Source organism: Vibrio sp. MMH1-50, assembly GCF_022347645.1.
GTDB lineage: Bacteria > Pseudomonadota > Gammaproteobacteria > Enterobacterales > Vibrionaceae > Vibrio > Vibrio harveyi.
Map to the genome: position 1 here is coordinate 344,449 of NZ_JAKRGG010000001.1, position 113,444 is coordinate 457,892.

A 113,444-nucleotide genomic window follows, 5' to 3' on the forward strand; every position below is an offset into this window, starting at 1 on the left:
GTGAAGCGTTCTGCAGATGATCGTTCAACGATCTTCTGTGAAGATATTACTTTCAATGAATACAGATGTCCTGTAAATGCCTATTAGAAATGGCAATGGCGAATAGTGAAACATTGCCACTTTTTACCGCTTGGCAAGGCGTTGCCGATCCTTTTCTTACCATTATGATCTTTTAACGTTGAACACCAAACTTAGGATCCTTTTTAAGTGAAGGCGATAAAATTATGATCTTACATAGGTAAAATCTAATTTTGTTGAGATATGGGTATTCAAAAGCAGCTTTCTACTGGGCGATGGTTTACATTATTGCCTTTATCTTCAGCTCATAGCGACGATTTGAACTTAGCCACTAGAGGCTGATTCTTCTAAAGAATGGCTTATAAAATACTGACTTTGCGCTTTGATGAGGGGGTAATAGTGGCTAATACATCATCAGTTTGTCTAAAAACTTACGAGTGCTTCAAACAAATACGTCTATTTATGGTTGTATCGACGAAAAATCCTTACACTAAGCCACATTGATTCAAAATTTAGCCTTGAAATATGGATGTTTGAACTCAATATCTTTGATAAATGATTTATCTCAGTATTCTTAGTTCCAAACTGGCAGAGACTGAAGGCATTACGAGTAGATCGGGAACGGTCTGATTAAAGAGAGATTCACGAAAAATGATAACTAAGCTACTGACAAAAGTAATTGGCAGTCGCAACGACCGAACACTGCGCCGCCTTAGAAAAATTGTAAAAGAGATTAATAACTACGAACCAACGTTCGAAGCACTTTCTGATGAAGAGCTAAAAGCGAAAACTGTTGAGTTCCGTGAGCGCCTAGAGCAAGGTGAGACTCTTGATAAGCTACTTCCAGAAGCTTTTGCTACGGTTCGTGAAGCATCTAAGCGTGTTTACGGTATGCGTCACTTCGACGTTCAGCTTATCGGTGGTATGGTACTGAACGGCGGTCAAATTGCGGAAATGCGCACTGGTGAAGGTAAAACTTTAACTGCAACCCTTCCTGCTTACCTAAACGCACTTCCAGGTAAAGGTGTACACGTAGTCACAGTGAACGACTACCTAGCAACACGTGATGCTGAGACTAACCGTCCACTATTTGAATTCTTAGGTATGACAGTTGGCGTGAACGTGCCAAACATGCCTCCTCAAGCGAAAAAAGAAGCTTACCAAGCTGATATCCTTTACGGTACAAACAACGAGTTTGGCTTTGACTACCTACGTGACAACATGGCTTTCCGCAATGAAGACCGTGTTCAACGTGAACGCTTTTTCGCAGTTGTCGATGAAGTGGACTCAATCCTTATCGATGAAGCTCGTACTCCTCTGATCATCTCTGGTCCAGCAGAAGATAGCTCGGATCTATACACTCGTATTAACCTGCTTATTCCAAATCTTCAAAAGCAAGATAAAGAAGACTCTGAAGAATACCGCGGCGACGGTCACTACACGGTTGATGAGAAATCTAAACAAGTTCACTTAACGGAAACGGGTCAAGAATTCGTTGAAGAACTAATGGTGAAAAATGGTCTGATGGAAGAGGGCGATACACTTTACTCTCCAACTAACATCAGCCTACTACACCATGTTAATGCAGCGCTTCGTGCACACGTATTGTTTGAACGCAATGTAGATTACATCGTCAATGATGACGGCGAAGTTGTGATCGTCGATGAACATACCGGTCGTACAATGCCGGGTCGTCGTTGGTCTGAAGGTCTTCATCAAGCGGTTGAAGCGAAAGAAGGCGTTAAGATTCAAAACGAAAACCAAACGCTGGCATCGATCACCTTCCAGAACTACTTCCGCCTATACGAAAAACTGTCAGGTATGACAGGTACAGCGGATACAGAAGCATTCGAATTCCAATCGATTTACGGTCTAGAGACAGTGGTTATCCCAACCAACAAACCTATGATCCGTAACGATATGCCAGACGTAGTTTACCGTACTGAAGCTGAGAAATTCGCTGCAATTATCGAAGATATCAAAGAGCGCGTAGAGAAAGGTCAACCATCTCTAGTAGGTACGGTTTCTATCGAGAAATCAGAGCTACTCTCTAACGCACTTAAGAAAGCTAAGATTAAACACAATGTACTGAACGCTAAGTTCCACGAGCGCGAAGCAGAGATTGTTGCAGAAGCAGGTACACCTGGTGCGGTAACGATCGCGACTAACATGGCTGGTCGTGGTACTGATATCGTGTTGGGTGGTAGCTGGCAAGCGAAAGTCGAAGCGCTTCAAGATCCAACCAAAGAACAGATCGATGCTATCAAAGCTGAGTGGAAACAAGTTCACGATCAAGTACTAGAATCAGGTGGTCTGCACATCATTGGTACTGAGCGTCACGAATCTCGTCGTATCGATAACCAGTTACGTGGTCGTTCAGGTCGTCAAGGTGACGCAGGTTCATCTCGTTTCTACCTATCGATGGAAGATTCACTACTACGTATCTTCACTTCAGATCGTATGGCTAGCCTTATCCAAAGCGGTATGGAAGAAGGTGAGGCGATTGAATCTAAGATGTTGTCTCGTTCAATCGAAAAAGCACAACGTAAAGTGGAAGGTCGTAACTTCGACATCCGTAAACAGCTTCTTGAATACGATGATGTAGCAAACGATCAGCGTAAAGTAGTTTACGAATTACGTGATGAGCTAATGAGCGTTGACGACATTAGCGATATGATCGAACAAAACCGTGAAGATGTTGTTACTGCGATCATCGATGAATACATTCCACCACAATCTCTAGAAGATATGTGGGATGTGGAAGGTCTTCAAGAGCGCTTGAAAGCGGACTTCGATCTAGATGCGCCTATTAAGCAATGGCTTGAAGAAGACGACAAGCTATACGAAGAAGCGTTGCGTGAGAAGATCATCAACCTAGCAGTTGAAGTCTACAAAGCGAAAGAAGAAGTAGTCGGTGCGCAAGTACTTCGCAACTTCGAGAAGTCAGTTATGCTTCAAACGCTAGACACGCTTTGGAAAGAGCATCTAGCGGCAATGGATCACCTACGTCAAGGTATTCACCTACGTGGTTATGCGCAGAAGAACCCGAAACAAGAGTACAAGCGTGAGTCGTTTGAACTGTTTGAAGGTTTACTAGAAGCGCTTAAGACGGATGTGATTACCGTGCTATCTCGCGTACGTGTTCAACAACAAGAAGAAGTTGAGCGTATGGAAGAGCAACGTCGCGCGCAAGCTGAAGAAGCAGCTCGTCGTGCCCAAGCTCAACACGCAGCAGCACAAAACCCACTAACTGAAGGCGAAGAGTCTGAAGAAACGTCTAACCAACCAATGGTTCGTGAAGAGCGTAAAGTGGGTCGTAATGAGCCTTGTCCATGTGGCAGTGGTAAAAAGTACAAACAGTGCCACGGGAAAATTGACTAATACAGTCCGAAAATATTGATAAAGAGTCGCTTAGGCGGCTCTTTTTGTATTGATATACCCAAGTAACCTCGAGATGCTTGGTTCAGCGAGAATGACTTGGTTTGAAGGCGAGGCAACAATTTGAAGATCTAGTGGTTCTAAATCGAAAATTGACGACGCTCTGAATCTAGCATCTTGAAGTCACTTGGGTATAGATCTAGGAACGAATCTAATGAAAAGAATTCATATTGTTGCGGCAATCATCTTTAACCAAGATAAATCGCAAATCTTCATCACTAAACGTCCAGATGACAAACACAAAGGAGGATTCTGGGAGTTCCCTGGTGGCAAAGTAGAGCAAGGTGAAAGTGTTGAGCAAGCGATGATTCGTGAGCTGGAAGAAGAGATTGGTATCACAGTGACAGAGCAATCCCTATTTGAACACTTGGAATATGACTATCCAGAAAAGTCTTTGAAGTTTGATTTCATGACAGTATCTCAGTTCGATAACCAACCTTATGGTCGCGAAGGTCAAGAAGGACGTTGGGTTGATGTTGCTGCATTACTTGATTACACCTTCCCAGAGGCAAACGTACCGATTCTAGAGCGAGTGATTAAAGAGTTTTCTTAACTCGCTGCGAACTATCTTGTGGTTAACACGGGATATTGTTAGTTTAAAAAGATTCGGCGAAACGAAAGAGGACGAGGCAAGCCTCGTTTATCCAGAGAAGGAGAGAAAGCGCAATGGTTCGTATTGCAATTGCAGGAGCTGCTGGCCGCATGGGTCGCAACCTAGTTAAAGCATCGCATTTAAACTCAGAGGCATCCGTGACTGCGGGATCTGAACGTCCAGAGTCTTCGCTAGTTGGCGTAGATGTTGGTGAGCTGTGCGGTGAAGGTAAGTTTGATGTCTTTCTGACGGATGATTTAGCAAAAGAGGTCGGCAACTTCGATGTTGTTATCGACTTTACGGCTCCAGTGAGCACGCTAGCGAATCTAGAGCTTTGCAAACAACATGGCAAGAGTATCGTCATTGGCACGACTGGCTTTAGCGAAGAAGAGCGTGAATTGATCGATGCTGCTGCGAAGCAAGTGCCAGTTGTGATGGCTCCTAACTACTCAGTCGGCGTGAACCTTGTCTTTAAGCTTCTCGAGAAAGCGGCCAAAGTGATGGGGGATTACTGTGATATTGAGATTGTTGAAGCGCATCACCGCCACAAAGTTGATGCTCCGTCTGGTACCGCGATTGGTATGGGGGAAGCGATCGCAGGAGCGATGGGCAATAAGCTAAGCGATGTTGCTGTTTACGCTCGTGAAGGTATTACGGGTGAGCGAACAAAAGATGAAATTGGTTTTGCTACGATCCGTGCTGGGGATATTGTAGGTGAACATACGGCTATGTTTGCTGACATTGGAGAACGCGTTGAGATTACTCATAAAGCGACCGACCGAATGACCTTTGCTAATGGGGCGGTAAAAGCCGCAGTTTGGTTGCATGCTAAGCCAGCAGGTATTTATACCATGACAGATGTTCTCGGGCTCAATGAACTGTAAATACATAATTATTCGCCGGCGTAAGCCGGCTTTTTTGTTTTTGGAGAAAATTATGTAAACAAAATGGTTCCATAAGGTCGCAAGATTTCTCATAGTTTTATTATTGTTTTGTGTGCTTGGTGTGTAAAAATAGCTGTAAGCTCTAAAAGTTGTAGTTGAATTTGCAGGATGAACGTTTGCGCAAAAATCTCACAAAATTTTGTGATCTTCAATAAGTTCAAATTTGTAAAATTCACAAAAAAGTCATGGTAAGTGATCTGTAGATAACTAAAACTTACTTTTTTAGGGCTTTTTCTGTTGAAACGTCATTACTCGCTAGAAAGTACCAATTTATTTTTCAATGTGTGTTGACAGTTTCAAAGTCCGTCTTTAGAATACCGCCAATTTGTCAAAAATACCTGTTTATGTAAATTATCAAGGTAAAGGAAGGCAAATTTGCAGCTTAATTTATTTTTTATGCATTTTTATTCTGGAGGTTGTCTTGGGTAAATTAGCACTGTTAGTCCTAGAAGATGGGACAGTGTTCCGCGGTGTTTCCATTGGAGCAGATGGTATTTCCGTTGGTGAAGTTGTTTTTAATACCTCGATGACGGGGTACCAAGAAATTCTCACTGATCCTTCCTATTCTCAACAAATCGTTACTCTTACTTATCCTCACATTGGCAATACCGGAACCAATTCCGAAGACGAAGAATCTTCTTCAATCCACGCACAAGGCCTTGTGATTCGCGATCTCCCTCTTATCGCTTCTAACTTCCGTAATGAACAATCCCTTTCTGATTACCTCAAGTCGCAAAACATCGTCGGCATTGCAGACATCGACACGCGTAAGCTAACTCGTATCCTGCGTGAAAAAGGTGCTCAAAACGGTTGTATCGTAGCTGGCTCTTCTATAAACGGAGAGAATCTAGACGAAGCTTTGGCACTAGCGAAAGCAAAAGAATTCCCTGGTTTGAAAGGAATGGATCTTGCGAAAGAGGTTACAACAAAAGAAGCGTATCAATGGAAACAAGGTTCGTGGACGCTTGAGGGTGGACTTCCAGAAGCGAAAGACGACAGCGAATTGCCATATCACGTTGTTGCCTACGACTTCGGCGCAAAACGTAACATCCTGCGCATGTTGGTTGACCGAGGCTGCCGCCTAACGGTTGTTCCTGCTGAAACTTCAGCAGAAGAAGTTCTGGCTCTAAACCCAGATGGCGTTTTTCTATCAAACGGCCCTGGTGACCCAGAACCATGTACTTACGCGATTGAAGCGACAAAAGTATTCCTAGAAAAAGGCCTGCCAATCTTTGGTATCTGTCTAGGCCACCAAATCCTTGCGCTAGCATCGGGTGCACAAACAGTGAAAATGAAGTTTGGTCACCACGGCGCAAACCACCCAGTAAAAGATTTGGAGCGTAATGTTGTGATGATTACGTCGCAGAACCACGGTTTTGCCGCAGACGAAGCAACACTACCTGAAAATCTACGTGCTACTCACGTATCGCTATTTGATGGCTCTCTACAAGGTATTCACCGTACAGACAAGCCAGCATTTAGCTTCCAAGGTCACCCTGAAGCGAGCCCAGGTCCACACGACGCGGCACCGCTATTTGACCACTTTATCGAACTAATCAAAAAACACAGCGCTTAATTCGGAGTAGTAGATAATGCCAAAACGTACTGACATTCAAAGTATTCTTATTCTTGGTGCTGGTCCGATTGTTATCGGTCAGGCATGTGAGTTTGACTACTCTGGCGCACAAGCGTGTAAAGCACTGCGTGAAGAGGGTTACCGAGTTATCCTAGTAAACTCTAACCCTGCAACCATCATGACTGACCCAGACATGGCGGATGCAACTTACATCGAGCCAATCCAATGGGAAGTGGTTCGTAACATCATCGCGAAAGAAAAACCGGATGCAGTACTACCTACAATGGGTGGTCAAACTGCATTGAACTGTGCTCTAGACCTAGAGAAATACGGCGTTCTAGAAGAGTTCGGCGTTGAGATGATTGGCGCAACGGCTGATGCAATCGACAAAGCGGAAGACCGCTCTCGTTTCGATAAAGCGATGAAGTCTATCGGCCTTGAGTGTCCACGTGCGGATACTGCTAAAACGATGGAAGAAGCTTACGCTGTACTCGATATGGTTGGCTTCCCTTGTATCATCCGTCCATCATTTACTATGGGTGGTACTGGTGGCGGTATCGCATACAACAAAGAAGAGTTCGAAGAAATCTGTCGTCGCGGTCTAGACCTGTCGCCAACTAACGAACTTCTAATCGATGAGTCTCTTATTGGTTGGAAAGAGTACGAGATGGAAGTGGTTCGCGACAAAGCGGACAACTGTATCATCGTATGTGCGATTGAAAACTTCGATCCAATGGGCATCCACACGGGTGACTCAATCACGGTTGCACCAGCGCAAACACTAACAGACAAAGAATACCAGCTAATGCGTAACGCATCTCTAGCGGTACTGCGTGAGATCGGTGTTGAAACTGGTGGTTCTAACGTACAGTTTGGTATCAACCCGAAAGATGGCCGCATGGTTATCATCGAGATGAACCCACGTGTATCTCGCTCTTCTGCTCTAGCTTCAAAAGCAACAGGTTTCCCAATCGCTAAGATTGCAGCGAAACTGGCTGTTGGCTTTACACTAGACGAGCTAATGAACGACATTACTGGTGGCGCTACACCAGCATCATTCGAACCAACCATCGACTACGTAGTAACTAAGATTCCTCGCTTTAACTTCGAGAAATTTGCAGGTGCTAATGACCGTCTAACGACGCAAATGAAGTCAGTTGGTGAGGTAATGGCAATTGGTCGTAACCAACAAGAGTCACTACAAAAAGCACTTCGCGGTTTAGAAGTTGGCGCTACTGGTTTTGACGAGATGGTTGACCTAGATGCACCAGACGCTCTGACGAAAATTCGTCATGAGCTGAAAGAAGCAGGCGCAGAGCGTATTTGGTACATCGCGGATGCATTCCGTGCGGGTATGTCAGTCGATGGCGTATTCAACCTAACGCAAATCGACCGCTGGTTCCTAGTTCAAATCGAAGACATCGTGAAGCTTGAGCAAGAGCTAAAAGCAAAAGGTTTCGCTGGTCTAAACAAAGAAGAACTTAACAAGCTGAAGCGTAAAGGTTTTGCTGATGCGCGCCTATCTAAGATTCTAGGTGTTGCGGAAAGCGAAATCCGTCGTCTACGTGACCAGTACGATATTCACCCAGTGTACAAGCGTGTTGATACGTGTGCGGCAGAGTTCTCATCTGATACAGCTTACATGTACTCATCTTACGATGACGAGTGTGAAGCTAACCCAACAGACAAAGACAAGATCATGATTCTAGGCGGTGGTCCAAACCGTATCGGTCAAGGTATTGAATTTGACTACTGTTGTGTACACGCATCGCTAGCACTACGTGAAGATGGCTACGAAACTATCATGGTTAACTGTAACCCTGAGACTGTTTCAACAGACTACGATACATCTGACCGTTTGTACTTCGAACCAGTAACACTGGAAGACGTACTAGCAATCGCACGTGTTGAGAAGCCAAAAGGCGTTATCGTTCAGTACGGTGGTCAAACACCACTTAAACTGGCTCGTGCACTTGAAGCAGCTGGCGTGCCAATCATCGGTACTAGCCCTGATGCAATCGACCGTGCAGAAGACCGTGAGCGTTTCCAAGTTGCTGTCGACCGTCTAGGTCTTCTACAGCCAGAGAACGCGACAGTAACGACGATGGAGCAAGCAGTAGAGAAATCTCGTGAAATCGGTTACCCACTGGTTGTACGTCCTTCTTACGTACTTGGTGGTCGTGCGATGGAAATCGTATACGACGAGCAAGATCTACGTCGCTACTTCAACGAAGCAGTAAGCGTATCAAACGAATCTCCAGTACTACTAGATAGCTTCCTAGACGACGCAGTTGAAGTCGATATCGATGCTATCTGTGACGGTGAGCGTGTGGTTATCGGCGGTATCATGGAGCACATCGAGCAAGCGGGTGTTCACTCAGGTGACTCAGCATGTTCTCTTCCTGCATACACGCTAAGCCAAGAAATCCAAGACGTAATGCGTGAGCAAGTTGAAAAGCTAGCGTTTGAATTGGGTGTTCGTGGTCTGATGAACACGCAGTTCGCGGTTAAGAACAACCAAGTATACCTAATCGAGGTTAACCCTCGTGCAGCGCGTACGGTACCGTTCGTATCTAAAGCAACTGGTGCGCCAATCGCTAAGATTGCTGCGCGTGTAATGGCGGGTCAATCGTTAGAGTCTCAAGGCTTTACGAAAGAAATCATCCCACCGTACTACTCTGTAAAAGAAGTTGTACTGCCATTCAACAAGTTCCCAGGTGTTGACCCGCTGTTGGGTCCTGAAATGCGCTCTACTGGTGAAGTTATGGGTGTTGGTGCGACGTTTGCAGAAGCTTACGCGAAAGCAGAATTGGGTTGTGGCAACATTTACCCAGAAGGTGGTCGTGCACTTCTTTCTGTTCGTGCAGGTGACAAAGAGCGTGTTGTGGACCTAGCGTCTAAGTTGACAAAACTTGGTTACCAGTTGGATGCAACACACGGTACAGCTGTCATTCTTGGTGAAGCGGGCATTAACCCACGTCTAGTAAACAAAGTACACGAAGGTCGCCCTCACATTCTTGACCGTATTAAGAACAACGAGTACACCTACATCGTAAACACGGCTGCTGGTCGTCAAGCGATTGAAGACTCTAAAGTTCTGCGTCGCGGTGCACTAGCTGAGAAAGTGAACTACACGACAACGCTAAACGCTGCATTCGCGACTTGTATGGCACACACGGCAGATGCGAAGAGCACAGTAACTTCGGTTCAAGAGCTACACGCAAAAGTGAAAGCTAGCCTAGAAGCGTAATAGATAAAAATCAGTAAGCCGAAAAATAGGGCTTATATGACAACCTCATTGCCCGCTCATTTGAGCGGGCTTTTTTGTCTTTAAGGTTGCTTAAAATGGAGAGAATTGAAGTGCGCTAAGAAAGCCTGATAGAGCGGACTTTTGTACAGCATCAAACTAATGGCTGAAAGTAACGTCCCTAAAGATGAAGAAATAGCACTGCCATTTGCAATAACAAAATTAGAGCTACAAGTAACCAGAATAAATGCAATAGTGATCAAATTTACCTTAGCTGCAATACTCAAGCCTTTGCTAATCGTTAGAATGTTTGGAACACATATTACTATTGCAGTTATTGTGCCGAAGAGAATTAAGTAAATATCAACCCCAATTCTTCGCTTGATAGAAAACCATTCATTCCAGATGTTTAGGCTTATTGCTAGACCTGCAGTCAAGCATAGATATAAAGCAATAGGGAGAAACCATTTAGTCATGCGACCCTCTTTAATTCTTAAGTTGAAACTTGATATGTATCCGATTTCGAGAGTAATTTATAAGGAGTCGCGCTCCATACATTAAACTCTATTTTTTATTTTGTATGATCTTCTCTCCAATAAAAAATTGCAAGTCGATTCGTCTTTGCTAAATATATAGTTATTAGACTTAGCAAATACATCAGCTAAGATAATTTCAGGGTATAATGATAAAAAAGTAGTTATGGAGAGTGCTAAAAAAATCTCACTTGATTTTTTGAATTGTCCCTTAGTCAAAAAGTTGTTTGATATAATTGAGATAACTAGTATTCTCAAGCATTCAAAAAGAATGAAACTCGCTCCAAACATATATACATATACTTGATCAAAGGTTGCTATTTCACTTTTGGTGACTATATTGTCATAGAAGCCACTTATGCCTTTTAGTGAGCATATAAATAGAGACATTGATGATATGAGTAAGAATATTAAGTAGAATAATGCTTGTTTTCTATCATAGTTAGCATTCGTCTTTGCCATAGCCCTTTGCTCATGTATTTATTAAATACTATCAAGTGAGGTTCTTATCGGGATATGTCGTATGAATATTCTATTTATTGTGTTACAAGTTATTTGTATGGAATGTAGAGGGAAATTTCTCCAGATAATATTGGGTTTCTATGTTTTATTACTTTATATAAACGTAATTCTTATCATATAACCAGGACTGGCTTAATTCTTCTGAGTATTCATACCCATTTTTTAATGCAATTTTCTCTAAATAGAAGCTAACAGGGTATGGTGATATTATAGATATGAAAGATATTGTAAAAAATATTTTTAACATTACATCATTTGTCTTTTTGGAGAATTTTTTATTTCTAATTAATGCAACTAAAGAGTAGCAGGAGAAAAATATAAATAACATTGAACCAGAAGTTAAGGCTATGGATGAACGTGAAAAATTCACACTACTTTCTTCGAGCTCTATTTTTTTGATAAAATTAATTATTTCAACTATTGATATGTTTGCCATCAAGATTCCAATTATGGAGAAGATTATCGAGGATAGAAGAATGTATTTTTTATTTTCTAATTTTCTTTCGTTATTATTCATCTTTAAATACGCCTCGGTATCCAGAATTTATCAGGTTTTTAACAATAGTTGACTTTATACTATTAATATTTTCATTGAGGGTGGGCTTATTTTTTATCATGTCGTGAATTGCTTTTTGAAGATTGGTAGTGATCTTGTAGTGTTCATCTATCTTATTCAATACGTAGCCTGATAGTATTCCAACAGATATAGCCAGAATTAAAGGGCCTGCCGTCATTGCTGTGCTTGCATAAGCTAAACCAGTTGAAGCTTTTACTGCAAGGATCGATAGAGCAGCTGAAATACCTACTTTTAATATATCTGTTGAAACGGCACCAAGAAACTTAGATAAAGTATGTTTGTTTTTTACGGAAAAAAATAAATCTAATACCCTGAATGAACTAACGAGTACAACGGTAATTAGCCCGCCTTTAATAACTGAACTTATAGTGTCCTTAGTTCCAATTGCAATGTGGGTTACTATAGGTGGAGAACTCAGTTTAGTAAAACCAGATAGCCTGGACTTTAATACCGGACTACCTCGCATAGTTAGATGAGGCTGTCCATTTAAATAATCAATACTAATTATGGTGTTTGTGCCATGTATGTAGCTTGTTAGCTTAGCCAACAATACTAAATCATCAGCAGATGCGTAGTAGTTTGAAGAGTTTTCGAATGCCTTTTTGAGATTCTCCCAACGAGTAAGCTCTACTTTGTTTTTTAAGTATGCTTTTAGTGTAGTGTCAAAATTTTCGATTGAAAAAATATAGATTTCTTTTTTAGGTGAGTTATCTTGAGAAGTTACTGGATACATGGATTTTAAATTTTAGTTATCTGGAGTGATAATTATTTTGCATTAATTCATTGATGGGGTAAGCCATAGTTGTTATTTATTGGGCGGAGTTAAAAGTCTTTGTGTAATAATCTATTTTGTTATTTATTGTTTTTTAAGTTAAATGATGAAAATCTGGAATAGGTTGGTGTCTTGAGTTTCCTTTTGTTCGTCTGTCAGACAGTGCTATCGTTGCTCCATCTTGGTTACAAATATTTACAAGGACGCACAAGTGGAAGTTACGTTCGAAATCTTAATTGCATTGTTTTTTGTCGCATCTGCTGCGGGATTTATTGATGCGATGGCTGGTGGCGGTGGTCTCTTGACGCTCCCTGCTTTGTTGGCCGCAGGGTTAAGTCCTACTCAGGCATTGGCGACCAACAAACTCCAAAGCTCGTTTGGAAGCTTTTCTGCCAGTTGGTACTTTGTGCGTAATGGCATTGTTAGCCTGAAAGAGATGCGCTTAGCGATTCTATGTACCTTTATTGGTTCTGCCATTGGTGCAGAGGCTGTGCAGTTTATCGATGCCGGTGTGCTCACTAGTCTTATCCCAGTCTTGCTGATCGCGATTTCTCTCTACTTTTTGCTTTCTTCAACCTCGAAAGCGGCTGAAGGTGAACCCAAGCTTTCTGAAGCGATGTTTGCTTTGTGTGTTGGTGGGGGTGTAGGCTTCTACGATGGTTTCTTTGGACCAGGCACTGGCTCTATCTTTGCTCTTTGTTTTGTCGCACTAGGTCACTTTTCATTGGTTGATGCGACTGCCCGCACTAAGATTCTTAACTTCACCTCAAACATTGCGGCGCTATTGTTCTTTATTCTTGCTGGTTTACCTGTGTGGGAAATCGGCCTTACCATGGCCGTAGGTGGCTTTATTGGTGCTCAGCTTGGTGCCAAAGTTGTCGTCACCAAAGGTCAAAAATGGATTCGACCTTTAGTCATTACCATGTCTATGTTGATGGCGACAAAACTTCTTTGGCAACAACATCACCAATGGTTTCTATCACTGTTTTAACTCTTGGCGACTGGTACACGTTCTGCCTAACGCAGATATGAATTGGTCGAATCAAAGAGGTCAGTGGCTCAAACATAAAGCAGTTATCGCCAGGAATCTTCAACGCTCTGACGATTGATAGCGGGATTAATGCAGGAGCTGCTCCTCCCAGTGCGAGTTGGGCTGCCGCTGTGTAGGCATCCATTTCCATCAATGGCTTAATACCGATTTTCTCTAATGCTGGCAGTTGGTAGCTATTGGATGGATTGGTTAAATCATTTGTGATTACTTTTTTCGGGAGCGTATACAGTGGTTGATCACTAACGAGGAAAAAAGGCTCATCACATAAGTGGAAAGCCATCAAACCATGATGCGGTGGCAATAGCCCTGCACAAAGCCCAACGGTTGCTTTACCGGATTGAACTCGCTCAACGATTCTAGGGCTGTGGTTAGTGGTTATGGTTAAGTACTGGTCTTGTTTGAGGTAATCACCAATCGTTTTCCCGAGATAACCTGCAATGAGAGACTTTGAGCTATCGAGGGTGATTACAGACGTATCTTCTAGTTCTTGCTGTTCATAGATAAGACCACGTAACTCATTAAAAGAGGGACCAATATTTTCGATCAAAGCCATGCCATCTGGTGTGAGTTTTATGGTTCTACCCGATGGTTCGACAAGTTTCTTTCCCAGTTTTTTCTCTAGATTCGCGATGCGTTTACTTACCGCAGATTGGCTGATATACAGCAAACTCCCTGTGCGGCTCATGGTTTTCGCTTTGCTTAAAACTAATAGTGTTTCGATGCCTTCCAGTAACATGTCTATCCATGAATGTTGGGAATAATAGCCTTAATATAACTAAGCTCAGAATCAGAAGCGACTGACGTTTACCAAAAAAAAGCCGTCGGTTATGACGGCTCTTTTCAATCAATAGGTGAACATTATCGATTTATGGCGAAGGTTGGCAGTGATAAGTGCCAGCGAATCGCCCCAAGGCGAATAATCAATGTTGAAACGACGCCTGCAAGTAGGGCGAAAGAGTGGTCATGACCCATGCTCAATGCGGTCGTGTGAAAAATACCACCGATGATACATGCTGTCGCATAGACTTCGCTTCTCAAAACCATCGGCACTTCACGTGCTAGCACATCGCGAATGATGCCGCCGCCACAGCCTGTAATGACGCCCATGATAACTGCCACCATGCCGGATGCATTGTAAGCTAGGGCTTTTTCAACACCGATACCAACAAATACTGCCAAACCAATTGCGTCACATACAGGAAGGACCCACCAAGGTAGACGTTTAGGGCGACGAACTAAAATCATGGTTAATAAACAGGTAATGAAAATTACCCATAGATAGGTCGTGTCAGTAATCCAGAATACAGGGGTGGCGCCAAGCGCCATATCACGAATAGTGCCACCGCCAATAGCAGTCACACTACCGAGCACGATCACACCGAAAGGATCCATCTTTAATCGGCCTGCGAGCAAAACTCCAGAAACCGCAAAGACAGCAGTACCGAATAAATCGATCATATAAAGCAGCATGGAGTCCATGTTACTTGGTACCTTATAAACAAATTGTGGGGGAACAGAAATGGGACGGAAATTGTACGGGATTTCCAACGAAAACGTTAGCGTTTTTGCCGAACGCTTTCAAAGTGTTCACACACCTCTGTGATCGCGTTTAAGGTTCTTGGGGTCGGGCGGTTGATCCAATCGGAATTAAGTGACCAAACATGACCATTTTTTAATGCAGGGATGTCGCTCTTCCATTCTGACCACATTCCATCATTACTCATGGCATGGCGAGAGGTAAACAGTACTTCAGGCTGGCGAGTAATCACTTGCTCGATGCTGACTTGTGGGTAAGGGGCACTGCCTTTGGCAAAGATATTTTTACCACCACAGAAGGTGAAGACTTCACTTGGCCAGTTCTTGCCCGCAACGGTGATGATCGGTTTTTCACTCAACTGATAGAAGTAGCTAACTTTATCTTCGGTATTGTACTTTTCTTTTAACGCTTCTAACTGTGCACGAAAATCTTCAGCGGCTTTTCGTCCTACTTCCGGCTTCTCACTGTACTGGCTGAGTTGTTCAATATTCTTGGCAATATCCTCTAACGTTCCTGTTGTTGAGTAGTAAATCGGAATGCCAAACTGCTTGAGTTTATCAAGTTCTTTGGCTGGATTACCTGCAGGCCAAGCGATAACTAAATCGGGTTGAAGGGCGATGATGCGTTCGAGTTTAATGCCTTGATAGTTTGATACTTTTTCTAGGTCTTTGGCTTGCTCGGGGTAGTCACTCATCTCACTGACCGCAATCAGCTTGTCTCCAAGACCAGCTGCATAGGCGATTTCTGTTGCATGTGGCGCTAGGCTAATGACTCGTTGAACGGGTTCATTGGCAAAAGAAACAGCAGAGAAGATAAGAGGAAGGGCAAAGCAAAGATTTTTCATTATAGTCCTTGATAAATGAATCCGAGAATTAGGCTTTGGATAACTATCCAAGCAAAGATACGCCAGACTATCAGTGTTTGGATTTGCGCTAGGTGAATGGCTGATGGTGCAATACGCCCCCCAAGTTTTGCACGTTCGGCTCGCAGTCCTTGATACAAAGCTGGACCACCAAGTGACAATTGAAGCTTGTTACCAATCGAGCACAACAACCATGCCGGTCCAGGAAGCGGCCAAGATTTCGCTTGTTGAAGCATAGCAGTTGAAACGCTTGATACGTTTTTACCCGCACCAATAAACATCGCGAATAAGCGTAATGGAATGATTTCTAGGACCGCCGTTAATTGAATAACTGGTTTGCCAAATGGTGAATATTGACGTCGACTAGGAGACCATGCTCGAGCTAACTCAGCAGTAAGACGATACATCAACGCGCCAATTCCACCAGTTACTCCATACCAAAACAGCACACACACTACGTTACGTCCGTAACCCATGATGATGGTTTCTGCTCCAGCTTTACCAATGCCTAGTAGCGATAAGCTCTCTGTATCGCGGTTCAGGTAAGGCTTGAGTAGTGCTCGGCATTGTACTTTATTCTCATTCGACATTGCGGTGACGAGTTGTTTAGCAAGTGATTCATTGTTTCGCCAGTCAAGAGCAATCAGCAGTAATGCCAGCTCAAATAGCGGCGCTTGCCAAACTAAAGGCTTCATCGCGAGCAGTAATATCAAGCAAGGCACAAGCATAAGAAGAAGAGCGAGTCCGCCAGAGATGATACTTTGCGAGTAGTTGTGGTTGTTATTGACCTTGTTAGCCAGTTGCTCGGCGAATTTATGCCAAAGCGTCACTGGATGCGCAGCGTGCGGTATGGGGAGCAGGAGATGGAATAATAATGCGCCCCACATGACGAGGAGCGCACCATTGGCATAAAACTGCTGAAAGGTTTCTTCCATGAAATTCGACAGACTTACTTAGTCAGTTCCAACATTTTGAATACCATTTCTGAAGAGCTTTTCGCCGCTAGCGGTAAGAACTCTTCGAAGCTCATTGGTGATTCTTTGTCTGCTACGTCAGAGATAGCGCGCACAACAACAAACGGCGTGTTGAATTGGTGACAAGTTTGAGCGATAGCAGATGCTTCCATTTCTACAGCGATAACTGAAGGGAAGTGTTTACGGATAAACTCTTGGCGTTCTGCCGTGCAAACAAACGCATCACCAGTACAGATCAGGCCGCGAACTGCGTGAGTGTTTTCCATTTGAGCCAGTGCTTTTTCAGCAAGGTCCATTAGCTTCTCATCTGCTTTGAATGCCGCTGGTTGACCTGCCATTTGACCCATTTCGTAGCCAAACGCGGTTACGTCTGCATCGTGGTGACGAACTTCTGTTGAGATAACAACGTCGCCTAGGTTTAGGCTTGAGTCGAAACCGCCCGCAGAGCCAGTGTTGATAACCACATCTGGTTGGTATTCGTCTAGCAGAATGGTTGTACCAACTGCTGCTGCTACTTTACCGATGCCAGATTGAAGCAGTACCACATCAACGTCGTTAATCTGACCAGAGAAAAACGTGCAACCTGCTTTGTTCACTGTTTGGCAGTTTGTCATTGCTTCTTTCAGGATGGTGACTTCTTGTTCCATCGCACCGATGATACCAACTTTCATAACACTCTCTTTCGATAAAAATTTAAGTTGGCGAGAGTATACCACTCTGCACCAATATGTGGTCGTTATTTGATTAACTCAGCATTCATCAGCAGTGAACGTAATTGTTCAGCACGCTTACGGTTCACGCCAAAGTCTGAATAGCCAACACGAGATTCTGAGCGAACAATTAGCTGATCGCCTTCTACCTTAAGTTCTAAATCGTCCACAAAGCGCATGATTTTAGATGTGCACTCTACGCGTATGTAGTTGCCTTCTTTCACCGCTGTTTTCGCACCAGGCAGTTCAAGCGCAATTTGCTCAATAGCATCGATGTTCGCTGAATCAGTCAGGGTGAATGGCGTTAGGTTGTATTCTGCACGCGTATCTTGAGTGGAGACGCAGTTTGGTTTGTCACCACAAGGTGATTGAGAACGATCCGTCATGGTTGTGACTCCTTGGCTACAAGCGGTTAAGCCGAGCAAAGTGATGGAAAGGAGAGCGGCTTTTTTCATTGTATTTACTCTTATAATTTTGCTTCTAATTATATGGATACAAAAGAAAAAGGATCCAATAATAGGATCCTTTTTGTGATGTTAGCTGTGATTAAACTTCGAGGTAATCGAGAATGCCTTCTGCTGCTTTTCGTCCTTCATCAATTGCAGTGACGACTAGATCAGAGCCTCGCACCGCATCGCCACCCGCGAAGATCTTTTCATTGCTGGTCTGGAATTGGAACTCTTGTTTCGCAGGGGCTTTGATACGACCCCATTGATCCAAATCGACATCAAACGGAGTTAACCAGTCCATTTTGTGTGGCTGGAAACCAAACGCCATGATCACGACGTCTGCCGGTAGAACGTGTTCGCTGCCTTCGACGGGCTCTGGACGGCGACGACCCGCTTCATCAGGCTCACCAAGAGCGGTTTTCACCACTTTGACCCCCGAGACCTTACCTGACGCATCGACTTCAATTCCTAAAGGCTGAAGGTTGAACATAAACTTCACGCCTTCTTCTTTGGCGTTTTTCACCTCGCGGCGAGAGCCGGGCATATTAGCTTCATCACGACGGTAAGCACATACCACGTTTGACGCGCCTTGGCGAATAGAGGTACGAACACAGTCCATCGCGGTATCACCACCGCCGAGTACAACTACGCGCTGCTTTGCCATGTCGATAAAAGGTTTGTCGTGCTCCAAGCCCATGACCTTGTAAGTATTTGAAATCAAGAATGGCAGAGCATCGTAAACACCCGGTGCACCTTCATTTTCTAGTCCCGCACGCATGTACTTGTAAGTACCAACCCCCAAAAAGACGGCATCGTACTCATCAAGCAGTTCTTGCATCTGCACATCTTTACCTACTTCGACATTCATCTGGAACTCTACGCCCATCTCGGTGAAGACGCGGCGGCGGTTTTCCATCACGCCTTTTTCAAGTTTGAACGAAGGGATACCGAAGGTCAGTAGGCCGCCAATTTCAGGGTAGCGGTCAAATACGACAGGTTTCACGCCATTGCGCACTAGGATATCGGCAGCAGCCAAGCCTGCTGGACCTGCACCAATGATGGCAACCTTTTTATCGGTCCACTCCACCTTAGACATGTCAGGCTTCCAGCCCATTTCGAAGGCTTTGTCGGTAATGTATTTTTCAACGTTACCTATAGTGACGGCGCCAAAGTCTTCATTGAGAGTACAAGAGCCCTCACATAGACGATCTTGCGGACACACTCGACCACAAACTTCAGGCAAGCTGTTAGTCTGGTGCGATAGCTCTACGGCTTCGAGGATACGACCTTCATTGGCAAGCTTTAGCCATTGTGGGATGTAGTTGTGTACTGGGCACTTCCATTCACAATATGGGTTACCACAATCCAAGCAGCGATCCGCCTGCGCAGTCGCTTGTTGCTTGGTAAATGGTTCATAGATTTCAACGAATTCGATCTTACGAACTTTGATAGGCTTCTTCGCAGGATCTACGCGTTGAACATCGATAAATTGATAAACGTTCTGACTCATGATTCAAACATCCTCCATGATTACTGGGCTTGAACGCGCAGTTCTGCGGCACTGCGACTCTGGTGACCAAGTAGCGTGCGCAAGTCCGCCGCTTGTGGTTTCACCAAGTAGAACTTTGGAATCCATTCATCAAAGTTCGCCAAGATATCTTCTGCGTGGCTAGAGCCGGTTTCTTCGAGATGTTCGGCAATCAGGCCACGCAAGTGCTCTTGGTGGATGTAGAGATCTGACAGAGATATCGCTTCAACCGATTCGTTGTTCACGCGACCTTGGAAGTCTTGGTTCTCATCCAATACGTATGCAAACCCGCCGGTCATGCCTGCGCCGAAGTTCACGCCAGTCGCGCCTAGAATGGCAACAATACCACCGGTCATGTACTCACAAGCGTTATCACCAGCGCCTTCAATGACGGCAATCGTACCTGAGTTACGTACGCCGAAACGCTCACCTGCTTTACCTGCCGCAAACAGTTTACCGCCGGTCGCACCGTACAGACAGGTGTTACCAATGATGGTCGCCTCATTACACTTAAATGCTGTGCCAAGGTGAGGTTTGATAACCACCTTACCGCCAGCCATGCCTTTACCTACGTAGTCGTTGGCATCCCCAGTCAGGTAAAGCTCTACGCCACCCGCGTTCCAAACGCCAAATGATTGACCAGCAGTACCATCCAAGTGCAGCTTGATTGGCGTTGCCGCCATGCCTTGGTTGCCGTAACGCTGAGCGATTTCACCTGATAGGCGAGCACCCACAGAACGGTCGGTGTTGATCACGTTGTAGAAGAAGCTAGCAGATTGACGTTTCTCAACCGCTTGCAGCGCGTCTTCAATGATCTTGTTGTTTAGCTCTGCTTTATCAAATGGTGTATTTGGCTGTGTCCAATAAAGAGGGTGCCCTTCTGGAGAGACTGGTGCCTCAAGGATATTCGACAAATCCAGCTTGGTTTGTTTTGCTGTCAGACCTTCAACGGTCTCCAATAAATCCGTACGACCAATCAAGTCAGTCAGTTTTTCAACACCAAGTTCAGAGAGTAATCCGCGTACTTCGTCCGCCAGACCAATGAAGTAGTTCATCACCATTTCCGGAAGACCTTTGAAGTACTCTTTACGCAGCGTCTCGTCTTGAGTTGCAACACCAGTAGCACAGTTGTTGAGGTGACAAATACGTAGGAACTTACAACCCATTGCCACCATTGGCGCAGTACCAAAACCGAAGCTTTCGGCACCGAGAATTGCCGCTTTCACCACGTCCAGACCGGTTTTTAGACCACCATCTACCTGTAGACGAATCTTATGACGTAGACCATTAGCAACCAGTGCTTGTTGTGTCTCTGCCAGTCCTAATTCCCAAGGGCTACCTGCGTATTTCACTGAGGTTAGTGGGCTTGCTGCAGTACCACCGTCGTAGCCCGAGATGGTAATGAGATCAGCGTAAGCTTTCGCGACACCTGTTGCGATGGTGCCGACACCTGGCTCAGAAACTAACTTCACCGAAACCAATGCGTTTGGATTGACTTGCTTTAGGTCGAAGATCAGCTGGGCTAAGTCTTCAATCGAATAAATATCGTGGTGTGGGGGAGGGGAGATCAGAGTCACCCCCTGTACCGAATAACGCAGTTTTGCGATTTCTGCGGTGACTTTGTGTCCCGGTAACTGACCACCTTCACCCGGCTTCGCACCCTGTGCGACCTTGATCTGCAGTACGTCCGCATTGGTTAGATAGTGAGGCGTAACACCAAATCGACCTGAAGCAATCTGCTTGATGCGCGAGTTACGCTCTGTACCGAAGCGACGTGGATCTTCACCGCCTTCACCTGAGTTAGAGTAGCCACCAAGGCGGTTCATCGCTGTTGCAAGTGCTTCGTGTGCTTCTGGGCTAAGTGCACCAATGGACATTGCCGCCGAGTCAAAGCGTTTGAAGAGTTCTGTGCTTGACTCGATTTGCTCAAGTGGTAATGGGGAATCTGATTTTTTCAGCGCCATTAAGTCACGCAGCATGGCAACAGGACGTTGGTTCACCTGTTTAGCAAAGCTCTGATAATCGTTGCTTTCGCCTGATTTCACCGCAGTTTGCAGTGTGCCAACCACGTCTGGATTGTAGGCGTGATATTCACCACCGTGGACATATTTCAATAAACCACCATGCTCGATGGCTTTACGTTTCGCCCAAGCTTTGCGAGAAAGGTTGTACAAGTCTTGTTGGAAGTCGTCGAAATTTGCGCCTTCAATACGAGTTGTTACACCTTTAAAGCACAAATCGACCACTTCTTGGCTCAAGCCAACTGCTTCAAACAGTTGTGAGCAACGGTAAGAGGCGATGGTAGAAATCCCCATTTTCGACATGATCTTGTACAGGCCTTTGTTGATGCCGTATTGGTAGTTTTGCATCACATCGCGATAGTCTTTTTCTAGCGCTTTATCATCAATGAGTTTACCTAGCGCTTCATAAGCTAGGTATGGGTAAACCGCAGTGGCACCAAAGCCAAGCAAGACAGCAAATTGGTGTGGGTCACGTGCCGTGGCTGTTTCAACAACAATGTTGGCATCACAACGTAAGTTCGCATCGATCAGGCGAGTTTGAACGGCACCGACCGCCATTGCTGCAGGAATTGGCAGTTTGCCTTTGACTAAAGCACGATCCGAAAGCACCACTAGCACAGTGCCTTCACGCACCACGTGTTCTGCTTGCTCACACAGATCATCAATGGCTTGTTTAAGATCTTTCTGTTGTGGATCGTAGTTGATATCGAGAATGGTATTACGATAGTAATTGTCTCCAAGCTCGAGTAATTGCTGCATGTCTGAGTAAAGTAACACTGGTGAATCGAAGGTTACTCGGTGCGCGTGTCCATCAGTTTCACAGAAGACATTCATCTCTTGACCGATGCTGGTTGCTAGTGACATCACGTGTTTTTCACGCAGTGGATCGATCGGCGGGTTGGTTACCTGCGCGAACTTCTGACGGAAATAGTCAGTCACCAAGCGCTCTTTAGAGGATAAGACTGCCATCGGGGTGTCATCACCCATAGAGCCGACCGCTTCTTGTCCCATATCACCGAGAACGCGCAACACTTGATCGACTTCTTCGTTGCTCATGGCGAATTGCTTTTGGTAAGTCTTAAGCAAGTCTTCATCAAAGCTGCGCTCGCCAACTTGCTCTTCTGGTAATTGAGCAAAAGGCGTGAGTTTGCGAACGTTGTTTTCCATCCATTCGCGATAAGGGTGGCGAGATTTCAGATCGTTATCGATCTCACTTGATTGCCATAGTTTGCCTTTGCGAGTATCGACAACCAGCAGTTCGCCAGGACCAACACGCCCTTTTTCGGCAACCTCATCCGGAGCGTAATCCCAAATACCGATCTCTGATGCTAGAGTGATCAGCCTGTCTTTAGTTATCACATAACGTGCAGGACGCAGACCATTACGATCTAAGTTACATGCGGCGTATCGACCATCGGACAGAACAATACCTGCCGGGCCATCCCATGGTTCCATGTGTTTGGAGTTGAAGTCGTAAAATGCTCGCAGATCTGGGTCCATATCTGGGTGGTTTTGCCATGCTGGTGGCACAAGCATGCGCATGGCACGGAAGATATCCATACCGCCTGCTAAAAAGAGGTCCAACATATTATCCAAGCTGGAAGAGTCAGAGCCTGTCTCGTTCACAAACGGTGCTGCAGTTTGTAGGTCTGGCAGCAGTGGTGATGAGAACTTGTAAGCACGAGCTCGCGCCCATTGGCGGTTACCTTCAATGGTGTTGATCTCACCATTATGAGCGAGGTAGCGGAACGGTTGAGCTAGGGGCCAACGAGGTTGAGTATTGGTTGAAAAACGCTGGTGGAACAGGCAGATAGCAGACTCCATGCGTAGATCAGCAAGATCAAGATAGAAGCGCGGTAAGTCCGCAGGCATGCACAAACCTTTGTACACCAGAACTTGCGTTGACAAGCTACAGATGTAGAAGTCAGGATCTTCTGTAATTTGTTTCTCGATGCGACGGCGTGCGATATAGAGGCGACGTTCGATGTCACGCTCGCGCCAACCTGCTGGTGCAGAGATAAAGACTTGTTGAATGTCTGGAAGTGAATCAGCAGCGATCGGACCGAGTACTTCTGAATTAGTTGGAACTTCCCGCCAGCCTGCTACGGTTAAGGTCTCTTGAGCCAGTTCTTTGTTTACGATGTCTTTGGTGAGTTGAGCTTTCACCGGATCTTGGTTAAAGAAAATCATCCCCACGGCGTATTGCTTGCCAAGGTTGAAGCCATTTTCTTCGGCGATAAGGCGTAAATAGGAATCGGGCTTTTGTAGAAGAAGACCACAACCATCACCGGTTTTTCCATCGGCGGCGATGCCACCACGGTGGGTCATGCGATCAAGTGCAGAAATTGCTGTACGTACCAGCTTGTGACTTTGCTCGCCTTCCATGTGCGCGATTAAGCCAAATCCACAGTTGTCTTTCTCAAGACTTGGATCATAAAGAGCCATTGCAATTCTCCCTTTGCTTATCTGTCATCCCGACAGATATATCAACACTGCTCAAGTTGATAATGATGACTAACTATGCGTCACTTTCTAAGTTTTATGTATATCTATTCAATAAAATTCGTCAAATATCTTAACAAAAATTGTGTGTTTTATTTTCACCAACTTCACAAGCTATAGCTTATTGTAAAAAAGGTCAAGTTATTAGTGAATAATCACGTGAATATGCGATTTACCATTTAATTGGCTAAAATAATCTAATAAATTCAGTTAGATAGAAAAATGATTGTTACAAAAAAGTAACATTTGATTCTGGCAGGAATAAAAAAGACCAGCACAAAATGCTGGTCAAAATAAAAAGGTTGGAAGGAACTGTTTTCTTTCTTTGCTACCAGCCATCGATACTACTGATGGCTGGGTTTAATGCTCAGAAAGAGGAAGTGAGAACACTCCCTTTACGCAGAAAGCATCAGTGAATCTGCTTTTGCTTCTAGGTTTGTGCCACCCATTAAATAGTCATCGATAGCACGGGCACATTCACGACCTTCGTTGATACAACGAACAACCAGAGATTGCCCTGTTCGCATATCACCAGCTGCAAATACGCCTTCTTGGTTTGTAGCAAAACCTTGGGTTGCTACATTACCGCGATCATCGAGTGCAATATCCAATTGAGCAAGTACACCTGTTGGTTCTGGGTGCAGGAATCCCATCGCTAGGAAAGCCATATCACATGGGATCACTCGCTCACTGCCTTCTACTTCTTTGAAGCTCGGACGTTCGCCTGGTTTCGCATCTTGCCAAACGATGTCAGCTAAACGAAGACCTGTAACTTCACCCTTGTCATTGCCAATGAACTCTTTGGTCAGGATGTTCCAGTGACGATCAACACCTTCTTCATGAGAGGTCGAAGTACGTAGAATCATTGGGTACTGTGGCCATGGCATGTTAGCAGGGCGCTTCTCTGGTGGAATCGGCATGATTTCAACCTGAGTGATGCTTGCTGCGCCATGACGGTTAGATGTACCCACACAGTCAGAGCCGGTATCACCACCACCGATCACCACAACATGCTTACCCGCAGCGTGAAGTTCTTCACCCTTAAGATCCATATCATTGGCACGACGGTTGTTTTGACCTAGGAACTCCATTGCAAAATGGACGCCTTTTAGTTCACGACCCGGAACGGGCAAATCACGTGGAACAGTTGAGCCACCAGTCAGCAGAACCACATCGAATTCTTGACGTAGTTGCTGGGCATTCACATCGACACCAACGTGTTGATTTACTTTGAATTCGATACCCGCTTCTGCCATCAAGTTGATTTTGCGGTCAATCACATCCATACCCAGTTTGAAGTCTGGGATACCAAAACGCAGGAGACCACCCACTTTCTCGTCTCGCTCGAATACAGTCACAGTATGACCAGCGCTATTTAGCTGCTCGGCAGCCGCAAGACCTGCAGGACCTGAACCGATGATCGCAACAGTTTTACCTGTGCGAGAGCGTGGTGTTTTTGGTTTGGCGTACCCTTCTCGATATGCCGTTTCTACGATGGTTTTCTCGATATTACAGATAGTGATCGGGTCTTGGTTGATGCCAAGTACACAAGCACTTTCACATGGTGCTGGGCAAACACGACCAGTAAACTCAGGGAAGTTATTAGTCGAGCTTAGAATGTTCCATGCTTCTTCCCAGCTATCACGATAAACTGCGTCATTAAACTCTGGGATGATGTTACCGATAGGGCAGCCGTTATGACAAAACGGCACACCACAATCCATACAACGAGAAGCCTGAGTATTGATTTTGTCACCAAACTCCTCGTTTAGAACAAACTCTTTATTGTTCTTAATACGTTCAGCTGGGTCGATCTTCTGTGGTAGTTCACGACCATGCTCTAAAAATCCAGTAGGCTTACCCATTATACTGCCTCCGCTTGAGTTTCGTTTCCTTGAGACTGTGCTTCAGCTTTACGTTTTTGAAGAACCGCTTTGTAATCACGCGGCATCACTTTAACCATAGAGGCTAGGCTAGCTTCAAAATTGTCTAGGAAAGACTGAGCGACTTCACTTCCTGTGAATTGAACATGCTTAGTTAGCATGTCGAGTAATAGATCTCTGTCTTCTTGCTCGATTGGATCTAGGTCTACTAGCTCTGGGTTCAGTTTTGACTCAAAGTCACCTGATTTATCCCATACGTAAGCCACGCCGCCACTCATACCTGCGGCAAAGTTACGACCTGTTGAACCAAGGATTATTGCCGCACCGCCCGTCATGTACTCACAACCGTGGTCACCGACGCCTTCTACTACTACTTTCGCGCCTGAGTTACGAACACAGAAACGTTCACCAGCCATACCACGAATGAAAGACTCACCCGAAGTTGCACCGTAGAAACACACGTTACCAACCACGATGTTGTCTTCCGCGACAAGACTTGATTTCGCATCTGGGTAAAGTACTAAGGTACCGCCAGATAAGCCTTTACCCCAGTAGTCGTTCGCATCGCCTTCTACTTCGAACTTCACGCCCTTAGCTAGGAATGCACCGAATGATTGACCCGCGGAACCTTTGAACTTCACGTTCATTGGTTGAGGTAGACCGGCATCTTTATACACTTTCGAGATTTCGTTCGACAACATGGTACCTGCAGAGCGGTCCGTGTTGACGATAGGGAACTCGGCATTCACCGCTTCGCCTTTCTCGAGTGCAGGAATCGCTGCTTGAATCAGCTTACGGTCTAGTACTTCTTCTAGGTTGTGGTTCTGCTGAGCTTGGTTGAATACACCATCAGCTTCGCGTGGCTGTTCAACGTGAAGAACAGGAGATAGATCTAGGTTCTTGTATTTCCAGTGAGAAACGTCTTGGCGAATCTTCAGTTTCTGACCTTGACCGACCATCTCATCGATAGTGCGGAAGCCAAGTTCAGCCATGATTTCACGCAGACCTTGTGCCATGTACTGGAAGAAGGTTACGACGTCTTCTACGCGACCATCAAAGCGCTCGCGAAGTGTCTTGTTTTGAGTCGCGATACCAACAGGACAGGTGTTCTTATGACACTTACGCATCATGATACAACCTTCAACCACCAATGCTGCGGTTGCCACGCCCCATTCTTCTGCACCAAGTAGTGTTGCGACTGCAAGGTCACGAGGTGTCTTCATCTGACCATCCGCTTGAACCACGATACGGTTACGTAGACCGTTCTTCAGTAGCGTTTGGTGCGTTTCTGCCAAGCCAAGTTCCCAAGGAAGACCGGTATGACGGATTGAAGACATTGGGGATGCACCTGTACCACCGTCGAAACCTGCGATAAGTACAACGTCCGCTTTCGCTTTCGCTACACCAGAAGCGATCGTACCTACGCCTGCTTCTGATACCAGCTTCACGTTCACACGACCCGCGCGGTTCGCGTTCTTCAAGTCGTAGATAAGCTGAGCCAAATCCTCGATGGAGTAGATATCGTGGTGTGGCGGTGGTGAGATAAGACCGACGCCCGGAGTTGAGTGACGTGTTGCACCGATCCAGTCGTCTACTTTATCACCTGGTAGCTGACCACCTTCACCTGGCTTCGCACCTTGAGCCATTTTGATTTGCAGCTCTTCAGCGTTAGTTAGGTAGTAAGAGGTTACGCCGAAACGACCTGAAGCCACCTGCTTGATCGCAGAGCGTTCCCAATCGCCGTTCTCTTTGCGCTCGAAACGCGTTGGGTCTTCACCACCTTCACCAGAGTTCGATTTCGCGCCAAGACGGTTCATCGCAACAGCCAGTGTGGAGTGTGCTTCGTAAGAAATAGAACCAAATGACATAGCACCGGTCGCGAAGCGTTTCACGATGCTTTCAATTGGCTCGACGTCGTCGATAGAGATAGAACCTGCTGGGTTCTTAATGAATTCTAGCTGGCTGCGTAGGGTTACCGCGTTATCGCCTTGCTTATCTACTGCTGTCGCGTATTGCTTGAACTGATCGTAGTTCTTGTTGCGCGTAGACTCTTGCAGTAGAGAAATGGTTTCTGGGTTGAAGAGGTGCTTCTCGCCACGCTGTTTCCATTGGTAAACACCGCCTACATCCAGCATTTGAATTGGGATTTCGCGTTGTGGGTAACCGATGCGGTGACGGATAAGTACTTCTTTGGCGATATCATCAAGGGTTAGACCTTGGATACGAGAAACCGTACCTGTGAAGTACTTGTCGACCACTGATTTGTGGATACCCAAGGCTTCGAAGATTTGCGCACCGTGGTATGACTGTAGCGTAGAGATACCCATCTTCGAGAAGATCTTCAGAAGACCGCCATTGATCGCTTTACGGTAGTTGTTGAACAGATCGCGAGGGTTCGCTTCTGGATCCAACTTCTTCGTACGTTGAAGTTCAATGATGGTTTCAATCACTAGGTAAGGGTTAACCGCATTCGCACCGTAACCAAGTAGTGTTGCAAAGTGGTGCGTTTCACGCGCATCACCGGTTTCAACCACGATGTCACACTTCGCACGTAGACCCTTGCGGATCAAGTGGTGGTGCACTGCGCCAACTGCCAGCATTGCTGGGATCGCCGCGTGGTTTGAATTTACTGCACGGTCAGTTAATAGGATGATTGAGTAACCATCGATAACCGCGTCTTCTGCGTATTGGCAGATACGTTTGAGTGCGCGCTCAAGTTTGCCTTGATCTTCATTGGCTTGGAACACGATATCCAGTGTCTTCGCTTGTAGGTGCTCGTTATCGATCGCACGCAATTTCTCAAGCTCAGAGTTCGCCAGAACAGGCGATTCCAATTCTACTTTCTGACAGTGAAGTGGTGTTTCAGTCAGAAGGTTTTGGTCTTTACCCAAGTAAGTGTTCAGTGACATAACCATACGCTCACGGATCGGGTCGATCGGTGGGTTGGTTACCTGTGCGAACAGTTGCTTGAAGTAGTTTGAAAGATGTTGAGACTGATGAGATAGAACCGCAAGAGGCCAGTCTGCACCCATGGCTGATAATGGCTCTTTCGCATCATTCGCCATTGGAACGATGATTTCGTTCACTTCTTCAGTGCTCACACCGAAAGCTTGTTGACGGTGCAACAAACGCTCAGGAGAAGGTTGGCTGAACTGGTTGCTTGCATCTGGCAGCTTCTTCAAGCTCAGTAGGTTTTCTTCTATCCACTTCTCGTAAGGCTGTGCTGTTGCAATGGTGTCTTTCACTTCTTCATCGGAGATGATGCGACCTTGCTCTAGGTCTGCAACGAAGATACGACCTGGTTGTAGACGACCACGGAACTCTACGTTCTCTGGTTCAATATCCACCACACCAGATTCTGATGCCATCACTAGGAAGTTGTCTTTGGTCACTGTGTAGCGAGAAGGGCGTAGACCGTTACGGTCGAGTGTCGCACCAACTTGAACACCGTCAGTAAAACATACTGAAGCTGGACCATCCCATGGTTCCATGATGTTCGCGTGGTACTGATAGAACGCGCGACGTTTAGGATCCATGTTTTTGTTTTCTTGCCATGCTTCCGGGATCATCATCATCAATGCGTGTGGCAGGCTACGACCAGAAAGAACTAGGAGCTCAAGTGCCATATCGAAGTTAGATGAATCCGAGCTACCTTCCTGACAGATTGGAAGAAGCATGTCGATTTCAGCCTGAGTAAATAGGTCTGATTCTAAGATTGCTTCACGGGCTTTCATCCAGTTCAAGTTACCGCGAACTGTATTAATTTCACCGTTGTGGGCAATGTAACGGAAAGGCTGTGCAAGACGCCATTTCGGGAAGGTATTGGTAGAGAAACGAGAGTGTACCAGTGCCAGTGCAGTCACCATGGTTGGGTTTTGCAGATCAAGGAAATACTGAGGTACTTGCTCGGTTGTTAACTGACCTTTGTACACCAATGTCTTGTAAGACATTGAGTTAATGTAGAAGTCGTCACCAATGTTCGAAACGCTTTCTAGGCAAACTCGCACAGTGTAGTTACGAAGTACGTACAGTTTGCGTTCTAGCTCTTCAGGTGTGATGCCTGGACCACCAGAGATAAACACATGCTCAAACTGAGGCTCAGTGCTTAGCGGGTCAGCACCGATCATTGAGTTGTCGGTTGGCAAAACGCGGTAGCCGATAACTTCAAGGTCTAGACGCTGTGCGTTGCGTTCTAGAATATCTCGGCATTGTTCGCGTTTGTATTCGTCTTTCGGGAAAAGAACGACACCAACACCATACTTTTCAAATGAAGGCAGTTTAATGCCTAGCTTAACGGCTTCTTCTAATAGGAATTCATGAGGTTTTTGTAGCAAGATACCCGCACCATCACCGCTGCATGGGTCACAACCTTGACCACCACGGTGTTCCATGCGAGCCAGCATATCCAATGCTTGAGTCACTACTTCATGAGATTTACGGTTTTTAAGGTGAGCAACAAAACCGATACCACAAGCGTCATGCTCCAGTTCCGGAGTGTACAGACCCTGTGAATTTTGCTCTCTATCTACCATAGATACATCCTTCCAGTTCAATGTCGACGCAAGAACCCCGGACAGATCTCGACTGTCTTAGGTACGCTCTGCACGTCTTGTCCTTTATATTTATGATTCGCCACTGATCGAGGTTGACCAGTCTTGATTCCTTTCCGTATCTCGCAGGAAAAATTTTGCGAGAAAAACAATCCTTGGTGATATCCCTTTATTTATTGCCACAATTTAGTGACTTATATAGGTGGGAGCGGGATAACGCCGACAATTCCCGCAGTTGATGTTGTAATAAAAGTCACAAAAACGACGGGGTTGTGTAAGTATCCTACAATTTTGTGACTTCGAAATGCAACGAAAAGTCGTCTTTGTGACCCAATTTTTTCGTTTAAATATTCACTTTTTGTTTAACATTTACGCAACATTGCAGGTTTTAAGTTGGTTTTATGCAGTTTTATTGATTTCGCACCGCCACCTGTTTGTTTGAATTGACTAGAATTATTTGTTTTTTCTTGCAGGGATGTAATTTAGTTACATAAATCGTAGTGAGATTTATTACGGTTTACTATTGGTGAGAATCTATGCAGTTACATGAGTTGGTCAACACATTAGGCCAAGACCTTCAGCGCCGTTATGGCGAAAAAGTTCATAAACTGACTTTGCACGGTGGTTTCAGTTGTCCAAACCGCGATGGCACTATTGGTCGAGGTGGATGCACATTTTGTAATGTGGCTTCATTTGCGGATGAAGAAGTACAGATCAAAAGTATCCACGATCAATTGAAAGATCGTGCTGGAGAGATCCACAGGGCGAAGAAGTATCTGGCATATTTTCAGGCGTACACCAGTACCTATGCAGAAGTACAAGTCCTCAAAAACATGTACGAAGAAGCCCTCAAGGCTGCTGATATCGTCGGCCTTTGTGTGGGCACTCGTCCAGATTGCGTTCCTGATGCAGTACTGGATTTACTGTCTGACTATGTGAATCAAGGTTATGAGATTTGGCTAGAGCTAGGTCTTCAAACTGCCAACAATGACACCCTCAAGCGTATCAACCGTGGTCATGACTTTGAGTGTTATGCAGAAATCACCAAACGTGCTCGGGCACTAGGTATTAGAGTTTGTACTCATCTGATCGTCGGTTTGCCTAGAGAAACACGCGATGACAACATCGACACATTGCGTAAAGTTTTGGACGTTGGCACAGATGGTATCAAACTGCATGGTTTACATATCGTAGAAGGCAGTACAATGGCGAAAGCGTGGCGTGCCGGAAAGCTAGAAGCCCCAGAATTGGAAGATTATGTTGCTATCGCCAGTGAAATGATCCGCATGACTCCTAAAGAAGTGATCTTCCATCGCGTTTCCTCAGCTGCTCGCCGTCCTACTCTTTTGTCGCCGCTGTGGTGTGAAAACCGCTGGTTAGCGATGACTGAAATTGGTCGTGCATTGGATCGAGAAGGCTCACAAGGCAGCTTAACTGGTGATGCCTTCATCTATATCAAACCAGAATTAAAGGCAGAATGATCGATTAATAACTGTTATATTTCCTCCGATTTGCTTGAAAGGTCGGAAAAATGGATCAGTTACTCAATTGGCTCTGGGATGGGCAGGGCGACTACGGATTTGTGGTCCTGCTCTCTGTTGTATGTGTAATCACAGTTACGCTGATCTATATACGATTTCAATCTGCTTTAAAACTTATCGTTACGGACTCTCCTTACCCTGTTCTCGTGTTAGATGCGGGCAGTGGTCAATTGTTGCTCTCCAATGATTCTGCCATGCAATTGCTTGGTATCCGTCGTTTAGGTTCTGGGTTTCTCTATCCTGCTTCTTTTAATACTGACGAGATAATTGCATTACTTGATAGCTTTTCCAGCCGACATTTTGGGCAGCAGCTGTTTGATTGGCGGTTGTCTGAAACAGAGAATATTAAGATTGAGTTATCTGGTCGAAAGAGCTTACTTCGCGGGCATCGCGTATGGATTATTTACGCTCAGCCTTACCAGTTTACTCGCCAAGAGCAGCAACAAGAATTAGAGCAGCTAGGTATTGCTCGTTCCGCTCTCGACTCGTTATCTGAATTGATATGTCTGCAAGATAAGCAAGGTAAAGTACTGACAACCAACCGTGCGTTTGACCTGTTTTGGGAAGGGCGCAGAGAAGAAGCTTGCTCCTCCAAGATGAACCCAATAGCTACACGTAAAACTGAGAGGCGTTGGACAACCGATCAGCAAGGTCGAAGTTGTTTGTTGGAAGTAAACCAAAGTTCTTTGGTTTCTCAGTCTGGAGAGATGATTGGTACTTTGTCTATCAGTCATGATGTTACTGAATGGCACAAGATGCAGCAGAATTTGCGCGATGAAATGGAACGTCGTAAAGATACCGAAGTCGCTTTGGCACAGCGCGATACCATCTTACAAACCATTTTGGATGCCAGCCCAGACTCTATCGGTATCTTCAATGAAAACATGGTTTACCAGGCTTGTAATAAACCATTTGTGAATGCGTTAGGCATTTCTGATGTAGGGGATTTGATTGGTAAGCGACTACAAGACGTAGTGCCTGATGATATTTACCTTCGTTTGGAAGCTAGTGACATGCAAGCATTGCAGCAAACACAACCTGTACGCTACATCGATAAAGTGAGCAGCACTGATGGATATCATACTTGGTTTGATGTGGTGAAATCGCCGTTTAAAGACCGAGCATCGGGTACTAACGGTGTATTGATTATGGCACGTGATATCTCTGAGCGTTATCTTGCAGAGCAAAAGCTTGAGGAAGCAAATTTGGAGTTAGAAAAATTAAGCTTCTCTGACAGCCTGACAAAAGTCGCTAATCGTCGCCGCTTCGATGAACAACTTCATACTCTTTGGTATCACCATATTCGTGAGAAATTGCCGCTGACGATCATGTTGTGTGATATTGATTTCTTTAAAGACTACAACGACTGCTATGGTCACCAAAAAGGTGATGATGCTTTAGTCCAAGTCGCTGCGGCGTTTCAACAGGTGGTGAGTCGGTCATCGGACTGCGTAGCACGATATGGTGGGGAAGAGTTTGGCTTTATCTTGCCAAACACCACAACGGAAGGTGCACACAAAGTTGCCAAACGCATCCATGAACAAATCCACGAACTTGCTGTGGAACATAGTAACTCAACGACTTCGGATCGGTTGACGGTGAGTATCGGCTTTGTTTCTTACATTCCGCATCATGGTGACGAACCAGAAATGGGCGTTGCAATGGCAGACAGCGCACTCTATCAAGCTAAGGCGGATGGGCGTGACTGCACTCGAGTTCATCCTGGTTCTTATTAACGCTTTGTGACCGCTTGCTCTAAGTTGAGAGCAGGCGGTTTAAATCACCGTATCAAACACGTTAAACTGCGAATACACAGCATGAGGCGTTGATGAGCCCTGAAGCGTCACCATTTCAGTTGTGTGTCTTTCAAACATTGATGCTGTTGAGTAACTGCGCTTAACGGTTTTGCTTTTCAAACTGATCAGGGTTCGATGTCTAGCTTGTTCCATGGAGTAGTGAATGAAGCCCATGAAAAATCTCGCCCAGTACTATGTTGACCTATTGGTTAAGCTGGGGATTGTCCGTTTCTCGATACTACTGGCGTTGGCGCTGGTTGCACTGGCTGTTGTTGTGCAAGTTGGTATCACGTTGGCGCTTAAGGGTAACGTTGACGATATAGATATCGTTCGTTCGGTATTCTTTGGTCTACTTATTACCCCTTGGGCGGTGTATTTCCTATCTGTCGTGGTGGATCAGCTTGAAGAGTCTCGTCAAAGACTGACCAAGTTAGTATCTAAGCTTAAGGACATGCGTTCGCGTGACCAAGAGCTGAACTTTCAACTGCAGCAGAACATTGAAAAGCTCAACCAAGAAATTGAAGAGCGTATTAAAGCAGAAGAAGCACGTGAAGAAGCGATGCAAGACTTGGAGAATGAGGTGTTCCAACGTGAGCGTACTCAGCTTGAGCTTGCCGAGCGTACGGCGCTGTTACGTTCTTTTATCGATGCATCTCCAGATTTGATTTACTACCGCAACGCTGATGGTGTTTTTTCTGGCTGTAACCGCGCGATGGAAGAGTTAACTGGTAAGAAAGAACACCAATTAGTGGGCTTGAGCCCTTGGGATGTCTACAGCAAAGAAGTGGCTGAGCATATCGTCGATACCGACCAAAAAGTCTTTGCTGATAACCAAGCAATTACCTACGAGCAATGGCTAGAATACCCTGATGGTCGCAAACATTACTTTGAATTGCGCAAAGTACCGTTCTACAGCAAAGATGGTCGCCACCTTGGTCTGGTTGGTTTCGGTCGCGATATCACCGAGCGTAAGCGTCATGAAGAATCATTAGAAAAAGCCAGCCGTGATAAAACCACCTTTATCTCCACTATCAGTCATGAGCTGCGCACACCGTTAAACGGCATTGTAGGCTTGAGTCGTATGTTGCTTGATAGTCAGTTGACTGAAGAGCAACGTAAGCACATGCAAACCATCAATGTTAGTGCCATTACTTTGGGCAACATCTTTAACGACATTATCGACATGGACAAATTTGACCGTCGTAAGTTGGAGTTGTTACCTGCACCATTGAACTTTGAAGACTTCGTCGCTGAAATTGAAAGTATCTCGGCTCTGATGGCTGAACAGAAAGGGCTACGCTTCGATCTAGAGCGTTTGAGCTCGCTACCAAAAGCGATAGAAGTGGATGCGACACGTCTACGCCAGGTTATCTGGAACTTGGTTAGCAACGCCATGAAGTTCACCAAAGAAGGTGGCGTCGTAATGACGGTGAGCGCCGATGTTGAAGAAGATTACGCGACCATCATTATGGAAGTGGAAGACACCGGTATTGGTATTCCAGACGAAGAGCTCGATAAGATCTTTGCGATGTACTACCAAGTGAAATCAGGCAAAGATAACCTGCATGCGGTGGGTACTGGTATCGGTTTGGCGGTTTCTAAGCAGCTGATCAACATGATGGACGGTGACATTACCGTAGCAAGTGAGGAAGGATTCGGTAGTACCTTTACCGTATCGATTCACGTGCCAGTGGTTGAGTTAGAAGCACCTGTTATCGATGCAAAACGCGACAATGTACATCTTAATATCTTTATGGTCGAAGACATCGAACTTAATGTCACTGTTGCAAAATCTCTGCTCGAAAGCTTGGGGCACTCTGTTACTGTCGCAATGACGGGTGAGGAAGCGCTGGTGAACTTCGTACCGGATGAATACGACTTAGCTCTGCTTGATATTCAGCTTCCGGACATGACTGGGTTTGACGTGGCTAAGTACTACCGTGAACACTACGATAATCTACCGCCGCTGGTGGCATTGACTGCGAATGTCATGAAAGATCGTCGTGAATATCTCGATAACGGTATGGATGATGCCATAAGCAAACCACTTGCAGTTCAAGCGTTACAAGCGGTGATCGATAAGTTCTTCGTTGAGCGCGTTGAGAACAATGAGAGTGTGATGGAAGAGATCGCAGAAGCTGAAGTCATCGAAGAGGCGACACCGATGCCATCTCCAGTCATCAATACCCACTTGCTGGATCTTGATATGCTAGAGTCTTACGTGGATATCGTTGGCGTGAAGCCTGTGTATGACAGTATTAAGATGTTTGAAGACATGATGCCTGATTATATCGAGGTGTTGGACTCAAACATGACGGCAAAAGACCAAGACGGTATTGTTTCTGAAGCACATAAAATTAAAGGTGCAGCTGGCTCGATTGGTTTAAAACACATCCAAAGCGTCGCACAGAAAGCACAATCTCCTGATATGCCTGCTTGGTGGGAGAACATATCGGATTGGGTCGAAGAAATTAAAAACGAATATCAAAATGATATTCAAGTATTGAAGAGTTGGTTGGAACAGAGGAAATAAAATGAAGAAATTTGCATCGGCAGCACTGGCAATTGCGCTACTGGCGGGTTGTAGTTCTGCTCCTCAAGTTGGATGGCAACAAGGCAGCCAAGTCACGATGAATACAGTGAACGTTGAGCTAAAGAGCAACCTATGGGTAAACCTGATGCCAACCATTGGTGAAGTTCAAGAGCAGAACGTTCATGGCGCATTGTACCTAAAAGCAGATAATGAGCTGCCTGCAAACTTAACGGTTGATGCTCTGATTATTAAGCAAGGTGATTCAGAGTGGGAAATTGATGGTGACTTATTAGAGTTACGTACCCACAGTGAAAATCAGTGGGAAGTGGCGTTTGTATGGCAAATCGAAGCGGATATGGAGAAGTCGGTCGATTTGGCGTTATTGTTAGATGACGCAGGCAAGAAAGAGTGGTTAGTCGAGAAAGGCATCAAGATCGACAAAGTGTATTAGCCACTAAGCTTGTATTAACCATTAAGTTTGCATTCATTGCTAAGTAACAGATAGCAAAAGGGCTTGCTCATTGAGCAAGCCCTTATTGTTTATGCTGGGGCAGATTAGTCTTCTAGATCGCCACAGAAGCGGTAGCCTTCACCGTGAATAGTCGCGATGATTTCAGGTGTACCTGATACTGATTCGAAGTGCTTACGAATGCGACGGATAGTTACGTCTACAGTACGGTCATGTGGCTTAAGCTCACGACCTGTCATCTTCTTAAGAAGGTCAGCACGAGTTTGAATCTTACCTGGGTTCTCACAGAAGTGCAGTAGAGCACGGAACTCAGAGCGTGGCAGTTTGTAGCTGTCACCAGATGGGCTCACTAGAGAGCGGCTGTTGATGTCTAACACCCAACCGTTGAACTCGTATTTTTCTACCGAGCGTTTCTCTTCCTGTACAGCGTTAGTGCTCATTGAGCGGCTTAGCAGGTTGCGAGCACGGATAGTTAGTTCACGCGGGTTGAATGGTTTAGTGATGTAGTCATCAGCACCGATTTCAAGACCTAGGATCTTGTCTACTTCATTGTCACGACCAGTCAGGAACATCAGTGCGATGTTCGCTTGCTCGCGAAGTTCACGTGCTAGAAGGAGACCATTCTTGCCTGGAAGATTAATGTCCATAATAACCAAGTTGATTGAATTTTCAGACAACACTTGGTGCATTTCTTCACCGTCACTGGCTTCAAAAACAGCGTATCCCTCTGCTTCAAAAATACTCTTAAGAGTGTTACGAGTTACTTGCTCATCTTCTACGATAAGAATCTGCGGGGTTTGCATTGGCGGTACCTAAATTTGTGACAAAATTGTGCTAATAGAATAAATTCTAGGCAAAAATATAACATACAGGTAATGTGATTTTGATAATAAATCAAGTTGATCAAAAAAACACTTCTTTCAGTTATCCGCCTTCCTTGGAATTTTGCCAACTCACCAGTATCCGATGGCGACGTTTATTCTATAGGGCTTGTTTACCTTTCAATTCCCTGTAATTACGGAGCCTGAAACGTAAACACCCTAAGATATGGAGCGGATTTTATATTGTTAACAGCATGCTAACAATGCTCAAATGTTAATTCCATTCAGTTTGTTGATTTACATCAATTGATGAAATGTAACTGTTATTAATCGTTTAAGAGTTATGATAGAAAAAAGTAATACGAACATAGACGCATCGTTATGGAATGCTTATTCAGAGTCTTTCTTCCGTTTTCACGCTGAATGGGAGGTAACCAACTACGCGGTGATAACTGCTTGGAACCCTTACAGTAATCTGCGGTCAAAAGAAGAGAACTGCATAAGTAATCATAAACTCGAACAACAATTAAACCACGTTAAATACGTGCCTGTCACGGTTGGCGATCAGACATTTGAATGGTTTGAAGAGAGCTATGCTGCTGAGTTAACACCGCAAGCCGCAATAGACCTGGCGAATCAATTTCAACAAAACGCGATTTATTACGTCATTGATGACGAGCTTTACTTGATTGCTTGTTCAGAACCTGAAGTTTTGCACAAGCTAGGAACAATACAGCCGCGACTCGTCTAGAAGGATACTACTTATCTGAGCTTCAGCTTAGGTGAGACAATTCACGGAGGAAATATGAGAGACATAACACCAGACATTTGTGACCAGTTTGAGGACCAAGTCATCCTGCTTAGCTTACCATTGCAGAACTTTGGTCAACGCACGGCCTTTCATGGCGAGATTGTCACTGTACGTTGTTACCACGATAACTCCAAAGTACGCGAAGTACTGAACGAAGATGGCACTGGAAAAGTGCTGATTGTTGATGGACACGGCTCATGTCAAAAAGCGTTGTTAGGTGATCAGCTCGCGATTCTCGGTATCGAAAATGGTTGGGAAGGCATTATTGTTTACGGTGCGATTCGCGATGTGGCACAAATGTCACAAATGGATATTGGTGTTCAAGCTTTGGGTACATGCCCGTTTAAAACAGAGAAGCGTGGCGTGGGAGAAGTCAACGTGACATTGACGATGCAAAACCAAATCGTGCAGCCAAAACACTATGTTTACGCAGACTGGAATGGGGTTTTGATTTCGAAAGAAGCGCTGGACTTCTAGAAGCGGAAACCTAATCCTACTTCGAAGCCTTGTTGCCAATCTTGGTAATCTAGAGTGGCGTGAAGATCCAAATTCTCGGTGATTTTCACGCGACTTGAGACTTCAGCAGCAAGGCTACTGTCTTCTTCTCGGATACCTTCCGCCGTTTCAGCTTTATAAGATCTAACAGTACTTTTCACTGTTACTCGATCATTAAAGTGATAACTGATCCCACTAAGAAAACCGCTTTGGTTTTTTGTTGGCGAGTTGTTGACTCGCGCACCAACGTAAAGATCAACGGAATCAAACAGCTCGTATGAGTAACCACCATCTATGTTCCATACATCGAAGCTATCTGTTTGATAGTTTTCACTAGAGATGAAAAGCTTGTGTGGAGACGAAGAAGTTTTGCCTGGAAGAGGCGGAAGATCGTTAGCAAGACAAACGCTAGGCACGGCGAATAGCAACAGAAAAATCCATTTTTTCATGTGACCACTCCTTGTGTCTAACTTTGTTATTAGTATGTGCTAAAAGCTTCTCACTATTAAAGCATAGAATATGAAAGCCAGCTCATTTATTTTCCACTTAATTCGATCCTAGGAACCTTGATCACAGTTAAGTTGTTGTTAAATAGAACCTGCAAAGATCAGTTTTCGATTGTGCATATTTGCATCAAGATCTTACATAGGATCTTCATCCTAATAGATCTGTAAGAACCATGAGCGAATGACTGAAAAAAAAGAATAAAATCGTAAGCAGACTAACTCATTGTAATTACACTTAAATATCAACGACATTGCGCAGCAGAAATCTCTACAAGGCCGGAAAATACACAATTTTTTGTTGACTCTGTTTCGGAAACTCGGTAAACGTAGAGTTAAGAAAACACACAACTATCGTTGAATATTTATTTATGACATCTCACAGCCAAGTAGTAATGACCACAACCATTATTATTACCGACACGACCAATGTTGGGGCAGGCTGCTGAGCGAAAGAAATTCACAAGAAAGGCCTGTATCCAACAAGATACAGGCCTTTTTTTATGCTTTTTTATAAAGAATTTAGACAGATCTAAGAAGATACATCGGAGGAAGGGATGCGAGTATTAAAGTTTGGCGGCTCATCATTAGCGGATGCAGATCGCTTTCTAAGAGCGGCGGATATCATCGCCAACAATGCGCAGCAAGAAGAAGTCGCAGTGGTACTTTCAGCACCAGGCAAAACGACCAATAAACTGGTCGCGGTGATTGAAGGTGCACTTCGCAATGGTGAAGCTGAGCTGCAAATCAATGAACTTGAAGCTTCGTTCAAAGCATTATTTTCAGATATCCAAAATGTATTGCCAAACATCGATGGTGCTGCATTTGATTACCAAGTAAAAACTTCACTTTCTCAGCTTCGCCAATTCGTTCATGGCATTAATCTTCTTGGTATGTGCCCAAACAATGTCAACGCACGCATCATTAGTAAAGGTGAGCGCGTCTCGATTCAGTTGATGAAAGCGGTATTAGAAGCGAAAGGGCAACCTGCGCATCTTATCGACCCAGTCGAGTATCTATACGCAAAAGGCGATCACCTAGAAGCGATGGTCGATGTTGAAGTCTCTACTCAGAACTTCCGCCAAAATCCTCTTCCTCAAGGTCACGTAAATATCATGCCTGGTTTTACCGCAGGTAATGAGAAAGGTGAGTTAGTAACACTTGGTCGTAATGGCTCTGACTACTCTGCTGCGGTCCTTGCAGCGTGTTTGCGCGCAGATTGCTGTGAAATTTGGACTGACGTTGATGGTGTTTACAACTGTGACCCTCGTTTGGTGGAAGATGCTCGTCTTCTTAAATCACTGAGCTACCAAGAAGCGATGGAGCTTTCGTACTTTGGTGCATCCGTTCTGCATCCGAAAACCATCGCACCTATCGCACAATTCCATATTCCTTGTCTGATCAAAAACAGCTTTAACCCACAAGGGGCTGGTACGCTGATTGGTCAAGACACTGGCGAAGATAACCTCGCAATCAAAGGCATCACGACGCTGAACGACCTAACGATGGTTAACGTGTCTGGTCCTGGTATGAAGGGTATGGTTGGCATGGCAAGCCGAGTATTTGGTGCAATGTCATCAGCCGGTGTGTCTATCGTTCTGATCACTCAATCCTCTTCTGAGTACAGCATCAGCTTCTGTATCGAAGCGCAAGACAAAGCAAAAGCACAACAAGTATTGGCGGATGCGTTTGAACTTGAACTAAAAGACGGTCTACTTGAACCAGTCGAGTTCATTGATGATGTTTCTATTGTGACACTTGTGGGTGACGGTATGCGTACATCACGCGGTGTTGCATCTCGTTTCTTCTCATCTCTTGCTGAAGTGAACGTAAACATTGTAGCTATTGCACAGGGCTCATCTGAGCGTGCAATCTCAGCCGTGATTCCTGAAGATAAAATCTCTGAAGCGATCAAAGCCTGTCACGAGAACCTATTCAACTCTAAGCACTTCCTAGATGTATTCGTGGTTGGTATTGGCGGCGTTGGTGGTGAACTGGTGGATCAGATCGAGCGTCAACAAGCGAAGCTTGCGGAAAAAGGCATTGTGATTCGCGTATGCGGCTTAGCAAACAGCAAAGGTCTTCTACTTGATAGTGAAGGGCTGCCACTGGAGCATTGGCGTGACCGTATGTCGGCAGCGACAGAAGAGTTCAGCCTAGCGCGTCTGATTTCTTTAGTGCAACGCAACCACATCATCAACCCAGTATTGGTTGACTGTACTTCAAGTGAAGATATCGCGAATCAATACGCAGACTTCCTAGCAGCAGGTTTCCACGTAGTCACGCCAAACAAGAAAGCAAACACAGCAAGCATGGCCTACTACCATCAACTTCGCGATGTTGCGCGCAGCTCTCGTCGTAAGCTGATGTATGAAACAACCGTAGGTGCAGGTCTACCGGTAATCGAAAACCTACAAAACTTAATCTCAGCAGGTGATGAACTAGAGCGCTTCAGCGGCATCCTTTCTGGCTCTCTTTCTTACATCTTCGGCAAGTTAGACGAAGGCATGAGCCTAAGTGAAGCAACCAACATCGCCAAGCAAAACGGCTTTACCGAACCTGACCCTCGTGATGATCTATCGGGTATGGACGTTGCGCGTAAGCTACTTATCCTTGCTCGTGAAGCTGGTATGTCCCTAGAACTAGAAGACGTTGTGGTTGATCAAGCTCTGCCACCAGGTTTTGATGACTCAGGCAGCGTTGAAGAGTTCATGGAACGTTTACCAGAGGCGGACGCGTACTTTAAAGAGCTGTCAGCTAAAGCGGCGGAAGAGGGCAAAGTGCTGCGTTATGTGGGTGAAATTGTTGATGGTAAATGCACGGTAAGCATTGCTGCCGTAGATGAAAATGATCCGATGTTTAAGATCAAAGATGGTGAAAACGCACTGGCATTCTACAGCCGCTACTACCAACCAATTCCACTGGTATTGCGTGGTTACGGTGCGGGTACTGAGGTTACGGCAGCGGGCGTATTCTCGGATGTGATGCGTACTTTAGGTTGGAAGCTAGGGGTATAACGACAATGAGTTCAAGTGATATGGATGTAGTGGTCTACGCCCCAGCATCAATTGGTAATGTAAGCGTTGGTTTTGATGTTCTGGGGGCTGCGGTGTCCCCAGTTGATGGCACACTATTGGGTGACCGTGTATTGGTTAAGTCTGGGGCTGAGCCGTTCAGCCTAAAGACGGCTGGTGATTTTGTTGAGAAGCTACCAACTGAGCCAAAAGAGAACATCGTTTACGATTGTTGGGTAGTGTTTGCTCGCGAGCTAGACAAGAAAGGCGTCGAGCTAAAGCCACTTGAAATGACACTAGAAAAGAACATGCCAATCGGCTCTGGATTAGGCTCAAGTGCATGTTCTATCGTTGCTGCATTAGATGCATTGAACCGATTCCATGGTCAGCCGCTTAACGAGACAGAGTTACTGGCGCTGATGGGAGAAATGGAAGGCAAGATCTCTGGTGGTATTCACTACGATAACGTCGCACCGTGTTACCTTGGTGGTGTGCAATTGATGCTTGAAGAGTTGGGTATCATCAGTCAAGAAGTGCCTTGCTTTGATGATTGGTTCTGGGTGATGGCGTATCCGGGTATCAAAGTATCAACAGCAGAAGCACGTGAGATCCTACCATCTCAATATCGCCGACAAGATATCATTGCTCATGGTCGCCATCTTGCGGGCTTTATTCATGCGTGTCATTCTGGTCAGCCAGAACTTGCTGCAAAAATGATCAAAGACGTGATCGCAGAACCGTATCGTGAGAAACTGCTCCCGGGTTTTGCAAATGCACGTCAATACGCAGCGTCTGCGGGTGCATTGGCAACCGGTATTTCTGGCAGTGGTCCGACACTGTTCAGTATTTGCAAAGAGAAAGATGTCGCTGAGCGAGTTGCTCGCTGGTTAGAACAGAACTACGTACAAAACGAAGAAGGATTCGTCCACGTTTGTCGTCTAGATAAACAGGGTTCGAAAGTAACAGGAAGTGAGCTATGAAGCTTTACAATATAAAAGAAAATGATGAACAAGTTTCCTTTGGTCAAGCCGTTCGCCAAGGGTTAGGTCGTAACCAAGGTCTATTTTTCCCATCGGAATTACCAAAATTTGAAGACGTTGATGCGCTACTGGCAGAAGACTTCGTCTCTCGTAGCACGAAAATCCTATCTGCACTGATTGGTGATGAGCTGGCGGAAGAGCAAGTTAACGCATTGGTTGACGCTGCATTCCAATTCCCTGCGCCAATTAATCAAGTGAAAGACGGTGTTTACGCTCTGGAACTGTTCCATGGTCCAACGCTTGCATTTAAAGACTTTGGTGGTCGCTTTATGGCGCAATCTCTTGCAGCTGTTTCGGACGGTGGCAAGATCACCATTCTGACTGCAACTTCTGGCGATACTGGCGCAGCCGTTGCGCACGCTTTCTACGGTATGGAAGACATCAACGTTGTGATTCTTTACCCGAAAGGCAAGATCAGCCCACTGCAAGAAAAGCTATTCTGTACGCTTGGTAAAAACATTCACACTGTCGCGATCGATGGTGACTTCGACGCGTGTCAGGCTCTGGTTAAGCAAGCTTTTGATGATTCGGCATTGCGTGAAGAGATCGGTCTGAACTCTGCAAACTCAATCAACATCAGCCGCTTGATGGCACAAATCTGTTACTACTTTGAAGCTGCCGCGCAAATGAGTAAGCAAGAGCGTGAAAACCTAGTCGTGTCTGTACCAAGTGGTAACTTTGGTAACCTAACTGCTGGTCTACTGGCAAAAGCACTGGGTCTGCCTATCAAACGTTTTATCGCTGCAACTAATGCTAATGACACGGTACCGCGTTACCTACAAACGGGTAAGTGGGAGCCAAAACCAACGGTCGCAACGACATCGAACGCGATGGACGTGAGTCAACCAAACAACTGGCCTCGTATCGAAGAGTTGTGCCGCGTGAAAGAGTGGGGCTTGGAGACGCTAGGAAAAGGTGCTGTATCTGATGAGCAAAGCGCTCAGTCAGTGAAAGACTTACATGCTTTAGGTTACCTGTGTGAACCGCACGGTGCGATTGCTTACCGTGTTCTTGAAGAGCAACTGCAAGATGGTGAGACCGGTCTGTTCCTATGTACTGCACACCCTGCGAAGTTCAAAGAAGTGGTGGATGACATTCTGCAATCTGACATTGACCTTCCTGCACCGCTAGCGAAGCACGCTGCGATGGAACTGTTATCAGAAGATCTCGACGCAGACTTTGACGCATTGAAACAAGTACTGCGCCGCGTGCAGTAAGCTTCAAAAGCACAGTCAGTATCAAAAGCACAAATAACGAGAGGTGGATGAGTAGTCATTCACCTTTTTTATTGCCGGTAAGTTTTAACTCTCTTTATGCTTGAGAAACGAACTTAACCGAATGAGATGGAAAGAGAAGCATGCATTTTTTGATTTTTCTTGGCTCAGTGAGAGACAGCACACCACCACGACCAGCCCGTTTAGGGATGCGAGTTAGTTTAGCGTGTGAAAAACTCATCGTGAGTCAGCATTCGCAACATACTGTCGAAATCATCGACCCATTGAACTATGACTTTGGCGATGTGTTTAAGCCCGAGTTTGCTTATCACCGCTCTAAAGTGCCACAGCACCTAAGTGAGTTGGCAGACAAAATCAAACAGGCCGATGGGTATGTGATGGTTAGCCCGGAATACAACCATTCGATGAGCCCAGCTTTGGCAAACATGCTTAATCACTTTGGCAGTTCGCTGTTTTCCTATAAGCCAAGTGCTATCGTGACCTACTCTGCCGGGCAATGGGGTGGTGCTCGTGCTGCAGTGTCGATGCGTACTTTCTTATCCGAGTTGGGGTGCTTGCCTGTGTCGGCAATGATCCACATTCCGAAAGCACAAGAGGTATTTGATGAGCACGGTGTGGCTGCGAATGAGTCGGAGCAGGCGCAGTGGGACAGTTATATGAATCGCACCCTGCATCAACTGATTTGGTGGGCAGAAGGGGCGTCACTGCAAAGAGATAGGCTTGATCCAACCTCGTTGGCACAAGCGTTTCAGAAAGATCCTTCGCAAAGAAATGCACCTTGAAGGCGAGTTGCTTTTTACTATCGGAAGGGTTTCGAAGGATCCAGAAACAAAAAAAGCTTGGTCATTGCTGACCAAGCTTTTTAAATTCTAGCAAACTAGTTTACTGAGAGATTATAGAGACTCAGTAAAAGTACGAGCGATTACGTCACGTTGCTGTTCTGGAGTTAGCGAGTTGAAACGTACTGCGTAACCAGAAACACGGATAGTTAGCTGTGGGTAGTTCTCTGGGTGTGCAACTGCATCTTCTAGAGTTTCACGTTTAAGAACGTTCACGTTTAGGTGTTGACCACCTTCGATGCGAGGAGCAGTTTCGATTGCTACTTCACGGCTTTCGTATTCACCTAGGTCGCTGATTGCGATAACTTGGTCTGCTTCGTAAGTTGATGCTGCAGCAACACAACGCGCTTCGTTCTTCTCGCTATCTAGTAGCCAGATTGAGTTTAGTAGTTCGTCGTTAGCTGCTTTAGTAATTTGGATACCTTGGATCATCACTATCTCCTAGACCACTTACGTGGTGATTATTGGTGTTAATTTTCGAATTTTTGTCGAGCTAAGTATTATATAGCCAATATCCATCATTTTAATATTGATTTAAGTCAAAAAACAACCAAAAACCTTAATTTTTTGAAGGTGATTTTCTTGAGTTAAATCAATAAAACGTTTGAAAACATACTATTTACAATTTATTTGATAATATAAAAAATATTTAAAAGTTAATTTTGTTGTAAATTTACTACAAAACGAGCTCAAAAATTAACCTTGGTAACGCAACTGCCTGTATTTAGGTAGTCATCCTGAAAGTCTAAAGTGATTAAATGACAAACATGAAAAACAAGTTTGGAAACAAATTTATTGGTGCTCACGTGTCCGCGGCTGGAGGAGTCGATCAAGCGCCTCTTCGTGCTCGTGAGATTGGTGCGAATGCGTTTGCTCTGTTTACTAAGAACCAGCGTCAATGGGTTGCTAAACCACTCGAAGAAAAAACCATTAGTGCATTCAAAGCAAACTGCAAAATGCTTGGCTTCGGCGCCGAACACATTCTGCCCCATGACTCTTATCTGATTAACTTGGGGGCGCCGGAAGAAGAAAAGCTGAATAAATCCCGCGCGGCATTTATTGACGAGATGGAGCGTTGTAACCAGTTAGGTTTAACCTTGCTCAACTTCCACCCTGGTAGCCACTTAAAGAAAGTGTCAGAACAGGCGTGTTTGTCGACGATAGCCGAGTCGATCAACCTGGCGCACAAAGCAGTGCCGAATGTGATCGCAGTGATTGAGAATACGGCAGGTCAGGGCACTAACTTAGGCTGGAAGTTTGAGCATTTGGCTGAAATCATCGATCAAGTAGAAGACAAAGAACGCGTTGGCGTGTGTCTTGATACTTGCCACACGTTTACTGCCGGTTACGATCTGCGTACCAAAGAGGATTGTGAGCATACCTTTGCCGAGTTCGATCGTATCGTAGGCATGCACTATTTAAGAGCAATGCATCTAAATGATTCGAAAGTCGAATTCGCTAGCAAGGTTGACCGTCACCACTCATTAGGCAAAGGCGAGATCGGTTGGAGCTGTTTTGAGTACATCGCTAAAGATCCACGTTTTGATGGTATCCCTTTGATTTTAGAAACAATTGACCCAGATATTTGGCAGCAAGAAATCAACACCTTACGCCAATTCCACATTGAAGAAATGGTTAATTCCTAACGGGATGGTAAAGTTGGCATCCTTCTTTCTTAGCTAAAACCATTGAGCGGTTATGCGCTTGTTTTAAACGCCTGAACTCAACGTTGTAGTTAGGCGAAGCTAGTTAGGAGGATGACAATATGTCTCGACCAGTTTCTTTTATCCCAACGACACACTCTCGACGAGTATTACGTTTACCAGCCCCAAACCGCCATATCTCAGGGCAAGGGCACTTTCGAACGCCGCAGCGTTATTAGCGTCATCATTATTAGTATTGGTTACTTTGGTTTTAGCCAAACCAGCATGGATTAACACCAGCTGTCTGCGCGTCAGTTTTTGAAAAGCCGTCTCAAGCTGGTGGTAAGTTTTTGTTTGTTTGGGTTTCGCTCGTTAGAATAGAGGGAAACTTTAGGACAGGAACTTTCCATGAATCAGTTACCCACTTGGCACGATGTGATCGGCGAAGAAAAACAGCAGAGCTACTTTGTCGATACTTTGAATTTTGTTGAAGCAGAACGAGCGGCAGGCAAAGCCATTTATCCGCCAGCCAAAGACGTATTTAACGCTTTTCGTTTTACCGAGTTCAAAGACGTTAAGGTAGTGATTCTGGGGCAAGATCCTTACCACGGTCCTAATCAAGCGCATGGTTTGTGTTTCTCTGTGTTGCCCGGCATTAAAACGCCACCGTCTTTGGTGAATATGTACAAAGAGTTGGCGCAAGATATCGAAGGTTTTCAAATTCCTCAACATGGTTTTTTGCAAAGCTGGGCAGAGCAAGGTGTGTTGCTACTTAATACCGTATTGACGGTAGAGCAGGGCAAAGCACACTCGCACTCAAAAACGGGTTGGGAAACCTTTACTGACCGCGTAATTGAAGCGATTAACCAGCATCAACAAGGTGTGGTGTTCCTGCTGTGGGGCTCACACGCGCAGAAGAAAGGTCGCTTTATCGATCGTAACAAACACTATGTGTTAACGGCACCGCATCCATCACCGTTGTCTGCTCACCGAGGTTTCTTTGGTAGCAAACCATTTTCACAAGCGAACCAGATCCTCTCTCAGCAAGGCAAAGAGGTCATCAATTGGCACCTACCAATGGCGGTGTAAAGTGCACTTTCCTCTTATATAAGGAGAGAGCAATCAGTACAGCGATCGTGACATCACGATCGCTGTTTTTTTGAACACCGTCGAGTCAGGTTTTCGCTTTCTCATATACACTTATTAAAAGTAGGTGTTAAGGAGAGACGCTATGATGATCGAAAGAATTCGACGCGAACACGGCTATATGGTCCGTCTGCTGGCAATACTGCGCCACAAATTGAATGAGATTAAACAAGAACGCGCCATCAACTATGCGTTGGTGAGTGAGATCGTGGATTATCTTTCTAACCATTCAGAAAAAATTCACCATCCTAAAGAAGACATTCTCTATCGCTACTTCCTAGAGCATTATGGTCAGCAAAAGACCATGGAAAACTTGGAACAGGAACATCAAGATCTGGCGGACAAAACCAAAGCGTTTTCAATGTTGATTGAGATGATTTTGCAGGATGCTGTTGTCCCTCAAGATATGTTCGTTGCTCAGCTTGAAGACTTCATCGTGACGCAAAAGCGCCACCTCGAGTTAGAAGAGCGCCAAATCTTACCTCTAATTGAAGAGTTGTTCACTTCGCAAGACTGGCAATATGTTGAAAGCCTATGGCATGAGAACGAAGACGATCCTGTGTTTGGTAATACTATTGCAGATCGCTACAAGCAACTTGCTGATCGAGTGCGTCAGAACGACGCTGAGTTTGTCTAAAACATAAAAATGACGAAGTAATCGATTGCGTGTGCGTAGTTTGTTTCGTCATTTTCTTGTCTGATGGGAATTGTTTAGAAATTGTCTCGTTTAAAATATGAGTGAAAACTGAGGGAAATTCTCAATAGATAAGAATGGGCGTCATGCCAATAAAATCAGCATGAAAATCACCCACTTTTGTCCTCTCTATAAATGACAAAAGGCACCATTGAGGTGCCTTTTGTGCGAATTATAGTTTGATGTCATCCAGAGTGATGTCGTTGCAGACATCGAGTTCGCGCAGCTCTTTGAGCAAATTGCGTCTATCGTTCATTTCTTCGATTTCTCGCCACTTACGCTTCACTGGTTTTGAGCGAGACTTGGTTGTTGAGGTAGTATCCAGACCAAATAGGTCATCGAGTTGAAAGCCTTCCATAAGCCACCTTTACCTTTTTCTATCTAAACTGTTATATCCAGTCCTTGTGGAGCTTTTTAAGTACCACAATAGGCGTGAGAATAACCATGATATATTTCGCATTTGTGTCGGTAACATGACATTTTCGCGTAAAAATACTCACAGAATCACATTTTGCACATATCTGAAGTGGACAAAAAATAAGCGAACGAACTCACGAAAACGATTAAATGAAGAGATTTGGTATGTTAATTCGAAGGGCTCATTTTACTCAATTTTTGAATACTAAGGTTGCATAGCATCGCTTTGATTAAAATGTATCCAATCGTAACAAAGCGGAGTAAGAAATTTTTCTCAGATACCTTGTGATAACTAGCCTCATCAAAAATAAATGGTATTGCGTTTTGTTAATGATGAAAGGGCTATTTATGTTGAGATTTGATAAACAAGATGTTGCTGTTTGTGAGCGTTAAGTTTTCCTTTTATGTTAACTTTTGGTGACTTTCTAGTGAAAAATAACAAGGTTATTTTACTTGTTGCATATTGATTTTTGCTTTTCGAGGCTGCATTATCCGCCCGTCAAAAAATACGCTGGTACGTAAAATGGATGCATGAAGCGACGTTTACGATTCTAGATTGCGCAATAAACATTACTCAAAAAGCTAAGCACACTTTGACACTTAGCAGGCAATCTGGTGGATGGCTTGGAAGCAAAGACCGGCGCAACTCACTTTGAGGTACACATGACAGACTTAATCAATTTGATGAACGATCTCCTTTGGGGTTCGATTCTGGTTTATCTTCTTGTTGGTGTAGGAATCTACTTCACCGTTCGATTGGGATTCATTCAATTCCGTCATTTCGGCCACATGTTCTCTGTTCTGAAGAACAGCCGTAAAGCAGACAAAGCTGGTATTTCTTCTTTCCAAGCGCTTTGTACTAGTCTTGCTGCACGTGTAGGTACAGGTAACATGGCGGGTGTTGCTGTTGCTTTGACAGCAGGTGGTCCTGGTGCAATCTTCTGGATGTGGTTGATTGCAATGCTTGGTATGGCGACGTCGTTTGCGGAAAGTACGCTAGCGCAGCTATACAAAACCAAAGATGATGATGGCAACTACCGCGGTGGTCCTGCTTACTACATGGAAAAAGGTTTGGGCATGCGCTGGATGGGCGTGCTGTTCTCGATTTTCCTAATCATCGCTTTTGGTTTGGTATTCAATGCCGTTCAAGCAAACTCAATTGCAAACGCAATGAGCACTGCATTTGGTTGGAATGACCTTTATGTTGGTATTGCTGTTGTAGCACTGTCAGCCGTCGTTATCTTTGGTGGTATTAAGCGTATTGCGAAAGTAGCTGAACTGATTGTTCCAGTGATGGCACTAGCATACTTACTACTAGCGTTGTTTGTGATGTTCTCTAACCTAGACAAACTACCAGATGTGCTAATGCTTATCTTCAAGAGCGCATTTGGTCTGCAAGAAGCAGCTGCGGGTGGTCTTGGTTACGCAATCGCACAAGCGATGATCAACGGTATCAAACGCGGTCTGTTCTCGAACGAAGCTGGTATGGGTTCTGCACCAAATGCAGCAGCATCTGCAACCCCTTATCCACCGCACCCTGCATCTCAAGGTTACGTTCAGATGCTAGGCGTATTCATGGATACGATTGTTATCTGTTCTGCGACAGTGGCTATCATCCTTATGTCAGGTGAGTACGTTGGTCAAGCAACGGAAGTGACCGGTATTGAGCTAACTCAGCGTGCATTGAGCTCACAAGTTGGTGATTGGGGCAGCATCTTTGTTGCTGTTGCGATCTTCTTCTTCGCATTTACTTCGATTATTGCGAACTACTCATACGCTGAAACGAACCTAATCTTCCTAGAGCACAACCACAAAGCAGGTCTAGGCATCTTCCGTATCATTGTATTGGGTATGGTTATGTTCGGTGCGCTAGCATCACTACCTGTGGTTTGGTCACTGGCTGACGTATCAATGGGTTTGATGGCGATAGTGAACTTGGTGGCGATTCTATTGCTATCTGGTATCGTGATTAAACTGGCGAAAGACTACAACCGCCAGCTAAGCGAAGGTAAAGTGCCGACGTTTGATGCAAATGACTTCCCTGAGCTGAAGTCTCAGCTAGAAGATGGCATTTGGGACAACACGAAAAAAGAAGACTAAGTGATGTTCACTGCCAATCATTGTTGAAAGCTATCAACACGATTCAAAAAGCCATGCAGACAATGCATGGCTTTTTTTGTACTCTAATGGAAAATAAAATTAGGGAAGTTAAAGTCATGCTCATCGTAGTTTCTCCAGCTAAAACGCTCGATTACGAATCACCACTCGCGACCGAGAAGTTTACTCAACCTGACTTGGTTAGCTATTCAAAAGCGCTGATCGAGGTATGCCGTAAATTAACACCTGCCGATGTTGCATCACTGATGAAAGTGAGCGACAAAATCGCTGATTTGAACGTTGGTCGTTTCCAAGAGTGGAGTGAAACTTTCACCACAGATAATGCACGCCAAGCCATTTTGGCATTTAAAGGCGATGTGTACACAGGTCTTGAAGCGGAAACCCTTTCTGACGCTGATTTTGACTACGCTCAAGATCACCTAAGAATGCTATCTGGTCTATACGGTTTGCTTAAGCCACTCGATTTAATGCAGCCATACCGTCTTGAGATGGGCACTAAGCTGGCAAACGACAAGGGATCTAACCTTTACCAGTTCTGGGGTAATGTCATTACCGATAAGCTGAATGAAGCGATTGCTGCGCAAGGCGACAACGTATTGATTAACCTTGCATCAAATGAATATTTCAAAGCGGTGAAGCCAAAGAACTTGGATGCACAAGTGATCACGCCTATCTTCAAAGACTGTAAGAATGGTCAATATAAGGTGATCAGCTTTTACGCGAAGAAAGCGCGCGGCATGATGGCTCGCTACATCATCGAAAACCGTATCGAAAGCGTTGCTGACCTCACTAAGTTTGATGTTGCGGGTTACTACTTCGTTGAAGAAGAGTCGACACCAACAGACTTAGTGTTCAAACGAGAAGAGCAAAACTGATTGAAGTCAGTCAATCGCGAGTTGATGATTCAGCGAAATAAAGTACGCCAAAAAGCCGGATAGTTATCCGGCTTTTTTTATGCCTATTCGATCTGATCTTAATCGAATTCTTTACATAAAAAGTTTATATCTTAAAAAATAGTTGAGTAATAAAGTTTAAAGTTGTATTTTAAATGCAACTTTAAAAATAAGGAGTTCTCCTATGTCAGACTTCAAGCTCACACACAAAAAAGCCTCTAAGTTATCGGAGTACGTTGCACTGCGTATTACCAAATTGCTGAAATTCACTCTGAACATCTTTTATGGCAAGAAATACGCGAAACGAGCGGTAATTCTCGAAACCATCGCAGCCGTGCCGGGTATGGTAGCTGGGATGTTCAATCACTTGAAAGCGCTACGCCGAATGAAAGATGATGAAGGCTGGATCCGAGAACTTCTCGATGAGGCTGAGAACGAGCGCATGCACCTAATGATTTTCCTCGATATTGCCAAGCCAAGTTTGGTTGAGCGTTTGTTGGTGTTGCTGGGACAAGGTGTTTTCATTGTTGTGTACAGCTTCATCTATCTGCTGTCTTCTAAAATCGCTCACCGTGTTGTTGGTTACTTCGAAGAAGAAGCGTGTAACAGCTACACTGAGTACCTAGAGAAAATTGATAGCGGGGAAGTGGAGAACGTACCAGCCCCAACTCTGGCGATTGATTACTACAAGCTGCCAACTGATGCGATGCTAAGAGATGTGATTTTGCGTATTCGAGAGGATGAAGCGGGGCACCGTGACCGTAACCATGGCTTCGCTGATGCCTATGAAGACAAAACCTTGCCTGCTCATCAACTATAGATGAAAAACAAAAAGAGCCGCGATTGCGGCTCTTTTAGATTTGAAATCAATCAGACGTGATTACTTCTTCTTAGCGGTTTTCTTTTTCGCTACTTTCTTCTTGTCGTCTTTTTTCTTTTTCTTCTTAAACACAGGCTTTTTGTGTTTAGGGCGCATCTCTTTCACGAAACGTTCTTTGATGTCCTCTTTCACGTAACGAGCAACGCGATCCATCATTGGTTGGTCGTGCGCTTCTACGATTGAGATAGCATTACCTTTCTTACCTGCACGAGCCGTACGACCAATGCGGTGAAGGTACACGTCTGCCGTGCGTGGCATATCGTAGTTGATTACGTGTGATACGTCAGGAAGGTCGATACCGCGTGCCGCTACGTCTGTCGCTAATAGCACGTTTACAGTGCCTTCACGGAAGCGAGAAATCGCGTTGTTACGACGATCTTGAGGCATTTCGCCTTGAATCCAAGAACATGGAATCTGTGCGCTCTCTAACTGGGCACGAAGCTCTGCTAAACGCTCGCGAGTCTTCAAGAATACGATAGTGCGTTCTGCTTGCTCTGTGATGATGTGTTTTAGTAGGGCAAGTTTATGCTCTGCGTCATCAGCACGATGGTACCACTGTGCGATCTTCTTACGCTCACGTAGTGGTGATTTTGCGTCGATCTCTGCTGGTTCGTTCAGTAGGTCTGCTGTGAAACCCTCTACGCCTTTGCCTTCTAGTGTTGCTGAGAACAGAAGGGTTTGTTTGCGCCAGCGACATTCGTTAGACAGACGGTCAACAGTTGGAGCAAAGCCCATGTCTAGCATGCGGTCTGCTTCATCAAGGATTAGCCATTCAATCGCACGACAGTCAAAACGTTCTGCGTCAATGTATTCACGTAGACGACCTGGTGTTGCTACCACGATATCTTGCGTCGTTGCTAGGATATCTGCGTGCTCTTGGTATTGAACACCACCAGTGATGGTGAAGATGTTTAGCTTGGTGTTTTTCGCTAAAGCACGAGCTTGATCCGCTACCTGCATCGCAAGTTCACGAGTTGGGGTTAGGATCAGAATACGTGCAGGTCCCGGTTTACGACGTGGGAAATCTTGCAGGTATTGCAGTGCTGGCAGGACGAATGCTGCCGTTTTACCAGTACCAGTTGGTGCTGACGCTAGAATGTCACGACCATCTAACGCTTGTGGAATCGCTTCTGCCTGAATTTTAGTTGGGCGTTCATAGCCCATCTCGTCAATGGCTTCAAGTAGGTTTTGGTCTAGATCAAGTTCAGCAAAGGTTCTGATCACAATGAGTTCTCCACAAGCAAAGCTTGGTTAATGGTTCGCCACAGCAGCATAGAATATAAAAAGGTCGCACATTATAAAGTGATTGGTGACAAGGATCACATGTTATTTCACATCTTAAGATAAAACTCGCGAGTTAGCTGAGTAAAGTCGTCGCTATAACCCTCGTTTGAGTGAATGATCAAGTGCGTTTCTTGAGTATCACAAGCTTGTTTGGCTAATTCAAACAGTAAACGGTGGACTGGCTTTTTCTGTGATGGTTGCACGCGACAGATGCGCGATAAGAACCATCCTTGCTGTTTAGCCATGGCAATAAACAGTTCGCCTTCTGTAATCGGCAGAACAAAACTGGCAGTACCGTCTTCTTCGAGTAGTTCATTACAGCGTTTAAGTAATGAAGCGTGTTGCAAAGTATCCGTGTGTCGAGCAGTTGCACGTTGGCTTTGCTTCGATTGCTCACCACTGTTGAAGTAGGGCGGATTACAGATGATGTGCTCGAAGCGATGTGTTAGTTCAAACTGCAATACATCAGCGTGGTGGATGTGAAGCCTGTCGGACCAAGAGGATAGGGTGAAGTTTTGCTGCGCTGCTTCTACCGCTGATGTTTCAATATCAAGAGCGGTGATCTGTGCGGCAGGAAATCGCTGTGCACACATTAGTGCTAGCAAGCCCGTGCCTGTACCAATGTCCAAAATTTTACTCTGTGGTGAGCAATTTGCCCAAGCGCCAAGCATCACACCATCAGTGCTGACGGGCATGCCACTTTCACCGCCGTGAATCGAAAACTGCTTGAACTTGAAGTCCTTAGTCTGAAATTTTTCGCTCTTCATGATTGTTTTATTTTTACTCAATAATAGAGTTAATTTCTCTATTGTTTCTTAATTGTATAGATTGTTATCTTGTTGGTTGTTAAATTGTATTTCAATTTGATCGAGATAATGAACTGGTCTCAAATCTATAGGTAGTGATATTCACTGCTTTTGAGTTGATGAACTAAATTAATATGGTGTTTTTTTCTTAAAGGTTGCCAAATGATGGGTACTTCGTCATTATGCGGCGGAAATTTATAGATTGAACCACAGGTACTCATTAACTTTGGGTATACAAAAAAGTGGTCGATGCATACACAACATTCATCAATTAGAGAAAAAGGGTTATCTGTGAAGCAGACGTTAAAACTAACAGATATTATCGCAGTAGGCTTTATGCTATTTGCGTTCTTTTTGGGTGCTGGCAACATCATTTTCCCACCACTAGCGGGTCAGCTAGCCGGTGATCACCTGATGCCAGCAATGTTCGGTTTCTTGCTAACAGCGGTAGGTCTACCTCTTATTACTATCGTTGCTATTGCTGTGGCAGGCGGCTCTTGGGATCACTTGACTCAAGATCTTCCTAAGAAAGCAGCAGTGCTGATGGCGGCGTTGATCTTCATCATCATTGGTCCTGCATTTGCTGCACCTCGTACAGGTCTTGTAGCATATGAAATGGCAGTGAAACCATTCTTCCTAGATGCCTCTCAAGCGCATCTAACATCATTCTCAATCTTGTTCTTTGCGGTGGCTATGATCTTCGCTTGGTTCCAAGGTCGTTTGATTGATTTGATTGGTAAAGTGCTAACGCCAGTTCTGTTCCTTGGTCTTATCGTTCTTGCTATTGCGGTATTCATTGACCCACAAGGCGAAATGATGGGCGCGCACGGCGAGTACCTAACTCAACCATTGACTAAGGGCTTCCTTGAAGGCTACAACACCATGGATACGTTCGCATCGTTGATGTTCGGTATGCTAATGGTGGACGCACTTCGCAGTAAAGGCATCACTGAGCGTGCAGCAACGACAAAATACCTAATCTGTGCTGGCTGTATTGCCGCTGCAGGTCTTGCGTTCGTATACATCTCATTGTTCTACCTAGGTGCGACGAGTTCAACTATTGCAGCAGGCGCAGACAACGGTGGTGCTGTGCTGAGCCAATACGTTCAGGCGCTATTTGGTCCTTACGGTCAGATTGTACTTTCAATCATCGTATTGCTTGCATGTTTGACGACGGCTATCGGTCTTATCTCTGCATGTTCAGATTTCTTCAGCTCTAAAACGAAACTGACTTACAAGCAGTGGGTTATTATCAACGGTGCGGCTTGTGCACTGATTGCAAACGTTGGTCTGTCTCAGCTAATTTCTCTATCAGTTCCGGTTCTGTTCGCGCTATACCCAGTAGCAGTAGCATTGGTTGCGCTAACGTTTGTACGTAGCAAGCTTCCAAACCCACGAGTGGCTTACCGCTCTGTACTGCTAGTATCACTGTTATTTGCATTGATTGATGCTGCGAAAGTTGCGGGTCTAGACGTGTCTGCATTCAACATGCTGCCGCTATTTGAAGTGGGCATGGGTTGGGTTCTACCAACATTTGCAGCGATTGTTTGCATGTTCTTTATTGCTAAGTCCTCACAACCAGAGTTGACTGAAGAAACTGCATAATTGCTGACTAGCAAAACAAAAAAAGCCCGGTGAAGTGATTCGCCGGGCTTTTTGTTTATCTGTTGTCTAGCAAGTGCTGGATGCCGTATGACTTAAAGTGTGTCGTGGAACTCTACTAAGACTTGCTCACACCATTTCTCGATGCGCTCATCACTGAGTTCGTACTGGGAATCTTCATCCAACGCTAAGCCGACAAATTGGCTGCCATCTTCTGTCAGTGCTTTTGATGCTTCGAACTCATAGCCTTCGTTTGGCCAGTAACCAATAAACTGCGCGCCCGTTGCTTTTAGCTCGTCATGCAGTAGACCCATCGCATCAAGGTACCACTCGCCATAGCCTTCTTGGTCTCCTAAGCCGAATAAAGCTACGACTTTGCCTTTTAGTGGTGTGGTTGCAATATCTTCCCAGATAGCGCTCCAGTCTTCTTGGATTTCACCGAAGTCCCAAGTAGAGATACCAATTAGCAGTAAATCGTAATCTGCCATCAGCGACAGCGGTGTCTCTTTCACGTTGTGAATGTCGACAAGGTCTTCACCAATGATATTGCGAATTTTCTCTGCTGCCATTTCTGTGTAGCAGGTTGTTGAGCCGTAAAAGAGTCCGATTTTCATTATATTCGTCGTTTTTTATGTTGCTGTTGTGGCAGATTCTAACCATAAATCGGGGAAGATTGCAGCGAATATCCCGCGGGAGATGATTTTTTTATGGTATTGGTTGAGCAGTTGCCTTACTCTCAATACTGTAAATATAAACAGATAAGGAAGCGTTCATGACGGCACAACAGCCTGTCAATCAACTAGATTTTGGTCTGGTTGAACAATTCTTAGATGCAATGTGGATGGAGCGTGGTCTATCGGAGAACACGTTGGCTTCCTACCGAAATGATTTAATGAAATTGCTCGCGTGGATGGAGCAACATAGCTACCGTCTAGATTTCATCAGTTTGTCTGGTCTGCAAGAGTATCAAAGTTACCTCGTTGATTTAGATTACAAGCAGACATCCCGTGCGCGTATGTTGTCAGCGATTCGTCGCTTGTTCCAATACATTCACCGTGAAAAAGTACGCGGCGATGATCCGAGTGCGCTATTGGTCAGCCCAAAGTTGCCTCAGCGTCTGCCTAAAGACATCAGTGAAGAGCAAGTGGACGCACTGCTTGATGCGCCAGATCCTAATGATCCCGTTGAGCTGCGAGACAAAGCCATGCTTGAGCTACTCTACGCGACTGGGTTGCGTGTGACAGAGTTGGTCAGTCTGACAATGGAAAACGTCAGTTTGCGTCAAGGGGTAGTGCGCGTGACCGGTAAAGGTGGTAAAGAACGCCTCGTTCCTATGGGAGAAAACGCGGTCGATTGGATTGAAACTTTTATCCAGCAAGGTCGGTCTGCTCTATTGGGAGAGACTACGTCGGATGTGGTATTCCCAAGTAAACGTGCGAGACAAATGACCCGTCAGACCTTTTGGCACCGTATCAAGTACTACGCTGTGATAGCGGGTATTGATACCGACCAACTGTCTCCACACGTATTGCGCCATGCTTTTGCGACACACTTATTGAACTATGGCGCAGATCTCAGGGTCGTACAGATGCTGTTGGGGCATAGTGACTTATCGACAACGCAAATTTATACTCACGTGGCGACTGAACGATTGAAACAGATCCACAGTCAACACCACCCAAGAGCATAATGATGGTTTGGTTCATCCTTTGTCTCATTGGATGAAAAGATTTTATTTTAAGGTGAATTTAATGAGCGTATTACGCCGACTAACTCTGCTGACTTTACCGTTTTTCGTAACCGCTTGTGGTGCTGAAGAAAGTCAGGCAAAAACGGAAACTCCTGCACAACAAGTCGCGCCAGCGGCAAAACAGAACTTTGATGAAGCTGCGCTAAAAGCGAAGTTCTCTAAGCTGGGTGTGTCTATTCTTGATATCCAACCATCAGACGTTGCTGGACTATTAGAAATCCAAACCAATGGTGGTGTGTTGTTCGCATCAAACGATGGCAACCACTTTATTGCCGGTACACTTTACGCCATTGATGATAACGGCGGCTACAAAGACGTGATTGCTGAGCGTCAAGCACCATTGAACGCAGAGAAAATCGCGAAGTTATCTGATAGCGTGATTGAATACAAAGCGGACAACGAGAAGTATGTGGTGACGGTATTTACCGATATCACGTGTGGTTACTGCGTACGTCTACACAGCCAGATGCAAGGTTACAACGACTTGGGTATTACTGTTCGTTACATGGCGTACCCTCGTCAAGGTGCAACAGGTCCAGTTGCTGAACAAATGGCGACAATTTGGTGTGCAGAAGATCCGAAATCAGCAATGCACAATGCAAAAGTTGAGCGCACTTTCGACAATCCAGCGAAAGATCTAAAACAGTGCAAAGAAACCATTCAAGCGCACTACAACCTAGGTCGTGAACTTGGTATTTCTGGTACGCCAGCAATCTTCCTACCAAGTGGTGAACTCGTAGGCGGTTACCTTCCACCGGCTGAACTACTAAAACGCTTAGAGCAACAATAATCCTTTAAGGAGCAGAGCCAGCGGTATTCGTTGGCTCTTTTCAAACATGATAGAAATTCAACGACGTCCTGAACCGGATCTTTCTCTTCTTCCCGATTCCATTCCACCTATTCTCAAGCGCATCTACATTAACCGTGGTATCACAGATGTAGCACAGTTAGAGACTTCTGCTCGTGGCTTACATTCTTACCAACAGTTGGGTGGCATTGACCAGGCGGTTGAGTTGTTGTTCCAAGCCATTAATGAGCAAAAGCGTATTATTGTCGTTGGTGATTTTGATGCCGATGGCGCGACTAGCTCGGCGTTGTCAGTGCTTGCCCTACGTATGCTTGGCAGTAATAACGTGGACTACTTGGTGCCGAACCGCTTTGAAGATGGCTACGGCCTCAGTCCTGAAGTCGTGGACCAGGCGTTAGAGCTGGGTGCTGAGATGATTATGACGGTAGACAACGGTGTGTCGTCGATTGAAGGGGTTCGCTACGCCAAAGAAAACGGCATTACTGTACTGGTTACTGACCATCACTTACCAGGGCAAGAGCTGCCGAATGTGGATGCCATGGTGAACCCGAACCTCGACAGCTGTGCTTTCCCATCGAAAGCATTGGCAGGGGTTGGCGTTGCTTTCTATTTGATGATGGCGCTTTGTGTGTACATGCGTAAACAAAATTGGTTCGCGCAGCAAGGCATGCAAGAGCCTAAGTTGATGGAGTTGATCGACTTGGTTGCTCTCGGCACCGTCGCCGACGTTGTGCCGCTGGATGAAAATAACCGCATTCTTGTGCACCAAGGCTTGCAGCGTATTCGTGCAGGCAAAGCACGCCCGGGAATTCAAGCTCTGATTGAAGTCGCGAAGCGAGATGCTCGTCGTTTGGTTGCATCTGATTTTGGCTTTGCACTTGGTCCTCGTATTAATGCCGCAGGTCGTTTGGATGACATGTCTTTCGGTGTTGAACTACTGATGTGTAACAACATCCATGCGGCGCGTCGTATGGCGAGTGAGTTGGATGGTTTGAACCAAACCCGTAAAGAGATTGAAGAAGGGATGAAGCAAGAAGCGATGGCTTTTTGTGAGCGTCTTCAATTTGGTGAAAACAGTGAATTGCCTTACGGTTTAGCACTGTTCCAACGTGATTGGCACCAAGGCGTTATCGGTATTCTTGCTTCGCGCATTAAAGAGAAGTTCCATCGTCCTGTTATCGCCTTTGCCGATGGCGGAGAGGGGACAATTAAAGGTTCTTGTCGCTCTATTCCGGGGCTACACATGCGTGACGCGCTGGATTTCATCGATACGCAAAACCCAGGCTTGATCATCAAATTTGGTGGACACGCGATGGCGGCAGGCTTAACCATCAAAGAACAAGACTTCGAGCGCTTTAGCCGTTTGTTTGATGAAGTCGTGAAGAAAGAACTGGACGAAGCGGCGCTGAAAGGTGTGGTTATGTCGGACGGCGAGCTTAAACCCGAAGAGTTCTCGATGAATGTTGCTGAACAATTGCGCTCAGGTGGTCCTTTTGGGCAAGCGTTCCCAGAACCTATCTTTGATGGTGAGTTCAAAGTATTGCACCAGAAACTGGTCGGTGAGAAGCACCTTAAGCTGATGCTAGAACCACTTTTCAAAGGTCATCCAACAAACGTCATGATCGATGGCATTGCATTTAATGTTGACTTGCGTCGTTGGCCGGATGCATCAGTGAAAACAGTACGCCTCGCGTATAAGTTGGATGTGAATGAGTTTCGCGGCAATCAATCATTACAGTTAATGATTGATCACATTGAAGCTAAGTAGGACCTAGAAAGTCACTTCTTTTAGAGTACGGTCGCCTTTTTGTGGGCAAAAATTTTATGACCGTGCTCTCTCTAATTGCAATCTGATTTCCCAGCCGAAATTTTCCTGTATCTCGGTCACATTTTTGAGTAGAATTTCTCGGTTAAATTCTATTCTAAAATGTTGAGCCAACATGTTTGAAATCAATCCAATTAAAAACCGTCTACAGGACGTGTCTGAGCGCACGAATGTCCTGAGGGGGTATCTTTGACTATGACGCTAAGAAAGAGCGTCTAGAAGAAGTCAACGCAGAACTTGAACAACCAGATGTATGGAACGAACCAGAACGTGCACAAGCACTAGGTAAAGAGCGTGCATCTCTTGAAGCGGTTGTTGAAACTATCGATCAACTAGAGCAAGGTGTAGAGGACGTTGAAGGTCTTCTTGAGCTTGCGGTTGAAGAAGAAGATCAAGAAACGTTTGACGAGATCGAACCAGAACTTGCTGAGTTGGAAGAGAAGCTAGAACAGCTTGAATTCCGTCGTATGTTCTCTGGTGACCATGACAGCTCTGATTGCTACATTGATTTGCAAGCTGGCTCAGGTGGTACAGAGGCACAAGACTGGACCAACATGATGCTACGTATGTACCTACGTTGGGCTGAAGCAAAAGGCTTCAAATCTGAGGTGATCGAAGTATCGGAAGGCGAAGTTGCGGGTCTTAAGGGCGCAACAGTGAAGATCTCTGGTGAGTACGCTTACGGCTGGCTACGCACAGAAACAGGCGTTCACCGCCTAGTTCGTAAATCGCCATTCGATTCAGGCGGTCGTCGTCATACTTCATTTGCTTCTGCGTTTATCTACCCAGAGATTGATGAAAACATTGATATCGACATTAACCCATCTGACCTACGTATCGACGTTTACCGTGCGTCAGGTGCTGGTGGTCAGCACGTAAACACCACCGAATCTGCGGTTCGTATTACACACGTACCAACGAACACAGTGGTTCAGTGTCAGAATGACCGTTCTCAACATAAGAACAAAGATCAGGCAATGAAACAGCTTCGAGCGAAGCTATTTGAGCTTGAATTGCAAAAGCAAAACGCGGAAAAACAAGCTAATGAAGACGCTAAGTCTGACATTGGCTGGGGTAGCCAGATCCGTTCTTACGTATTGGATGACTCACGCATTAAAGACCTCCGTACGGGCGTTGAAAACCGTAATACTCAAGCGGTTCTTGATGGCGATCTGGACAAATTTATTGAAGCTAGCCTGAAATCAGGTCTATAAAGCTTTTCACCGACAAAAACAGGATACATCGAAAATGACTGATGCTGTTCAAAACGAAACTGTACAAGAAGAAAACAAGCTAATTGCTGAACGCCGCGCTAAACTGGATGAAATCCGAAAGAGCTGCAAAGCAAATGGCCACCCAAACGACTTCCGTCGTGACGCACTAGCGGGCGACCTTCAAAAAGAGTTCGGTGAAAAGACGAAGGAAGAGCTAGAAGAGCTTAACCACGTAGTTGCAATCGCTGGTCGTATCATGGCTAAGCGTGGTCCATTCCTAGTAATCCAAGAGACTTCTGGTCGTATTCAAGCTTACGCTGACAAAGCGGTTCAAAAAGTACTAAAAGACAAATACCAAGGTCTTGATATCGGTGACATCATCGGTGTTAAAGGTGCGCTGCACAAATCAGGTAAAGGCGACCTATACGTGAACATGGAAGAGTTCGAGTTGCTAACTAAAGCACTTCGTCCACTACCAGAGAAGTTCCACGGTCTAACTGACCAAGAGATGCGTTACCGTCAACGTTACGTTGACCTAATCGTTAACGAAGATTCTCGTCAAGCGTTCGTAGTACGTTCTAAAGTAATGTCTGCAATCCGTAACTTCATGATCTCTAAACAGTTCATGGAAGTTGAAACGCCAATGATGCACGTTATCCCTGGCGGTGCGAGTGCGCGTCCATTTATCACGCACCACAACGCACTAGACATGCCAATGTACCTACGTATCGCGCCTGAGCTATACCTGAAACGTCTAGTTGTTGGTGGTTTTGATCGCGTATTCGAAATCAACCGTAACTTCCGTAACGAAGGTCTTTCTCCACGTCACAACCCAGAATTCACAATGATGGAATTCTACATGGCGTACGCGGATTACAAAGATCTTATGGACCTAACTGAAGAACTACTAAGCTCAGTCGCTCTAGAAGTTCTAGGTTCAACGTCAATGCCTTACGGTGATGACACGGTTGAGTTTGGTGGCACTTACACTCGTATGAGCATGTTTGAAGCAATCAAGCACTACAACCCAGACCACGCACAAATCCAAGCGCTAACAGAAGAAGACATTCAAAACCGTGACCTAATGGTTTCTATCGCAAAATCAGTGCACGTTGAAGTCGAACCTTTCTGGACATGTGGTCAGCTTCTTGAAGAAATCTTCGGTGAAACTGCAGAACCTAAGCTAATGCAGCCAACGTTCATCACTGGCTACCCAGCGGACATCTCTCCTCTGGCTCGTCGTAGCGATGACAACCCATTCTTCACAGACCGCTTTGAGTTCTTCATCGGTGGTCGTGAAGTAGCAAACGGCTTCTCTGAGCTTAACGATGCAGAAGACCAAGACGCGCGTTTCAAAGCACAGGTGGAAGCGAAAGAGTCTGGTGATGACGAAGCAATGTTCTACGATGCAGACTACATCACTGCACTAGAGCACGGTCTACCACCAACAGCAGGTCAAGGTATCGGTATCGACCGCCTAGTTATGCTGCTGACTAACACGCACACTATCCGTGACGTGATCCTATTCCCAGCGATGCGCCCACAAGCGTAATCTCCTCGCTGAGTAATGAAAAAACCACCTTCGGGTGGTTTTTTTGTATCTTTAATTTGAATAAATTCAACTGTTTGCATTTGATTGTATATAAGAGGTCTAAATAAGCATTCGCCAAATCTCAATCTGTTGCATAGTCTTAATATTGAGACAGACTTAAGCGCGCGTAGTCTCGATAATGTTACCCGTTCGCAAAGATGGGTTTGTGGCGCGAAATTTCTATGAACAATCAATAAGGGTTAGAGAATGGCTGGGCAGTTTAAGATGGATTCCATTCCGGGATCGCTTGTAGTAGTTGGCGGTACTTATGAACCTTGGCTTTCGGTGCTAGAGCAAGTGGGATGGAAATGTCACCAAGTGGGTGATTTACGTAAAGCCAACACATTGTTAGAAGATATTGGTCCATGTATTGGTATAGTTGACCTTAGCCATGACGAGTTCAGTCTTAATGGTTTGGCGAACTTAGTGAGTTCTCACAAGCACGTTCGTTGGTTAGCATTCATCCGTGAATCTCAACTCGGAACTGATACCATCTGTCAGTTCATTGTGAACTTCTGTATCGACTTTTTCACGGCACCAATCCCTGATGCACAGCTATTGAGTACCATTGGTCACCAACTTGGTATGTTGAAGCTAGAGAAAAAAGTATGGCCAAGCTTTGGTAGCAGCTTAGACATGGGGCTGATCGGCGAATCTATCCCAATGAAACGTCTACGTGACCAAGTGAAACGTATCGGTCCAACCGATGTAAGTATTCTAATCTATGGTGAAAGCGGTACAGGTAAAGAAGCTGTTGCACGTGCGATTCATAAAGTATCCTCACGTTCTCACAAGCCATTCCTATCAATTAACTGTCGCGCGCTTAACGAGCAACGCTTCCAAGCCGAAGTCTTTGGCATTGATGCTGATGACGATATGGAAGCAAGTCTGCTTGAGCAGGCTGATGGTGGTACCGTGCTTTTCAACGATATCTTGACCATCTCTAAAGAACAGCAGATGAACCTTCTGCGTTTCTTGCAAGAAGGCACGATTGAAACTCGTGATGGTGCGAAAAATGTTAACGTTCGTATTCTTGCTGCTAACTCTTCTGATGTTGAAAAAGCACTGATTGATGGTGACTTCAATGAAGAGCTTTACCATTACATCAATGTGCTTCGCATTAATGTGCCAAGCTTGAAAGAACGCGCAAGTGATATCGCACTATTAGCGCGCTTCTACCTACAAGAGTTCTCAAAAGAATATAACTCGCAGGCGAAAAGCTTTTCTGAAGATGCGCTGAAAGCACTGACACGTTACTTCTGGCCAGGTAACGTGCGTGAGTTGATGAACCAAGTCAAACGTGCTGTACTGATGTCGGATAGCGTAATGATTGAAGAACATCATCTTGATCTTCCGCAACGCAATGATTCTAAACGTAGCTTGAAGTCAATTCGTGAAAAGAGCGAGCGTGATGCACTGCTTGTTGTGTTGGAATCACATTCCGGTCAGGTATCGAACGCAGCGAAAGAGCTTGGCGTATCGCGCGCAACCATGTATCGACTATTGAACAAGCATAATTTGATTTCAGAGCAGACGGTTTAATCTAATTTGAATCAGTAAGTGCTGACGAAACAACTTATCCCAAAAAGGAGTGCATATGCGCTCCTTTTTTGTGAATAGAATTCGGTTATTTATAAAACTCGATGTTTTATATATTCCTTAGTTGAATATGTTATTCAAAAAACCATATGAAACCTAATTTTAGGTCATTGGTTTGTTTTTAATCGAAAGGATAAAAATTGTTTGATAAATATCCTCCGTTGCTTACAATTTAGCCGTAACTCAAAGAGTTATACCACATCAATCACGGATTAATTTTTAGCTAGGAGGCGCAAGATGAAACATTACGTTGTTAACACCACTGCTTGCGCTGATCGTATGCCTGCTGTTCGCTCAACCTTTGATGCGACTAAACAGGATGCCACTGGCTCATTAGATTAAATTAATCCGTAACCTATCTCTTTTACTAGGCTGCGGAAAAGTAGCGGCTTAGTCTCAACAGAATTTTTCTGTCCAATTACGCACTATTTTTCCCAGTCGATCCTTTATCGCAATTTGGAGAATAAGTTATGCGTCACTCTATCTATCTGAAACTAGCAACTGTGCTATTGAAAGCAGATCTAAAACGTGAAGAAAAACAATGGCAACGTATGGTTCGTCGTAGCTCACATGATATTCCATGGACTAACGAACACTTGCTAAAAGATATTGGCTTAGATAAAGACGGCCGCTCAACTCGAACTAGCGTCCCAGACGCCGTAAAAGTTGATCGTCGAGTTCGCCATCTTCGCCGAGTTTTAACTTCGCGAATACTGACGTAATCAAAAGCCCAAATTGAACTTTCCTTAATGTACTTGGTTCAATTTGGGCTTGATAGAAACAAAACAGGCTGACCATTATGGTCAGCCCGTTTTGTTTTTAGTGTCCGTTACTTTAGTGTGTTGGTCACGTCAACATGAAGTCTTACGGACAAGGGTTTGAGTAAGTGGTGCCAATCGCTTGGATGTCATTGAGTAATGCTTCACTGAGGTGAACATCGATACTGTCGATATTGGATTTAAGTTGTTCTAGGTTAGTAGCGCCAATAATATTAGAACCCACAAATGGTCGCTGATTGACGAAGGCAAGTGCCATTTGCGAAGGATCCAAACCATGGTCACGAGCTAGATTGACGTATGCTTCTGTTGCTTTCACGCCTTGTGGAGTGAAGTAACGAGCAAAGCGTTCCCAAATAGTGCATCGGGCACCTTCTGGCTTCGCATCGTTGAGGTATTTACCGCTTAAACAACCAAAGGCTAGAGGTGAGTAAGCAAGTAGCTGAACACCTTCATAATGGCTGATTTCAGACAAACCAACTTCAAAGCTGCGGTTCAACAAGTTATATGGGTTTTGGATTGAAACTATTCTAGGCAGATCGTGTTTTTCTGCTAAACGCAGCAGTGACATCACACCCCATGGGGTTTCGTTCGATACACCTATGTAACGTACCTTGCCTGCTTTAACTAGTTCGGTCAGTGCTTCAAGTGTTTCGATCAGTGTGACTTCTTCTTGCTTATCTGGGTAAGGGTAGTTGAGTTGACCAAAGCAGTTGGTTTGGCGTTGTGGCCAGTGCAATTGGTATAGATCGACATAATCGGTTTGTAGACGCTTGAGACTGTCATCGATAGCGGTATGAATATGGCGACGATTCAGACTCATGTTCTCTCGAATATAAGGCACGTTGCGTGGACCAGCGACTTTCGTTGCCAATACCACTTTTTCGCGCTTGCCACTTTTCGCTAACCAATTTCCAATATATTGCTCAGTGAGTCCTTGTGTTTCTGCTTTTGGTGGAACGGGATACATCTCTGCAGTATCAATAAAGTTCACGCCACGGTCGAGGGCGAAGTCGAGTTGTTGAAACGCTTCTTGTTCGGTGTTTTGCTCACCAAACGTCATAGTGCCAAGGCAGATCTTACTGATCTCGAGTGATGAGTGCGGTAGTTTTGTATATTGCATTTCACGTCCTTGAAGAATTACCGACTGAATAAGTCATTCCAATATAGGGGATTTTTAGTCGCTGTCGCAAATGATTTAACTTTCGCTTTGTAGTTAACTCGAAAGTTATCAATACGGTAACTAGACTTAAAAGATCTTGTGAAGGAGGTGCATTATGCAGAAGCATCAACTCGACATGTGGTTGCATGGCCACCACAAAGACTCCTACAAAACACCGAAGGTCTTTGTGATAGGTTGTTCTGATGTCTCTGACTATCTATTAGCAGTGGAGTACAAACACCAACTTGAGCCGATCAAAGATGGCGAAGATCCGATTCACTTTGGATCGTTAGACTTGGTGAAAGAAGAACTGCTTAGGTTGGGGATTGATAAAGCTTATTTAAGACTGCACAACGCGTACGATGAATTTGGTAGCGATGGCGCAGCCTCATATTGTGATATTGAATTGTCACTGGTAACGCATTAGGGGCTGTTGATCTTTTGAGCTGATTTTTGCCGCACTTTGTGGGAAATTTCTACAAGACAAAGGCTTTGAAGCGTAGCTAGCCTACATGAGAAGCCGATAACGCTGTAGAAATGAACCGCAAAAGACCAACAGAACCTAGTTACTCGGATTGAGCGTTGATATAGTGCTTCAGTAGGATCTGCTCAGTAAACTGTGTTCTGAGGTAGAATCCGCGAGGCAGGGTTTTGATCGGTTTACCATTTGAACTGTATGCTTCTGTTAAAGCTTTTGCGTTTGCAGCTTTCGGTCGTAAGTGCAGTGCCTCTCCATGTCTGGCGGAAATTTGATCAAACTTACCTAACACGATCATTTCCATCAGCTCTTCCCAATCGTTTTTTAGGACTAGCTCCTCTTCCTGGTCTGGTGACCAAATCAATGGACTGCCAACTCGTCGCTCTGCTAAAGGAATTTCGCGCTCGCCTTCCACGGGAACCCAAAGTACGCGGGAAAGTTTGTTGCGTACGTGACTGGTTTCCCATGTTAAGCCTTGTACACCAGTCAATGGTGCTACAGAGACAAAAGTGGTTTCTAATGGCTTACCAGAATAACTGATCGGAATGCTTTTTAGTTCGATCCCAAGTTTAGCGAAATCTTGTTGCGGCTTACTACCCGCAGGCGCACCCAAATGCCATTCAAGCAATTGACCAACCCAACCTTTGTCGCGTTTCAAGTTCTCTGGAACGGTCATGCCAGCCTCTTCGGCAAGCTCAGCAAAGCTTAAGCCAGCAATGTCGTGCGCGCGTTCCATCAGTTCAGCTTCGGATTGTGGTTCTGGTTTCATAATGACAAGGTGGTATTGGAAAACATCTAGTCTAACAAATTTGAATAAAATCCTCTGTCTAAGATTTCATCGAGCTGGATTAAGAATGATCAATTCATAACTTATCCACAGATTAGGAAGTGACCAATAGGATCTCTAGCTGAGCTGGATGAATAAACAGGGGTTTAGGTAGCGATTGAGACTTGCTTTTGTTGAGATGCCATGAAGTCCTACCTGTCGAATGTGGATAAATAACCGATTGTGCGATCTTTGACCGATCTGTGTTTGATGAAAAGATCATCAAGGCAAATAAGATCAATAAATCATCAATATTGCTTTTTATTCCTTCTTAATCATTTAGTTATCTATTTTTGGTTGAGCCTTTATAAATGTCGACAATAATGGTTTTGAACAAAATTCTTTGTTGATAGCGTTTTCTTCACAAAGTTATTCACAGAAAAGGTGAATAAATGTGGGCTATGTCTCAAACTTGTGTTGATAAAATAATGTCTGTTCAAAAGATATCCAAAACGGGGCGAAAGGTAATAAATCTTGCTCATATCACATCAGTAAGTTTGCTAGTAATGGGGATATGTGGAAAAATCACGGTAATAAAAAATTATTCATAGAGGTTAGCCAGTGATAGATGGCGATGGTTACCGACTCAATGTTGGTATTGTGATATGTAATAACCATGGTCAGGTCTTCTGGGCTAAACGATACGGGCAACACTCATGGCAATTTCCACAAGGTGGGATTGACGAAGGTGAAACACCTGAACAAGCCATGTTCAGGGAGTTATATGAAGAAGTCGGTCTGACGAAAAAAGACGTTAAGATCATCGCTACAAGTCGTCATTGGTTAAGATATAAGCTACCAAAGCGATTGGTGCGTTGGGACTCCAAGCCTGTTTGTATCGGCCAAAAACAGAAATGGTTTCTGCTGCGATTAGAGTGCGATGAGTCTCGCATCAATATGCAGCGCGGGAAATCCCCTGAATTTGATGGTTGGCGCTGGGTAAGCTACTGGTATCCAGTTAGGCAAGTTGTTTCTTTCAAGCGTGACGTATACCGTCGAGCAATGAAAGAGTTTGCATCTTTAGCCATGCCTTTTCGAGAGCGTAAGACGAAAGGGAAAAGAAAAAAGCAACGTAGATAGAGGGTTAACATGCTCAGTCAGCTAAGGGAAATAGTTGAGAAAGTCTCCAGAGTCGATGATGTGCATCTGGCACTCGATATATTGGTAAAAGAGACTTGTGCCGCCCTATGCACTGAATGTTGTACTATCTATCTTGCTAACGAAGAAATGCAGCGCCTTGAGTTAATGGCAACTCAAGGCCTTATTTTTGAAGGCGATAGCATCCATATCAACTTCAATGAAGGCTTGGTTGGTTTGGTGAAGCGCAGTGCAGAGCCACTTAACTTAGCAGAAGCTTCCACTCACCCTGATTTCAAATTCTTCCCCCAATTAGGCGAGCAGGTTTACCACTCCTTCCTTGGTACGCCAATCATTCATCGCAAACAAGTACTTGGCGTGTTGGTTATCCAGCAGAAAACACCGCGTTTGTTCAGTGAGATGGAAGAGTCTTTCCTTGTTACCCTATCGGCACAGCTTGCGGTGCTCATTGCCCATGCGCAAAACCTCGGTCATTGGCAACTTGCTTCCAAACCTACGGTGATCAAAGGCCTACCGGCTTCAACTGGGGTAGCGATTGGTGAGTTCTGGTTTGATAATACACAACCAAACTTAAATGATGTGTTTCCTGCGTCTGCGTTAGATAAAGAGCGTGAGCATGAACTTTTAGCGGTTGCAGTAGAAAGGGCATTGAGTGACTTTCGCCGTATGCGGAAAAAGTTCGACAGCGAAATCAATAAAGATGCCTTGGCGATCTTCGACCTTTTTACCCACTTACTTAACGATCCAATGTTGCGTGGTGATCTGAAGAAGCAGATCGAGAAAGGCGACCGAGCAGATTGGGCGTTGCGACAAGTTGTTGAGACCTATTCGAACCGCTTTGCACGTATGTCGGATGTGTATCTGCGTGAACGTGCGCAAGATATTCGTGAACTAGGACAACGCCTGCTCTATTTCTTGCACAATAGCGAGCAAGAACATGCCTCGATCGATCGTCCGGTGATCTTGGTTGCCAATGAACTGACGGCCACGTTATTAGCGTCGATTCCAAAACAACACCTTTTAGCGGTCGTGTCATTGGAAGGTGCAGCGAACTCTCACGCGGCGATTCTTTCAAGGGCATTGGGTGTACCTGCCATCATGGGCGCGAACATTAACACCAGTGTCGTGAATGGCAAGAAGGGGATTGTGGATGGTTACACTGGTGAGATCTATTTAGAACCTAACAGGCAGCTTCTACGCGAGTATCGTAGCCTTGTGAGTGAAGAGTCTGAACTGTTCGCCATGGTGAACAAAGACTTGGCACTGCCAGCCATTACAAAAGACGATTGCCACATTGAAGTGATGCTTAACGCGGGGTTGAGTGCCGATAGCAATATCGCGATCAACTCAGGTGTCGATGGCGTTGGTCTGTATCGAACAGAAATCGCTTTTTTACTTCAGCATCACTTTCCCTCTGAAGATGAGCAGTATCATCAGTACCAAGCAATTCTTAATAGTTATCCGAATCAGCGCGTTGTGATGCGTACCTTGGACATCGGTGGTGATAAGCCATTGCCGTATCTGCCGATTGATGAAGATAATCCGTTCTTGGGCTGGCGCGGTATTCGTTTTACTTTGGATCATCCGGATATCTTTTTGATCCAACTGAGAGCTATGCTAAGGGCGAGTGCTGAAAGCGGCAATTTAAGTATTTTGCTTCCTATGGTTTCGGGAATAAAAGAGCTCGATGACGCGATTACGCTTATCAATCAAGCGTACAGTGAAGTCGTGTTGCTGGATGAGCGAATTCAAGCACCAAAGGTTGGGGTGATGATAGAAGTCCCATCAATGGTGTACTTGTTACCGGCCATTGCTCATCGCGTTGACTTTGTTTCGGTGGGTACAAACGACTTAACGCAATATTTGTTGGCAGTTGATCGGAACAATTCCCGTGTTGCGGATGTCTATGAATCCATGCATCCGGCGGTGTTGTTAGCGTTAAAACAAATTCACGATGTTTGCCTCCAGTATCAAGTACCTGTGTGTATTTGTGGTGAGCTAGCAGGTGATCCATTTGGTGCGCTGCTCCTGTTGGGCTTAGGCTACAACAGTTTGAGTATGAACACCTCGAACGTGGCTAAGGTGAAGTATTTGATTCGTCATAGCCAACAAAAAGAACTAGAAAAACTCGTCGAGAAAGCCATGTCATGCTCTTACGGGCAAGAAATCCATCAAATGATGCATGATTTCTTTATCCAGCAAGGCTTTGCCGGCTTTATTCGTGCAGGTAAGAAGTAGGGTAACAGTGACCATCTCTTTATTTATATTATTGCTCGCGCTAGGCGCTTTTGTAGGCGTGATGGCGGGGCTTCTTGGTATCGGAGGCGGGCTGATTGTCGTACCTGCGTTACTATACCTTCTTCCTCTTGCTGGTATCTCTCCTGAAATGAGCATGCATATGGCATTAGCAACGTCATTGGCGAGTATCATTGTCACGTCAGGTTCTTCTGCACTGAACCACCTGAAGCTTGGAAATGTCGATATGTTTGTCGTCAAATGGTTGATGCCTGGCGTGGTTATCGGTGGTTTTGTTGGGGCTAATATCGCGGAATGGATCCCGACTCATTACCTACCGAAAGTCTTCGGTGTGATTGTGCTGTGCTTAGCAATACAAATGTTTCGCTCCATCAAGACGAAAAGTGAGAAGCCAATGCCGAGTAGTCCGGTCACTATGATGTACGGAACGGGAATTGGTGTAGTCTCTAGTCTTGCTGGTATTGGCGGTGGTTCTCTGTCGGTGCCTTTCTTAAACAAGCATGGCATTGAAATGCGCAAAGCGGTTGGCTCCTCATCGGTATGCGGTTGTGTCATTGCGATTTCAGGCATGATTGGATTTATCTTGCATGGCTACAAAGTTGAGGGGTTACCTTACTACAGTATTGGCTATGTTTACCTACCAGCTTTAGCGGCGATTGCGATGACGTCGATGCTCACGACGAAAGTCGGCGCTAAAATGGCAACTAACCTTCCTACGGCAGTCTTAAAGAAGATCTTTGCTGTGTTCTTGATGTTTGTTGCAGCGACCATGCTGCTGTAAAGTCCACCTGTTTTATTAGTAATAAGAAGAGAATGAGTTATGTCTCAGGGATACTTAGAATTTCCCAATATTGATCCGGTTTTAGTCTCTATTGGTCCTGTTTCTGTTCGTTGGTACGGTTTGATGTACCTAGTCGGCTTTATGTTCGCACTATGGTTGGCAAATCGTCGCGCAGATAAACCGGGTAGTGGTTGGACGCGTGAACAAGTTTCAGACTTGTTGTTCGCTGGTTTCCTTGGGGTAGTGATTGGTGGTCGAGTTGGCTACGTTATCTTCTACAACTTTGATTTGTTCTTAGCAGACCCCCTATACCTATTTAAAGTTTGGACTGGCGGCATGTCATTCCACGGCGGTTTGTTAGGTGTTATCACGGCAATGTTCTGGTACGCACATAAGAATGGTCGAACTTTCTTCGGTGTGGCTGACTTTGTGGCTCCGCTCGTGCCGTTTGGTCTTGGCATGGGGCGTATGGGTAACTTCATGAACAGTGAACTTTGGGGACGCGTAACAGATGTGCCATGGGCGATCATCTTCCCGAATGGTGGCCCACTGCCTCGTCACCCATCTCAGCTTTATGAGATGTTCCTAGAGGGCATTGTGCTGTTCTTCATTCTGAACTGGTTCATCAAAAAGCCTCGTCCTTTAGGTGCGGTATCAGGGCTATTTTTAGCTGGATATGGTACATTCCGTTTCCTAGTTGAGTTTGTTCGCGAACCGGATGCACAGCTTGGTCTATTTGGTGGTTACATTTCGATGGGACAAATCCTATCGTCACCGATGATCATTCTGGGTGTTCTTATGATGGTTTGGGCGTACAAACGTGGTCTTTACCAAGACAAAGTCCAAGCAGAAACGAAGTAAGGAATTGGTGTGAAACAGTATTTAGATTTGTGTCAGCGTATCGTTGACCAAGGCACTTGGGTTGAAAACGAGCGCACAGGCAAACGCTGCCTAACGGTGATCAACGCAGACTTGACCTACGATGTTGCCAACAACCAATTCCCATTAGTTACGACACGTAAGAGCTTTTGGAAAGCGGCAGTTGCTGAGCTACTTGGCTACATTCGTGGCTACGACAACGCAGAAGATTTCCGTAAGCTAGGTACGAAAACGTGGGATGCGAACGCAAACCTAAATGAAGCATGGCTAAACAACCCGTTCCGCAAAGGTGAAGATGACATGGGACGTGTATATGGCGTTCAAGGTCGTTCATGGGCGAAGCCAGATGGTGGTCATATCGACCAACTGCGTAAGATTGTGGATGATTTAACGCGTGGTGTTGATGACCGTGGTGAGATCCTAAACTTCTACAACCCGGGTGAATTCCACATGGGTTGTTTGCGTCCATGTATGTACAGCCACCACTTCTCACTGTTAGGTGACACGCTCTACTTAAACAGCACGCAACGCTCTTGTGATGTCCCGCTAGGTCTGAATTTCAATATGGTTCAAGTGTATGTGTTCTTGGCAATCATGGCGCAAATCACGGGCAAGAAACCTGGTCAGGCATACCACAAGATTGTTAACGCACACATCTACGAAGATCAGCTTGCACCAATGCGTGACATTCAGTTGAAACGTGAGCCACTAAAAGCCGCAACTTTCCACATCAACCCAGAAATTAAATCGCTAGAAGATTTAGAAACATGGGTAACCTTAGATGACTTCTGGGTAGAAGGTTACGAGCATCACGATCCAATTCAGTACCCGTTCTCAGTTTAACGAGTATGTTGAGTTTTCTAAGCCGCCTGCATGGCGGCTTTTTTACGCCTGAAGGGCAGGGAAAGAAGGGAACGGGCTTTGCCCTGAGGAACGCTTCGCTTCGAGACGTGAGAGGGAATAAAAGATCCCCAACTCGCTCGTGCCGCGCTCTTGAGGATGACGTTCAATCACTCTGAAATCAAACGGTGTCATTTCCGAAAGCGAAGAAGGAACGTCGTCGGGAATCTCTTTTACCACAGTTTACTGCGTGATTACGAAATGAGAGCGCTTCTTGCTTCCCCAAAACGAAAAAAGGCTCCACCGAAGTGGAGCCTAAATAAGCGATGGTAATCTTATTATTATGCAGTCAGAGCAAGGATAGAACCTGGTAGCACGATGAATACTGCTAGTAGGTAACCTGCTACAACTGCTTTGTTCTTAATCGCCATTTCTGAAATCACTTCTGCACATTTCACTGGAATCTCACGTAGGAACGGGATACCGAAGATGAACAGTGTCGCCAGAATGTTGAACGTTAGGTGTACTAGTGCAATTTGTAGTGCGAATACTGCGAACTCGCCAGATACCGCTGTTGCTGCTAGTAGAGCCGTGATACATGTACCAATGTTTGCACCAAGAGTGAACGGGTAGATGTCACGTACTTTTAGAACACCTGAGCCTACAAGTGGAACCATTAGACTTGTTGTCGTAGAAGAAGACTGAACAAGAACAGTTACTACCGAGCCAGATACGATACCGTGGATAGGACCACGACCGATTGCGTTCTTAAGGATGTCACGTGCACGACCAACCATTAGGCTCTTCATTAGCTTACCCATAACAGTGATAGCTACGAAGATAGTACCGATACCTAGAGCGATTAGCGCTACGCCACCCATAGTGTCACCAAATGTTGCTAGTGGCTCTTTGATTGCACTTACTACTGGTTTCGTGATTGGCTTGATGAAATCAAAGCCTTTCATACTCATATCACCTGTGTTTAGTAATGGTGACACCAACCAGTGAGAGATTTTCTCTAGGATGCCGAACATCATTTCCAGTGGTAGGAAGATCAGTACAGCAAGTAAGTTGAAGAAATCGTGGATTGTTGCGCTTGCGAATGCACGTTTGAATTCGTCTTTACAACGAACGTGACCAAGCGAAACCAGTGTATTTGTTACGGTTGTACCGATGTTCGCACCCATTACCATAGGGATAGCGGTTTCTACAGGTAGACCACCTGCAACCAAACCTACAATAATAGAAGTTACGGTACTGGAAGATTGGATTAGTGCCGTAGCCACCAAACCGATCATTAGACCTGCGACTGGGTGAGACGCAAATTCAAAGAGTACTTTAGCTTGATCGCCAGTCGCCCATTTGAAGCCGCTGCCAACCATAGATACTGCTAGAAGAAGCAGATACAACATGAATGCCAAGTTAGCCCAGCGTAACCAGCGAGTCGTGCTCGAGATTGGTGCTGCTGTAGAAGTAGCTTGGTTCATCATAATTTTCTCCGTGGACCTTTCAGTTCGTTTATTTGGTCTGTTGTTGAAACTGAGGGCGATGTTAGAGATGAAATATTTCAGTAATATTACAGTTAGGTTTCTATAGAGGATTTTTATTATTCTTTTTGATAGTTATCCGTGAAGAAAATTTCACATCAAATTAAGGTGTTGATTATTAAGGGTATTTATTGCTTATAGATCGGCGGGTTTATTTCTGGGTAAGATCAAAAAAGTGCGTTTGGCTTCAAGTTTTATGACAGTGTGAATCTTATATTTTCGGTAAAACCATATGTTTTGTAGCTTTATGTAGGTTTTGTCGAACTTATTGTTTGTCGGTGTCACATTTGATATAAAAAGTGTCATCTTCTTTATAGGGATTGGCTATGTCACATTTAAACTACAACCACCTTTATTACTTCTGGATGGTGTGTAAACAAGGCTCGGTAACAAAAGCAGCAGATGCGTTATTCCTGACGCCTCAAACGGTTACCGGACAAATTAAAGCACTTGAAGACCGTATGAAGGGGAAGTTGACCAAACGGAATGGACGTACAGTTGAACCAACAGAACTTGGGCAGTTAGTTTTTAAGTATGCCGACCGTATGTTTGGTTTGAGCTACGAAATGCTCGATATTGTTAACTATAGCCAACACTCTAATATCCTTTTCGAAGTCGGCGTCGCCGATGCGCTTTCTAAACGTCTTGTCAGCAAAGTCTTGATGACGACAGTTCCTGAAGACAACAGCATTCATTTACGTTGTTATGAATCAACACACGAGTTGCTGTTGGAGCGCTTGTCACAACATAAACTCGATATGATCCTTTCCGATTGCCCAGTAGATTCGACACAAAGCCCGGGTCTGTACAGTAAGAAGTTGGGTGAAAGTAGTATGAGCTTTTTTGCTTCGTCTGAAATCGCAGGAGTGAGCTTTCCTGAAGTCTTAGAGAAGAAAAAGTTGTTGATCCCGGCAAGCCGAACGGCAATGGGTCGTAAAGTATTGCAGTGGTTTGATCGCCAAGGCTTACAACCGGATGTATTAGGTGAGTTTGACGATGTGGCACTCATGAAAGCTTTTGCACGCTACCGCGATGATGTGATCTTTTTGGCTCCAACAGTTTATATGTCGGAGATTGAAGATGACCGAAACTTACAACTGATTGGTCACGTTGAAGACTTAAAAGAAGAGTACTACGTCATTTTTGCGGAACGAATGATACAACATCCAGCGGTTAAGAACGTATGTGATGCAGATTTTAGCCAAATGTTTGAATGAACACGTTCCGTTGCTCAATTAAATAGATTACTATCGATAAAATTATAACTCGAAATTATAAAATTCTGTAACACACAACAAACTGGCCAGGGTTGGGAAAAGTAAGTTGTAGCTAGAGGTCCAACGCATGAATCTACAAGAAATGGAGAAAAACTCCGCCAAGGCTGTCGTGCTGCTCAAGGCGATGGCAAACGAGAGACGCCTACAAATCCTTTGCATGCTGCATAATCAAGAGCTTTCGGTCGGGGAACTTTGCGCAAAACTAGAGTTGAGCCAGTCGGCATTGTCTCAACACTTAGCGTGGCTTCGTCGTGATGAGTTAGTTGCGACAAGAAAAGAAGCACAAACGGTCTACTACACATTGAAGAGCGATGAAGTGAAAGCGCTAATTCAAACACTTCATGGTCTTTATTGTGCAGAAGCAACCGCGTGATGACAGGTCACAAATTAGAAAAGCTGGCAGTGCCAGCTTTTTTATTGTCTTGAATTCGAGCTTTGCTGAATTTTAGGTATAAAAAAACCGGCGTTAGCCGGTTTTTTCTTCACTGTAGAATCAATTCTCTATTATAGAGCTTTGATTTGTGCAGTGAAACGAGACTTATGACGAGCTGCTTTATTCTTGTGAATAAGGCCTTTAGTCGCCATACGGTCTAGGATAGGTGTAACTGCAGCGAATGCAGCAGTTGCAGCTTCTTTGTCGCCTGCTTCGATAGCAGCAACAGTTTTCTTCATGTAAGTACGCATCATTGAGCGACGGCTAGCATTGTGCTGACGACGTTTCTCAGCTTGGATAGCGCGCTTCTTAGCAGATTTACTATTTGCCAAGGGTCTAACTCCCAAAAACTTAGTTCTGTGACAATTTAAGGGCGAGGACTATCCCTCATTTGCGCCTAAATGTCAAATGATTTGTGCAAAAACCCATCGAAGCCAAAACAAGTTTTGGTAAGAAAGGTTATCGCGGTTAAGATGGCGGGATTCTAACAGCATTTTTAGACCATTGCTAATAATTATCCGCTTAGATCTAACAATAACCGGATATATTTTTAACGCCCATTTGTAGCTTTCAAAGGCTTAGAGGAATAGGGTTGGCTATCTTTTGGTGATATTCCGAGGTTACAGTGAGTAAACGACTGCTCAAGTCTGGCATGATCGTCAGTGCCATGACATTAATTTCGCGCGTCCTAGGTTTAGTTCGTGATGTAGTAGTAGCAAACTTGATGGGGGCAGGCGCGAGTGCCGACGTCTTCTTCTTTGCCAATAAAATTCCTAATTTCTTACGCCGTTTGTTTGCTGAAGGCGCATTTTCTCAAGCTTTCGTTCCTGTATTAACTGAAAGTCACGCACAAGGGGACATGGACAAAACTCGTGAGTTGATTGCTCGTGCTGCTGGTACATTGGGTGTGATTGTCTCTATTGTTACCATTCTTGGTGTTCTTGGCTCTGGCGTCGTGACTGCTTTATTTGGTTTTGGTTGGTTTTTAGACTGGATGCATGGTGGTCCCGCGGCTGAGAAGTTTGAACTTGCCAGCGTAATGCTCAAGATTACCTTTCCTTATTTATGGTTCATCACTTTTGTTGCCTTATCGGGAGCCATTCTCAATACACTAGGTAAGTTTGCGGTTTCTTCTTTTACTCCCGTCTTCCTCAATGTGATGATCATTTTGGCGGCGTGGTTTATCTCTCCGCAGATATCACAACCCGAGATTGGTCTTGCCATTGGTGTTTTTCTTGGTGGGTTGGTTCAGTTCTTATTTCAAATTCCTTTCCTTATTAAAGCGGGAGTTATGGTCAAGCCAAAATGGGGTTGGCGCGATCCGGGGGTGGTGAAGATCCGTACCTTGATGATTCCTGCTTTATTTGGTGTGTCTGTAAGCCAAATCAATCTACTGTTTGACACTTTTATTGCCAGTTTTCTACAAACCGGTTCAATCAGTTGGTTGTACTATTCCGATCGATTGTTGGAATTCCCGTTAGGCCTGTTTGGTATTGCGATAGCGACGGTGATTCTCCCAGCGTTATCACGTAAGCACGTAGATGCTCACAGTGAAGGCTTTGCACACACCATGGATTGGGGCATTCGTATGGTGACCTTACTGGGAATCCCAGCAATGCTTGGTTTAATGGTACTGGCGAAGCCGATGTTAATGGTGCTGTTCATGCGTGGTGAGTTTTCTCCGCAGGATGTGCATCAAGCTTCTCTCTCTTTATTAGCGTATGCTTCTGGCTTGCTTAACTTTATGCTGATCAAAGTTCTTGCTCCGGGTTACTACTCTCGTCAAGACACGAAAACGCCAGTGAAATACGGCATCATTGCGATGCTAACTAACATGGTATTCAATGCGATCTTTGCTTATTTCTATGGCTATGTTGGTCTGGCTATCGCGACTGCGCTCTCTGCTTTTGTAAATATGGCATTACTCTACCGCGGTCTCCATATCGCAGGTGTGTACCAAGTGACCAAACGTACAGTCCTCTTTATTATACGTTTGATGATCGCGGGAGCTGCGATGGTTGCGGCTATTTTGTGGCAGCTAGAAGACATGTCGGTATGGTTAGATTGGAGCTTTGCTCATCGCAGTGGCGTATTAGGAATGCTGATTGCGCTTGGTGCAGGTGTTTACCTAGCCGTCGTGTTTTTACTCGGTGTACGTTTAAAAGACCTAAAAGCTGGGACAGAATAAGGTTGATTGGTATATAATCCGTCAGTTTCACACAGTGCAAAGTAAAAACAGAGGCATAAAGCAGTATCCAATGGAACTGATTAAAGGCATTCACAATATCAAGTCGCACCATCATGGGTGCGTGCTGACTATTGGCAATTTCGATGGCGTGCATAGAGGTCATCAACAAGTATTGCAGCAAGTGTCTGAACAAGCGGAGAAACTTTCGTTACCTTCGGTTGTTATGACCTTTGAACCTCAGCCGATGGAGCTGTTTGCTCGAGATAAGGCACCTGCGAGGTTAACGCGACTGCGTGATAAGTTTGTTCAGCTGAGTAAGCTCGACATCGATCGTCTGCTGTGTGTTAACTTCAATCGTCATTTTGCTGACCTAACGGCGGAAGAGTTTATCCGTGACTTGTTGGTTGGTCGATTGGGTGTTAAGTTTCTTGTCATTGGTGATGATTTCTGTTTCGGCAAAGGTCGAACAGGAAACTTTGCAATGTTACAAGAAGCGGGGAAAAAGTACGGCTTTGAAGTCGTGAGTACCCAAAGCTTTTGTTTACAGCAATTACGAGTGAGTAGCACGGCTATTCGTAAAGCGCTGGCTCGTGATGATTTGCATTCCGCGCAAGAGATGCTGGGAAGAGATTACAGTATCAGCGGTCGTGTTTCTCATGGAAGAAAGCTAGGTCGAACCATTGGGTTCCCTACTGCAAATATTCCTTTGAAACGCTGTGTTTCTCCGGTTTCCGGAGTTTATGTTGTTCAAGCGCTTGGCTTAGGAGATAAGCCAGTTGGCGGTGTCGCTAATATTGGTCAACGACCAACAGTAAATGGTGTTCGCCAGCAGTTAGAAGTACACTTATTCGACTTTCACGCTAATTTATATGGCAAGCAGCTAGAAGTGGAACTTTTGCACAAACTTCGAGATGAGCAAAAGTTTGAGTCGTTTGAAGCACTTAAACAACAAATCGAATTGGATGCTGAAGCAGCAAGGGTGTGGCTGCGTCAGCTTAAGCGTTGAGCGGTTTATTCCACCGTGCAACATAATGTCTAATTTTCGCCCAATATAACGGAATTAAGAATCGATGAGTGAGTATAAAGATACCCTGAATTTACCTGAAACAGGGTTTCCAATGCGCGGCAACCTGGCCAATCGTGAGCCAGAAATGCTTAAGCGTTGGTACAAAGAAGATCTTTACGGTGAAATCCGTAAAGCTAAGAAAGGCAAAAAGTCATTCGTACTGCACGATGGCCCTCCTTACGCGAACGGTGACATTCACATTGGTCACGCACTAAACAAGATTCTTAAAGACATTATTATTAAATCCAAAACACTTTCAGGTTTTGACGCACCTTACATCCCAGGCTGGGACTGTCACGGTCTACCAATCGAATTGATGGTAGAGAAGAAAGTTGGCAAACCAGGACAAAAAGTGACAGCTGCTGAGTTCCGCGAGAAATGTCGTGAGTACGCGGCCGGTCAGGTTGAAGGTCAGAAAGAGAGCTTCAAGCGTCTTGGTATCATGGGTGAGTGGGACAAGCCATACCGCACTATGGATTTCGCAACTGAAGCGAACATCATTCGTGCTCTTGGTAAGATCGCAAGCAAAGGTCACCTACTGAAAGGTTTTAAACCAGTTCACTGGTGTACAGACTGTGGTTCAGCTCTTGCTGAAGCAGAAGTTGAGTACAAAGATAAAGTATCGCCATCTATCGACGTTCGTTTTAAAGCGGCTGACGAAGCGGCACTGCTATCTAAGTTTGAACTGACAGAAGGTCATGAAGGTCAAGGTGACGTGTCTATCGTTATCTGGACAACAACGCCTTGGACGCTGCCTGCAAACCGCGCAGTATGTCTACGTGATGATCTAGAATACGTACTTATCCAAACAGAAGGCGACAACGCTGAGCGTATTATCGTTGCTGCTGAGCTAGCGAAAGACGTAATGGATCGTGCTGGTATCGAGCACTTCCACAACCTAGGCTTTGCAAAAGGTGCGGATCTAGAGCTTTCTCAGTTCCAACACCCATTCTACGATTTCACAGTACCGGCGATCCTTGGTGATCACGTTACAACTGATTCAGGTACTGGTGTTGTTCACACTGCTCCTGGTCACGGTCAAGAAGACTTCGCGGTTGGTAACAAGTACAACCTAGAAGTAGCAAACCCAGTTGGTTCAAACGGCGTTTACCTACCGGACACTGAGCTATTTGCTGGTCAGCACGTATTTAAAGCGAACGATGCAGTAGTAGAAGTACTGAAAGAAAAAGGTGCACTACTACACCACCACGCTTACGAGCACAGCTACCCACACTGTTGGCGTCATAAGACTCCAATCATCTTTCGTGCTACGCCTCAATGGTTCGTTTCTATGGACCAAGCTGGCCTACGTGCTAAAGCACTAGAGTCAATCAAGAACGTAGAGTGGATGCCTGAATGGGGTCAAAGCCGCATCGAAGGTATGATCGAAGGTCGCCCAGAGTGGTGTATCTCTCGTCAACGTACTTGGGGTGTGCCAATTGCTCTGTTCGTTCACAAAGAAACAGCAGAACTTCATCCAAACACACTAGAGCTTATCGAGAAGGTTGCTCTGTTGGTTGAAGAGAAAGGCATTCAAGCGTGGTGGGATGTTGATTCAGCAGAACTACTAGGTGACGAAGCAGACCAGTACGAAAAAGTACTAGATACGCTAGACGTATGGTTCGATTCTGGTGTAACACACTTCTCTGTTGTTGATGCTCGTGAAGAGTACAACGGCAACAGTGCAGACCTATACCTAGAAGGTTCTGACCAACACCGCGGTTGGTTCCAGTCTTCTCTAATTTCATCTATCGCGATGAAAGATGAAGCGCCTTACAAACAAGTACTGACACACGGTTTCGTGGTTGATGGTCACGGTCGTAAGATGTCGAAATCTATCGGTAACGTGGTTGCGCCAAAAGACGTAACTAATAAGCTAGGTGCTGACATTCTTCGTCTATGGGTTGCTTCAACAGACTACACTGGTGAAGTTGCGGTTTCTGATGAAATCCTAAAACGTAGCGCAGATGCGTACCGTCGTATCCGTAACACAGCGCGTTTCTTCCTAGCTAACCTGAGCGGCTTCAACCCAGAAACAGACATCGTTCCTGTTGAAGAGATGGTTGCGCTAGATCGCTGGGCAGTTGGTCGTGCGCTAGCAGCACAAGAAGAGATTGTTAAAGCATACGAAGAGTACAACACACACGGTGTGACCCAGCGTCTAATGCAATTCTGTTCAATCGAAATGGGTTCTTTCTACCTAGACGTAATTAAAGACCGTCAGTACACAGCAAAACGTGGCGGTAACGCTCAACGTAGCTGTCAGACTGCACTTTACTACATCGTAGAAGCGCTAGTTCGTTGGATGGCGCCAATCATGTCGTTCACTGCAGATGAAATCTGGAACGAAATGCCAGGCGAGCGCGACAAGTTTGTATTCACTGGTGAGTGGTTCGATGGCCTATTCGGTCTTGCTGAAGGTGAAGAGCTGAACAACGAATTTTGGACTGAGATCCAAGCGGTTCGTGGTGCAGTAAACAAACTTCTAGAAGATGCGCGTAAAGAGAAAACCATCGGTGGTGCACTACAAGCTGAAGTGACGCTATTTGCTGATGACGCTCTAGCGGCGAAAATCAACAAACTAGAAGATGAACTGCGCTTTGTTCTACTAACTTCTGCTGCGAAAGTTAAGTCTCTAAGTGAGAAGACTGATGCAGCACAAGCGACAGATATCGAAGGCTTGTTTGTTGAAGTGGCAGCCGCTGAAGGCGAGAAGTGTGACCGTTGTTGGCACCACACGCCAGACGTAGGCACAATCGAAGGTCACGAGAAGATCTGTGGTCGTTGTGTGTCTAACGTTGACGGCGAAGGTGAAGTACGTAAATTCGCGTAATTACCCAGTACAACTGAACTTTTTTTAAAATTAACAGCCCCAGTATTTACTGGGGCTGTTTGTAGGTAAAGTAATGAGTGAAAAAGCACTGACGTTAAAGCAATCTGGAGTTCGCTGGCTGTGGTTAGCAATTCTGGTATTTATTGCAGATATTGGCATCAAATTGGTGGTGATGGACAACATGGGCTACGGATGGGCAAACCGAATTGAGGTGCTGCCATTCTTCAACCTACTTTATGTTCATAACTACGGTGCAGCATTCAGCTTCTTGAGCGATCAAGCGGGTTGGCAGCGCTGGTTGTTCACAGGTATCGCGTTTGTTGTTACAGGTCTTTTGACCTACTGGATGAGCAAGCTTCCAGCGAAAGAAAAATGGAACAACATCGCTTACGCACTGATTATTGGTGGTGCAGTGGGCAACGTGTTTGACCGTGTTGTTCATGGCTTTGTTGTTGATTACCTAGACTTCTTCTGGGGGAACTACCATTGGCCTGCATTCAACCTTGCAGATACAACTATCTGTATTGGTGCGGCAATGATCATTCTTGATGGCTTCCGCAAAAAGGATGCTGACAAGTAATCTTTTGCGATATATCGAATAACCCTAAGCGTCGTCCGTTGATTCGGACGACGCTTTTTATTATGTTGGAGCGCAATCCGCGTATCTTCGTACAATAAAAGTAATCACGGTGAGTGATCATATAGAGCGCTGGAAAACCCAAGAACAAGGAAGCAGTAACGTGACAACAATAAATCAAGATTCAGCAGTAACACTGCATTTCACCATCAAAATGCAAGATGGCTCTGTAGCGGACAGCACACATAACATGGGCAAGCCTGCTAAGTTCGTGATGGGCGACGGCAGCTTAAGTGAGAACTTTGAGCAGTGCCTATTAGGCTTGCAAGTAGGTGAACAAAAGGCAATTGAACTAAAAGCGGCTGACGCTTTTGGCATGCCGAATCCAGACCATATCCACCATATGGAACGCACTAAATTTGTGGGCGAAGCGGAAGTTGAAGTCGGCACTATTATGGCGTTCAGTGGTCCCGATGGTATGGAAATCCCGGGCATCATTACTGAGATTGCTGGCGACTCAGTAACAGTGGACTTCAACCATCCACTCGCGGGACAAGACGTGACTTTCGAAGTCGAAATTTTGTCAGTAGAATAGCGAACCAAATAAAAGATAACTTCCATGAGCAATGAAATGAAAATCCTGTTAGCTAACCCACGTGGTTTCTGTGCTGGTGTTGACCGCGCGATTAGCATCGTAGAACGTGCGCTAGAGATGTATCAGCCACCTATCTATGTTCGACATGAAGTAGTGCACAACCGCTTTGTGGTTGAAGGTTTAAAACAGCGTGGTGCTATCTTCGTTGAAGAACTGCACGAAGTGCCAGACAACAACATTGTGATTTTCTCCGCTCATGGTGTATCTCAAGCGGTTCGCCAAGAAGCGAAGTCTCGTGATTTAACTGTGTTTGATGCGACCTGTCCGCTGGTAACCAAAGTACATATGGAAGTAGCACGTGCAAGCCGTCGCAATATGGAAGTGGTATTGATCGGTCACGCTGGTCATCCAGAGGTGGAAGGCACAATGGGTCAGTATTCCAGTGATACAGGCGGTATGTACCTTGTGGAAACACCTGCGGATGTTGAGAAGCTAAAAGCGATCGTAAAGGATCCATCTGATCTACACTACGTGAGCCAAACGACACTGTCTGTTGATGAAACCGCTGACGTAATTGAAGAGCTACGCCGCGTATTCCCAGACATTCAAGGTCCTCGTAAAGATGACATCTGTTACGCGACGCAAAACCGTCAAGATGCTGTGCGTGAGCTTTCTGCTGACGTAGATGTGATGGTCGTGGTAGGTTCCAAGAATTCATCAAACTCAACGCGCTTAAAAGAGCTCGCTGAAAAGCTAGGTACGCCAGGATACCTAACGGATTGTCCTGAAGACATTAAGCCTGAATGGTTTGAAGGTAAAGGCAAGGTTGGTGTGACTGCTGGTGCATCTGCGCCTGAAGAGCTGGTTAATCAAATCCTAGATCGCATCAAAGAGTTGGTTGGGGCGCAAGCCGTAGATGAAGTGCTTGGTCGCGAAGAAAACATGTTCTTCGAAGTACCAAAAGAGCTACAAATCAAGCAAGTTGATTAAGGCGATGAAAATATGCAAAAGGCGACCAGAAGGTCGCCTTTTTTGATTGTGTGGTTTCTATCTACTCGTGATGGTTTATACCCAGCCATTTCGGGGTTATTTTGGTATATACCCTAATGACTAATGCCGAGTAGCTCTTTGAGTACTTTTAAATAGCGGCGGCTCACGGGGATCTCAAAGCCTGTTTTGGTAATGATTTCTGCCAGCCCGTTTTCTAATAGCTTAATCTCGCTGATGGCTTTAATACTTACGAGATACTGTCGATGACAACGTACCAGTGGCGTTTTCTCTTCCAAGGTTTTCAGGGTTAATTGAGTACTTGCGGTTTGGCTGGTGGAGCGCACATGTACACCGCTAATATCACTGTAAGCACACTCAACTGTCTCCGTCGCCATGATCACTATGCGGTTGTGCCCAATACATGGAATTTGGTCGAGGTTTTCTGGTGCGATGGCTGACAGTTGCTGAGTGAGCACAGATTGACTCATCACCTTGCTAAGGCGTTTGGCGGTTTTGGTCAAACGACATGGATCAACGGGCTTGAGTAAATAATCGAAGGCATTGTCTTCAAAGGCTTGAATAGCGTATTGATCATAAGCTGTCACAAACACCACGTAAGGCATAGTTTCTGGGTCTAACATTCCCAGCAGCTCAATGCCCGTCACCTGAGGCATTTGGATGTCGAGAAACACCACATCTGGTTTCAGCTCATTGATTTTCTTCAGTCCCATGATGGCGTTTGACGCGTCGCCAATCACCTCAATTTGACCCGTTTCATCCAATAGCTCTGCCAACTCTTCACGAGCAAACTGTTCATCATCAATGACGAGGGCGGTTAACATCCAAGATTACCTTTTGTGCGTTTTCATTGCGCTTATCGCGAGTGGGGAATGATAAAACTCATTTTAGTAAATTGATGCTGCTGAGAGGTAATTTTTAGCGCTGAATCACGCCCAAATTGATTCGACAAGCGCTTATCGACGATTTCCATACCCAAACCAGAATGATTCTCTTTTGGCGGCTTATAACTACCTGCGTTGTCCTCAACCGTTATCAGCGCACCTTGAGGGTGTGCTTGGCTATAAATCTTCACTTTTCCTCCCTCTAACATATTAGAAACACCATGCTTGATGGCATTTTCGACCAGAGGTTGAAGAGTAAAACTCGGCAGCTTGATATCCAGTAATTCTGGTTCAATATCAATCTCAACTTCTAGGCGATCGGTAAAACGTGCTTTTTCGATCGATAAGTAGGAATTCACGTGCGCCAATTCTTCTTTTAGCGTCACTGTATTGATGTTCTGCTTTAAGTTACTGCGGAAGAAATGAGACAGATTTTGGATCAGTTCTCGTGCTTTGTCAGGATCACGACGAGTGATGGCACTAATGGTATTTAACGCGTTGAACAAGAAGTGTGGATTCACCTGAGCATGCAGCAGTTTGATTTCTGCCTGAGCCAGTAGCGTTTGTTGCTGCTGATAATCACCATACAAGATTTGGCTTGAAAGAAGCTGAGCAATCCCTTCTGCCATTGACATATTCGCAGTAGAGAACAGTTTGCGTTTTGGTTCGTAAAGCTTAATGGTTCCCACCACCTCTTTGCCTGCACGCAGAGGAATGATCAATGCAGAGCCCAACTTACAGTCTTGTGCTAATGAGCATTGATACGGTCGTTCGCTACCATCAAGGTAGATGATGTCGTTCTTTTCCATCGAATCTAATGTGCTTTGCGATGAAATAGGAGTATTTGGCTTATGGTGATCATCGCCGATACCAACGAAAGCTAGGATCTTTTCTTGGTCGGTGATCGCGACGGCACCTACTTTGGTTTCGTCGTAGATGATGCGGGCAATTTTGTCTGCATTCTCACTGTTAAATCCGGTACTTAGAATACCAACTGAGCGATCGGCGATGCTTAATGCGCGGCGGGAGAAGGTGGCTGAGTATTTTTCGAAAATGGTTTTACGGTCTTGCAGGATACTCATAAACAGTGCCGCACCAACCGAGTTAGCAATGATCATTGGAGCGGCAATCGCTGAGACAAGCGCATAGGCTTGGTCGAAAGGTTTGGCTACAGCGAGTAACAGAATCATCTGCACAATTTCTGCTACAAAAGTGACACTGAATACCACGCTTGGATTGAACAGCATGGCTCCCTTGTTACGCTTGATAAGGTAGACATGCAGCAAGCCGCCAATCAAGCCTTCAGCCGTGGTAGAAATTGCGCAGGCTAAATCGGTAAAACCGCCAAGTGTGTAGCGGTGAATACCACCGGTTAACCCCACAGCAAAACCGACCACAGGACCACCAAACAACCCACCCATCACAGCACCAATGGCACGCGTATTGGCGATAGCATCGTTAATATGCAAGCCGAAGTAGGTGCCGAGAATACAAAAGCCAGAGAAGAGTACATAACAAATGAGCCGATGACTGAGGCGAGAGGAGATACTCAGCAGGGGCAAAATGATCGGCGTTTTACTCAGCATGTAAGCCAGCACTAAGTAAACACACATTTGTTGTAAAAGGGAGATGACCAGTTCCATAGCGAACCTAACCTAAAAATGATGTTGTTATTGTAACGTAGAAGAGAAACAAAAAGAGCCTGCGGTGGGCAGGCTCTTGGTTTTATCCAGTCATTGATAATGAATCGGTTAGCAAGCGAAGGTATTCATTATGCAGTTTCTGAAGCAGCTTGTGGTTTCTCTTCGTCAGCAAGCTCAGTCTCACCTTTACCTTTAGAGATTTTAATTACGTAGCCAGCAGCGGCTAGTGAGAACAGAATACCTGCGATGGTCGAGATTTGCATTGGCAGGCCAAAGCCTAATGTACTGTTGTTTAGAATGAACGTAACACACACGGTTGTCATGAAGACCGCTGGAACAGTCGTGATCCAGTGGAACTTGTTATGGCGCAGTAGGTAAGCCGATGCAGTCCAAAGCATCATTACTGCTGTTGTTTGGTTTGCGAAGCCGAAGTAGCGCCAAATGATACCGAAATCTACTTGAGTCAAAACGCCACCGATAACGAATAGTGGTACAGCCATTAGAAGGCGGTTACGTAGTGTTTTTTGTTCCATACCGAAGTATTCAGCAAGAATCAGACGGCTAGAGCGGAATGCTGTGTCACCTGATGTGATTGGCAGAATTACAACACCTAGGAAGGCAATCACACCACCGAATACACCTAGTAGACCAAATGAAGCACTGTATACCACGTTACCAGGACCGCCGTTTTTCACTGCTTCTGCAAGACCGTCAAGCGTACCGAAGAAAGACAGAGCGATAGCACACCAGATTAACGCGATAACACCTTCACCAATCATCGCACCGTAGAAAACGAAGCGACCATTTTTCTCGTTTTCCATACAACGAGCCATCAGTGGTGACTGAGTTGCGTGGAAGCCAGAGATAGCGCCACATGCGATAGTGATAAACAGCGCTGGCCATAGAGGCATGTCGTTAGGGTTCAAGTTAGTGAACATATCGCTTACTTGGAAATCACCCATCACTGTGTGTTCGCTAGAAAACGCGACAGCTGTCATCAGACCAACAGACATGAAGATCAGTAGTGCGCCAAACAGTGGGTAGAAGCGACCAATGATTTTATCAACTGGAACAATTGTAGCGATGATGTAGTAAGCGAAAATCAATACAACCATCGTTGTCATGCTGACGTTTAGGCTAGTTTGGTCGTTAATTAGGTTCGTGATCATGCCAGCAGGCGCAGATACGAATACCACACCAACAAGAAGCAGCAGGACAATGGCAAAGATGTTCATAAAGTGTTTTGCGCCATTACCTAGGTAGCGACCTGTAATCGTTGGTACTGATGCACCACCATTACGAACAGAAAGCATGCCTGAGAAGTAATCGTGTACTGCACCTGCAAAGATACAACCTACAACAATCCACAACATAGCGGCAGGACCGTATAGGGCACCCATGATTGGACCGAAAATAGGACCAACACCAGCAATGTTGAGTAGTTGAACAAGGTAAACGCGTTTGGTTGACATTGGAACGTAGTCAACACCGTCGGTTTTTGTATGGGCAGGAGTTTGGCGATTCTCATTGATACCGAAAACTTTCTCAACGAAAGCACCGTAGATGAAGTATCCGCCGATAAGGGCTGCGACACAGGTTAGAAACCACATCATAGCAATTGTCCTTGGTTTATTAGGTAGGGTAATTTTTTAAGCTCAGGATGTATGGTATTCGCCTCTTTTGTTAAGTGCATTCGCTCAGTGGATGAGTGGTCGAATAGAGAAGCGAGTGGTCGATATAAAGATTAAGTGGTTTTATCGTTTGCTTAGTGGTAGCACGATAGGCTAAGTGGTTCTATTCACCATTGAGTGGCTGTGATTAAGGGTAAGTGGTTACCTCAAGAGTTAAGTGGCGAAATCGACAGATAAGCGGCACATCACGGGCTTTAGTGGTAAGCTTGTTTGGAAAACAACTAGTTAAGGAAGAATCATGAAAAAGGCAACGTTAGGTTTGGCGCTGGCTTTATTGGCAGGCTGTGCGGCGACCACGGAAGAATTAGCGCAATCTGGTGATTGGTATCAGATCGGTTATCAAGATGGCATTGCAGGGCATACTTCTCGTACGGTGAAAGAACTCAATCAACTCGGTAATGCTAAGCAAGGTGACTACGACCAAGGTTATCTCGAAGGGGTGACGGAATACTGTAATCCTGATTTCGCTTACCAGATGGGATTGTCTGGTCAGTACTATGAAGGTGTATGCGAAGGCACACCACAAGCGCAGAAGTTTCGAATGGAATGGCAACGCGGTTGGAACGAATACAGTAACTAGTTCTGTTTCATAATCAAGACAGCAATTTGCCCTGTTAATCTTCTGACATTTGAATTTTATCGCTTTGATGTACTGATATGATTAGATTCAATCAGAAGTGAAATAGAAGCATGAAAAAAGTCTTTTTGGTCGTATTAGCACTGTTCCCTTTGACCGTTGGCGCAACCAATGTATTGAAAGAGTCGATCAAGATGAAGCGAAAGTATGACCATGACAAGCATCATATAACCAACACCATCAATCACACTAAGCGTAATATCAAAGAGATCACCGATGGCATTTATGTGGAGAACCAGGTTAAGCGCAAGGTAAACAATACCACTAGCAAGTACACCAATAAGGTCGACCGTGTGAAAAACATGACGAATCCTGATCAAATCAAGCGCAAAGCGAATGACAAGCTTAACCAAGAATTTGATGAGTGGCTATATGAAGACTGATTCTTGATATCAGAATAAGAAAGGAGACCTTGAGGTCTCCTTTTTGTTTTTCTTGTGTTGGTCAATCTGGTTAACCATCTCACCCGTCATTTTGGCTGGTGACTTTCAACGGCTTTACGTAAGAAGCCATCTTGATGATGCAGATGCGCACGAGCTGAATCGATATCAAGATCGGTCAGGATCATCAAGATCGCCAGTTTTACTTCATAGTCTGTTTGCTTAAGTACTTCGGTTGCTTGTTCTTTGTTGCAATCGGTCGCTTGCATAACGATGCGTGCGGCGCGCGCTACCAGTTTGTTGTTGGTCGCTTTCACGTCGACCATCAGGTTTTGATAACTCTTACCTAAACGGATCATGCTCGCTGTGGTCAGCATATTCAGAACCAGCTTCTGCGCGGTTCCTGATTTTAAACGTGTTGAACCGGTTAAAGCTTCAGGACCTACGACAGGACAAATGGCGATGCTAGCGATCTCTGCAATTGGTGAGTCTGGGTTACAAGACAGTGCCACTGTCGTCGCCCCTATCTCGTTGGCGTACTCCAAACCACCAATCACGTAAGGTGTGCGTCCACTAGCGGCGATGCCGACCACGACATCATGATGAGTGAACTCGATGTCTTTCAAATCTTGTTCACCTAAAATTGGAGAGTCTTCTGCGCCTTCTTTCGCTTTGAGGATGGCTTCTGGACCACCTGCAATCAAGCCAACCACCATCTTGTCAGACACACCAAATGTTGGTGGGCATTCTGATGCATCAAGCACCCCTAAACGACCACTGGTGCCTGCGCCCATGTAAACCAAACGACCGCCTACCTTAAATGCGTCGGTGATTTTATCTACCGCGAGGGCGATCTCCGGCAACGCTTTCTCAACGGCAAGTGGAACGAGTTTGTCTTGTTGATTAAGACGCTGAACAATATCCAGAGATGGTAATAAGTCGATGTCCATCGTATCTGGGTTGCGACCTTCTGAAACAAGGTGAGCGAGAGCGGCAATAAGCGCGTCATTTGTCATAGTGATTTAAGCCTTTTGAATACTGAATTCGTTTCATCTTTAAGCTGTATTTAGAACAACTCATTTAGTTTTTAGGATAGAGCACACCGAGTGAAGCAAGACGACTTGCCCCTGTCACTTCTGGCAAGTTGCTTGGCAATCCATGAACGTGGCGCTGTGCAAGCCAAGCAAAAGCCATGGCTTCCATATAGTCTCCGTCGACACCCTTGTCGTTGGTTGTTGCGACTTGCCACTGAGGGAGAAGGGCTGCCAAACGTTGCATCAATAGTGGGTTTCTTGCTCCACCACCACACACTAAAAGCTGAGGCTTTTGACCATGAGTGAACTTTTCCACTTCGACAGCAATGGTCATTGCCGAGTATTCGCAAAGTGTGCGTTGCACATCTTGTACAGAGACACGGTGATCCGTTAGCTGTTGATGTAACCAATCGATATTGAACAGTTCTCGCCCTGTGCTTTTAGGCGGTGGCATCGCAAGATAAGGAGCCTCCAACAGTTGAGCCAGTAAAGCTGCATTGATCTTACCTTGCAGAGCAAATTGGGCGTCTTTGTCGAAGCCTTGTCCAGTATTCTGCTCACACCATGCGTCCATCAACATATTACCTGGACCGGTGTCATAACCAATCACCGGCTGTTCGGGATGTAATACAGAGATATTGGCAATACCACCGATGTTAAGCACTACCGTTGTGGAGTCTTGCATCGCAAAGATACTTTTGTGAAACGCAGGAACAAGTGGTGCACCTTGTCCACCTAGCGCCATGTCTTTGCGTCGAAAATCTGCCACGGTATCAATACCGGTTTTGACCGCAATGATGTTGGCATCACCCAGTTGAGTAGTGAAGGGCAGATCGCCAGTTGGCTGGTGGAAAACGGTTTGACCATGATTGCCAATGGCTCGGACTTGCTCAGCGGAATAGCCAGATTTATTCAGTAGTTGTAATACGGCATCGGCAAACAAATGCCCGAGTTGGTGGTCCAGTTCGCCAAGTGCTTTCAGGTTAGTGTCTTGTCCTGTGCAAATCGACAGAAGCATTTGTTTAATGTGAGGCGGCATTGGGTAATCATCGTGCGCAATTAGGCAAACATGGTCATTTTCAATTTCTACCAGTGCCGTATCCACACCGTCCATGCTGGTTCCAGACATTACGCCAATGTACAGATTGTTAAGATTCACAGCCGATTCCGTCAATTCTTCGATTCACTTATTGTAAAGCAATTCTGAAGCGAATAACCTCATCGAATACGAGATATTCAGCCGATTTTGAGGAGAAACAATGGGACCGTTATGGGTTGATGTTGCAGGCTACGAACTGACTGCAGAAGACAGAGAAATTTTGGAACATCCAACGGTTGGTGGTTTGATTTTATTTACACGTAACTACCACGACAGCAAGCAGCTTCAAGCTCTTACCCAGTCTATCCGTAAAGCGGCGAAACGTCCGATTTTGATTGGTGTTGACCAAGAGGGCGGGCGCGTTCAGCGTTTCCGTGAAGGCTTCTCTCTCATTCCAGCGGCTGACGAATATGCCAAGCACCAAAATAGTGAGGAACTGGCACGCATGGGTGGTTGGTTGATGGCCGCAGAGCTGATAGCTCATGACATTGACCTAAGTTTCGCGCCTGTGCTGGATAAAGGCCATCAGTGTAAAGCGATCGGCAGTCGAGCTTTTGGTGAGGATATGGACACAATTTTGCGTCACAGTTCTGCTTACATGCATGGCATGAAGAGTGTCGGTATGGCAACAACAGGTAAGCACTTTCCTGGTCATGGCGGTGTGATTGCTGATTCACATCTAGAGACTCCGTACGATGAGCGCAGTGATATCTTTGAGCAAGATATGGCTATTTTCAAAGCGCAAATCGATTCCGGCATCTTAGATGCGATGATGCCTGCTCATGTCATTTTCCCCAATTATGATGATCAACCTGCAAGTGGTTCAGAGTACTGGTTAAAAAAAATCTTGCGCCAACAACTTGGTTTTAAGGGTTTGATCTTCTCTGATGATTTGACCATGGAAGGTGCCGCAATTATGGGTGGTCCTGCCCAGCGAGGCATACAGGCATTAAAAGCAGGTTGTGACATGCTATTAGTTTGTAACAAGCGCGATGCACAAGTGGAAGTACTCGATAACCTGCCAATTACTTCCGTTCCTCTTGCTGATGCCTTGCTGAAAAAACAAAACTTTACACTAAGCGAGTTAAAGTTGTCTCAAGAGTGGAAAGACGCTACTGAAGCCATGAAGCGATTGATTGGTTAGCCATGTAAACCTTGAGTATTGGTTTACTTGGGGGGATACGTAAACTGTCGAAAACACCTATTTTAAGCCGAAGTGCCCTGCATTTCGGCTTTTTCTTTGCGTGTAAATTTAAATTTACACTAAATGTTTTTTATTGTGTACGCTTGTATTTCTTTTATAGCCTGTTATCTTGTCGATAAAGCTTACTTGTCTCACCAAGGAATTGGTTGGGTGTAAACAAAAATATACAGGTCAAAGTTATGCAAAGAAGTGAATTGAGCAACATCAACATCAGCGAAGAACAAGTACTGATCACGCCTGAGGAGCTAAAAGTTAAGCTTCCTTTGAGTGAAAAGGCACGTCGTTTCATTCAAGAGTCTCGTCAAACCATCGCTGACATCATTCACAAGAAAGATCATCGTCTGCTTGTTGTATGTGGACCATGTTCTATTCATGACGTAGAGGCAGCGAAGGACTACGCTAAGCGCCTAAAAGCCCTTTCAGAACAACTAAGCGACCAACTGTATATTGTAATGCGTGTTTACTTTGAAAAACCTCGAACCACGGTTGGTTGGAAAGGTTTGATCAATGACCCACACCTAGATGGTAGCTTCGACATTGAACATGGTTTGCATGTTGGTCGTGAACTGCTGGTTGAATTGGCAGAGATGGAAATCCCGCTAGCAACAGAAGCTCTTGATCCAATCAGCCCACAATACCTTGCGGATACTTTTAGCTGGGCGGCGATCGGTGCTCGCACTACGGAGTCACAAACTCACCGCGAGATGGCAAGTGGTCTTTCTATGCCTATTGGTTTTAAGAATGGTACGGATGGTAGCTTGGCAACTGCTGTTAACGCGATGCAAGCGGCTTCTTCTAGTCATCGTTTCATGGGAATTAACCGTGAAGGCCAAGTGGCACTGCTAACGACACAAGGCAACCCAAATGGTCATGTCATTTTACGTGGAGGTAAGCAAACCAACTACGATTCAGTATCAGTGACTGAATGTGAGCAAGAGATGGCGAAGTCTGGTCTCGATGCTTCGCTGATGGTGGACTGTAGCCATGCGAACTCGCGTAAAGATTACCGTCGTCAGCCATTGGTCGCAGAAGATGTGATTCATCAAATCCGTGAAGGAAACAAGTCAATCATTGGCTTGATGATTGAGAGCCATATCAATGAAGGTAATCAATCTTCTGACCTGCCACTCGAAGAGATGAAATACGGCGTATCGATCACCGACGCATGTATCAATTGGGATTCAACTGAGGCACTATTACGTCATGCACACGAAGAGCTGGTGCCTTTCTTAGAGAATCGTCTAAAAGGCTAACAACACGGGATTTAAGGAACATCAATGGCAGTTGAACTTAACGCATTGCGCGATCAGATTGATGCAGTCGACAAGCAAATGTTGGAGCTATTAGCTCAGCGTTTGGCTCTAGTAGAGAAAGTAGGGGAAGTAAAAAGCGAACACGGTTTGCCAATTTATGCCCCAGATCGTGAGGCGGCAATGCTGGCATCACGACGAGCTGAAGCTGAAAAAATGGGGATTCCTCCACAACTGATTGAAGACATTCTTCGTCGAACAATGCGTGAGTCTTATGCCAGCGAGAAAGATTCCGGTTTTAAGTGTTTGAACCCAGAATTGCGCTCAGTGGTTATTATTGGTGGTAATGGTCAGTTAGGTGGTCTGTTTGGTCGAATGTTTAAGCTTTCTGGTTACCAAGTTAAAGTACTGGGCAGTAAAGACTGGGATCATGCAGACGACATCTTGGAAGATGCTGGGCTGGTGGTGGTTACTGTTCCGATTCACCTGACAGAAGGTGTGATTGAAAAGCTAGGCAATCTACCAAAAGACTGCATTCTTTGTGACCTGACTTCCATCAAGTCTAAGCCATTGCAAGCAATGTTGAATGTGCACCAAGGTCCGGTTGTTGGTTTACACCCTATGTTTGGTCCAGATGTACCAAGCTTAGCGAAACAGGTAATTGTGTACTGTGATGGTCGTGGTAACGAACAATACCAATGGCTATTGCAACAGTTTGGGATTTGGGGCGCAAGCCTGTGCCAAATTGATGCGCAAGAGCACGATCATGGCATGACATTGATTCAGGCGCTGCGTCACTTCACTTCGTTTGCTTACGGTATGCACCTAAGTAAAGAGAATCCAAACATTGAACAGTTGTTAAAGTTGAGCTCACCAATTTACCGCTTGGAGTTAGCGATGGTAGGGCGTTTGTTTGGTCAAGATCCAAACCTCTACGGTGACATTATTCTCTCGTCGCAAGAGAACATCGATATGATTAAGCGATTCCACCAACGTTTTGGTGAGGCGCTGAGCATTTTGGATAGCAAAGACAAAGCGGAATTTGTTGAAAGCTTTGAACAAGTCAGTGATTGGTTTGGTGAGTACTCTCAACAATTTATGAACGAGAGTCAGAATCTGCTAAAACAAGCGAATGACAATATCCATCGTGGATAAACACCGACTTGATAGATAAAATGAGCAGCCCTGAGGCTGCTCATTTTATATGTGAAGTGAAGAAAAGGAGCGCAAAACCTTAGTTGGTTGCGGTTCCTGTCTTATCTTCGCTTGATACGGTGCTGATGCTAGTATCACGGTAAGGTGAGTTAGTCAGATTGATTTGCAGACGAACGACATTATCAATCAATTGAACCAATGGTCCCCATTTCACCTTTTTCTCTTTCTCGAATGCGTAGTTGAAGTTTTCTGGTGTCCAATCCATCAGATATTGAGGGTTCAACGCACGACCTAAGAAGCGCACCTCATAATGTAAGTGTGGTCCAGTTGAGTTGCCTGAATTACCACATTGTGCAATCACATCACCTTTACTTACGAACTGACCACTTTTCACTTTAAAACGGTTTAAGTGGGCAAAAGAGCTCGAGAAACCAAAAGAGTGACGCAGAGTTAGGTAGTTGCCGTAACCTCTGTTACTTGGTCGTACTGTCTCCACAACCCCATCGGCTGGAGCCAGGATCTCTTCACCGCGTTTGCAGGTGAGATCGATACCGGTGTGAACATGACGTTTACCAGAAATAGGGTTAATACGACTGCCATATGAAGATGAAATACGTTGGTAGGTCATCGGGCTGTCGTTTGGTATCAAGCGAAACATGGTGGCTCTGACCGCTGAGTCTATCGCAGCTGCATCGATCCGCTCTTCTAACGCGAGATTGCTTTCTTCACCTATTAACTCTTCATCTGCCAAGCCGAGTACGGATTCAACATCAAATACGCGTTTCCCGAGAAGTTGTATTTGGTTATTTTTGTCCGTCAGAGACTGAGATAATGAATGGTTGGTGTCCAACTGCTCTTCGTACAATGCAGCGATTTGTGCTTTCTCGCTCTCAAGCTTTGCGATGGTCTGGTTTAATGTTTGTGCGTCATGAACCTGTTTTTGGTTCATATACCAAGCACCACCAATGACAGCCGGTAGCGCAATGACCGATGCGCAAATGGTTAGGATCGAAAGGCGACCCAAATGAAATTGCTGATTCCCATCTTTGGTTGGGATCTGCATGATGATTTTTCTAGACATGATTATTGTTACTAAAGCAGGCGTTCAGTTTATTCTTCCCCTAAATCCGAAAGGTGTTCTAACTCTCGATTTAGGAGCTCGTTATTGCCTACATTCAATTCTATGAATCGTTTTAATTGGCTAATACTGTCGATGTCTATGTTGCTGATCTTTAGCCGAACTTCATTGTCTGCAATTGAAATGACGTCAGCATTTAATCGCATGGTTTGCTCTGATTGAATAAACGAAAAACCGACTTCTACGGGCTGTAATAAATTCAGTTTTTTTGCATCTTCAGCTTTTAATAACAAGCCATGTAAAGAAAGGTCTTGAATGGTAGCTGGTATTACCAAATCTCTCTGTTCAATTAAGGCTGGTACTTGGTAGATGATGCGTGAAAAGCGTCGTCTTTCCGTCATAGAGCTTTCTCGTAAAGTGTCAAACAATGGCAAGACTATACCAAATAGAACAAAAAATGTTCGATTTTTGTGTTTGAAATGTCGAAAATGCTACAGAGTTATGCTGGCTAAAGGTTAGGCTCTTTACATGCTACAAGGGCATTTGAGCTATTTATGCAACACATACAACAAAGGTCGCTATGATAGCGACCTTTGTACGAATTACAAGCAAAGGTGAGATGTAAGGTGAAATACCGCACATCAACCTGCGGTCGAAATTACTTCGATACGCGCTTGTATTTTATACGGTGTGGCTCAGCCGCTTCAGGACCAAGCGTCTTCTTCAGCCATTCCATGTACTCGTTATAGTTACCTTCGTAGAAGTTAACTTGACCTTCATCGCGGTAGTCGATGATGTGTGTCGCGATACGGTCTAGGAACCAGCGGTCGTGCGAGATAACCATTGCACAGCCAGGGAACTCTAGTAGAGCTTCTTCTAGCGCACGTAGTGTTTCAACGTCAAGGTCGTTGGTTGGCTCATCGAGTAATAGTACGTTACCGCCAGCTTTAAGAAGCTTAGCAAGGTGTACACGGTTACGCTCACCACCAGACAGTTCGCCGATAATCTTCTGTTGATCTGAACCTTTGAAGTTGAAGCGAGAACAGTAAGCACGTGCAGGAATTTCGAAGTTGTTGATCTTGATGATATCAGCACCTTCAGAAATTTCTTGAAATACGGTGTTCTTGTCGTTCATTGAGTCGCGGAACTGCTCAACAGACGCTAGCTTCACGGTTTCACCTAGCTCAATCGTACCTGAATCAGGCTGTTCTGTGCCGCTTAGCATCTTGAATAGGGTCGATTTACCAGCACCGTTGGCACCGATAATACCTACGATTGCACCCTTAGGCATGCTGAATGATAGGTCATCAATAAGAACGCGACCGTCGAATGATTTCGTCAGGTTGTTCACTTCGATAACTTTATCACCTAGACGCTCACCCGGTGGGATGAACAGCTCGTTGGTTTCGTTACGTTTTTGGTGGTCAGTGTTTTGCAGCTCTTCAAAGCGCGCCATACGTGCTTTAGACTTCGCTTGACGACCTTTAGGGTTTTGACGAACCCATTCAAGTTCTTTCTCAATGGTCTTTTGACGAGCTTTTTCTTGAGATGCTTCTTGTTGTAGACGTGCATCTTTTTGCTCTAGCCAAGACGTGTAGTTACCTTCCCATGGAATACCTTCACCACGGTCAAGTTCTAGGATCCAACCCGCAGCGTTATCTAGGAAGTAACGGTCGTGGGTAATCGCAACTACAGTGCCTGTGTAATCAACTAGGAAGCGCTCTAGCCATGCAACAGACTCAGCATCCAAGTGGTTGGTTGGTTCGTCTAGTAGTAGCATGTCTGGCTTCTCTAGAAGAAGGCGACAGATAGCAACACGGCGACGTTCACCACCAGATAGGTTTGCAATCTTTTGATCCCACTCAGGTAGACGAAGTGCATCTGCCGCACGCTCTAGCGCGTTGTCTAGGTTATGACCGTCTTTCGCTTGAATTAGCGCTTCTAGTTCGCCTTGCTCTTTTGCAAGTGCATCGAAGTCTGCGTCTGGTTCTGCATACGCAGCATATACCGCATCCAAACGCTTCAGCGCGTCTGCAACATCAGATACCGCTTCTTCAACCACTTCACGAACGGTTTTTGATTCGTCTAGTACTGGCTCCTGAGGTAGGTAACCTACGTTTAGACCAGGTTGTGGACGTGCTTCACCATCGATATCAGTATCGATGCCCGCCATGATACGTAGCAGAGTTGATTTACCCGCACCGTTCAGACCTAGAACACCGATTTTTGCACCTGGGAAGAAGCTTAGAGAGATGTCTTTAAGAATTTGACGCTTAGGTGGCACGATTTTGCTCACCCGCGACATGGTATATACGTATTCAGCCATTGCCGATCGTTCCTAAATTAACTGTCATTCAAAGCGTCTATTTTATACCAACTCCTTGAGTTTTGTTACCGCATTGCAAGAAATTCGCCGCTCATGTGATTTCTTCTTCATTGCTGACCGGAAACTCACAACTTTAGGGTATACACTTTTCTTGTTCACCCTTAATTCAATGTGCTGCGATTCATCAGGAAGAATGGATTGTTGGGAATCTATTTGTCTTTAAGGGTTCTAAAGTTTCACGAGTACAACATTTATTACATCAAGTCGCTTTACAATGAGAACTTAATACGGTGTAAATAGATGCATATGCTTTATGACTTACTACGCTTTGTATTCTTCATTAGTAAGGCATGGAGTGATAAACGTCTGAGGAAAATGACGCACATGAGATTCAACGTATCTGAATTGGCTAAAAGAGTATGTTATGCAGCCGCTTTATGTGCGGTTAGCGTATCAGCAAACGCTGCGCTGAGTTTAGAAAAGCAGCGCCAGGTCTATGAACAAGCTCAAGACCTATTAGATAAGAATGACATTGATGGTTACTTATCTATCCGTTCAAAAATCGCCAACTATCCACTGACTCCTTATGTGGATTATCGGGTGTTTCTGAGGCAATTATCGAGTAAGCCTCCACAACAGGTAGACGAATTTATTAAAGACCATGAGGCTTTTCCATTCTCGCGTCGAATTCGTGCCCCTTACTTAGATAACCTTTATCGTCAGAAAGATTGGAAAACCATTACTGAGTTTCAGAGAGTGGAACCAAGTGGTGAGCGCTATCAATGTATTTTTTACGTCGCCCAATTAAATCAAGGCAAACAAGTGGCTGCGTTCAAAGGTGCAGAACACATGTGGTTGCGTGGCAGCAGCATTGCAGATGAGTGTGACCCATTATTCTCTGCGTGGGATAAAGCGGGTGAGCGCTCTGATGAACTTATCTTACAACGCATGTTGCTGGCGTTTGATGCGCGTAACGGTGGTTTATTGAGTTACCTACAAAAACTGCCTAAATCAAGCAAGGCGCAGCAGCAAGCCAAAGCGATGAAGGCACTGTTTGATAAACCAGAAACGGTCGCTGCATTTGCTAAGAAACAACCTGCTAATGATTTCAACCGTGCTCAAAGTGAATTCGCGTTAGAAAAACTAGCGCGTAAGGATACAAAAAAGGCGCAAGACGCTTACGCAATCGTTGTGAAAGGACAGAAGTTTTCACCAGAGAAAGCACAAGCATTAGCTGACTATATTGCGATTCGTTTGATTCGTACCGAGTCAGATTCGTTGGCTCAATGGCGTGATGATAAGACGAGATCGAGTAAGAATTTACCCTTGATTGAAAGCCGCATTCGTTTATCGATTCAAAATGGTGATTGGAAAGGGGTACAGAAGTGGATTGCAGTTTTAAATGAAAAAGAACAAGCGACGCTTCGGTGGCAATACTGGTTAGGACGCAGTGAGATGGCGTTGGGTGATAAAGTCGCGGGCAAACAGCGCTTGGCTAAATTGGCGGGTCAACGGAATTTTTATAGTGTTGCTGCAGCGAATGCGATTGGTCAGTCGATTAAGTATCCATCGAGTAGCGTGAAGCTCGATAAAAAGGTGGTTCAACCTTACCAAAAATCGTTAGTGCGAATTGAAGAGTTGATTGAAACCGACAAAATTGCTGCTGCCAAAAGTGAATGGGCACATTTGCTGCGTCGTGTTGGTAAAGAAGAGAAAAAGATGTTGGCGGCTTATGCTGCTTCTAAACGTTGGCATAATTTAACGGTAACAGCGAGTATTCAAGCTAAAATGTGGGACAACATTCCTCTGCGTTTTCCTGTCGCTCACCGCTGGTGGTTTAATTTCTATGCCGAGAAACATAACATCGATCCTATTACTATGATGTCTTTGGCTCGACAAGAAAGTGCACTGGACTCTGAGGCTCGCTCACCCGTTGGCGCTCGTGGCTTGATGCAAATTATGCCTGCAACCGCGAAGTACACTGCTCGTAAATATAAGCTTAAATACCAAGGCACGGAAGACTTGTACAATGTAGGTAAGAATATTGAAATCGGTAGTCATTACTTACAAGGGTTAATGGAGGATTACGATAATAATCGTATTTTTGCGCTCGCCGCTTATAATGCAGGACCTAACCGAGTAAAAACGTGGCGAGAGCGAACCCAAGGAAAAGTGGACGCTTATTCCTTTATTGAAGCGATTCCGTTTAAAGAGACTCGCGGTTATGTGCAGAACATTTTGATGTTTGAAACGTATTACCGTGACCTTTTAGGTGTCGATGGTGCGTTCTTGACCCCAAATGAGATCAATACCAAGTATTGAGTGAGGTAACTTGATGTCACACGAACCTGAGTACAAAGACTGGCAGCAGATTGTTGAATTGATCCGCTCAAGTGTGGATAACCAGCAACATGAGATGTTGTTGACCATGCTAATGACACCGGATGAGAGAGAATCACTCACCGCACGTGTGAACATTCTGAATGAATTGCTGAAAGGTGAGCTTTCTCAACGTCAAATCAGTCAAATGCTGGGTGTTGGCATAGCAACTATCACTCGCGGCTCAAATGAGTTGAAGTCAAAGTCGGAAATCGATAAGGACAAACTCAAGACGTTGCTCGAGCAAGGTGCTCAGTAAGGTCGTTTGAGTTTCTATATCATAGACAGTAAAAAGGGCGGAAAAACCGCCCTTTTTAATTCGTGTATTATTTAGCCATGAGTCCAAAAGCAGTTATAAATTCGCAGGGAAGTGCTCGGGATTCGTAAATGGAATCAACGCCAGAATCAAAGCTTGATGATACACCGAGCTACGAGTCAGTTGGTTTTGAGTTAGCAACCCAATTGCACCACCTTTCTGTTTGATGTTGTCGGTACCAAACACTTCATCCATCACATCACCAAGTTCATTGGCATATTTAAGCTTCTGTAGTACTTCTGGTGGCAACATCAAGCTTGCAGAGCGAGATTCCCCGCGATGCGTATCAGATTCAATCACCATCCAAGCAAATGTGACTTTCCCTTCAATACCTGCTTCTAAACCGACATAGAAATCGGCATTCGTTATTTCGGCTTTAGCGTTACGAACGCGATTCAGAGCTCCGAGGTGCGTTTCATCATTTGTCATTGGTTGATCTGCGACTTCACTTGGAACGCTGACCCCAATGAATTCAAACTTCTGCTCAGGGAAAGCGCTGTGAAAAGCACTCTCTACGGCTTTGATTTTCGCTGGGTTAAGTGATGCGATAACGACTTTTTGGCCTGCCATGATCTTTTTACCTACGGATGTCTTTTAGCTCAGTTTAACTTGAGTCGGTTTCACGTTCTCACTTGGATAACAACCTAGAACTTTCAAGTGCTTAGTGATTTTAGTTAGCTCATCAATTGCCTGTTGCATTTCGTTCGAACCAAGATGAGATTCAAGGTCAACGTAGAACATTTCTTCCCATGGGTTACCCATGATTGGACGTGATTCTAGTTTGGTCATATTGATGCCGTAACGTTGAAGTACCAATAGCGTTTGAACCAGTGAGCCTGCTTCTTGAGAAGTCGACATGATCAGTGTGGTTTTTGCAGGGATCTGTGTCGATACTTCTACTGGTTTACGCGCAACTACGATAAAGCGTGTGTGGTTTTCGGTTTGGTTTGCGATATTGCCCTGAATCGCTTGTAGACCATAAAGCTTACCGCTTGAAGCATTACCGATTGCCGCTACATCATCACGATTGAGCTCTTGCACTTTTTGCATCGCATCTGCAGTACTTGCACAAGATTCTAGTTTCACGCCTTTCATGCGACTCAGGAACTCGCTGCATTGTTGGTGTGGTTGTGGATGAGAGTAAAGCGTTTTGATGTTCTCAAGACGAATGTCTTTGGTTGCCACCAAGCAATGTTCAATTGGTTGAGTCAGTTCACCAACGATGTACAGCGTTGTGTGTTGCAGTAGGTCGTAGACTTCATTGATCGAGCCTGAACTGGTGTTTTCAATTGGCAGCACACCATAATCAGCATGACCTGATTCGACCGTTTGAGTCACTTCTTTGAAGTGTTCACAGTTGAGTTCAATTAACTCTGTGTTCTTGCGGCTGAAGTATTCGCGACTTGCAAGGTGTGAGTAAGAGCCTTTCGCACCAAGAAAAGCAACACGAGCAAGTGGCTTACGGCTTTGCTGTGGGTTAACAAGGTTTTGTAGGTAGCTTTGTTGAAGAAGGACCGAGTCTTCAATGATGGTATGGAAAAGTTTGGTGATGTACTGAGCGTCGAGTTCGTATTTATCACGACCATTGGTGATCAGTTTTACTAGAAGCTGTTGTTCACGGACGGCATCACGAACAGGTTTCGAAGTTTGAACTTTGCTTTTAGCGACTTCAATGCTGAGCTTACGGCGTTCGGACAGCAGGCTTAATAACTCGTCATCGAGTTCATTCAAACGTAAACGAATTTCTTCCAGGGAAATAGGTTGGTCAGTCATCAATTCTTTCCTTATAAAAAAAGCCCCCCGATTTGGGAGGCTTTCTGTTTGTTTTTGACTTTTCTTTCACAAACGAGTTAGCCCCTCCAACTATGGAAGGAAAAAGAAGTCAAAAAGAAACAGGTTAGTTGAGTGCATAAATAGTGCTTAATTTGTGAGTGTTTAAACACAATAAGCAAGCAGGCGGGGAGCGTCAAGCAAAAAAATAGCGCCTTTCGGCGCTACTTCCTCAATCTGGACGTTTTACTCTTCTTCTTCCACTAGCTCAGGCTTATTCGCACGTCGAGCTTCAGGTTTGTGGGTCAGCTTATTCAGTTGTCGTTCTAGTTTTTGCTCCACTTCATTAATAGCTGCGTAAAGATCTTCGTGAGTTGCTGAGGCGATTAGCTGGCCTTTAGGAACTTTAATAACGGCTTCGAATTTCTTCTGTTTGTTTGGTTCCTCGCTGAATGTTGCTTGGCATCCAATGATGTCTACTTGCCATTTCTCCAGCTTTTTAAATTTGCTCTCAATATGAGCGCGGATTGCAGAGGTGATTTCGATGTTTTTACCAGTAATGTTCATTGTCATAAATGTTTTTCCTCTGTTTCATCCCTCATGGGTTGAGTTCAGATTACCGCTTTGAGGAGAAAAGAATGTGATCTAGATCGCTTTTTTGGATGGGTTTTTCGAGATGAAAAATGAATGTGATCTCACTCAAGAACTGCTGAGATTTATGTGAAAATTGCTTGTTATCGGATTCGAAATCATTAGATTGGATAGAGTACTGAGCTGAAAACTAACCCGTTTTTAGGGGAGTTATACGGCCTGTAATTCTAGTTAGTTAAAAATTAACCAGATCAAAGATGTGAATCAGATCACTCTTAAAGTGCAGAATAAGTTAGATTCAAAAACGCCGCTCAACAAATGAGCGGCGTTTTTGGTTTCTAGCTAGTGTGTTTTCAATTGAGGCGTTTGGCTGACGCTGCGCAATGGCGTCATAAAGACAGGGTCATCAGGCACAAGCAGAACATTATCGAGAGTTTTTGCTAGGTCGAGACTTTCTAACTGTTTGTAGATCACGTAGTAGCGGTTCACATTCGTTACGTACCTGATGGTTTCCCCTAAGCTTCTACGTGTTACGACCTCCACATTATTGAACCATACATTCGGATCGTAACCTTGCTGAGCGGCACGTTTACGCATTCTCTCAATGTTTCCAGGTCCAGCATTGTATGCAGCTAACGTTAAGTAGAGCTTGTTCTCTTTAGTTATGTTGCTATCACTGAAGTAATACCGGCGAAGAAACGCTAAGTATTTCACCCCTGCATGAACGTTGTTCTCTAGATTACGGACATTCTTAATGTTCACATTAGGGTCACTCGCCGTACTCGGTAAGATTTGCATAATACCAACGGCACCACGGCTTGATACTAGACTGTTATCGAACCCTGACTCCTGATAGGCCACCGCTGCGATGAGGAGGTAGTCAAAGTCGTACTTCTCCCCATACTTAGCAAACAGTGATGAGAGCTTTTCAAGCTGAGCAATCTTTTTGGGGTTCAGTGCTTTGTTGAGCCAATTGGTGTTATCGATGTATTTTCCATAAATGACGTTGCCCAGTAGTGTTCCTGACTTGGAAGTTTGGATGAACTTGTTGACCGCTTTTCTTAGCTCCGGGCTGTTGTGGCGCATGGCCCAACCAATTTCACCCCCTTCTCTAATCGGAATCTTGGTGTGTGCTCGGATGTCATCCATAAAGTTCATCCACAGCTTGGCTTTGTGGCTATCAAGTACGATAGCTTTGATATAGCCATTGTTTAGCATTCCTACCAGTTCATAGTCTTGCAGCGTCTCTTCAATAAAGTGCACCACCACTGGTGGTAAGCCTTTTTTATTAAGCTGTTTGTTTAATACCTGAATGCTCTCGAAATAACTTGAACTGGCACGAACCCAAATTTCTTTGCCACTCAGTTGTTCAATCTTCGTCATTGCTGGTGTTTTTTTGTTAGTGATGACCCATTCTTCAATCCCTGTAATAGCAGGATCGCTAAAATCGACCAGCTTCTTGCGTGCATCGGTAATGGTGAGATTGGCAACCACTAAATCCCCTAAACCTTGCTCAAGAGAAGGTAGCAACTCATCGCGTGAAACTGGGATAATTTGAATGTTGAGTTTTGGTTTGAGCTTACGGAGCTCTTTTTCGAAATGAGCCAATAGTTCTGCACCAATGCCTTTTGGTTCTCCACCTTCTATGTAATAGAAACCAAGGTCGGCAGACACTAATACGCGTAAAACATTTTTCTCTTTAATGACATCCAGATCCCCCGTGTAAGGTGGTTGTCTAAGAGGGGAGAGCTCAAGAGAAAAGCTCGATGCTGAGAGTAGAAGCAGCAATCCTATCCATAACTTTGATAATGTCACGTTCACATCCATGTTGATGGTGAAGGAGAACTTTAAGCATAAGTAGCGCTCAAAAAATCATCAAGTTAGCGGGTGGAGCAAAAATAAGAAGGGAAAACAAAACCGCCACAGTTTGAGCTGTGGCGGTTGAGGATTAGTTTGCTGGGTTTAGCTTGATAAGCTCTTCCGTTCTGGCAACGGCGTCATCCAGTTTCAACTGTTTGTAAGCTTCTAGTTGAATCTCAAGCGACTTGCGAGCTGCTTCTGTATCAGGGAAAGTCTTTTGAAGCTCTTGAGAACGGTTAATCGCCGCAATCCAAGCTTCACGACGCAAGTAGAAATCTGCTGTCGCAAGATCGTAGTTTGCAAGACGGTTCTTCAGCGCCACCATGCGTTTCTGTGAATCTTCCGCGTATGGGCTGTTCGGGTAACGCTCTAGCAGTTTTTTGAAATCATCAAATGCTTTCTTAACGGGCTCTGGGTCACGGTCACTGCGATCAACGTTAAATAGGTCATGCATGAAGTTACGATCTTGTGCCATGTGGCTCAAACCACGCATGTACAATACCCAGTCCATTTTTTCATGAGTCGGGTTCAAACGCATAAAGCGAGAAATAGTTGCTAGACCGAGTGCTAGGTCGTCGTTTTTGTAGTACGCGTAGATAAGGTCAAGTTGTACCTGCTCAGAGTAGGCACCAAACGGGTAACGCGAATCCAAAGCTTCTAATTTCTCGATGGCAGAAAGCCAGTTACCGCTTTGCAGAGAAGTTTGCGCGTCTGCATACAGTTCAGAAGGTGGCACATCAGGAACGATTTCTTCTTTGCTTGCACAGCCAAACAGAAGGGATACCGCTAAAAGGCCTGTTAAAGTCTGATGTTTCATATCAGGAGTCTGTTCCTTGAATCTAAATATTTCTTAAGCTGCCGTTACTTTCTTTCCAGTAACAGATACAATGACGTAATAGTCTATTTTTCCACAGTCGTGAGCATTAGTCTCACAGTTTTTAAAAAAGTTCGATATGGCTCAGCAGATTGTTTTAACCAACACCGTAAAAGATAGCCAGTTAGGTCAACGTTTAGACCAAGCTATCGCCGAATTGTTCGCGGACTTCTCTCGTTCTCGCTTGAAAGAGTGGTTGCTTGACGGGAAGGTACAAGTGAATGGTGAAGTTGTCACTAAACCTCGCACCAAAGTAATGGGTGGTGAGGAAATTACCTTGCAAGCCGAGCTGGAAGATGAAGAACGCTGGGAAGCACAAGATATCCCGCTAGATATCGTCTACGAAGATGAAGATATCATCGTAATCAACAAGCCTCGTGATTTTGTTGTACACCCAGGAGCGGGTACACCAGACGGCACAGTACTAAACGCATTGCTGCATCACTACCCAGACATCGCCGAAGTACCTCGTGCAGGTATCGTACACCGTCTAGATAAAGACACCACTGGTCTGATGGTGGTTGCGAAAACTGTTCCGGCACAAACTCGTCTGGTTCGCGCTTTGCAAAAACGTAACATCACCCGTGAGTACGAAGCGATTGCAATCGGTCGTATGACGGCGGGTGGTAAAGTGGATCAGCCAATTGGCCGTCACTCGACTAAGCGTACGCTAATGGCAGTTGCGCCTCTGGGTAAACCGGCGGTAACGCATTACCGTGTTGCAGAGCATTTCCGTGAACACACACGTATCCGTCTTCGTCTAGAAACCGGTCGCACGCACCAAATCCGTGTTCATATGTCTTACCTACAGCATCCGCTACTCGGTGATACTGCTTATGGCGGTCGTGCTCGTATCCCAACAGGTGCATCGGAAGAGCTAACAGCCATGATTCGTGGTTTTGATCGTCAAGCATTGCACGCGGTAATGCTACGTTTCGAACATCCTATCACTGGTGAAGAGCTAGAGTTCCACGCTCCAGTTCCTGATGACATGGTAGAGATGACAGAAGCGCTGCGTAAAGATACAGAAGAGTTCGGTCTACCTGACGAGTTCTAATATGAAGACGATTGTTCCCAATTGGTCCGCGCCGAAAAATGTTAAAGCTTTCGCCTCTACAAGAGTCGGAGGCTTTTCGACTTCGCCATATCAAGGGTTGAACCTTGGTGCGCATGTTGGGGATGATGCGTCTATAGTAGAGAAGAACCGTAATTGGTTGGCGCAACAAGCGAATATGCCAAATGCGCCAATTTGGTTGAATCAAACTCACTCTACTGTGGTAGTTCAGGTTAGCACACCAACAACACAAGTACTTGACGCTGATGGTGTGTTTACTTCTTCAAATAATATTGTCTGTTCTGCGATGACTGCAGATTGTTTACCTGTTCTATTAACCAATACACAGGGCAGCCAAGTGGCAGCCGTGCATGCTGGTTGGCGCGGTTTAGCAAATGGTATTGTTGAAAATGCACTAGCGCTATTTTCTGGTGAAGTAATAGCGTGGCTTGGTCCTGCAATTGGACCTCAAGCATTTGAAGTGGGTGAGGATGTCTTACAATCCTTTTTAGATTTTGACTCTCAAGCGCATCAAGCATTTACACCTCGTAATGTTGAAGGTAAGTGGCTGGCTGATATGTCCAAGCTTGCAACTCAACGTCTTAACAAAGCTGGGGTCACTCAAGTATTTGATTCCGGATTGTGCACTTTCCAAAATAGAGAAGATTTTTACTCATATCGTCGTGATGGTGTGACGGGTAGACAAGCGACTTTTATTTGGATCGAGGACTAACCACTACAACCCAAAAGTACAAAGATGCATAGCTTCATTTTTGCAAAGCTATCTTTATTAGTTCTCTCCCTTGAAATTCCCTCTCTGCGTATCCATCTTTCTAACTGTCAAAAGAATTTTCTTCAGTTGAGGTTAGGAAGGAAGATATGCGTCTTGATAGATTCACAAGCAAGTTTCAAATCGCTATCTCTGATGCTCAGTCACTAGCGTTAGGGCGCGATCATCAATATATCGAACCAGTGCACCTAATGGTGGCATTGCTTGATCAGAACGGTAGCCCAATTCGTCCACTGCTAACAATGTTAGATGTTGACGTGACTCATCTACGCTCTAAATTGAGCGAAATGTTAGATCGACTGCCTAAAGTCAGTGGCATCGGTGGTGATGTTCAGCTGTCTAGCTCTATGGGTACGCTTTTCAATTTGTGTGACAAAGTGGCTCAAAAGCGTCAGGACTCCTACATTTCCTCCGAAGTCTTCTTGCTTGCAGCATTAGAAGACCGTGGTCCACTTGGTCAGTTATTGAAAGAGATGGGCTTGACCGAGCAAAAAGTGAGTCAAGCGATCGAAAAGATCAGAGGTGGCCAAAAGGTTAATGACCCGAATGCGGAAGAACTTCGACAAGCGTTGGAAAAGTTCACCATAGACCTTACTGAACGTGCAGAGCAGGGTAAGTTGGATCCGGTTATTGGTCGTGATGACGAAATTCGTCGTACCATCCAAGTATTGCAACGCCGTACTAAAAACAACCCTGTAATCATTGGTGAACCAGGTGTTGGTAAAACAGCAATCGTAGAAGGTTTGGCTCAGCGCATCATTAATAATGAAGTTCCAGAGGGGCTACGTGGTCGCCGAGTGCTTTCATTAGATATGGGCGCACTTGTTGCGGGCGCGAAGTACCGTGGTGAATTTGAAGAGCGCTTGAAGTCGGTATTGAATGAACTAGCCAAAGAAGAAGGCAACGTCATTCTGTTTATTGATGAGCTTCATACTATGGTTGGTGCAGGTAAAGGTGAAGGCTCTATGGATGCCGGTAACATGCTAAAACCAGCGCTGGCTCGTGGTGAACTTCATTGTGTGGGCGCTACAACACTAGATGAATACCGTCAGTATATAGAGAAAGATGCTGCGCTTGAGCGTCGTTTCCAAAAAGTGCTGGTGGATGAGCCAAGTGTTGAGGATACCATTGCAATTCTGCGTGGTTTAAAAGAACGCTATGAGCTTCACCATCACGTAGAAATTACAGATCCGGCGATTGTTGCGGCGGCTAGCTTGTCGCATCGTTATGTTTCTGATCGTCAACTACCCGACAAAGCGATCGATTTAATTGATGAAGCCGCTTCTAGTATTCGTCTACAAATTGACTCTAAACCAGAGTCGCTAGACAAACTTGAGCGCAAAATCATTCAACTGAAAATCGAACAGCAAGCGCTGAGCAACGAGCATGATGAAGCGAGTGAAAAACGTTTGGATGTGCTTAACGATGAGTTGAACGAGAAAGAGCGTGAGTATGCAGAGCTTGAAGAAGTGTGGAATGCTGAAAAAGCAGCGCTATCAGGTACGCAACATATTAAAGGTGAGTTAGAACAAGCTCGTATGGATATGGACTTTGCTCGTCGTGCTGGTGACTTAAACCGTATGTCTGAGCTGCAGTATGGACGTATTCCTGAATTAGAAAAGCAATTAGACCTAGCAACTCAAGCAGAAATGCAAGAGATGACGCTACTGCGTAATAAGGTTACTGACAATGAAATTGCAGAAGTGCTTTCTAAGCAGACGGGTATTCCTGTTTCAAAAATGCTTGAAGCAGAAAAAGAGAAATTACTCCGTATGGAAGATGTTCTGCATAAACGTGTCATTGGCCAGGCTGAAGCGGTTGAGGTGGTATCGAATGCTATCCGTCGTAGCCGAGCTGGTTTATCCGATCCAAATAAACCAATTGGTTCCTTCTTATTCTTAGGTCCAACAGGCGTAGGTAAAACAGAGCTGTGTAAGACACTCGCTAGCTTCATGTTTGATAGTGAAGATGCCATGGTACGTATCGATATGTCAGAGTTCATGGAGAAACACTCTGTGGCAAGGCTGGTTGGTGCGCCTCCGGGTTATGTCGGCTATGAAGAGGGGGGCTACTTAACTGAAGCGGTTCGTCGTAAACCTTATTCCGTCATCTTATTAGATGAAGTAGAAAAGGCTCACCCTGATGTGTTCAATATTCTACTGCAAGTATTAGATGACGGACGCTTAACTGACGGACAAGGTCGTACGGTGGATTTCCGTAACACGGTCGTCATTATGACATCGAACCTAGGTTCGGCTCGTATTCAAGAGAACTTTGCTACTCTGGATTACCAAGGAATCAAGAATGAGGTGATGGATGTTGTAAGCAAACACTTCCGTCCGGAATTCTTAAACCGTGTTGATGAAAGTGTCGTCTTCCACCCACTAGGTCAAGAACACATTAAATCTATTGCGTCTATTCAACTAGAACGTTTGGCTAAACGTTTAGAAGAAAAAGGCTACCAATTTGAGGTATCTGATAAAGCCCTCGATTTGATCGCCCAAGTTGGCTTCGACCCAGTATATGGTGCACGACCTTTAAAACGTGCAATTCAACAGAATGTAGAAAACCCATTAGCGAAGTCGATTTTGGCTGGAGAGATATTACCAGACAAGAAAGTACAGCTGATTGTTAGCAATGACCAAATCATTGCTCATCAATAATTGCATTGATGCACTGAAAAGTGGGATAAAGTTCAAACTTTAGGGGGCGATAGCCCCCTTTTTAATACACTTTTATTGAGTTTTGTTTGTTTTCTATACGAACGAACTAAAAAGCCAAGTTTTTTTGAAAAATAGGCTTGTGTTCCTTAGGGAACTCCCTATAATGCGCCTCCGTTGTCACGGGAAAGCAAGCTAAGCGAAACCAAGATGACAAGGTCAGTGAGTTAGAAGTTAACTCACAGAGAAATAACTTAAAAAAGTGTTTGACACGGCAAGTTATCTCGCTAAAATGACCGTCCACTTTGAAGAGAACTTCAAAGTCTGCTCTTTAAAAATAAGAACCTATCAATCTGTGTGGGCACTCGTTGATGATAATCCAATTAGAAGCTTCGGCTTCAAATTAGGTTTCAATGAAACGAAGTGACCAATCAAGTCTTCGGACTTGGCACAGTCAATTCATTATCGTTCTGTTGGAACGATAATAGCTTTAAAA

The 113,444-nt window shown here is 45.0% G+C and carries 92 protein-coding genes and 2 other annotated features; of the genes, 54 read left to right on the forward strand and 38 right to left on the reverse strand.

The genetic code is table 11. The features are described from left to right. The first annotated feature begins 669 nt into the window (after positions 1–669). The 5 genes from secA (at position 670) to carB (ending at position 9,818) form a co-directional block, all read left to right on the forward strand. A complete protein-coding gene (gene secA / locus MHO32_RS01645) occupies positions 670–3,399 on the forward strand; it encodes a preprotein translocase subunit SecA (protein WP_009697611.1) in 2,730 nt (909 codons plus the stop codon). A gap of 211 nt (positions 3,400–3,610) precedes the next feature. Further along, positions 3,611–4,009 carry an 8-oxo-dGTP diphosphatase MutT gene (gene mutT, locus MHO32_RS01650; protein WP_009697612.1) on the forward strand — a complete coding sequence of 133 codons (399 nt, stop codon included), beginning with the start codon at positions 3,611–3,613 and terminating at the stop codon, positions 4,007–4,009. A 113-nt stretch (positions 4,010–4,122) separates the two neighbouring features. Further along, positions 4,123–4,932, forward strand: a complete 810-nt coding sequence (dapB, locus tag MHO32_RS01655) for a 4-hydroxy-tetrahydrodipicolinate reductase (protein WP_239210547.1) — start codon at positions 4,123–4,125, stop codon at positions 4,930–4,932. Positions 4,933–5,413: 481 nt separating this feature from the next. Then, positions 5,414–6,568, forward strand: a complete 1,155-nt coding sequence (gene carA / locus MHO32_RS01660) for a glutamine-hydrolyzing carbamoyl-phosphate synthase small subunit (protein ID WP_005447811.1) — start codon at positions 5,414–5,416, stop codon at positions 6,566–6,568. 16 nt (positions 6,569–6,584) lie between these two features. Then, on the forward strand, positions 6,585–9,818 hold the full coding sequence (gene carB / locus MHO32_RS01665; protein WP_005447814.1) for a carbamoyl-phosphate synthase large subunit: 3,234 nt from the start codon (positions 6,585–6,587) through the stop codon (positions 9,816–9,818). An 80-nt stretch (positions 9,819–9,898) separates the two neighbouring features. On the opposite strand, the gene MHO32_RS01670 is transcribed toward carB, so the two are convergent. The 3 genes from MHO32_RS01670 to MHO32_RS01680 all read right to left on the reverse strand — a co-directional run bounded on the left by MHO32_RS01670 (position 9,899) and on the right by MHO32_RS01680 (position 12,180). Beyond that, a complete protein-coding gene (locus tag MHO32_RS01670) occupies positions 9,899–10,291 on the reverse strand; it encodes a hypothetical protein (RefSeq protein WP_169786522.1) in 393 nt (130 codons plus the stop codon). Between the two features lie 667 nt (positions 10,292–10,958). Then, positions 10,959–11,387 (reverse strand): DUF1240 domain-containing protein, encoded by a 429-nt coding sequence (locus MHO32_RS01675; RefSeq protein WP_188052796.1) that lies wholly within the window; start codon positions 11,385–11,387, stop codon positions 10,959–10,961. After that, positions 11,380–12,180 carry a hypothetical protein gene (locus MHO32_RS01680; protein ID WP_239210548.1) on the reverse strand — a complete coding sequence of 267 codons (801 nt, stop codon included), beginning with the start codon at positions 12,178–12,180 and terminating at the stop codon, positions 11,380–11,382. The genes MHO32_RS01675 and MHO32_RS01680 overlap by 8 nt, the downstream gene beginning before the upstream one ends. 250 nt (positions 12,181–12,430) lie before the next feature. Between MHO32_RS01680 and MHO32_RS01685 the strand changes: the two genes are divergently transcribed. Then, positions 12,431–13,210, forward strand: coding sequence for a TSUP family transporter (locus tag MHO32_RS01685; protein WP_009697613.1), 780 nt, complete (start codon positions 12,431–12,433; stop codon positions 13,208–13,210). On the opposite strand, the gene MHO32_RS01690 is transcribed toward MHO32_RS01685, so the two are convergent. The 10 genes from MHO32_RS01690 to gltB (MHO32_RS01735) all read right to left on the reverse strand — a co-directional run bounded on the left by MHO32_RS01690 (position 13,146) and on the right by gltB (MHO32_RS01735) (position 30,268). Then, positions 13,146–14,006 (reverse strand): LysR family transcriptional regulator, encoded by an 861-nt coding sequence (locus tag MHO32_RS01690; protein ID WP_050907506.1) that lies wholly within the window; start codon positions 14,004–14,006, stop codon positions 13,146–13,148. The two genes, MHO32_RS01685 and MHO32_RS01690, sit on opposite strands and share 65 nt — an antisense overlap. Positions 14,007–14,128: 122 nt before the next feature. Continuing rightward, on the reverse strand, positions 14,129–14,749 hold the full coding sequence (locus tag MHO32_RS01695) for a TRIC cation channel family protein (protein ID WP_017190089.1): 621 nt from the start codon (positions 14,747–14,749) through the stop codon (positions 14,129–14,131). Between the two features lie 77 nt (positions 14,750–14,826). Beyond that, a complete protein-coding gene (gene btuF, locus MHO32_RS01700; RefSeq protein ID WP_239210549.1) occupies positions 14,827–15,651 on the reverse strand; it encodes a vitamin B12 ABC transporter substrate-binding protein BtuF in 825 nt (274 codons plus the stop codon). Continuing rightward, positions 15,651–16,604, reverse strand: coding sequence for a cobalamin biosynthesis family protein (locus MHO32_RS01705; protein ID WP_009697615.1), 954 nt, complete (start codon positions 16,602–16,604; stop codon positions 15,651–15,653). Before MHO32_RS01705 ends, btuF begins: the two co-directional genes overlap by 1 nt. A 14-nt stretch (positions 16,605–16,618) precedes the next feature. Next, entirely contained in the window at positions 16,619–17,314 is a 696-nt protein-coding gene (gene mtnN / locus MHO32_RS01710) for a 5'-methylthioadenosine/S-adenosylhomocysteine nucleosidase (protein WP_005447825.1), read from the reverse strand. 65 nt (positions 17,315–17,379) lie between these two features. Further along, the gene (locus MHO32_RS01715) at positions 17,380–17,808 is read right to left on the reverse strand and encodes a DUF1499 domain-containing protein (RefSeq protein ID WP_005447833.1); all 429 of its coding nucleotides are present in this window, start codon (positions 17,806–17,808) and stop codon (positions 17,380–17,382) included. 91 nt (positions 17,809–17,899) lie between these two features. Then, complete coding sequence (locus MHO32_RS01720) at positions 17,900–19,312, reverse strand: FAD-dependent oxidoreductase (RefSeq protein ID WP_239210550.1); 1,413 nt, start codon at positions 19,310–19,312, stop codon at positions 17,900–17,902. Positions 19,313–19,332: 20 nt separating this feature from the next. After that, positions 19,333–23,796: a glutamate synthase large subunit gene (gene gltB / locus MHO32_RS01725; protein WP_239210551.1), complete on the reverse strand. Its 4,464-nt coding sequence runs from the start codon at positions 23,794–23,796 to the stop codon at positions 19,333–19,335. A 452-nt stretch (positions 23,797–24,248) separates the two neighbouring features. Continuing rightward, positions 24,249–25,718: a glutamate synthase subunit beta gene (locus tag MHO32_RS01730; RefSeq protein WP_009703022.1), complete on the reverse strand. Its 1,470-nt coding sequence runs from the start codon at positions 25,716–25,718 to the stop codon at positions 24,249–24,251. Continuing rightward, positions 25,718–30,268 (reverse strand): glutamate synthase large subunit, encoded by a 4,551-nt coding sequence (gene gltB, locus MHO32_RS01735; RefSeq protein ID WP_239210552.1) that lies wholly within the window; start codon positions 30,266–30,268, stop codon positions 25,718–25,720. The genes MHO32_RS01730 and gltB (MHO32_RS01735) overlap by 1 nt, the downstream gene beginning before the upstream one ends. A gap of 554 nt (positions 30,269–30,822) precedes the next feature. Here gltB (MHO32_RS01735) and MHO32_RS01740 point away from each other — a divergent pair. Further along, the gene (locus MHO32_RS01740) at positions 30,823–31,767 is read left to right on the forward strand and encodes a TIGR01212 family radical SAM protein (protein WP_017190093.1); all 945 of its coding nucleotides are present in this window, start codon (positions 30,823–30,825) and stop codon (positions 31,765–31,767) included. Positions 31,768–31,817: 50 nt separating this feature from the next. Then, positions 31,818–33,563, forward strand: coding sequence for a sensor domain-containing diguanylate cyclase (locus MHO32_RS01745; protein ID WP_009697620.1), 1,746 nt, complete (start codon positions 31,818–31,820; stop codon positions 33,561–33,563). Positions 33,564–33,602: 39 nt separating this feature from the next. On the opposite strand, the gene MHO32_RS01750 is transcribed toward MHO32_RS01745, so the two are convergent. After that, entirely contained in the window at positions 33,603–33,797 is a 195-nt protein-coding gene (locus tag MHO32_RS01750) for a hypothetical protein (RefSeq protein ID WP_050933910.1), read from the reverse strand. Between MHO32_RS01750 and arcB the strand changes: the two genes are divergently transcribed. After that, the gene (gene arcB, locus MHO32_RS01755) at positions 33,787–36,156 is read left to right on the forward strand and encodes an aerobic respiration two-component sensor histidine kinase ArcB (protein ID WP_038899012.1); all 2,370 of its coding nucleotides are present in this window, start codon (positions 33,787–33,789) and stop codon (positions 36,154–36,156) included. The two genes, MHO32_RS01750 and arcB, sit on opposite strands and share 11 nt — an antisense overlap. Before the next feature lies 1 nt (position 36,157). Further along, the gene (locus MHO32_RS01760) at positions 36,158–36,607 is read left to right on the forward strand and encodes a hypothetical protein (protein ID WP_005447850.1); all 450 of its coding nucleotides are present in this window, start codon (positions 36,158–36,160) and stop codon (positions 36,605–36,607) included. A gap of 104 nt (positions 36,608–36,711) precedes the next feature. Here MHO32_RS01760 and arcA read toward each other — a convergent pair whose 3' ends face one another. Then, entirely contained in the window at positions 36,712–37,428 is a 717-nt protein-coding gene (gene arcA, locus MHO32_RS01765; RefSeq protein ID WP_005447851.1) for a two-component system response regulator ArcA, read from the reverse strand. A gap of 361 nt (positions 37,429–37,789) precedes the next feature. On the opposite strand from arcA, the gene MHO32_RS01770 reads away from it, so the two are divergent. Next, a complete protein-coding gene (locus tag MHO32_RS01770; RefSeq protein WP_005447853.1) occupies positions 37,790–38,197 on the forward strand; it encodes a DUF3293 domain-containing protein in 408 nt (135 codons plus the stop codon). Positions 38,198–38,251: 54 nt separating this feature from the next. Next, the gene (locus tag MHO32_RS01775; protein WP_005447855.1) at positions 38,252–38,734 is read left to right on the forward strand and encodes a putative 4-hydroxy-4-methyl-2-oxoglutarate aldolase; all 483 of its coding nucleotides are present in this window, start codon (positions 38,252–38,254) and stop codon (positions 38,732–38,734) included. Here the strand turns inward: MHO32_RS01775 and MHO32_RS01780 are convergent. Further along, entirely contained in the window at positions 38,731–39,201 is a 471-nt protein-coding gene (locus MHO32_RS01780) for a hypothetical protein (RefSeq protein WP_005447857.1), read from the reverse strand. The genes MHO32_RS01775 and MHO32_RS01780 overlap by 4 nt on opposite strands. Before the next feature lie 441 nt (positions 39,202–39,642). Beyond that, positions 39,643–39,759, forward strand: a sequence feature (Thr leader region). Positions 39,760–39,812: 53 nt separating this feature from the next. On the opposite strand from MHO32_RS01780, the gene thrA reads away from it, so the two are divergent. The 4 genes from thrA (at position 39,813) to MHO32_RS01800 (ending at position 45,326) form a co-directional block, all read left to right on the forward strand. Next, on the forward strand, positions 39,813–42,272 hold the full coding sequence (gene thrA / locus MHO32_RS01785; RefSeq protein WP_239210553.1) for a bifunctional aspartate kinase/homoserine dehydrogenase I: 2,460 nt from the start codon (positions 39,813–39,815) through the stop codon (positions 42,270–42,272). Between the two features lie 20 nt (positions 42,273–42,292). Next, positions 42,293–43,249: a homoserine kinase gene (gene thrB / locus MHO32_RS01790; RefSeq protein ID WP_005447861.1), complete on the forward strand. Its 957-nt coding sequence runs from the start codon at positions 42,293–42,295 to the stop codon at positions 43,247–43,249. Continuing rightward, a complete protein-coding gene (thrC, locus tag MHO32_RS01795; RefSeq protein WP_009702444.1) occupies positions 43,246–44,526 on the forward strand; it encodes a threonine synthase in 1,281 nt (426 codons plus the stop codon). Before thrB ends, thrC begins: the two co-directional genes overlap by 4 nt. 140 nt (positions 44,527–44,666) lie before the next feature. Beyond that, a complete protein-coding gene (locus MHO32_RS01800) occupies positions 44,667–45,326 on the forward strand; it encodes an NADPH-dependent FMN reductase (protein WP_047512476.1) in 660 nt (219 codons plus the stop codon). Between the two features lie 111 nt (positions 45,327–45,437). Here MHO32_RS01800 and grcA read toward each other — a convergent pair whose 3' ends face one another. Beyond that, positions 45,438–45,815, reverse strand: coding sequence for an autonomous glycyl radical cofactor GrcA (gene grcA / locus MHO32_RS01805; protein ID WP_005434930.1), 378 nt, complete (start codon positions 45,813–45,815; stop codon positions 45,438–45,440). 326 nt (positions 45,816–46,141) lie between these two features. Here grcA and nfo point away from each other — a divergent pair, with 326 nt between their 5' ends. The 3 genes from nfo (at position 46,142) to MHO32_RS01820 (ending at position 48,809) form a co-directional block, all read left to right on the forward strand. After that, positions 46,142–47,029, forward strand: a complete 888-nt coding sequence (nfo, locus tag MHO32_RS01810; RefSeq protein ID WP_005447864.1) for a deoxyribonuclease IV — start codon at positions 46,142–46,144, stop codon at positions 47,027–47,029. A gap of 405 nt (positions 47,030–47,434) precedes the next feature. Further along, positions 47,435–48,115 carry a uracil-DNA glycosylase gene (ung, locus tag MHO32_RS01815; RefSeq protein WP_005447865.1) on the forward strand — a complete coding sequence of 227 codons (681 nt, stop codon included), beginning with the start codon at positions 47,435–47,437 and terminating at the stop codon, positions 48,113–48,115. Positions 48,116–48,257: 142 nt separating this feature from the next. Then, positions 48,258–48,809 (forward strand): hemerythrin domain-containing protein, encoded by a 552-nt coding sequence (locus tag MHO32_RS01820; protein ID WP_005447874.1) that lies wholly within the window; start codon positions 48,258–48,260, stop codon positions 48,807–48,809. Positions 48,810–49,038: 229 nt separating this feature from the next. Here MHO32_RS01820 and MHO32_RS01825 read toward each other — a convergent pair whose 3' ends face one another. Then, positions 49,039–49,224: a DUF3545 family protein gene (locus MHO32_RS01825; RefSeq protein WP_005447876.1), complete on the reverse strand. Its 186-nt coding sequence runs from the start codon at positions 49,222–49,224 to the stop codon at positions 49,039–49,041. A gap of 722 nt (positions 49,225–49,946) precedes the next feature. On the opposite strand from MHO32_RS01825, the gene MHO32_RS01830 reads away from it, so the two are divergent. From MHO32_RS01830 to MHO32_RS01840, 3 genes are all read left to right on the forward strand, one after another. Continuing rightward, positions 49,947–51,383 carry an alanine/glycine:cation symporter family protein gene (locus MHO32_RS01830; protein ID WP_005447878.1) on the forward strand — a complete coding sequence of 479 codons (1,437 nt, stop codon included), beginning with the start codon at positions 49,947–49,949 and terminating at the stop codon, positions 51,381–51,383. 116 nt (positions 51,384–51,499) lie between these two features. Then, positions 51,500–52,276, forward strand: coding sequence for a peroxide stress protein YaaA (gene yaaA, locus MHO32_RS01835; RefSeq protein WP_005447880.1), 777 nt, complete (start codon positions 51,500–51,502; stop codon positions 52,274–52,276). 202 nt (positions 52,277–52,478) lie between these two features. Continuing rightward, positions 52,479–53,114 (forward strand): alternative oxidase, encoded by a 636-nt coding sequence (locus MHO32_RS01840; RefSeq protein ID WP_005447882.1) that lies wholly within the window; start codon positions 52,479–52,481, stop codon positions 53,112–53,114. 60 nt (positions 53,115–53,174) lie between these two features. Here the strand turns inward: MHO32_RS01840 and srmB are convergent, their stop codons facing one another. Both srmB and MHO32_RS01850 read right to left on the reverse strand, forming a co-directional pair. Then, positions 53,175–54,398 carry an ATP-dependent RNA helicase SrmB gene (gene srmB / locus MHO32_RS01845; RefSeq protein WP_005447883.1) on the reverse strand — a complete coding sequence of 408 codons (1,224 nt, stop codon included), beginning with the start codon at positions 54,396–54,398 and terminating at the stop codon, positions 53,175–53,177. A 107-nt stretch (positions 54,399–54,505) separates the two neighbouring features. Next, positions 54,506–55,225 (reverse strand): tRNA1(Val) (adenine(37)-N6)-methyltransferase, encoded by a 720-nt coding sequence (locus MHO32_RS01850; RefSeq protein WP_005447885.1) that lies wholly within the window; start codon positions 55,223–55,225, stop codon positions 54,506–54,508. 330 nt (positions 55,226–55,555) lie between these two features. On the opposite strand from MHO32_RS01850, the gene brnQ reads away from it, so the two are divergent. Then, positions 55,556–56,869 (forward strand): branched-chain amino acid transport system II carrier protein, encoded by a 1,314-nt coding sequence (gene brnQ, locus MHO32_RS01855; RefSeq protein ID WP_009697628.1) that lies wholly within the window; start codon positions 55,556–55,558, stop codon positions 56,867–56,869. Between the two features lie 92 nt (positions 56,870–56,961). On the opposite strand, the gene fldB is transcribed toward brnQ, so the two are convergent. Further along, positions 56,962–57,480: a flavodoxin FldB gene (gene fldB / locus MHO32_RS01860; protein WP_005447890.1), complete on the reverse strand. Its 519-nt coding sequence runs from the start codon at positions 57,478–57,480 to the stop codon at positions 56,962–56,964. A gap of 158 nt (positions 57,481–57,638) precedes the next feature. Here fldB and xerD point away from each other — a divergent pair, with 158 nt between their 5' ends. The 7 genes from xerD (at position 57,639) to MHO32_RS01895 (ending at position 66,375) form a co-directional block, all read left to right on the forward strand. Further along, the gene (gene xerD, locus MHO32_RS01865; RefSeq protein WP_239210554.1) at positions 57,639–58,556 is read left to right on the forward strand and encodes a site-specific tyrosine recombinase XerD; all 918 of its coding nucleotides are present in this window, start codon (positions 57,639–57,641) and stop codon (positions 58,554–58,556) included. Positions 58,557–58,617: 61 nt separating this feature from the next. Further along, positions 58,618–59,406: a bifunctional protein-disulfide isomerase/oxidoreductase DsbC gene (gene dsbC, locus MHO32_RS01870; RefSeq protein WP_026000319.1), complete on the forward strand. Its 789-nt coding sequence runs from the start codon at positions 58,618–58,620 to the stop codon at positions 59,404–59,406. A gap of 46 nt (positions 59,407–59,452) precedes the next feature. Beyond that, positions 59,453–61,192 carry a single-stranded-DNA-specific exonuclease RecJ gene (gene recJ / locus MHO32_RS01875; protein ID WP_005447894.1) on the forward strand — a complete coding sequence of 580 codons (1,740 nt, stop codon included), beginning with the start codon at positions 59,453–59,455 and terminating at the stop codon, positions 61,190–61,192. Between the two features lie 172 nt (positions 61,193–61,364). Beyond that, positions 61,365–62,463, forward strand: a protein-coding gene (prfB, locus tag MHO32_RS01880; RefSeq protein WP_100208484.1) for a peptide chain release factor 2 whose coding sequence is annotated in 2 segments (ribosomal slippage) — positions 61,365–61,439 and positions 61,441–62,463 — 1,098 coding nt in all. Because the reading frame shifts where the segments join, the coding sequence is not laid out codon by codon here. A 34-nt stretch (positions 62,464–62,497) separates the two neighbouring features. Beyond that, positions 62,498–64,015 carry a lysine--tRNA ligase gene (lysS, locus tag MHO32_RS01885; RefSeq protein ID WP_239210555.1) on the forward strand — a complete coding sequence of 506 codons (1,518 nt, stop codon included), beginning with the start codon at positions 62,498–62,500 and terminating at the stop codon, positions 64,013–64,015. Positions 64,016–64,261: 246 nt separating this feature from the next. Further along, positions 64,262–65,596, forward strand: a complete 1,335-nt coding sequence (vpsR, locus tag MHO32_RS01890) for a cyclic-di-GMP-binding transcriptional regulator VpsR (RefSeq protein ID WP_005447897.1) — start codon at positions 64,262–64,264, stop codon at positions 65,594–65,596. A gap of 527 nt (positions 65,597–66,123) precedes the next feature. Further along, complete coding sequence (locus MHO32_RS01895) at positions 66,124–66,375, forward strand: hypothetical protein (RefSeq protein WP_005447902.1); 252 nt, start codon at positions 66,124–66,126, stop codon at positions 66,373–66,375. A 142-nt stretch (positions 66,376–66,517) separates the two neighbouring features. Here MHO32_RS01895 and MHO32_RS01900 read toward each other — a convergent pair whose 3' ends face one another. After that, entirely contained in the window at positions 66,518–67,552 is a 1,035-nt protein-coding gene (locus tag MHO32_RS01900) for an NADP(H)-dependent aldo-keto reductase (RefSeq protein ID WP_005447904.1), read from the reverse strand. A 154-nt stretch (positions 67,553–67,706) separates the two neighbouring features. Here MHO32_RS01900 and MHO32_RS01905 point away from each other — a divergent pair, with 154 nt between their 5' ends. After that, positions 67,707–68,018, forward strand: a complete 312-nt coding sequence (locus MHO32_RS01905) for a DUF6482 family protein (protein ID WP_005447906.1) — start codon at positions 67,707–67,709, stop codon at positions 68,016–68,018. A 139-nt stretch (positions 68,019–68,157) separates the two neighbouring features. Here the strand turns inward: MHO32_RS01905 and mutH are convergent, their stop codons facing one another. Then, positions 68,158–68,838, reverse strand: a complete 681-nt coding sequence (gene mutH / locus MHO32_RS01910; protein WP_009702656.1) for a DNA mismatch repair endonuclease MutH — start codon at positions 68,836–68,838, stop codon at positions 68,158–68,160. A 618-nt stretch (positions 68,839–69,456) separates the two neighbouring features. Here mutH and rppH point away from each other — a divergent pair. The 5 genes from rppH to MHO32_RS01935 are packed head-to-tail and all read left to right on the forward strand — an operon-like array spanning position 69,457 to position 74,752. Next, entirely contained in the window at positions 69,457–69,975 is a 519-nt protein-coding gene (rppH, locus tag MHO32_RS01915) for an RNA pyrophosphohydrolase (protein WP_005434895.1), read from the forward strand. Between the two features lie 9 nt (positions 69,976–69,984). After that, positions 69,985–72,231, forward strand: coding sequence for a phosphoenolpyruvate--protein phosphotransferase (gene ptsP, locus MHO32_RS01920; protein ID WP_005447910.1), 2,247 nt, complete (start codon positions 69,985–69,987; stop codon positions 72,229–72,231). 7 nt (positions 72,232–72,238) lie between these two features. Then, entirely contained in the window at positions 72,239–73,030 is a 792-nt protein-coding gene (locus MHO32_RS01925) for a sulfite exporter TauE/SafE family protein (RefSeq protein WP_239210556.1), read from the forward strand. 39 nt (positions 73,031–73,069) lie between these two features. Further along, positions 73,070–73,891, forward strand: coding sequence for a prolipoprotein diacylglyceryl transferase (gene lgt, locus MHO32_RS01930; RefSeq protein ID WP_005447915.1), 822 nt, complete (start codon positions 73,070–73,072; stop codon positions 73,889–73,891). Between the two features lie 9 nt (positions 73,892–73,900). After that, positions 73,901–74,752, forward strand: coding sequence for a thymidylate synthase (locus tag MHO32_RS01935; RefSeq protein WP_005434888.1), 852 nt, complete (start codon positions 73,901–73,903; stop codon positions 74,750–74,752). A gap of 338 nt (positions 74,753–75,090) precedes the next feature. On the opposite strand, the gene MHO32_RS01940 is transcribed toward MHO32_RS01935, so the two are convergent. Beyond that, positions 75,091–76,236, reverse strand: coding sequence for a Na/Pi symporter (locus tag MHO32_RS01940; RefSeq protein ID WP_026000321.1), 1,146 nt, complete (start codon positions 76,234–76,236; stop codon positions 75,091–75,093). Positions 76,237–76,622: 386 nt separating this feature from the next. Here MHO32_RS01940 and nhaR point away from each other — a divergent pair, with 386 nt between their 5' ends. Beyond that, positions 76,623–77,513, forward strand: coding sequence for a transcriptional activator NhaR (nhaR, locus tag MHO32_RS01945; RefSeq protein ID WP_005447920.1), 891 nt, complete (start codon positions 76,623–76,625; stop codon positions 77,511–77,513). A gap of 127 nt (positions 77,514–77,640) precedes the next feature. Further along, positions 77,641–77,946 (forward strand): ArsR/SmtB family transcription factor, encoded by a 306-nt coding sequence (locus MHO32_RS01950; RefSeq protein ID WP_005447923.1) that lies wholly within the window; start codon positions 77,641–77,643, stop codon positions 77,944–77,946. Positions 77,947–78,077: 131 nt separating this feature from the next. On the opposite strand, the gene rpsT is transcribed toward MHO32_RS01950, so the two are convergent. Next, positions 78,078–78,338, reverse strand: coding sequence for a 30S ribosomal protein S20 (rpsT, locus tag MHO32_RS01955; RefSeq protein ID WP_005447926.1), 261 nt, complete (start codon positions 78,336–78,338; stop codon positions 78,078–78,080). A gap of 293 nt (positions 78,339–78,631) precedes the next feature. Here rpsT and murJ point away from each other — a divergent pair, with 293 nt between their 5' ends. The 6 genes from murJ to ispH all read left to right on the forward strand — a co-directional run bounded on the left by murJ (position 78,632) and on the right by ispH (position 86,255). After that, on the forward strand, positions 78,632–80,194 hold the full coding sequence (gene murJ, locus MHO32_RS01960; protein WP_239210557.1) for a murein biosynthesis integral membrane protein MurJ: 1,563 nt from the start codon (positions 78,632–78,634) through the stop codon (positions 80,192–80,194). Positions 80,195–80,264: 70 nt separating this feature from the next. Further along, positions 80,265–81,200, forward strand: a complete 936-nt coding sequence (gene ribF / locus MHO32_RS01965; RefSeq protein WP_239210558.1) for a bifunctional riboflavin kinase/FAD synthetase — start codon at positions 80,265–80,267, stop codon at positions 81,198–81,200. 64 nt (positions 81,201–81,264) lie between these two features. Next, positions 81,265–84,093 carry an isoleucine--tRNA ligase gene (ileS, locus tag MHO32_RS01970; RefSeq protein ID WP_045490851.1) on the forward strand — a complete coding sequence of 943 codons (2,829 nt, stop codon included), beginning with the start codon at positions 81,265–81,267 and terminating at the stop codon, positions 84,091–84,093. Positions 84,094–84,166: 73 nt separating this feature from the next. Then, positions 84,167–84,673 carry a signal peptidase II gene (gene lspA, locus MHO32_RS01975; protein ID WP_005440576.1) on the forward strand — a complete coding sequence of 169 codons (507 nt, stop codon included), beginning with the start codon at positions 84,167–84,169 and terminating at the stop codon, positions 84,671–84,673. A 160-nt stretch (positions 84,674–84,833) separates the two neighbouring features. Then, positions 84,834–85,265: an FKBP-type peptidyl-prolyl cis-trans isomerase gene (fkpB, locus tag MHO32_RS01980; RefSeq protein WP_239210559.1), complete on the forward strand. Its 432-nt coding sequence runs from the start codon at positions 84,834–84,836 to the stop codon at positions 85,263–85,265. A gap of 24 nt (positions 85,266–85,289) precedes the next feature. Then, positions 85,290–86,255 (forward strand): 4-hydroxy-3-methylbut-2-enyl diphosphate reductase, encoded by a 966-nt coding sequence (gene ispH, locus MHO32_RS01985; protein ID WP_017190109.1) that lies wholly within the window; start codon positions 85,290–85,292, stop codon positions 86,253–86,255. Positions 86,256–86,368: 113 nt separating this feature from the next. Here the strand turns inward: ispH and btsR are convergent, their stop codons facing one another. From btsR to MHO32_RS02000, 3 genes are all read right to left on the reverse strand, one after another. After that, the gene (gene btsR / locus MHO32_RS01990; protein WP_239210560.1) at positions 86,369–87,097 is read right to left on the reverse strand and encodes a two-component system response regulator BtsR; all 729 of its coding nucleotides are present in this window, start codon (positions 87,095–87,097) and stop codon (positions 86,369–86,371) included. Between the two features lie 32 nt (positions 87,098–87,129). Further along, positions 87,130–88,800, reverse strand: coding sequence for a sensor histidine kinase (locus MHO32_RS01995; protein ID WP_009697640.1), 1,671 nt, complete (start codon positions 88,798–88,800; stop codon positions 87,130–87,132). Positions 88,801–88,928: 128 nt separating this feature from the next. Further along, complete coding sequence (locus MHO32_RS02000; protein ID WP_009697641.1) at positions 88,929–90,413, reverse strand: carbon starvation CstA family protein; 1,485 nt, start codon at positions 90,411–90,413, stop codon at positions 88,929–88,931. Between the two features lie 316 nt (positions 90,414–90,729). Here MHO32_RS02000 and MHO32_RS02005 point away from each other — a divergent pair, with 316 nt between their 5' ends. Then, a complete protein-coding gene (locus tag MHO32_RS02005) occupies positions 90,730–91,071 on the forward strand; it encodes a DUF2799 domain-containing protein (RefSeq protein WP_005425322.1) in 342 nt (113 codons plus the stop codon). Between the two features lie 110 nt (positions 91,072–91,181). Beyond that, the gene (locus MHO32_RS02010; protein ID WP_050908292.1) at positions 91,182–91,511 is read left to right on the forward strand and encodes a hypothetical protein; all 330 of its coding nucleotides are present in this window, start codon (positions 91,182–91,184) and stop codon (positions 91,509–91,511) included. 86 nt (positions 91,512–91,597) lie between these two features. On the opposite strand, the gene murQ is transcribed toward MHO32_RS02010, so the two are convergent. Beyond that, a complete protein-coding gene (gene murQ, locus MHO32_RS02015) occupies positions 91,598–92,524 on the reverse strand; it encodes an N-acetylmuramic acid 6-phosphate etherase (RefSeq protein WP_050908291.1) in 927 nt (308 codons plus the stop codon). A gap of 64 nt (positions 92,525–92,588) precedes the next feature. Beyond that, complete coding sequence (locus tag MHO32_RS02020; RefSeq protein WP_005447941.1) at positions 92,589–93,701, reverse strand: anhydro-N-acetylmuramic acid kinase; 1,113 nt, start codon at positions 93,699–93,701, stop codon at positions 92,589–92,591. Positions 93,702–93,801: 100 nt separating this feature from the next. Between MHO32_RS02020 and nagZ the strand changes: the two genes are divergently transcribed. The 3 genes from nagZ to tyrA all read left to right on the forward strand — a co-directional run bounded on the left by nagZ (position 93,802) and on the right by tyrA (position 97,250). Then, entirely contained in the window at positions 93,802–94,785 is a 984-nt protein-coding gene (gene nagZ, locus MHO32_RS02025; protein WP_239210561.1) for a beta-N-acetylhexosaminidase, read from the forward strand. Between the two features lie 239 nt (positions 94,786–95,024). After that, positions 95,025–96,098 (forward strand): 3-deoxy-7-phosphoheptulonate synthase, encoded by a 1,074-nt coding sequence (locus MHO32_RS02030; RefSeq protein ID WP_005447945.1) that lies wholly within the window; start codon positions 95,025–95,027, stop codon positions 96,096–96,098. Between the two features lie 24 nt (positions 96,099–96,122). Further along, on the forward strand, positions 96,123–97,250 hold the full coding sequence (gene tyrA / locus MHO32_RS02035; RefSeq protein WP_005447947.1) for a bifunctional chorismate mutase/prephenate dehydrogenase: 1,128 nt from the start codon (positions 96,123–96,125) through the stop codon (positions 97,248–97,250). Between the two features lie 79 nt (positions 97,251–97,329). Here the strand turns inward: tyrA and MHO32_RS02040 are convergent, their stop codons facing one another. From MHO32_RS02040 to ettA, 3 genes are all read right to left on the reverse strand, one after another. Then, a complete protein-coding gene (locus tag MHO32_RS02040) occupies positions 97,330–98,331 on the reverse strand; it encodes a M23 family metallopeptidase (RefSeq protein WP_239210562.1) in 1,002 nt (333 codons plus the stop codon). Between the two features lie 29 nt (positions 98,332–98,360). Then, positions 98,361–98,729, reverse strand: a complete 369-nt coding sequence (locus tag MHO32_RS02045) for a PilZ domain-containing protein (RefSeq protein ID WP_009697646.1) — start codon at positions 98,727–98,729, stop codon at positions 98,361–98,363. A gap of 257 nt (positions 98,730–98,986) precedes the next feature. Then, entirely contained in the window at positions 98,987–100,654 is a 1,668-nt protein-coding gene (gene ettA / locus MHO32_RS02050; protein WP_005447952.1) for an energy-dependent translational throttle protein EttA, read from the reverse strand. A 375-nt stretch (positions 100,655–101,029) separates the two neighbouring features. On the opposite strand from ettA, the gene sltY reads away from it, so the two are divergent. Continuing rightward, positions 101,030–102,976, forward strand: a complete 1,947-nt coding sequence (gene sltY / locus MHO32_RS02055) for a murein transglycosylase (RefSeq protein ID WP_239210563.1) — start codon at positions 101,030–101,032, stop codon at positions 102,974–102,976. 13 nt (positions 102,977–102,989) lie between these two features. Then, a complete protein-coding gene (trpR, locus tag MHO32_RS02060; protein WP_038899366.1) occupies positions 102,990–103,292 on the forward strand; it encodes a trp operon repressor in 303 nt (100 codons plus the stop codon). Positions 103,293–103,385: 93 nt separating this feature from the next. Here the strand turns inward: trpR and yjjX are convergent, their stop codons facing one another. The 5 genes from yjjX to MHO32_RS02085 all read right to left on the reverse strand — a co-directional run bounded on the left by yjjX (position 103,386) and on the right by MHO32_RS02085 (position 108,387). Then, a complete protein-coding gene (gene yjjX / locus MHO32_RS02065) occupies positions 103,386–103,919 on the reverse strand; it encodes an inosine/xanthosine triphosphatase (RefSeq protein ID WP_009697648.1) in 534 nt (177 codons plus the stop codon). 24 nt (positions 103,920–103,943) lie between these two features. Then, positions 103,944–105,122, reverse strand: coding sequence for a prephenate dehydratase (gene pheA, locus MHO32_RS02070; protein ID WP_005447956.1), 1,179 nt, complete (start codon positions 105,120–105,122; stop codon positions 103,944–103,946). Positions 105,123–105,135: 13 nt separating this feature from the next. Then, positions 105,136–105,257: a sequence feature (Phe leader region), on the reverse strand. Positions 105,258–105,365: 108 nt separating this feature from the next. After that, positions 105,366–105,692, reverse strand: a complete 327-nt coding sequence (gene hpf / locus MHO32_RS02075) for a ribosome hibernation-promoting factor, HPF/YfiA family (RefSeq protein WP_005447957.1) — start codon at positions 105,690–105,692, stop codon at positions 105,366–105,368. 360 nt (positions 105,693–106,052) lie between these two features. Next, positions 106,053–107,537, reverse strand: coding sequence for a lytic transglycosylase F (locus MHO32_RS02080; RefSeq protein WP_009697650.1), 1,485 nt, complete (start codon positions 107,535–107,537; stop codon positions 106,053–106,055). 121 nt (positions 107,538–107,658) lie between these two features. Next, complete coding sequence (locus tag MHO32_RS02085; RefSeq protein WP_005447960.1) at positions 107,659–108,387, reverse strand: outer membrane protein assembly factor BamD; 729 nt, start codon at positions 108,385–108,387, stop codon at positions 107,659–107,661. A 136-nt stretch (positions 108,388–108,523) separates the two neighbouring features. On the opposite strand from MHO32_RS02085, the gene rluD reads away from it, so the two are divergent. The 3 genes from rluD to clpB all read left to right on the forward strand — a co-directional run bounded on the left by rluD (position 108,524) and on the right by clpB (position 112,951). Further along, positions 108,524–109,501 (forward strand): 23S rRNA pseudouridine(1911/1915/1917) synthase RluD, encoded by a 978-nt coding sequence (gene rluD, locus MHO32_RS02090; RefSeq protein WP_005447961.1) that lies wholly within the window; start codon positions 108,524–108,526, stop codon positions 109,499–109,501. 1 nt (position 109,502) lies between these two features. After that, the gene (gene pgeF / locus MHO32_RS02095; protein WP_239210564.1) at positions 109,503–110,231 is read left to right on the forward strand and encodes a peptidoglycan editing factor PgeF; all 729 of its coding nucleotides are present in this window, start codon (positions 109,503–109,505) and stop codon (positions 110,229–110,231) included. Between the two features lie 146 nt (positions 110,232–110,377). Further along, positions 110,378–112,951, forward strand: coding sequence for an ATP-dependent chaperone ClpB (clpB, locus tag MHO32_RS02100; RefSeq protein WP_005447963.1), 2,574 nt, complete (start codon positions 110,378–110,380; stop codon positions 112,949–112,951). The last annotated feature ends 493 nt before the right edge of the window (positions 112,952–113,444 follow it).

Excerpts from the sequence above, each read along its gene's own strand:
- secA (WP_009697611.1), top strand. The coding sequence starts at position 670 with ATGATAACTAAGCTACTGACAAAAGTAATTGGCAGTCGCAACGACCGA.
- mutT (WP_009697612.1), top strand. The coding sequence starts at position 3,611 with ATGAAAAGAATTCATATTGTTGCGGCAATCATCTTTAACCAAGATAAA.
- dapB (WP_239210547.1), top strand. The coding sequence starts at position 4,123 with ATGGTTCGTATTGCAATTGCAGGAGCTGCTGGCCGCATGGGTCGCAAC.
- carB (WP_005447814.1), top strand. The coding sequence starts at position 6,585 with ATGCCAAAACGTACTGACATTCAAAGTATTCTTATTCTTGGTGCTGGT.
- MHO32_RS01670 (WP_169786522.1), bottom strand. The coding sequence starts at position 10,291 with ATGACTAAATGGTTTCTCCCTATTGCTTTATATCTATGCTTGACTGCA.
- MHO32_RS01675 (WP_188052796.1), bottom strand. The coding sequence starts at position 11,387 with ATGAATAATAACGAAAGAAAATTAGAAAATAAAAAATACATTCTTCTA.
- MHO32_RS01680 (WP_239210548.1), bottom strand. The coding sequence starts at position 12,180 with ATGTATCCAGTAACTTCTCAAGATAACTCACCTAAAAAAGAAATCTAT.
- MHO32_RS01690 (WP_050907506.1), bottom strand. The coding sequence starts at position 14,006 with ATGTTACTGGAAGGCATCGAAACACTATTAGTTTTAAGCAAAGCGAAA.
- MHO32_RS01695 (WP_017190089.1), bottom strand. The coding sequence starts at position 14,749 with ATGGACTCCATGCTGCTTTATATGATCGATTTATTCGGTACTGCTGTC.
- btuF (WP_239210549.1), bottom strand. The coding sequence starts at position 15,651 with ATGAAAAATCTTTGCTTTGCCCTTCCTCTTATCTTCTCTGCTGTTTCT.
- MHO32_RS01705 (WP_009697615.1), bottom strand. The coding sequence starts at position 16,604 with ATGGAAGAAACCTTTCAGCAGTTTTATGCCAATGGTGCGCTCCTCGTC.
- mtnN (WP_005447825.1), bottom strand. The coding sequence starts at position 17,314 with ATGAAAGTTGGTATCATCGGTGCGATGGAACAAGAAGTCACCATCCTG.
- MHO32_RS01715 (WP_005447833.1), bottom strand. The coding sequence starts at position 17,808 with ATGAAAAAAGCCGCTCTCCTTTCCATCACTTTGCTCGGCTTAACCGCT.
- MHO32_RS01720 (WP_239210550.1), bottom strand. The coding sequence starts at position 19,312 with ATGAGTCAGAACGTTTATCAATTTATCGATGTTCAACGCGTAGATCCT.
- gltB (WP_239210551.1), bottom strand. The coding sequence starts at position 23,796 with ATGGCTCTTTATGATCCAAGTCTTGAGAAAGACAACTGTGGATTTGGC.
- MHO32_RS01730 (WP_009703022.1), bottom strand. The coding sequence starts at position 25,718 with ATGGGTAAGCCTACTGGATTTTTAGAGCATGGTCGTGAACTACCACAG.
- gltB (WP_239210552.1), bottom strand. The coding sequence starts at position 30,268 with ATGGTAGATAGAGAGCAAAATTCACAGGGTCTGTACACTCCGGAACTG.
- MHO32_RS01740 (WP_017190093.1), top strand. The coding sequence starts at position 30,823 with ATGCAGTTACATGAGTTGGTCAACACATTAGGCCAAGACCTTCAGCGC.
- MHO32_RS01745 (WP_009697620.1), top strand. The coding sequence starts at position 31,818 with ATGGATCAGTTACTCAATTGGCTCTGGGATGGGCAGGGCGACTACGGA.
- arcB (WP_038899012.1), top strand. The coding sequence starts at position 33,787 with ATGAAGCCCATGAAAAATCTCGCCCAGTACTATGTTGACCTATTGGTT.
- MHO32_RS01750 (WP_050933910.1), bottom strand. The coding sequence starts at position 33,797 with ATGGGCTTCATTCACTACTCCATGGAACAAGCTAGACATCGAACCCTG.
- MHO32_RS01760 (WP_005447850.1), top strand. The coding sequence starts at position 36,158 with ATGAAGAAATTTGCATCGGCAGCACTGGCAATTGCGCTACTGGCGGGT.
- arcA (WP_005447851.1), bottom strand. The coding sequence starts at position 37,428 with ATGCAAACCCCGCAGATTCTTATCGTAGAAGATGAGCAAGTAACTCGT.
- MHO32_RS01770 (WP_005447853.1), top strand. The coding sequence starts at position 37,790 with ATGATAGAAAAAAGTAATACGAACATAGACGCATCGTTATGGAATGCT.
- MHO32_RS01775 (WP_005447855.1), top strand. The coding sequence starts at position 38,252 with ATGAGAGACATAACACCAGACATTTGTGACCAGTTTGAGGACCAAGTC.
- MHO32_RS01780 (WP_005447857.1), bottom strand. The coding sequence starts at position 39,201 with ATGAAAAAATGGATTTTTCTGTTGCTATTCGCCGTGCCTAGCGTTTGT.
- thrA (WP_239210553.1), top strand. The coding sequence starts at position 39,813 with ATGCGAGTATTAAAGTTTGGCGGCTCATCATTAGCGGATGCAGATCGC.
- thrB (WP_005447861.1), top strand. The coding sequence starts at position 42,293 with ATGGATGTAGTGGTCTACGCCCCAGCATCAATTGGTAATGTAAGCGTT.
- thrC (WP_009702444.1), top strand. The coding sequence starts at position 43,246 with ATGAAGCTTTACAATATAAAAGAAAATGATGAACAAGTTTCCTTTGGT.
- MHO32_RS01800 (WP_047512476.1), top strand. The coding sequence starts at position 44,667 with ATGCATTTTTTGATTTTTCTTGGCTCAGTGAGAGACAGCACACCACCA.
- grcA (WP_005434930.1), bottom strand. The coding sequence starts at position 45,815 with ATGATCCAAGGTATCCAAATTACTAAAGCAGCTAACGACGAACTACTA.
- nfo (WP_005447864.1), top strand. The coding sequence starts at position 46,142 with ATGACAAACATGAAAAACAAGTTTGGAAACAAATTTATTGGTGCTCAC.
- ung (WP_005447865.1), top strand. The coding sequence starts at position 47,435 with ATGAATCAGTTACCCACTTGGCACGATGTGATCGGCGAAGAAAAACAG.
- MHO32_RS01820 (WP_005447874.1), top strand. The coding sequence starts at position 48,258 with ATGATGATCGAAAGAATTCGACGCGAACACGGCTATATGGTCCGTCTG.
- MHO32_RS01825 (WP_005447876.1), bottom strand. The coding sequence starts at position 49,224 with ATGGAAGGCTTTCAACTCGATGACCTATTTGGTCTGGATACTACCTCA.
- MHO32_RS01830 (WP_005447878.1), top strand. The coding sequence starts at position 49,947 with ATGACAGACTTAATCAATTTGATGAACGATCTCCTTTGGGGTTCGATT.
- yaaA (WP_005447880.1), top strand. The coding sequence starts at position 51,500 with ATGCTCATCGTAGTTTCTCCAGCTAAAACGCTCGATTACGAATCACCA.
- MHO32_RS01840 (WP_005447882.1), top strand. The coding sequence starts at position 52,479 with ATGTCAGACTTCAAGCTCACACACAAAAAAGCCTCTAAGTTATCGGAG.
- MHO32_RS01850 (WP_005447885.1), bottom strand. The coding sequence starts at position 55,225 with ATGAAGAGCGAAAAATTTCAGACTAAGGACTTCAAGTTCAAGCAGTTT.
- fldB (WP_005447890.1), bottom strand. The coding sequence starts at position 57,480 with ATGAAAATCGGACTCTTTTACGGCTCAACAACCTGCTACACAGAAATG.
- xerD (WP_239210554.1), top strand. The coding sequence starts at position 57,639 with ATGACGGCACAACAGCCTGTCAATCAACTAGATTTTGGTCTGGTTGAA.
- dsbC (WP_026000319.1), top strand. The coding sequence starts at position 58,618 with ATGAGCGTATTACGCCGACTAACTCTGCTGACTTTACCGTTTTTCGTA.
- recJ (WP_005447894.1), top strand. The coding sequence starts at position 59,453 with ATGATAGAAATTCAACGACGTCCTGAACCGGATCTTTCTCTTCTTCCC.
- lysS (WP_239210555.1), top strand. The coding sequence starts at position 62,498 with ATGACTGATGCTGTTCAAAACGAAACTGTACAAGAAGAAAACAAGCTA.
- vpsR (WP_005447897.1), top strand. The coding sequence starts at position 64,262 with ATGGCTGGGCAGTTTAAGATGGATTCCATTCCGGGATCGCTTGTAGTA.
- MHO32_RS01895 (WP_005447902.1), top strand. The coding sequence starts at position 66,124 with ATGCGTCACTCTATCTATCTGAAACTAGCAACTGTGCTATTGAAAGCA.
- MHO32_RS01900 (WP_005447904.1), bottom strand. The coding sequence starts at position 67,552 with ATGCAATATACAAAACTACCGCACTCATCACTCGAGATCAGTAAGATC.
- MHO32_RS01905 (WP_005447906.1), top strand. The coding sequence starts at position 67,707 with ATGCAGAAGCATCAACTCGACATGTGGTTGCATGGCCACCACAAAGAC.
- mutH (WP_009702656.1), bottom strand. The coding sequence starts at position 68,838 with ATGAAACCAGAACCACAATCCGAAGCTGAACTGATGGAACGCGCGCAC.
- ptsP (WP_005447910.1), top strand. The coding sequence starts at position 69,985 with ATGCTCAGTCAGCTAAGGGAAATAGTTGAGAAAGTCTCCAGAGTCGAT.
- lgt (WP_005447915.1), top strand. The coding sequence starts at position 73,070 with ATGTCTCAGGGATACTTAGAATTTCCCAATATTGATCCGGTTTTAGTC.
- MHO32_RS01940 (WP_026000321.1), bottom strand. The coding sequence starts at position 76,236 with ATGAACCAAGCTACTTCTACAGCAGCACCAATCTCGAGCACGACTCGC.
- nhaR (WP_005447920.1), top strand. The coding sequence starts at position 76,623 with ATGTCACATTTAAACTACAACCACCTTTATTACTTCTGGATGGTGTGT.
- MHO32_RS01950 (WP_005447923.1), top strand. The coding sequence starts at position 77,641 with ATGAATCTACAAGAAATGGAGAAAAACTCCGCCAAGGCTGTCGTGCTG.
- ribF (WP_239210558.1), top strand. The coding sequence starts at position 80,265 with ATGGAACTGATTAAAGGCATTCACAATATCAAGTCGCACCATCATGGG.
- ileS (WP_045490851.1), top strand. The coding sequence starts at position 81,265 with ATGAGTGAGTATAAAGATACCCTGAATTTACCTGAAACAGGGTTTCCA.
- lspA (WP_005440576.1), top strand. The coding sequence starts at position 84,167 with ATGAGTGAAAAAGCACTGACGTTAAAGCAATCTGGAGTTCGCTGGCTG.
- ispH (WP_017190109.1), top strand. The coding sequence starts at position 85,290 with ATGAGCAATGAAATGAAAATCCTGTTAGCTAACCCACGTGGTTTCTGT.
- btsR (WP_239210560.1), bottom strand. The coding sequence starts at position 87,097 with ATGTTAACCGCCCTCGTCATTGATGATGAACAGTTTGCTCGTGAAGAG.
- MHO32_RS01995 (WP_009697640.1), bottom strand. The coding sequence starts at position 88,800 with ATGGAACTGGTCATCTCCCTTTTACAACAAATGTGTGTTTACTTAGTG.
- MHO32_RS02000 (WP_009697641.1), bottom strand. The coding sequence starts at position 90,413 with ATGATGTGGTTTCTAACCTGTGTCGCAGCCCTTATCGGCGGATACTTC.
- MHO32_RS02005 (WP_005425322.1), top strand. The coding sequence starts at position 90,730 with ATGAAAAAGGCAACGTTAGGTTTGGCGCTGGCTTTATTGGCAGGCTGT.
- MHO32_RS02010 (WP_050908292.1), top strand. The coding sequence starts at position 91,182 with ATGAAAAAAGTCTTTTTGGTCGTATTAGCACTGTTCCCTTTGACCGTT.
- murQ (WP_050908291.1), bottom strand. The coding sequence starts at position 92,524 with ATGACAAATGACGCGCTTATTGCCGCTCTCGCTCACCTTGTTTCAGAA.
- nagZ (WP_239210561.1), top strand. The coding sequence starts at position 93,802 with ATGGGACCGTTATGGGTTGATGTTGCAGGCTACGAACTGACTGCAGAA.
- MHO32_RS02030 (WP_005447945.1), top strand. The coding sequence starts at position 95,025 with ATGCAAAGAAGTGAATTGAGCAACATCAACATCAGCGAAGAACAAGTA.
- tyrA (WP_005447947.1), top strand. The coding sequence starts at position 96,123 with ATGGCAGTTGAACTTAACGCATTGCGCGATCAGATTGATGCAGTCGAC.
- MHO32_RS02040 (WP_239210562.1), bottom strand. The coding sequence starts at position 98,331 with ATGTCTAGAAAAATCATCATGCAGATCCCAACCAAAGATGGGAATCAG.
- MHO32_RS02045 (WP_009697646.1), bottom strand. The coding sequence starts at position 98,729 with ATGACGGAAAGACGACGCTTTTCACGCATCATCTACCAAGTACCAGCC.
- ettA (WP_005447952.1), bottom strand. The coding sequence starts at position 100,654 with ATGGCTGAATACGTATATACCATGTCGCGGGTGAGCAAAATCGTGCCA.
- sltY (WP_239210563.1), top strand. The coding sequence starts at position 101,030 with ATGACGCACATGAGATTCAACGTATCTGAATTGGCTAAAAGAGTATGT.
- trpR (WP_038899366.1), top strand. The coding sequence starts at position 102,990 with ATGTCACACGAACCTGAGTACAAAGACTGGCAGCAGATTGTTGAATTG.
- yjjX (WP_009697648.1), bottom strand. The coding sequence starts at position 103,919 with ATGGCAGGCCAAAAAGTCGTTATCGCATCACTTAACCCAGCGAAAATC.
- pheA (WP_005447956.1), bottom strand. The coding sequence starts at position 105,122 with ATGACTGACCAACCTATTTCCCTGGAAGAAATTCGTTTACGTTTGAAT.
- hpf (WP_005447957.1), bottom strand. The coding sequence starts at position 105,692 with ATGACAATGAACATTACTGGTAAAAACATCGAAATCACCTCTGCAATC.
- MHO32_RS02080 (WP_009697650.1), bottom strand. The coding sequence starts at position 107,537 with ATGGATGTGAACGTGACATTATCAAAGTTATGGATAGGATTGCTGCTT.
- MHO32_RS02085 (WP_005447960.1), bottom strand. The coding sequence starts at position 108,387 with ATGAAACATCAGACTTTAACAGGCCTTTTAGCGGTATCCCTTCTGTTT.
- rluD (WP_005447961.1), top strand. The coding sequence starts at position 108,524 with ATGGCTCAGCAGATTGTTTTAACCAACACCGTAAAAGATAGCCAGTTA.
- pgeF (WP_239210564.1), top strand. The coding sequence starts at position 109,503 with ATGAAGACGATTGTTCCCAATTGGTCCGCGCCGAAAAATGTTAAAGCT.
- clpB (WP_005447963.1), top strand. The coding sequence starts at position 110,378 with ATGCGTCTTGATAGATTCACAAGCAAGTTTCAAATCGCTATCTCTGAT.